This window comes from Streptococcus sp. 27098_8_82 (genome assembly GCF_041431615.1).
In the GTDB taxonomy this organism is placed as follows: Bacteria; Bacillota; Bacilli; order Lactobacillales; family Streptococcaceae; genus Streptococcus; species Streptococcus sanguinis_K.
The window spans coordinates 1-83,496 of sequence record NZ_JAPVYB010000008.1 but is presented as its reverse complement, the minus strand read 5'-3'; the positions used below and the strand labels follow the sequence as shown (position 1 = coordinate 83,496).

Here is an 83,496-nt window from a genome sequence, read left to right as displayed (position 1 = left end):
CTACCTGTCAATACCTTTTTCCAATTTTTTTATTTTTTCTTGATAAAAAAACTTGATAGTCGAACCCATTCTATTAAAACAGATAGCGACTCATCAAGCTTGATTATTATAAAATCGTATTATCTTGAAAATCTTTTAAGTGATTTTTTAAATCTTTAAGCATGGCTCTTCTTCCTTTAAAGCGCTCGTTGCTCATCAACCTCTGATAATTATCCAATCCAACATCATCAAGAGTTCTTTTATAATTGTCAATCGCTTCTCTGAAGGCAACTAACTCATCTAGAAACAACTCTTTTGACTTCAAACGATGACCAATCTCACTCACTTCTTCATAAGGCTGGCGGTCCAATTTGCGCTTTTGGCTTTCTTGTTTACGAATTTTATCATGTATATGATTTCTGAATTTTGTTTTGAAATAACGATAGAGTTTTTCCTCATCGTTTTCAATTCCTTTTTCTTTAAGTAGAAGTTCGTATAAAACTAACATTCCTTCTTGATCCCAATCACTATGTTCCCACAAGTGTATATAGTAATCTTTCTTACACTTCCAAACTATCCATTTCACCTTCTCATAAGTAGTTCTAAAATCCATAGTTCCTCCTTAAAATTTACTTGACTTAATTCTACTGTAAATAGAAAGCAAGGTGGACTCTTTCTTCTAAAAAGCATCTTTCAGGAGCTCTTCTGACTCGAATAACTATTTTTAAGTCATTTCAGGCACATATTTAGTCATTTGGGAGGATTGTGCGAAGTCTGAAAGCAAAAAAATCAAATGCTTACACATTTGATTTTTTAAACCTAGCTCCGCCAGTAGGACTCGAACCTACGACATCATGATTAACAGTCATGCGCTACTACCAACTGAGCTATGGCGGATTATATAGTCCGTACGGGATTCGAACCCGTGTTACCGCCGTGAAAAGGCGGTGTCTTAACCCCTTGACCAACGGACCATTTCTTGTCCTTATGCAGAACATATTCCATTATATCAGCTTTTCTTCCTTTGTCAATAATTATTTCAGAAAAAGAGAAAAAAGTTGGAATTTCTCCAACTTCTTCTACTCGGAACTTTTTTCTTCCATTTTCGTTTTAATTTCATCATAAGAAAGCGCATGAGCTTCTTTGTCTAATTCAAGTTCAGACTCTTCTGGCATTTTGCCAGTTTCATACAATGATTTAATCTGATTGCTATCCAAAGTTTCATATTTAAGAAGCGCTTCAGCAATCAATTTATGAGTTTCGCGATGGGACTGGATAATCTCTGCAGCTTTGTTACGAGCTTCATTAAGAAGTTCTCTTACTTCTTCGTCAATCTCATATGCAGTCTGTTCTGATATTGATTTTTGAGGACTGGCTGCACCAAACATAGCATGATTGCCTTCGTATTGAACCGGACCAAGTTTTTCGCTCATTCCATATTCTGTTACCATACTGCGGGCCATCTGAGTTGCCTGTTCAAAGTCATTAGAAGCACCCGTTGTTTGAACATTAAAGATAATCTCTTCAGCTACACGGCCACCCATAAGACCAGCTAATTGCTCTTTCATATCTTCTTTAGATAGAAGCATTTGGTCTTCTTTAGGCAGGGCAATCATATATCCGCCAGCGCGTCCACGAGGGACGATGGTTACTTTATGTACGACACGCGCATTTGATAATACCAAACCAACAATAGTATGTCCAGCTTCATGATAAGCAACCATTTGACGATCGCGTTCAGACACCATCTTATCTTTCTTAGAAGGTCCTGCGATTACCCGGTCTTCTGCTTCATCAATATCATCTGCATCAATGACTTTCTTGTTACGACGAGCAGCAACCAAAGCAGCTTCATTCAAAACATTTTCCAAATCAGCACCAACAAAACCTGGTGTCTGCTGAGCAACTAGTTTCAAATCAACATTTTTAGCCAGCGGCTTATTCTTAGCATGAACACGAAGAATGGCTTCCCGACCTTTAACATCAGGACGACCGACCAACACTTTTCTGTCAAAACGGCCAGCACGCAGCAAGGCTGGATCCAATACATCCGAACGGTTAGTAGCCGCAATGATAATGATTCCTTCATTGCCTTCAAAACCATCCATTTCAATCAAGAGCTGATTAAGGGTTTGCTCCCGCTCATCGTTACCACCGCCAAGGCCAACACCACGCTGACGACCGACTGCATCGATTTCATCGATGAAGATAATGGCAGGAGCTGCTTTTTTCGCATCTTCGAACAAAGAACGAACCCGGCTTGCTCCGACCCCAACAAACATTTCTACAAAGTCGGAACCTGAGATACTGAAGAAAGGAACACCTGCTTCTCCAGCAACTGCCTTAGCAAGCAAGGTTTTACCAGTTCCTGGAGGGCCTTCTAGAAGAACACCAGCAGGAATACGAGCACCTAATTTGGTGTAACGTTTCCGATCTTTCAAAAACTCAACAACTTCTACTAGCTCTTGCTTTTCTTCCTCAGCACCAGCTACATCCGAGAAACGAACCTTGATATCTTCTTTGTTAGCAGCACGCGCCTTATTGCGCCCGAAATTCATGGCACCGCGAGCACCGCCGCCACCACCTTGATTCATCATGGACATAAAGAAGAAGATGACAATCACAAAAGGAACGATGGAAGTGAGGATTGTAATCCACATTCCGCTTGAACTTTCGCGCTTTATGCTGATTTCAGTGTTATGCTCAGAGGCTAATTTTTGTAAATCAGAAATTGTAATATCTGACGGTAAAATAATACTTGTGAATTTTTCTACTTTAGAAATGTTTGGAGTGAAAAATAAAATCCCTGTATCTTCTTTTGATTCCTGAGGTGTTTTGTAAGTACCTGAAATCTCGACGACACTGCCATTTGGCTGGTAGCTCATCTCCGTGACATTATTTTCCTTAATTTCCTTCACTAATTCTGTGTAATTGATTTGCTGACTGCGACCGCCAGTATCTCCTGAGAAGAAATACTGAAACCCTGTCACTAGGACAACAATAATCAGAATATAGAGAAATGGATTTTTTATAAAACCATTGTTTTGCTTATTTTTCATCTATTAATAGTAAACCTTTATTTTGTATAAACTTCTTCTTTCAAAATACCAATATATGGAATATTACGATAGTTCTCATTGTAATCTAATCCATATCCAACAACAAATTCATTTGGAATTGTGAAACATGTATAATCAGCATCGATTTCAACAATACGCCCTTCTGGCTTATCCAAAAGTGTAGCAATTTTTACTGATGCAGCATTTCTTTCCTTAAACAAATTGCACAGATTTTTTAAAGTCTGACCAGTATCAATAATATCCTCAACAAATAAAATATCACGTCCTGTGATATCTTGATCAATGTCTTTAATAACATTAATGACACCTGAGCTAGCAGTACCACCATGGTAGCTGGAGACCAACATAAAATCAAGCTCAATATGTGTATCAATATGCTTGATTAGCTCAGCCATAAAAGGCACGGAACCTTTTAAAATTCCAACAAAAATTGGATTTTTACCTTGGTAGTCTTTGGTTAATTGCTGACCAAGCTTTTTTGCAGCATCCACGATTTCATCATGGGAAATCAATATTTTTTTGATATCTTGTTCTAGCATAATTTTACCCATCTATTTTCTGAATATAAAGTACAGTACTCATTATATCACTTTTTAATGCCTTACTCAAATCACTGACAGCAATATTTAAGATTGCTAAAATTTGATGATTTTGTTCCACTATTACAGATGAATTCCGTTCTTCAAAGGAAACCTTCTTATCAATAAAAAGACGACGAAGCTTTTTGTGATGACCATTCAGCAAAATACTGTCTCCTTCTTTTCGGAAACGGAGTGTCAGCGAAGTTTCACGCGAAACAAAAATTTTCTGGATATTTTCACCGCTCAAAGGAATCCCAAATGAAAATCGATAATGCCCAAACTCAATCAGATTCTCAAATTCTAACAAAATTGAATCCATTTTTAAATCGGGCTTACGACTGATTTTTTTAATTTCAAAACGCTGGTAATCCTTAACAAGCTCATAGTCTTTTTTCAAAGTGTGCTGATAATTGGCCTTAGTCCGCAGGATGTTCAAAACCTCCTCAAACTGCTGCTTGCTCAGATTCAGCCCAGGAAAATTTTCGAGATAGTTCTGCAATAGAAAACGTTGAACCTGGGGGATTTGCTGATGAAAGACTTGGACATTTTCTATATCTAAATCTCTGGTCAAGTGAGACAAAGCGGTCTGCCAATCTTCAATTTCCTTTCCCAGATACCGCAAAGAATCCTTAAATTGTGGGTTTTCTTTTTCTAGATCCGGCAGATAAAGATTGCGAATTCGATTTCTGAGATAATCATTTTGAAAATTACTGCTATCTTCAAAATACTGAATATCCGGAAAGTCTGACTTATGAAAAGTAAGCAAAGGACGAATCAGCTCCCCACAAGCAAAAGGCTGGACAGCTTTCATGCCGGACAGATGACGAAGTCTAGCTCCACGCAGCAGCCGCATAAAAACAGTCTCAGCTTGATCATCTGCGTGGTGGGCAGTTACCAGAGCTGTATAGTGCCCCTCCTGCATCACTTTCCCGAAAAAATCATAACGAAACTGCCGAGCAGCATTTTCTGAAAAATTACCAGAAAAACTTGATGTAAAAATCTTTACACCAAGCTGTTCCGCAATCTTTACCAATGCCTTTTCTTCTTGATCTGACTCTGGCCGCTGTTTGTGATTGACATGAGCAATCGCAAGCTCGATAGCCAGTTCTTTTTGAGAAACAATCAACAGCTGCAGCAGTGTCATAGAATCCAGTCCACCTGATACAGCAATCAAAACTTTTCGATGGTCTTGGAAATACTTTTTCTCCTGCATTTTTTTAAGAAATTCTTGCTTAATCATTTCAGGACTCCATAGACATCGTCTGCTATCTGAGAAATATTATCGTAGGTTGCATTATTAGTAAAAATGACAATGATAAAAGGAGAATCTGTATAGACAATCGCAGCATCATGCTTGAAATCATAGGCATCACCAATTTTATGAGCCACTTTAACATCTATATTTTTAGAAATCCGCTGATTATCATAATTTGTCTGAGACAAGGCATCGATAATCATGCCATTTTGCTCATAGATAGCTTCCAAAACATTCCCAGCCATACGTGAAGATGCTTGTCTTTCTTCCACATCCCATTTCTTTCCAGCTATTTTGTTGATCGTCTGCTGAAAATTTTTATCAGATTGATTGGTCGCATAATAGCCTAAAATATTGTGGGCGACATTATCTGATTCTTTGGCCACTCGATTAATCAAATCCTGAACTGAATATTCCTTGTCATCAGCTGACTTAGCAATGCTGCCACTTCCTTCTGGTTCGTAAGCACCTGCAAAATCATTGACTGCTCCAATATACTTGAACTTCTGATCTAACGAAAGTTTTTTCTGATCCAGCTGTTCCTGCACATAGTAAAGATAAGGCAGTTTGGTCACACTGGCCGAATACATCTCTTGATCTTGATTGATACCTGCTTCTTTGCCTGTGTCCAGCTGTTTCACATAGATAGAATAGTCCGCCTTGTTGTACTTACTGCTCAAAATTTCTTGAACTTTGTCCATTCGATTATCAGTCTCATCCAGAAATTCCATAGAAACCCAGCCCTGTCCTTCAATCTGGGCATAAGTTCCTTTGACTGTCTGGACAATTTGAACAATGTTTACTTTTGTATATGGAGCTACTGTTGCATTGATTTTTTTAACTCCGTTGATATTGGCTTTATCATAAAGAGTAAAACCGGGTTTCAGCCACATTTCTTGATGGATATCTTCGATTGACTGGACAGTATCTTCGTAAATTGTATTTTTATCCGCTATCACAAACTGCCCATTTTTCAGTTTGAAAATCGGGACTTCTTCTTCATTTACATAAAATCCAGTTATCTGGATAGGCTGGTCTGGAACTAGCTTTCCAGCAGTCTTACTCAGAGTAGAATCTGTAAATGTAGGAGTTTCTTCATAAACATTAGGATTTGTCGGGATGCTTTCATAATAGCGTCCATACGCAGTGCTTGTAAAATGATATTTTTCTTCCTCGTCTAATACGAAATCTTTTTCGGTACTAATAACTGTGATACTGCTAAATAAAGCTGGCAGCAAAAATATCAGTAACAAAAACTTACGCATGTTTTCCCCTTTCCTCTTGATTTTTTTGAAGTTTCAAAGCTTGATTTTTTTCAGACAGTTCTTCCAATTTCTCATCTGAAAATTCCAAGAACTGCTCAATTGTTTTTAGTAAATCTTCCATAACTACTGTGGTAATAAATCTGGGATAGTATAAATGTACTCACCCTCTTTTGAAAAAGAGTATTTAGCGCGTGCATACTTAGCAGCATAGCTGTCATCTTTTAACTTTGTTGCTATATCAGATTGATAGACCTTTTCTTCGCTGAGCGTCTGATATTTCTCCTGCAGTTTAGAATACTGTTCACGACGCTGCAGCAAGGTTTGATAACTCTGGTACAAATTATAGGTAGGTAGAATAAATAAGAGAATCACCAAAATCAGAACCCAGCCCATAAAACGGTTACGTTTCCGCCGTTCCTGATCCACATATCTGCGGCGTTGATTTTCATCTTGAATAAAACGATTATTGAGTTGGACGATATTTTTAGGCATCTTCTTCTATCCTTGTTTCACTGACGATTTCGTACATTTTAGCTGCATCTTCTTTTTTGGTACTGTCTTTCATCTCCAGAACCTTTACAGTCAAGAGTTTATTACCAAAGCGTACTTCAACCAAGTCATCCACTTTCAAATCTGTTGAGCTCTTGGCCAAGATACCGTTCACTTTTATCCGACCCTTGTCAGCTACTTCTTTAGCCACTGGACGTCGCTTGATAATCCGTGACACTTTCAAATATTTATCTAATCTCATCCTATTACCTCATTTTCTCTTAATTTATTATTCTACCATTTTTTGAGAAAAATAGAGCTTAAAAAGCCAAACTTCACTGAATTGTAACCTTTATTCTGCCTTGCGCTGTTTAATTTCCAGCATCTTTTCTCCAAAATTAACCAGACCTTCTAAAATCTCATAATCTTTTTTGTTCCTCACATCAAAAATTACTTCAATCAAGCCATTTTTTTCACCAATTCGAGCCTTTAAATTCGTCATCGAAAGTGCTTCAAAATAGTCCTGCGTCAGATAAAGCTGCTGCGAAATCTTCTCAAAATGAATACTTACTGCATTCTGCTGGCGTTCCACTGACTTTACAAAAGCCTGATCTAAATAAGACTTAGCAAGTCCAATCTCCAATAAATAGGCTACAACATCAGGATATTCCCCAAAGCGATCAATCAATTCATTCTGTAGATTTTCATAATTTACACGGCTGTCAATCTCACGAATCCTCTTGTAAATTTCAATTTTCTGTCTTTCATCAGAAATATAGTCATTAGGAAGATAGGCATCAATCTGCAGATTAATCTCTGCATTGCTTTTTTGACGCTTGTTTTCTCTGCCCTGCTTTTTAGCAATGGCTTCTTCTAGAAGCTGTGAGTACATCTCAAAACCAACAGAATCAATAAAGCCAGATTGCATACTTCCTAGGATATTTCCAGCCCCCCGAATAGACAAATCTCGCATGGCTATCTTAAATCCAGAACCTAACTCTGTAAATCCCTTGATAGCCTCTAGACGCTTTTCAGAAACTTCTGTTAAGATCTTATCTGGTCTGTACATCAGATAAGCGTAGGCAATCCGATTACTGCGTCCAACCCGTCCACGAAGTTGATACAAGGTTGACAGCCCCATGTGGTCAGCATTTTCTACAAACAAAGTATTGGCATTTGGGATATCAACTCCAGTTTCAATAATGGTTGTGGTCACCAAAATATCGTATTCTCCATTGATGAAATCCAGTAAAGTATTTTCTAAACGAATCTCACTCATTTGACCATGAACATAGCCTATAGAAACTTCTGGGATTAACTCTCTTAATTCTGAAACTTTCTGTTCGATTGTGTCAACCTTGTTGTAAAGGTAGTAAACCTGTCCACCTCGGTCTATTTCACGTAAGACAGCTTCTCGAATCACTGTAGGATTGCTTTCTAAAACATAGGTTTGAACAGGATAGCGATTGGTAGGCGGTGTCTCAATAACTGACAAATCGCGGATCCCCAGCATAGACATATGAAGAGTTCGAGGAATAGGAGTTGCTGTCAAGGTCAGGACATCAACTTTCTTTTTCAATTCCTTTAATGTTTCCTTGTGCTTAACTCCAAAACGCTGCTCTTCATCAATGATGATTAAACCTAAATCTGCAAATTCTACATCTTTGGATAATAGTCGGTGGGTTCCAATGATAATGTCAACCTGTCCCTTCTGCAGCTTATCCAAAGTCTGTTTTTGTTCTGCCTTACTCCTGAAACGGCTGAGTACCTCGATATTGACCGCAAAATCATTAAAGCGTTCTTTAAAGTTAGTATAGTGCTGCTGGGCTAAAACCGTTGTTGGTACTAATACAGCCACCTGTTTATGATCGTTGACAGCCTTAAAAGCAGCCCGCATAGCTACTTCTGTTTTTCCAAAGCCTACATCACCAACTAAGAGCCGGTCCATCGGACGACTGCTTTCCATATCCTTCTTCACTTCCTGAATACTTCTTAGCTGGTCCTCTGTTTCAACATAGGGAAAATCATTATCAAATTCCTCTTGATTAGAATCATCCGCTGAGAAAGCAAAACCTTTTAGCTGGCTGCGTTCAGCATATAGTTTAATCAAATCATCCGCAATATCCTGAACCTGATGCTGAACTTTTTGCTTACTCTTCTGGAAACGACCGTCATTAAGCTTATTTACCTTAGGTGTTTTTCCATCGCTGGCAACATACTTTGATAGGAGATCAATCTGGTCAACAGGAATCGAAATACGATCAGAATTTTGATATTGAATCGTCAGATAATCACGGTGGACACCAGATATTTCAATCGTTTCTATTCCCAAATAACGTCCTATCCCATGAATATTATGGACAACATAATCCCCTTTTTCTAGCTCATTATAATCTTTCAGTCGTTCGGCATTTGAGATATTCTGTCGCCGGATTTTTCGTTTTATTTTCTTGTGAATAATTTCGTACTCTGTAATAAGAACAATTTTCTCATCTACGAAATTAAAACCCTGAACAAGATTTCCTTCTATAAGCTGAACTGCATTTTTGTGAATCTCAGCCTCTTTTATATAGTCTAAATGAATATCATATTCCTGTAAATTTTTATGTAAACTTTGTAAACCTGCCGAAGAATTTGCTTGTAAGATTATTGTATAGCCAGATTTTTTATAGCGATTAATTTCTTCTTTGAGCAAGGGAAATTGACTGAAAAATTCTTGCATTGGGTACTGATTGAATTGATACAAAGCATCAAATTTCAGATTTCCCAAACCTTTTTGAAAGCTTGAAAAGAAAGTGGCTGGTTTATATTGACGATAATCTTGGTACTTATCTGCAAAATATTTCTGACTTGATAAAGCTTTACAATTTTGTAAATCATCTGTCAACAAACTAGCTGTTTCCAGTTCAAATTGAGCATGTCGATCCACAATTTTTTGAAAATCATCAAAAAATACAGGACTATGAACAGGCAAGTAGTCTAAAATAGTCCATTCTTTCTGATAAAAATAAGAAAGGAATTTGCGAATATCTGCATGATGGAACTCCTCTTTGGCACTTATTAGTAGCTCTTCTAAGTAAGATTTCAAAGCAGGATCAACAGCTTTTTCTAAAATAGCTTCCAGATTTTCTCGTCCTCGAGCATAATCTTTCTCAGAAAGCAGGATATCAGAAGCAGGTTTAATCAAAATACTTTCTATGTTATCAATTGAAGTTTGATTTTCTGGATTGAAAATCCGAATACCATCAATTTCATCTCCAAAAAACTCCAGGCGATAAGGTGCCTCTGCTGAGCGCTCAAAAATGTCTAAGATGTCTCCTCTTAGACTATATTCTCCCTGACTTAAAACTTGAGACACCTTCTTGTATCCTGATCTTGACAACATCTTTACAAGATTATTTAGGTCATATTCTTGTCCAACTATCAAATTTATGTTGGTTGTTTTAAAATCAATGGGATCAGGCAAGAGTAATTTACTAGCCGCAACATTAGTAACTAGAATTCCAGACTTTTGATGGTCTATTAAAAAGTTCAGAGCATCTAATCTTGAAAATATTTTTTCCTGTGAGGCAAAGACAAATTCTGCTATAGGAGTATCATCTGCTAAGAAAGTATATACCCTGTCTTCTCCCAACAAAGAAATCAAATCACTAGCCAAACGATCTGCTTCATTTTGACTAGAAGTCAGCACAAGGATTTTCTCTGCTTCTTCTAATCCAGCCGCTATAGTAATTGCTTTTGTTGATGCAGACAATCCCATTATCAACTGTCTGCTGTTTTTATGGAGATTTTTCTTCCAATCTGAAATTTGCTGGTTTTGACAAAATAAGTCAATCAGGTTCATTTTATTATCCATTGTATTTCTGCATAGTTTGTTCAAAATTGCCTGACTGTAAATAATAATTTACAGCCTTGTCAACCTTATCAAGAGTCTTCAGAATTGTTATATAATCATCTGTATCAAATTTTCCTAGAACATGGTGAACCACTGTCATGCCTTCTTTAGGACGGCCAATCCCTATCTTTATCCGTTTAAATTCTTGACTTCCAATGTGTTTGATAATAGATTTAATACCGTTATGGCCACCAGCTGAACCCTTGCTGCGCAAACGAATCTTACCAACTTCCATATCCAAATCATCATAGATGACCAATAAATCCTCTATATCTAAACCATAGTATGCTAGTAAAGCTTGAACGGCCTTTCCGCTCTCATTCATAAATGTAGTTGGTTTGACAAAATAAACTTTTTCACCATTTAGAAAAGTAGAGGCGATATCTGCTTGAAAGATTTTATCAGCTGTAAACTTTAAATCAAGGTCTTTACAAATCTTGTCAACTAGCATAAAACCAACATTATGCTTGGTTTCGATATATTTTTCTCCTGGATTTCCCAGACCGACTATTAACTTTACCATTTTTCTCCTTTATAAAAGCCAAAAGGGCTGGAAAAAATTTTCCAACCTAGAATTTTTAAACTTTACAAATACTTTACACATTAAATCTAAATTCCATAATATCGCCATCTTGAACGATATATTCTTTTCCTTCTTCGCGCAAACGTCCAGCTTCTTTAACTGCTTTTTCGCTACCATAGTTCACTAGGTCATCATAAGACATAGTGACTGCTCGAATAAAGCCTTTTTCAAAGTCTGAGTGAATAATGCCAGCTGCTTGCGGAGCTTTCATTCCACGCTTAAAGGTCCAAGCACGCACTTCCTTTTCACCAGCTGTAAAGTAGGTTCCAAGTCCCAACAGATGATAAGCTGCTCTGGTCAGTTTATCCACACCTGATTCTGTCAAGCCGATAGCTTCCAAAAATTCTGACTTGTCTTCATCGTCCAATTCAGAAATCTCTTCCTCTGCACGCGCGGAAATGACAACAACTTCAGCATTTTCTGTAGCTGCAAATTCACGAATCTGCTTCACATAGTCAATATTATCTGGATCAGCCACCTCATCTTCACTGACATTGGCCACATAGAGAACTGGCTTAGTCGTTAAGAGAAAGAGCCCTTTGACAATTTTTTGCTCTTCTTCTGTGAATTCAATTGTGCGAGCTGACAGACCATCTTCCAAGACAGGCTTAATTTTCTGTAAAACATTAAATTCTGCCACTGAATCCTTATCTTTTTGAGTACGAGCCATCTTCTCTACGCGCGCATAACGTTTGTTAATACTTTCCAGGTCTGCTAAAATCAATTCTAGATTAATGGTCTCAATATCTGCCATTGGATCTACAAATTCAGAATCACGACCTTGTTCCCGCATGACATTTTCATCATCAAAGGCACGCACTACATGGACGATAGCATCTACTTCGCGGATATTGGCTAAGAATTTATTCCCTAGTCCTTCTCCTTTTGAAGCACCTTTCACAATTCCAGCAATGTCAGTAAATTCGAAGGTTGTTGGAACTTTCTTCTGTGGTTTGATTAGTTCTGTTAATTTATCCAAACGTGCATCCGGAACTTCTACCCGCCCGACATTTGGATCAATTGTCGCAAAAGGGTAATTAGCTGCTTCTGCACCTGCTTTTGTAATTGCATTAAATAAAGTTGACTTACCAACATTGGGTAAACCAACGATTCCTGCTGTCAAAGCCATTCTTATCTTCTCCATTCATCTTTTCAATCCAAACCATTATACCATAAATCCTTATCCTAAACAGCGGATTTAAGTTATTTTTTCTAGCTTTCTTTACAAAAATGTAAAATAAATTGAAGAAAAAAATGGTATAATATAGCTAATATTCTTATTAAAGGAGTCCCTAATGAAAAAGAATACTTTCAAAACACTTTTTCTTTCCTTCCTTGCGATTTCCGCTTTGTTTGTTTTAGCTGCCTGCAGCAGTCCTAAAAAAGCTTATTTCCAGCTGATTGACCAAAATACTAAGCAAGATAGCCGCATCACTGTTGAATATAAAGGTGATGAACTTCTTATAAACGAAACAAACAACACCTTCTACTATAAACCAGTTGGTTTGACAAAAGACACTGCTAAAGAGCAGACAGAAGCCTATGCTAAATCTATTGAGGGTATCAAAGGATTAACTCATAAAATCGAGTACAAAGATGATTATTTAACTGAAAAACTGACAATCGATTTTAGCAAAGCTGATATTGAAGAACTACAAAGTAAACAGCTTCTTCAAACATCTGGTAATCAAAAAGCGGATTATATCAGCTATAAAGAAACTGCTAAATTACTTGAAAAAGCAGGTTATAAAGAAGTTAAAGACGGTAAATTTGAAGATCTTAAATAAAAGCAAAATGGATAGGACTTTTTAAGTCCTATCCATTTTTGATTGAAAAATCAGAAAAAATCTAAATCTAATCTTCAGCAATGCAAATTAGTTTTCTACAATAGCATTTACGATGATTTTTTAGTTCAATCTATTATTTTCTTCATTTTTCTTTCAAAATCGTGACGACTCATCATTACAAGATGTTCACAATTGGTGCAACGGATTTTGATATCTGCACCAACCCTTGTGATTTCCCAGCGATTCGCCTTTTTTCCAGTCGATTTAATGGTGCAGGCATGCGGCTTTTTCATTTCTACAAAATGACCAATTTCATACATTTTCTTTCTCCTTTCAAGGAACTATCATAGTCCAGGAAGAAATATTAAGCATCTATCATACTTTATCAATGAAAAGAGCTTAGGACCAAGAATTAAAAATCTTTAACTTGTCCCACTGCTTTTCATCTTAATTAGTTCTGACAGGTGTAATCAGCTGAATAAAGTTTTCTGTGTCTTCACTCGGTACCAAGGTGAAAGGACGAACGGATGAGATAAAACTAATCGTTACTTTTTCACTGTCAATGGCTTTCAAAGCATCAATCAAATAAGTTGGATTAAAGCTGATGGTCAAATCTTCGCCAGTTACACTTTCTGTATCAATTTCTTCGTTAACACGGCCTACCTCTGGTGAATTTACATGGGCACTAACAATACCGCCTGCAATCTCCAGTTTAACTGTTCCATTCTGTGTGGCATTAGACAAGAGACGAGCGCGTTCCATAGCTGCGCGCAAATCAGAAGTATTAAAAGTAAGGATACTAGTAAATTCAGTTGGAATCAAACGATCTGTATCTGGATAATTTCCTTCCAAGAGGCGGGTGTAGAAGCTGATATTTTCGCTTCTGAAAAGAATTTGATTGTTAGCAAAGAAAACCTCTACCGTTTCAATTTCATCGGTAAAAACAGCCGTAAATTCACGTAAAGAGCGACTTGGAATGACTACGTCAAAATTATCTCCGTTTTTCTCCAGAGTAATTTTCTTTTGACTCATTCTGTGGGAGTCTGTCGCAACTGTTTTCAAAGAACGGTTATCTGTCAAAACAAAGTGAACACCAGTCAAAATTGGACGGCTTTCCTGAACACTGGCTGCAAAGGCTGTTTCGTTAATGACATCTTTGAGAATTTTTGTTTCAAGAACCAAGGGATTGCTGGCAGAAATTTCCTGGATTCGTGGATACTGGTCAGCGTCTTTTCCTTTCAGGGTAATCTCTGATTTGCCGCTAGTCAAGACGATTTGTTTTTGTTCAATTTCTTTAAAATCCAAAATAATATCTGGCAAGCTGGAAACAACATTAATAAAGAAAGTCGCTTCTAATAAAATTGAACCTGTTGAGTTGACAAGCAAGCCTGCATTTTCATTTTGAGTAGAAATAAAGTTTTCAATTGACACTTGGCCATTTGAGCCGATTAAGGTGATTCCTTCTTTGGTAACATCGATTTTTACAGTAGAAAGAATAGGAATTGCATTTTTATGGCTGATAGCCCTTTTAGTAGTATTTAACGCTTGTAAGAAGAGATTTTTATTAATAGAAAAATGAATCATGGGATCTCCTTTTTATTTATTTATGATTATAAGATTAATAGTAATAGTAGTTTGTGTGAATTATGTGGAAAAATAGCTTTATCCTTATTCTAACAAGTTTTGAGACTTGTTCACAAAGTGTGGATAAGTTTTGAAAAAAATCTGTAGTTTTCCACACGCTATTTAATTTTATTCTTGATGCTTTCAATTTCTAAACGCAAATTGTCGTCTGATTCAATCATAGTTTTGATTTTTCCATGTGCATGTATAACGGTCGTATGGTCTTTCCCGCCAAACTCACGGCCAATTTTAGGCAGACTGTTGTCAGTCAGCTCACGAGTCAGATACATAGCTACCTGTCTAGCTAAAACGATATTTTGCACTCGACGGCTGCCTTTCATCTCTTTGACACTAACACCATAGAATTTCCCAACTTCAGACTGAATCTTATCAATCGGAATAACTGTTACCTGGCTTGAATCCTGCTTGCGTGCTCGAATAGCCTCTGCAGCGATATCAATAGTGATTTCCTTCAGATGACGAACTCTAGCGATGAGACTGATGTCATTCAAAGCACCTTCCAAGTCGCGGACATTGGAGTCGAATTGTCCTGCAAGATATTCCAAGGTATCATTCGGGAAAATATAATCCAAATCTTCTATTTTGTTTCGCAGAATTGCAATTCGTGTTTCAAAATCTGGCGGTGTAATATTCTGAGTTAATCCCCATTTAAAACGTGTCACTAAGCGTTCTTCCAAATTGTCCAGATGATCAGGACTGCGGTCGCTGGTTAAAACAATCTGTTTATTTTCACCATGAAGAGCATTGAAAGTGTTGAAAAATTCTTCCTGAGTTGAAACCTTTTTTCCTCCCAAAGATTGAATATCATCAATTAGCAGAAGATCCAGACTACGATAGATTTTTTTAAAGCTATCCATCTCTCCCAATCTTAAATGTTCAAGGAAGTCGTTAATAAAGGTTTCAGCCGGTATATACTTGACACGCGCATCTGGAATATTTTCTAAAATTTGATTGCCAATAGCATTTAATAAATGAGTTTTACCCAGGCCAGGTCCTCCATAGATAAAAAGAGGATTATAGGTTGTGGCTAGATTCTCAGATACCGCTAAGGCAGCAGCTTTAGCCCAGATATTTCCGTCTCCCTGAACAAAATTATCAAAGGTATATTTTGACTTTAAGCCAGTATCAATAGGTGGCAAGCTTGGCTGAACAGTGCTGATTTGAGGACTAGTTACTACAGATTTCGAAGTTTCAGTGTTAGTTTCTTCTTCAAAAATATACTTTCCAGCAATCTGATCATTAAAAATCTCAAATCCTGCAGTAAGAATAACTCCTACTAAGTTTTGCTCCCAAAATAGTTGTTTCACCGGACTATCCAGGAAAATAACAGCTTGTTTTTCTTCAACTTTAACAAGCTTAGCCTCAGCAACAAAGAAATCATAAGTTGTCTGTTTTAGCTGAGCATGAGCCAATTCTAAAATACGATTCCAAAAGTCCTGTTCTTTGGTCATAACTTCCCTCCTTTTCTATAATTTTCTGATTCATACGCATCTTATTTTATCATAAAGGTTCAAAGTTTTCCACAAGAACTGGAAAAGAATTCACATTGTTAGTTAAAGTTATCCACAGAATGTGAATAAAGTTAAAATTTCTTATTCTAATAGGCTTCCTAATTGATTTAACAGTGGATAATTTTGTTATTTTAAAAAAAGAAAATAACAGTTTTATTTAAAACTGTTTATAATTCTTTGATATTCTTCTTCGGTTTCAAAAGGAATAATCAGCTTTCCTTTACTCTGGCTTTTTAACTGAATAGAGACGTCCAGACCGAGAATTTTTTTTATTTTTTCCTCTTCAGATTTAGCAAACAGTTCTTTATTAGATTTCTTTTTGATGCTCTTTTTTTTCTGGAGAAGCTTTTCAACTGCTCGAACCGATAAATCTTCTCGACAGATCTTTTCCAGCCATAGTAACTGTTCCTCTTCTTTCAAGGGAACCAGCAGGCGAGCATGTCCTTGAGAAATCTCTTCTTCCTTGATAGCTTGGCGAACTTCTTTAGACAGCTGTAAAAGTCTGACAATATTGCTGATATAGGGTCTAGATTTTCCCATGATTTTAGCAATTTCATCATGTGTCAAGCCTTTGTCAATCAAATTTTGATAAGACTCAGCTTCTTCTATAGGATTCAAGTCTTCTCTTTGAAGATTTTCGATAATGGCCTGTTTCAACATGTCATCATCAGATAATTCTTTGACAACAGCTGGGATCGTTTCTAGGCCAAGAAAAGAGGCAGCTCTAAATCTCCGTTCTCCTGCTAAAATTTCATAACCAAAAAGTGAAGATTTCCGAAGAATGATTGGCTGAATGAGACCATTTTCTTTGATTGATGCTGCCAATTCTTCAATCTTTTTTTGTGAAAACTCTTTACGAGGCTGATAAGGATTGGTTCGAATGTCTTTAAGTGCAATATATTGAAAGTTTTCCATTTGTATATAGAATAACACACCTTTACGATTGTGTAAAGGTGTGTTGACAATCTTGTAAATAAGTTAATTTGAGCTTAACTCTTTTGTTGATTTAGTGAGTTTGATTTTGACTGTTTGAGATTTACCATCTCGGTAATAAGTAATCTCTACCTCATCTCCAATGCTATGCTTGTAGAGAGCAGACTGAAGGTCACTAGTGGATTCCACATCTGTGTTATCTACTTTTGTAATGACATCATTTTTTTGAAGTTTGCCATCAGCAGGCATTCCTTGCTGAACAGAGCGAACAAGAATACCTGATTTCACTGAAGAAGGAAGATTTAATTTAGAAAAATCAGAAGTTGTCAGATTAGATAAATCCATCATTTGAATTCCTAAAGCAGGACGTGTGACTGTTCCATTTTTTTCAAGTTGATTGATAATATTTACGACATCATTAGATGGAATCGCAAATCCCATCCCTTCAACAGAAGTTTGACCATTTGTTGAAATTTTACTTGAAGTAATCCCAATAACTTGTCCTTGGATGTTAATCAACGGACCGCCAGAGTTACCAGGATTGATTGCAGCATCTGTTTGCAATGCAGTTGTTGAAATATTTTCACCATTTTCAGATTGTAATGTAACGTTTCTGCCTAAACTAGAAATAATTCCTTGTGTTACAGAGTTAGCATATTCTGTTCCAAGAGGACTTCCGATAGCGATAGCTGTCTCACCGACTGTCAGAGAACCAGAATCTCCAAATTCAGCGACATCAGTTACTTTTTCAGAGCTAATTTTAACGACAGAGATATCTGAATAAACATCTGATCCAACTACTTCACCTGGAACCTTGTTTCCATCAGCTAGCAAGATATCTACATTAGTTGATCCGTTCAGAACGTGGGTGTTGGTTACCAGATAGGCTGATTTTCCGTCCTTTTTATAAATTACGCCAGAACCTTCACTGGAGATTTGTGATTCATCGTTGGAAGATTCATCATTGATAACGCTGCTGGAAGATTCAGCATAAGTAATTACTGAAACAACGGCATTTTGAACCTTTTTCACAGCTTCTGAAATGTCAGTAGAGTTTTTATATGAAGTAGTTACACTGGTTGTTGAATTTCCATTCATTTTTACACGTGAAGTTACTAATGTAGTAACATAATTTCCTAAACTTCCACCGATAAAACCTATAATTAACACTGCAAAAAGCAATAAAGCCCTTTTGAAGGCAGTTGAAGAGTTTTTCATGTTTTCCTCCTTGAATTACAATTGATGAAATTATAGTTAGCTAAACTTAATTATAACTTAAATCCTCTAAGTTTTCCACACCTTGTGGAAAACTTAGAAAAACTGTTGATAGTCATTAGAAAATACACAGATTAGCCGATTCCCAGATAAATTTTACTTGTTAATAAAGTGTGAAGTATAGATGAATATGATAGAATAAACTTATGAAAATAAAACTTGTAACAGTTGGAAAACTGAAAGAAAAATATTTAAAGGATGGAATTGCTGAATATATGAAGCGTCTCAATCGATTCTGCAAGGTGGAAATGATTGAGCTAGCGGATGAAAAAACACCTGATAAAGCTAGTGATTTAGAAAATCAGCAGATTCTTGAAAAGGAAGGAAATAAAATTCTGGCTAAAATCAATGAGCGTGAATTTGTTATTGCTTTGGCAATTGAAGGAAACCAATTTCCGTCAGAAAAGTTTAGTCAGCTCATGATGGATACTACAGTGCATGGCTTTTCTGATATCACTTTTGTTATTGGCGGAAGTTTAGGTTTATCTCCTGCAGTAAAAAAACGGGCAAATCTTCTGATGAGTTTTGGCAAATTAACGCTACCTCATCAACTGATGCGCCTTGTTTTAATAGAGCAAATCTATCGAGCTTTTATGATTCAGCAGGGGAGTCCTTATCATAAGTAATCTTGACGGCAATCCTATTTTCTGATAGAATGAGATAGTATTGGTCTCATAGCTCAGCTGGATAGAGCATTCGCCTTCTAAGCGAACGGTCGCAGGTTCGAATCCTGCTGAGATCAGAAAGGTAAAAAAATGCGAAGTATTTTACAATATTTCGTGTTTTTTTCTTCTATTTTTTTGGTATAATGTCATTTTGGGGATAAAAAATGACATTTCAGGGAAAATTGTCACTAACTTTTTCTATTTTTCTATAATGATAAATGTAAGGTGACTTACAAGATAAAAAGATAGGAGATAGTTATGAAAATCTATTCTTTTCAAATTGCTGCAAATAGCAATTCACTTGTTCAAACCTTTTGGGATATAAGAGGTATTCCAAATCCATGGGATTGGATTTTTGGAAGATAAGAATTTTAAAGTTTAGGGGAGAAATTTATGTCACTTGAAATAATAGGATTAATTGTTCATCCTTTTATTAATGTAGCTGCATTTTTAGTGATTTTATCAAAAATCACTAAAATTAAGCATACTTACTTTTTTGTAGGTGTTTGCTTTGGTCTTGAGATTATAATTCCGTTTATAATTGCTTTTTTAGGGCATGTGTTTTCATTTGAAATCTCATTTCCATCATATACACTGTCATTTTTTCTCCCTCTATTTTTAGTTTGGTATTTTTGTAGAGTTGAAAAAATTAAAAAATATCAATCTTTCTTACTTTCCTTCTTTTTATGTCTGTCAATTGATAGTTCTACTACTTTCTTTTCTGTTATTATTTCATCTGTTTTAGGAGATGATTTTGTAGCTCAGTACATGGGCTTGTTTCTGACATGTATCAACTTAATATCCTTGTTCTTTATGGTAAAGGTTATTGATATTTTTGATTTCAGAATAGATTATCTTAAAAGAAGTTTCTTTAAATCTCAGATTCTGATGATTAGTAGTTTATATGCAATAAATTGGCTGATTTTAAATCTCTCTCATTGGATTAGTAATATAAGACATTTCAACAGTTTTAGCAGTATGATTGCTACTATTTGTTTCTTGGCCTTTCTTTCTACTTTGGTGACATTCAAGGACAGCCGTGAGAAATACGAGAAAGAAGAGCGTTTGCGTCAAAAAGAATCTGAACAGCTTCGACTTCAGGAATATACTGATGAAATTGTGAGATTATACCATGAAATCAAAGGATTTCGTCATGATTATGCTAGCATGTTGACGAGTATGCAAGTGGCTATTCAAACTGGAGATATCAAGGAAATTGAGCACATTTATCAAGAGGTCTTGGCTGATGCAAATTTGAACCTGCGTTCAGATAAATATACAGTTTTTGATTTGAATAATGTAGGAGATTCAGCTTTAAGGAGTGTCATGACTGAGACAATCTTTCAAGCGCGTGAACATCAGATTCAGCTGACTTTTGAAGTTAAGGATAAAGTGGAACGCCTTCCAATCAAGTTGTTAGATCTGGTGAGAATTGCTAGTATTTTATTAAATAATGCTATTGAGAGTGCCATTGACAGTCTAGAAAAAATTGTTCATGTTTCTCTGGTTCAGCTGGATGATAAAACCATATTTGTTGTTCAAAATTCTCGTAAAGAAGGAAAATTGGATTTGGAAGAACTCTATCAGCCCGAATTTTCAACTAAAGGAGAAAATAGAGGCTACGGATTAAATAACATCAAGGAAATTTTAGATAGGTATGAATTTATCACTCTTGATACACAAATTGAGCCAAACAATTTTACACAGATTTTAACAATTAGGAGATAGAATTTATGAAAGTGTTAGTTTTAGAGGATACCGTATCTCATCAAGTCAGGATGGAAACGACATTAGCAGAAATTGCTGAGGAACTTGGAATTGACATCCAGGTTCAGGTTACAGGAAAAATCAAAGAATTCAAAAAATATATTGAAAATGGAGACGTTAACCAGCTTTATTTTTTGGATATTGACATTAAAGGAGAGGAAACAAAAGGGCTAGAAGTAGCTCAATTTATCCGTCATCATAATCCTTATGCCATTATAGTTTTTGTAACCTCGAAATCTGAATTTGCTACTATGACTTTTAAATATAAAGTATCAGCACTTGATTTTATTGATAAAGACATCAACAATGATGCTTTTAAAAATAGAATCAAAGACAGTATTCTTTACACTAAGAGTACACTAATTGAAAATACCAATATGGTAGATTATTTTGAATATAGTTATCGTGGCAATGATGTTCGAATGCCTTATAACGATATTTTGTATATCGAAACGACAGGGAGCTCTCATAAACTTCGGATTGTCGGTAAAAATTTTCTCAAGGAGTTTTATGGAACGATAACAGATATTCAAGAAAAAGATCAGCAATCTAAACGATTTTTTTCACCACATAAATCTTATCTGGTTAATATTGGCAACATTGTTGATTATGACAAGAAAAATCGAGAAATTATTTTTTACGAAAATCATCGCTGTCCGGTCACTCGTTTAAGAGTGAAATATCTGAAAGATATTTTCGAAAATAAAGGGAAAAGAGTTGACAAAGCTTAAAAACCTGATATAATGGAATATGTTCTGAAAGAGAGCATACCATATGGTCCGTTGGTCAAGGGGTTAAGACACCGCCTTTTCACGGCGGTAACACGGGTTCGAATCCCGTACGGACTATATTATCCGGCATAGCTCAGTTGGTAGTAGCGCATGACTGTTAATCATGATGTCGTAGGTTCGAGTCCTACTGCCGGAGCTAGAGACACTCCTAGTGGGGTGTTTTTTTATTGTTCAAGAAAAGGCCTTCACTAGCATTTTAATGAAGAGCCTTATTTTTTAATTGGTAAGGAAATGTTTTTTTGATATATTTATATTCTCTGTCGTTTCCTATGTAGAAAATTATAACAAACAAATAAGATTATGCCAGATATGAAGGCAATGCCACCTTCTTTCAGTCCATTAGGAATGAAAGTGAGGACAACATTTCCTTCTCCTTTTTTCACATCTAATTTCATAAAGCCGTTTTGAGCTCGTTTTAGTGTGACAGGCTTCCCGTTAAGAGTGGCTGACCATCCCTTATCATAAGGAATGGTAAAGAATAATGAAGTATCCTTTTCCGCTCTATAGTTTGTTTTTACTGTGTTTAAATCAGTAGTTGTGGAAACGGGCTGCTCTTTTAATTTTTGAATGACATTTTGATATTGCTCAGTATTAACGGCAAAAAATTCTGGCGTATCAAAAGAAACCGTCGAATTGTTTGGGAATGTAAAGCGAATAGATACTGTTTGACTTTGACTGAAATAGCCAGCATTAAAGAAAGGAAATACATTATTAGTTGTATAACGTTCTGTAAAGTTATTGACAGTAATGTCAACATCTGTCTGATCATCATTACTAAAATCAATCCCAGCAACATTAACATATAGTTGACTGTTAGCAGGTACATTGACAGTATAGATTACACTAGCAAAGCTTGTATTATGCTCTCTGTCAACATCCACAGTCACTCTGTTACCAATTTGCTTGACATTTTCATTAGTAGTTATAGCATCTACTTTATCATAATATTTAAAATCAAAGCCAGTCAATTGATTCAAAAATTCTGTCTGATTATCTAAAGTCAAATTTGTAAACTTTACATCATGGTAAATATCATTGGTCAGAAAAGCTAAACCAAGTGCAGCATCATTTTGGTAGAGAGACATTTCTTTTTCAGTTTTCTCAGGAAGAAAACCAAATTTTTGAGGATCTGTTTCAGATAGATTGTAGCGAACACCAAAAATACTGTCCATTAAAATACTGTTGTTTTGATAACGGAGATTCAGATTTGTTCCTGCTGATTTAAAACCAAGTTTATCTAAAGTAGAACTTGCCTGAGTATTTCGAACAGATGAGAACTGGGAAATTCCATTGTAGTTGAATTTCATACTGTCATTTCCCGTTTGTGGATTCAATCTTTCAGTTCTAAAAAAGTCAATATTTTCCTTTTTGGAATAATTGACAAGCTTGTCAATCTCGTCAAGATGACTAGCGTAAGATGAACGAGTGGCAAATACCCATTCTTTAGCAATTCCTCCAACTTGATAATAGGAATTAAGCGACAATTCAAAAGTAACAAAGAAGAGCAAGACAGGGAGAATGATTTTTGGTTGAATAGAAGATTTTGCTAAGACAAAGCTAATCAAGAGATAAGCCAGCAGAAATTCTAATGTTAGAATATAATTCTCAGGACCCAAAAAGTCATAATGTTTTCTCTGAATAAAAGTAAGAATGAATCCGAGGCTGAGCAAAGTGAAACTAATGGCAACATTCATTACTTTCACATCTTTCCAACGATTTAAAGTCTCAGCAGCCATATAGATAACTATCAGAGAAAATAGCCAAGAATAACGATGAAGAAACATGTTCGGAGCATGCATTCCCTGCCAAAGTAAGTCTAAATATTGAAGATAAAAACTAGCTATGAAAATTGCAATAAGTAAAAAGTAGCAAAGTTTCACGTGAAACTTAACAGATTTTAAGGTAAAAAATAAGATAGCCAGAATCAATGGGAAGGTGCCGACATAAATCATAGGGATAGAACCATACTTGGTTGTATCAAAACTGCCAATAAAATTTTTAGCAAACACATCTAAAAACCAACTTTTTTCTGTCAACAAGGAAGAAACTTTTGTTAAGGTTTCACCATGAGTACTTATATCTAGGTAAGTTGGCAGAATCATGACTAGGCTAGTCAGACCTGCTAAAGCAGATACGATTGTAAAGTCAAGTAAACTTTTAATTCTATTTTTGAAATCCCAAGATAATTGAAGAAAGTACCAAAAGACCAAAAAGATTGCCATCATATATCCAAAATAATAATTTTGGATGAAGAGAATTGACAGTGTTGTAAAGTATAGTACTCTGCCTTTTCCAGTTATCAACCTATGTAAACCTAGAACAATTAAAGGTGCAAGGATAAACACATCCAGCCAGGTTTTAATTTCCAATTGACTGACTGAAAAACTCATTAAAGAAAATGAAGTTGAAAGAGTGATGATGAGTAAAGCTGGAATCTTTTTGAATATTCCTTTGATGCTGATAAAGGCAGAGAGTCCAATTAATCCAAACTTGATTAAGGTAAATAGATAGACGGCATCTGGCATTGATTTCAAATCAAAGAAATAAACCAAAGGAGATAGGAAGCTACCTAAATAATAACTGGATAAAGCATAGAAATTCTGTCCAAGTCCACTGGAGAAAGTATAGAAAATACTATCTGTGCCATGAAGAATATTTCTTAGGTTGGTATCAAAAATGACATATTGATGAAAGCCGTCACCAAGCAAGGGAGACGTTTCGCTATTCCAGTAAATTCCATACATCAAGTAGACAAAGAACATGATGAAAAATGGAAGAAAGAAGGCACAAAAATAAGGCCAATTTTTTTTAAAATATTCTTTAATGTGATTCATATTTCTTATATAGAAAGAGGCAGAAACGTTGTTTCATGCCTCTGTAAAGCTTTGTAAATATAAGTTGACAAGGAATTAATCTTTCCAAAGTTCCTTGACTTTTGCCTGAACTTCCTGATTTTCCAAGAATTCATCATAGGTTTCGTCAATGCGGTCAATCACACCGTTTTTAGACAGAACAATGATATGGTTGGCCAAGGTTTGAATAAATTCATGGTCATGGCTAGCAAAAATAATGGATCCTTTGAAGTTTTTCAATCCATCATTTAAGCTGGAGATTGATTCCAAATCTAAGTGATTGGTTGGATCGTCCAAGACTAAAACGTTGGATTTAAGCAACATCAACTTAGATAACATAACCCGAACTTTTTCTCCTCCTGACAAGACATTGACAGACTTGTTAACCTCATCTCCAGAGAAAAGCATGCGTCCAAGGAAACCTCGAAGGAAGGTGTTGTCATCCTCTTCTTTGCTAGCAAATTGACGCAGCCAGTCAAGGATTGATTCACCATTAGCAAAGTCACGAGAATTATCTTTTGGTAGGTAAGATTGACTGGTTGTGACACCCCACTTGACAGTTCCTTCATACTCAATATCACCCATCAAAGCACGAATCAAAGCTGTTGTTTGGATATCGTTTTGGCCAATCAAAGCTGTCTTGTCACCAGGACGCAAAATGAAGTTAATATTATCAAGAATAGTTTCTCCGTCTATCTTGACAGAAAGGTTTTCCACTGTCAAGAGATCATTACCGATTTCACGTTCTGCTTTAAAGCTGATAAATGGGTATTTACGGCTAGATGGAACAATTTCTTCTAACTCAATCTTGTCAAGCATCTTTTTACGAGAAGTTGCTTGTTTTGATTTTGAAGCATTGGCAGAAAAGCGAGCAACAAATTCTTGAAGTTGCTTGATTTTTTCTTCTGCTTTGGCATTTCGGTCAGCTAGAAGCTTAGCCGCTAGTTCGCTTGATTCTTTCCAGAAATCATAGTTTCCGACATAGAGTTTGATTTTTCCAAAGTCAAGGTCGGCCATATGAGTGCAGACTTTATTCAAAAAGTGACGGTCGTGAGATACAACAATAACTGTATTGTCAAAATCGATAAGAAAGTCTTCCAACCAAGTAATAGACTGAATATCCAAACCGTTAGTTGGCTCGTCCAGAAGTAAGACATCAGGTTTACCAAAAAGGGCTTTAGCTAAGAGTACTTTAACCTTGTCTCCGTTAGAGAGCTCACTCATATTTTGGTAGTGAAGTTCTTCTGGGATATTGAGATTTTGCAATAATTGAGAGGCTTCACTTTCAGCTTCCCAGCCCCCTAGTTCAGCAAACTCTCCCTCAAGCTCGGCCGCACGTACACCATCTTCATCAGAAAAATCAGGCTTCAGATAAATAGCATCTTTTTCTTTCATGATGTTGTAGAGATGTTCATTTCCCATGATTACAACATCAATAGCCCGTTCTTCTTCATAGTCAAAGTGGTTTTGGCGAAGGACTGAAAGACGTTCATTTGGTCCTAGAGAAATGTGGCCTGTTGTTGGCTCGATATCGCCAGCTAAAATTTTTAAAAAGGTTGATTTTCCAGCACCGTTAGCTCCAATCAATCCATAAGTATTTCCTTCTGTAAATTTGATGTTGACCTCATCAAACAATTTTCGGTCACTGAAACGTAGTGATACATCTGATACTGTAAGCAATGTCTTTCTCCTATATATATAATCTTCTTCATTTTACTAGAAAATAGAACTTTTTTCAAATAATTCTGAGATAAAAAGTAAAAAACGAAGCCAAAAGAAAAAAGGAGAATAGAATGAACTAAGACTTTTAGGTTTTCCAGCCAGAATAGTTTGTCAATTAAGTTTACAAATATTGTAAAGGGATGTCAATCAAGCTGTAAAAACTGGATTTTTTGCTTTTTTCTAGAAACTTCTTTCTCATTTTCATTGAAAATGATATAATGAACTCATTATAAATTGAGGAGTAATAAATGACTAAACCAATTATTTTAACAGGAGATCGTCCGACAGGAAAATTGCATATTGGTCATTATGTAGGAAGTTTACGGAATCGCGTGCTTTTGCAGGATCAAGGTAAATATGAGATGTTCGTATTTTTGGCAGATCAGCAAGCTTTGACTGATCATGCAAAGGATCCTCAGACAATTGTTGAGTCTATTGGTAATGTAGCTTTAGATTATCTAGCGGCTGGATTGGATCCTGAAAAAGTAACTATTTTTATTCAAAGTCAGATTCCTGAGTTGGCAGAGTTGTCAATGTATTATATGAATTTGGTGTCATTAGCTCGTCTTGAGCGTAATCCTACTGTCAAGACAGAGATTGCGCAAAAAGGATTTGGTGAAAGTTTGCCGACTGGATTTTTAGTTTATCCAATTTCTCAGGCAGCAGATATTACTGCTTTTAAAGCTAATTTTGTACCAGTCGGACATGATCAAAAGCCTATGATTGAGCAGACTCGGGAAATTGTTCGTTCCTTTAACCACGCTTATCAGACAGATGTTTTGGTAGAACCGGAAGGAATTTATCCTGAAAATGAAGCAGCTGGACGTTTGCCTGGTTTGGATGGCAATGCTAAGATGTCTAAGTCTCTCAATAACGGTATTTATCTGGCAGATAATATGGATATTCTGCAAAAGAAAGTTATGAGCATGTATACAGATCCTAATCATATCAGAGTGGAAGATCCTGGAAAAATTGAGGGAAATATGGTCTTTCATTATCTGGATGTTTTTGGCCGCCCCGAAGATGCTGCTGATATTGCTGCAATGAAAGAGCATTATCAAAGAGGTGGTCTGGGAGATGTCAAAACCAAACGCTATCTGTTAGAAATTTTAGAGCGAGAGTTAGGTCCGATTCGTGAGCGTCGTGTGGAGTTTGCTAAAGATATGGGACAGGTCTATCAGATGCTGCAAGAAGGATGCGATAAGGCACGTCAGACTGCCTCTCAGACTCTTTCGGAAGTGAAGTCTGCGATGGGGATTAATTATTTTAAATAACGAACATTATTGATTATAAATCACAAAAACTATCGTTTTTAGTTTTAAAAATGATGGTTTTTATTTTTTGTATAATAATGATTGACAATTTCCTATAGAATGGTATGATATTAACAACAAAAAAACCAGCTCTTATTCAAAGAAAACTGAACTTCAATTTTCTTTGGGTATTAGTTCAAATAAGAAGGAAAAGAGGAAACTGTGGATGTCTAACTGGGACACTAAATTTTTGAAAAAAGGTTTTACCTTTGATGATGTGCTGCTGATTCCAGCTGAAAGCCATGTACTGCCCAACGATGCTGATTTGAGTACCAAGCTTGCTGAGAATCTGACTTTAAATATCCCAATCATTACTGCCGCTATGGACACTGTTACAGAGAGTCAGATGGCTATCGCTATTGCCCGTGCTGGTGGTCTTGGAGTCATCCACAAAAATATGTCTATTGAGCAACAGGCTGATGAAGTTCGAAAGGTTAAACGTTCTGAGAATGGCGTAATTATTGATCCTTTTTTCCTCACGCCAGAGCATACGATTGCTGAAGCAGATGAACTGATGGGACGTTACCGTATCAGTGGTGTTCCTGTTGTAGAAACTCTTGAAAATCGTAAGTTAGTAGGGATTCTAACTAATCGTGATTTGCGTTTTATTTCTGACTATGATCAACCTATTTCTCGTCATATGACCAGTGAGAATCTTGTAACGGCACCTGTTGGAACAGATTTGGGAACTGCAGAGCGCATTTTGCAGGAGCACCGGATTGAAAAGTTGCCTTTGGTTGACGATAAGGGATGTCTTTCAGGTTTGATTACCATTAAAGATATTGAAAAGGTTATTGAGTTTCCAAATGCTGCTAAAGATGAGTTTGGCCGTCTCTTGGTAGCTGGTGCTGTTGGTGTTACTTCAGATACTTTTGAACGTGCAGAAGCTCTCTTTGAAGCTGGTGCAGATGCGATTGTTATTGATACTGCTCATGGACACTCAGCTGGAGTTTTGCGCAAGATTGCTGAGATTCGTGCTCATTTCCCTGATCGCACCTTGATTGCTGGAAATATTGCAACTGCTGAGGGTGCGCGTGCACTTTTTGATGCAGGTGTGGATGTTGTTAAGGTCGGAATTGGTCCTGGTTCTATCTGTACAACCCGTGTCATTGCTGGTGTTGGTGTTCCTCAAGTAACTGCTATTTATGATGCAGCTGCTGTGGCGCGTGAATATGGAAAAACCATCATTGCTGATGGTGGGATTAAATATTCTGGAGATATTGTTAAGGCCTTGGCTGCAGGTGGAAATGCTGTTATGCTGGGTTCAATGTTTGCAGGAACAGACGAAGCGCCAGGCGAGACGGAAATCTTCCAAGGTCGGAAATTTAAGACTTACCGTGGTATGGGATCTATCGCCGCTATGAAGAAGGGCTCTAGTGACCGTTACTTCCAAGGTTCTGTCAATGAAGCGAATAAGCTAGTTCCAGAAGGAATTGAAGGCCGTGTGGCATACAAGGGAGCTGCTGCAGATATTGTCTTCCAGATGCTTGGTGGTATTCGCTCTGGAATGGGCTATGTTGGTGCTGCAAATCTGCAAGAACTTCACGATAATGCTCAGTTTATTGAGATGAGTGGCGCCGGATTAAAGGAAAGCCACCCTCATGATGTGCAAATTACAAATGAAGCCCCTAACTATTCAGTTCAATAAAAAATAAAACGAGGTCGGGAATTTTTCCTAACCTCGTTTTAAATTTACGATTTAAATTGACATACTTTTACAATTCAAAAGGCTATAAAAGCTGTTCTAACAACAATTCGATATAATTCGTTTACACTATAAGCAAGATTTTGTAAATGAAATTTACAAAAACGTAAATCTCATGTAATGCTAGGATTGAGACATGATTTGTCCTTGCTGAATGGTGAAAATTTTAATATCTTGTGGAAGATTTTTTAAATGTTCTAAAGTTGTTGTAGTGATGAAAGTTTGAATATCCTGAGAGATAGTTTCTAATAATTTTAGTTGACGGTTATTGTCAAGTTCGCTCATTACATCGTCAAGCAACAAAATAGGCGTTTCCTTCGTAGTGCTTTCTATTAACTTGATTTCAGCTAGTTTCAGTGATAAAACAAGACTGCGATGCTGACCTTGACTACCAAAGTTGGCATCCATCTGGTTGATAAAAAAAGCAATATCATCACGATGGGGACCAACACCTGTATTTTTTTTGAATAGGTCGCGTTTACGGCTGTTTAATAAGGAAGAGCGGTAAGTTTCTTCTAAATTGTCAATTTTGTGTAAAGGAATAGACGACAGATACTTGACAGTCAATTTTTCCAGATTTTGAGAGATGTCCCAGTGCTTGTCTTGAGCAAAACTTTCTAATTTTTGCAAAAAATCCAACCGATGCTTTATGACACGACAGCCATAGTCAACCAGCTGTTCATCAAGGACAGTCAAGAAAGTTTCGTCAACTTTATCATTAGCTTTCAGATAGGAATTGCGTTGTTTAAGGACATGATTATAATTGGATAAATCTGATAGATAGACAGGCTTGATTTGTCCAAGCTCAATGTCTATAAATTTACGACGTAGACTGGGGGAGCCTTTAATCAGCTGTAAATCTTCAGGAGCAAACAGGACAACATTCATAGTTCCAATGTAGTCTGATAATTTACTTTGTTTCAAGTGGTTGACTTTTGTGATGCGACCTTTTGGTGTCAAGTTAATGTCAAGGGGAACTTTACCAGTCTTTTTTTCTAAGATGCCAGAAACAAGGAGGTCATTTTCTGTAAAATGAATCAGATCCTTATCTGAGCGTGTACGGTGGCTTCTTGTCAAGGCTAGGAAATAAATAGCTTCTAAAATATTGGTTTTACCTTGTGCGTTCTGGCCTAGAAAGACATTTAAGCCAGGATGGAAGTCAATATCAGCTTCCTGATAATTTCGGAAATGCTTGATTTTTAATGATTGCAGCCACATGATTAGATACCAGGGAAGCGAACAGGGCTTTTAGTAGTTTTCTGCTTTTTAGGTACCCCTGTATTCTTACGCTTTTCTTTTTTAGAAATCTGCGATTTTTTTAATTCCTTGTTCATGGCTTTGACAAGTTCAGCAACTCGTTTTTTTTCTGCGATTTCTTTCTGGTGTTGCAGAATTTCTTCTTGACTAGGAGCTGTCAGATTAATTTCAATTCCTTGCTCGGGAAGAGAAATCCTGTCATTGACACGGAGTTTTTTTCCCCGGCGGTTTTCTGGCTCACCGTTAAAAAGAACTGGATATTCACTTAGAAATGTTTTAATTGCTCCGCCGCTTTGGATAATTCCTGTTTCTTTTAAAAGGGCTTGTAGCGTGATGTAGTCATCAAATAATTTATATTCCATATTTCACCTCAACCCTGTCATTATACCATATTTGTTAGTAAAAAGTGCTGAGGTGCTTTGGATAAAATTCGGAAATTTTCTCCTGTTATCAGAAAACGTTTTAATCAGCAAAAAGCTTGGTAGAACAAACAAATCAGAGGCATTTCATGATATAATAGTAGTCTATATTATTCAGTATGAGGGGCGTCATGGAAATCACTAAAGGAGTTCGTCTCCATTTTATTCAATCAGAAAAATTTAAAACAAACAAAATTAGGGTTCGTTTTTCAGCGCCTATGTCCAAAGAAACAGTAGCTGGTCGGGTTTTAACAGCCAGCATGCTAGAGACTGTCAATGCGGTTTATCCTACTTCACAGGCTTTCAGAGAACGTTTGGCCAATTTGTATGGTGCTGATTATTCTACGAGTCTTTCAAGGAGAGGGTTGGTCCATTATTTAGATATCAATCTTTCTTTTGTGCGGGATAAATTTTTGAGTCGTAAGAATGTCTTAACAGATGTTATGCTTGATTTTTTGAAAGCCAGCTTGTTTTCTCCATTGGTAAGTCAGGACGCTTTTGATGAATCTGCTTTTGAAATTGAGAAGAAAAATATCTTGAATGATTTGGAAGCAGAAATTGAGAATCATTTTTATCATGCTCATCGAGAATTAGATAAACTCTTTTATGAAGTCGAGGAAATGCAGATGCCTCGTGTTGGGACGATTGAATTAATCCAGAAAGAGACAGCTGCAAGCAGTTTTGCTACTTTTCAGCAGATGCTTAAGGAAAATCAGATTGACTTTTTCTTTATTGGGGACTTTAATGAAGTGGCTGTTCGGGAGAAAATTCAATCTTTCAATTTTGCACCTCGCCAACAAGAACTTCAGTTAGTTTATCAGCAAGAATATTCCAATGTTTTGCGAGAAGGACTGGAGCAGAAGGACGTGTATCAGTCGATTATTGAGTTGGGTTATCACTTCCCTATTCAGTACGGAGAGAGTGAACACCTGCCTTTGGTTGTTTTAAATGCTTTGCTAGGTGGCTTTGCCCATTCGAAATTATTTGTCAATCTTCGTGAAAAGGAAGGGCTAGCTTATACAATTTCTAGCAATTTTGATATTTTTTCAGGAATGATGCGGATTTACGCTGGTATTGACCGCAGCAATCGGACCAGAACAGTTGCTTTAATCAATCGACAGATTGTTGATTTGAAGCGCGGAAATTTTAGTCAGGAAGAACTGAATCAAACCAAGAAAATGCTGAGAAATTCAGTATTGTTAGCTCAGGATCGACAGAATACAATCTTAGAGAGAGCTTATATGGCTTCTGTTTTAGGGAAAAAATTCTTATCTCTTGAAGCTTGGCTGGAAGCTTTGGAACAGGTTCGTAAGGATGATATTATCAAAGCAGCTGGTCTCTTAAAATTACAAGCTATTTACTTTATGGAAGGAAAATAATGCAGGGAGAAGTGCTAGAAAAAATCAATTATTCAGCAGTGGGAGAAACTGTCTATCAGACAGTCTTGGCAAATGGTTTGCGTGTTTTTCTTCTGCCTAAAAATGATTTTAATGAAACTTATGGGATTATCTCAACTAATTTTGGTTCAGTGGATACAGGGATTGTTTCACGTGAAACCAAGCAGGTCACTCAATATCCAGCGGGAATAGCTCATTTTTTGGAACATAAGCTTTTTGAAGGCCCGCAGGGAAAGGATTTGCTGCTGGAATTTACTAAATTAGGGGCTGAGAGCAATGCCTTTACAAGCTTTACTCGGACCAGCTATCTGTTTTCTGCAACGGATAACATTTCAGAAAATTTACAGCTTTTGCAAGAACTTGTGCATCGGGCTGATTTCACAAAAGAATCCATTTTGCGGGAACAGGATATTATCGGCCAAGAAATTGAAATGTACCAGGATAATCCAGATTATCGTCTCTTTTTTGGAGCCTTGGCCAATCTCTATCCTCAAACACCTCTGGCAGAAGACATTGCAGGAACGAAAGAGTCTATCTCTGAGATTACCGTCGAAAATTTGAAGGAAAATTTCAGTAACTTTTATCATCCCTCTAATATGACTTTGTTTGTAATTGGTAATTTTGATTTGGAACAGATGGCTGCTGAGATTGCTGAACAGCAGGAAAAACTAGTTTTTGCTGGGAGTTCGGAACCGATTGAAAAAATTCCTGTTAGCCTTCACCCAGTGGTATCAACAGATACCTACCGAATGGAGGTGGCTAGTCCAAAACTGGCAGTTGGGATTCGAGGTACAGACTTTGTTGATGAATCGGAGTTGTATCGCTATAAAATCACTTTGAAACTTTTATTTGCCATGATGTTTGGCTGGACTTCCAAGCGTTTCCAATCCCTCTATGAAAGTGGGAAAATGGATAATTCTTTAACGCTGGAAGTGGAAGTAGAAAAAGATTTTCACTTTGTCATGCTGACGATGGACACTCAGGAGCCGGTGGGACTTTCTCATCAATTTCGCTCAGCCATCAAGAATTTTGATAAGGATCCAGATGTGACAGAAGAGCATTTGGATACGATTAAAAGTGAGATGTTTGGTGATTTTCTGCATGGTTTAAACTCGCTTGAGTATATTGCAACCCAATATGAACCGCATTTGACGGGTGAGAATCTGTTTGATTTGCCGAAAATTTTACAGGATATCAGCTTGAATGATGTGATAAAACTAGGTCATCGATTTATCGATCAGTGTGATATGACAGATTTTACTATTTTTCCAAAATAATTCCAGAATCGTTTTTAAAATTTTGTTAAAATAGTGAAGAATAGAAAAAAGGGAAAAGTACGTATGAGAAAAAAAACGATAGGAGAAGTGTTGAAGCTTGCCCGGACCAATCAAGGGCTGAGCTTAGAGGAATTGTCAAAAAAGACAGATATCCAGCAGGATTTGTTAGAAGCGCTGGAACGAAATGACTATGATTTGCTTCCTAGTCCTTTCTATGCCCGTAGCTTCTTGCGGAAATATGCTTGGGCTGTAGATTTGGATGAATCTATTATTCTGGAGGCTTACGAAGCTGGTGAGATGATAGTCTTTGATGAAGTGGCACTGGCAGCAGATGAGGAATTTAGGAGCAGAAAAAATAAAAATAAAAGCTCTTTTCTGCCCTTGTTCTATTTTCTCTTATTGGCTTCAGCTATTGCAGCTTTCGTGGCATACTATATTTGGAGCTATGCTCACACCAATTCGGTAAGTTTCAAAGCATCTGATAACAATTATAGTCTGGTTTCCTCTACAAGCACTAACAGTCAGAAGAGTTCCTTTTCTTCGGCTGATTCTAAGTCAGTTTCTTCCTCAGCTGGCAAATTGACAGTTGGTGGAAGCGGAGAGAATTTGATTGCTGAGTACAGCGGAGCAAGTCAGCCTGTCAAAGTGACCGTTTCTGTGGAGCAAACGACCAATTTGGTAAGCATAAGCGATTCAGAACTAGCCGAAGGCATCACCTTATCTCCTGAAAAATCAAGCCAGACGGTTGCTCTTGAGCCAGGCAATAAGTATCTTATAACGTTAGCACCAGTTAAAGGAGCAACTGTGACGATAGAGGGAAAAAAACTAGATACTTCGGCTTTGACTAGCGATAGTGGAACCATTAGTTTGAACATTACGAAAGAATAAAAACGAAGGGAATCCCATGAAAAAAGAAAATATTCCAAATGCCTTAACTCTTGTCAGGATTGCTTTAATCCCTGTATTTGTTGTGATTTTAACATTCGGTCATTCTTCCATCATGCATATTTTGGCAGCTTTTATCTTTGCTTTTGCTAGTATAACTGATTATCTAGATGGTTATTTGGCTCGAAAGTGGGAAGTGGTAACAAACTTTGGTAAATTTGCTGATCCCATGGCTGATAAGCTTTTAGTGATGTCTGCTTTTATCATGTTGATCGAGATGAAAATGGCTCCTGCCTGGGTTGTGGCTATTATTATTTGCCGGGAATTGGCAGTAACAGGTCTGCGCTTGCTTTTAGTGGAAACAGGAGGGACAGTCTTAGCAGCTGCTATGCCAGGTAAAATCAAGACCTTCACGCAGATGTTTGCTATTATTTTTCTACTGATTCATTGGACTCTCTTAGGGCAAATCCTTCTGTATATTGCTTTAATCTTTACGATTTATTCTGGATATGACTACTTCAAGGGAAGTGCCTATCTCTTTAAAGACACCTTTAAATAATATGGAAAATATCATCGAAGTAAGAAATCTTAAGTACAAATACGATAGTGAGTCTGAGAATTACACTTTAAATGATGTCTCTTTTCAAGTAAAAAAAGGGGAATGGCTGTCTATTGTCGGTCATAATGGCAGTGGAAAATCAACCACTGTTCGTTTGATTGACGGTCTTTTAGAAGCGGAAAGCGGAGATATTATTATCTCAGGCGATAAGCTAACAGCTGAAAACGTCTGGGAAAAGCGTCGACAGATTGGTATGGTATTCCAAAATCCAGATAATCAGTTTGTCGGAGCAACTGTAGAAGACGATGTAGCCTTTGGTTTGGAAAATCAAGGGCTGGATTATGAACTGATGGTAGAGAGAGTTCAGCAAGCATTGGAGCTTGTCGGTATGCAGGATTTTAAGGAGCGTGAACCAGCTCGTCTTTCCGGAGGTCAGAAACAGCGGGTAGCTGTTGCAGGTGTAGTAGCTCTGAGACCGGATATTATTATTTTGGATGAAGCAACTAGCATGCTAGATCCAGAGGGACGTTTGGATCTTATCCAGACCGTGAAAAAAATTAAAGATAGTAATCAACTGACCGTCATTTCTATCACTCATGACCTGGATGAAATAGCCTTAAGCGACCGTGTTTTGGTCATGAAAAAGGGTCAGGTTGAATCTACCGCTACCCCGAGAGAACTTTTTTCTCGAGAAGATTTAGAAGAGCTAGGATTGGATCAGCCATTTGTTAATCAGGTAAAGACGGCTTTGCGTCAGTCAGGGCTTCCTCTGCCAGACTCTTACTTAACAGAAAAAGAATTGCAGGATCAACTATGGGCATTACTCTCAAAAATGTAAGTTATACTTATCAAGCTGGCACCCCTTTTGAGGGACCAGCGCTTTTTGGGGTGGATTTGGAGATAAAATCCGGCAGCTATACCGCTCTTATCGGCCATACAGGCAGCGGTAAGTCAACCATTCTCCAGCTTTTAAATGGCTTGCTGGTTCCCAATCAGGGCAGTGTTGAAGTAGGCAGTACAGTCATCACAGCTGATTCCGTCAATAAAGACATTAAACAGGTACGCAAGAAGGTCGGTCTGGTCTTTCAATTTCCAGAAAGTCAAGTTTTTGATGAAACAGTTTTGAAAGATGTGGCTTTTGGTCCTCAGAATTTTGGTGTTTCTAAGGAAGAAGCGGAAGCTTTGGCGCGTGAAAAGCTGCACTTGGTCGGGATTTCTGAGGATTTGTTCAATCGCAGTCCTTTCGAACTTTCTGGTGGCCAGATGCGCAGGGTAGCCATCGCTGGTATACTAGCCATGGAGCCCGATATCTTGGTTTTGGATGAGCCGACAGCAGGACTTGATCCATCCGGTCGAAAAGAACTGATGAGGCTCTTTGAAGAGCTGCATCGTGCCGGTATGACCATTGTTTTGGTAACTCACCTAATGGATGATGTAGCCAACTTTGCTGATACAGTCTATGTTTTAGATAAGGGCAGAGTCGTCAAGAGCGGTCAGCCTGCTCAGGTCTTTCAGGATCTTGATTTTATGGAGAGTATTCAATTGGGTGTTCCTAAGATTACAAAATTTGCTCACGAATTGGCGGAAAAAGGGATGACCTTCTCGCACTATCCTATTACAATTGAAGAATTCAAGGAGATCTTGCATGGATAAGTTGATTTTAGGTCGCTATATTCCCGGAAATTCAATCATCCATCGTTTGGATCCGCGGAGCAAGTTGCTGGCGATGTTTCTTTTTATTCTATTAATTTTCTGGGCTAATAATCTTGTGACCAATCTGCTGTTGTTTGTTTTCGTTTTTAGTCTGGTCTTGCTGTCTAAGGTTCCTTTGAAGTTCTTTTTAAAGGGTATCCAGTCTATGGTGTTTATCATAGCTTTTACCACCTTGTTCCAGCTGTTTTTGACCTCTGGAGGGGCCACAATCTTCCGATTCGCTTTTGTCAGAATTACAGAACTAGGACTGTCACAGGCTGGCATTATTTTTAGCCGCTTTATTCTGATTATTTTCTTTTCTACTCTTCTGACTCTGACAACGACGCCCTTAAGCTTGTCCGATGCGGTTGAGTCTTTGCTGAAGCCTCTGAAGGTTTTCAAGGTGCCAGCACATGAGATTGGTCTGATGCTCTCTATGAGCCTGCGCTTCGTTCCAACTTTGATGGATGATACTACTCGGATTATGAACGCCCAGAGGGCGCGTGGTGTTGACTTTGGCGAGGGAAAGCTTGTTCAAAAAGTTAAATCTATTATTCCCATTCTAATCCCTTTGTTTGCTTCCAGTTTTAAAAGGGCAGACGCTCTAGCAATTGCCATGGAAGCGCGCGGCTATAATGGAGGTGAAGGTCGGACACGTTTTCGCCGTTTGGCATGGAAAAAAAATGACAGCTTGGCTATTATTAGCTTACTTATATTAGGTATTCTGCTTTATATATTGAAAAACTGACCTACTGTTTAAAGTGTTTTTAGAGAATAGTATAAGTTGAACTTGTCTATTTTTTGCTTGGTCAAAGAAAATATTTGGGGGAAAAGCTCTAAAAGTCTGTTTTTAACGTCTAAACTAAATGTTCTTGTAACGTTTGACTTGGTAATGTAACTTTTTGGTAATATTTTATGTGTAAGATAGTATTATCACCGAAAGGAGAATTACTTTTTAATGAACAAAAAAACAGCAAAATGGACTTTAACAGGTGCAGTCGCTGCAGCGGCTTTCTTGGTTTCAGGTATTGCGAATGCCGAGACCTATACAGTTGAAGCCGGTGATACTTTATCAGCTATTGCTAACGAAAAAAATACAACTCTTGAGAAATTAGTAGAGTTAAACAAGATTGCAGATCCAAATCACATCCGTGTTGGTCAAATCTTGGAACTTGGAAATAGTGCCAAAACGTCTGAAACAAGCGTAGCAGCAACTGCAACTCCCGTAAATAATTATGCAGCACCTGCAGCAACAGCTAATTCAGCAGCAACTTCAGGAGGCCTTGTACTTAGCAATGGTAATACCGCTGGTGCAACTGGTTCTTATGCAGCATCACGTATGGCAGAGATGACAGGTGTTCCTGCATCAACTTGGGAAGCTATCATTGCTCGTGAATCAAATGGTCAAGTAGATGCTTACAACGCATCTGGTGCTAGTGGTCTTTTCCAAACGATGCCAGGTTGGGGATCAACGGCTACTGTTGATGATCAAATCCAATCAGCATATAGTGCCTACAGTGCTCAAGGACTTTCAGCTTGGGGTTACTAAGATAGAAATAAAAAAACCACAGATTTCTGTGGTTTTTTGGTTTACATAAAGTTGACAATTTATAAGCAGAAAATGATAGTGTAGATAAAGATTTAAAGGGAACAATCTTATCTAGATCGACAAATGTGTAAAGTTATGAAAAGTGTTCGTTCAATATTTTTAAAATGTGCTTGGGAGAATTAGCCAGCAAATCTGCTCCGTTTTCTAGTAACTCTTTTTGGTTGCCAAAGCCCCAAAGGACTCCCAGAGTTGAGATTCCTACTTCTTTACCGCCAATTATATCAAACTTTGTATCGCCTATAATTATGGTTTCTTCTGGATTTGCATCTAGTGTTCGCAGAGCTCGGCGCAGCACATCTGCTTTGTGAAATGAATCTGGCAGTGAGCCAAAAATATCATCGAATTGCTCAGAGATGGCTAGATTTGCTAATAAATCTTGTGCTGTGGGTTGATTTTTACTTGTTGTTACATAAATCTGATAGCCGGCTTCTTTTAACTGTGTCAGCAATTCTGGTATCCCTTCATAGAGGCGAACGCCCCAGATGCCTTTTTCCTTATAGAAGCTACGATAATAGTTAATCGCTTCTGGAACTTGCCTTTCTTCAAGAACGGAGGCGAAGCTTACTTCCAGAGGCGGCCCCATAAAACTTTTTATAATACTTTCTTCAGGGCACTCTTTTCCAAGTTGTTTGAAGCTGTATTCAAAGGATTCTTGGATGCCCTTTGAACTGTCAACTAGGGTTCCATCCAAATCAAAGAAGATATATTTCAAATGACTCATCTTGTCTCCTTGTTTACTATCTAGTAAATCTACTTGACAAATTTGTCAAGGTTATTCTCCGAAGATTTCTTTTGAAAGTCTGCGACCTGTCGGTGTTGTAGCTAGGCCACCTTCAGCTGTTTCTCTGAAAGCAGTAGGCAGACTTGATCCGACTTGATACATGGCGTCAATGACTTCGTCAACAGGAATTTTAGATTCGATTCCTGCAAGAGCCATATCAGCTGCAATAAAGGCATAACTGGCTCCCATAGCATTTCGCTTGACACAAGGCACTTCGACCAGACCAGCTACTGGATCACAAATCAAGCCCAGCATGTTTTTAATGACAAAACAAATAGCTTGACTGGCTTGAAAAGGTGAACCTCCAGCAGCGAGAACTAAAGCAGCTGCACTCATAGCAGAAGCGGAGCCAACCTCAGCTTGACAGCCACCTTCAGCACCTGAAATTGAGGCGTTATTGGCAATGACGAGGCCGAAAGCACCTGCGGCTAATAGAAAGTTTAGCTGTTCTTCTTCTGAGAGTCCTAATTTTTCAATGGCAGATGTAAGAACAGCTGGCATACAGCCAGCGCTGCCGGCAGTAGGTGTTGCACAAACCAAGCCCATTTTAGCATTATGCTCATTGACAGCAATAGCATTTTTTGCAGCAGTCAGCACAGTGTGGTCTGATAAAGCCTTTCCTGACTGGATATAGTGGTCAAGTTTTGCTGCGTCACCACCAGTCAATCCACTGCGAGACTTACTCTCATCAAGTCCAAGAAGGACAGAGGCTTTCATGACTTCCAGATTGCGATGCATTAGCCGCAGGACTTCATCTCTTTCACGACCAGTCAATTCATACTCGGTAGCAATCATCAATTCAGCAATATTTCCTTGGTAATCTAAATCAGCTTGCTCTACCAATTCTTTGATGGAATAAAACATATTTTCTCCTATTTAAAGAAATTCACATTATGCAGATGAGGAATATTGCGAATTTCATCGATGGCTTCCTCACAGCTGCGGCTGTCAACTTCAATAATCATAATCGCTTTTTCTCCAGCCTTCTCACGAGTGACATTCATCTGAGCTATATTGATATTGTAGCGTGATAGAGCTTCAGTGACATGGGCAATCATACCTGGGACATCCTGGTGGACAATAATGATGGTCGGAGTATTCATGCTCAGAGATACTGAAAATCCATTCAGCTCCGTTACTTGAATGTTGCCGCCACCGATAGAGACTCCAGTCACACTGATTGTTTTATGGTCATTTTTGACTGTAATCTTTGTCGTATTGGGGTGGGGAGCATTGCTATCCTTTTGAATGGTCCAGACAATCTTGATGCCACGTTTATGGGCAATTTCAAGGCTGTTAGGAATCTCTGGATCATCTGTATCCATACCTAAAATCCCTGCTACAAGAGCCAAGTCAGTTCCGTGACCTCGGTAAGTTTTGGCAAAAGAGTTAAAGAGCTGGAATTCTACTTCCGTAGGCTCATCGTTAAAAATAGAGGAGACAATTTTTCCGATACGGACGGCGCCTGCTGTATGACTGCTTGATGGGCCTATCATCACGGGTCCGATAATATCAAAAACAGATTGAAATCTTAGTGAAGTCATGATTTCTCCTTGCAGCTAATTTATTATTTTCATTATAACAAAGTTAAGGGCTTTCTGCTGATTTTTTAAATGAATTAAAAGTGGATATTATAAAATTTCGTTAGAGAGGAAAGTAAAAGAGAAAATCAATAACTTTACAGCATTGTAAACATTCTTTACATCTACTAATTTTAGTTAAATTTCTGATTTGTTTTCCTAGTCTTTTCGTGCTATAATAGGGCTTGCTCAAGCGACCTTCAATCGTTGAAAGCACAGCACGACCTTCAATCGTGAAATAACGAAAAGATGGGAGAACACAATGAGTGATAACTCTAAGATTCGTGTCGTTGTTGGTATGAGCGGAGGTGTTGATTCATCAGTAACTGCTCTGCTCTTGAAAGAACAAGGTTACGATGTGATTGGCATCTTCATGAAAAACTGGGACGACACAGACGAATTTGGTGTCTGCACAGCCACAGAAGACTACAAGGATGTAGCAGCTGTTGCAGATCAGATTGGCATTCCTTACTACTCTGTCAACTTTGAGAAAGAGTACTGGGAACGTGTTTTTGAATACTTCTTGGCGGAATACCGAGCTGGTAGGACTCCAAATCCAGATGTCATGTGTAACAAGGAAATCAAGTTTAAAGCCTTCCTTGACTATGCCTTGACACTAGGCGCTGATTACGTTGCAACGGGTCACTATGCTCAGGTGAAGAGAGACCAAGATGGCTTGGTTCACATGCTGCGTGGCAAGGACAACAATAAGGATCAGACTTACTTCCTAAGCCAACTATCACAGGAACAACTGCAAAAGACTATGTTTCCTCTGGGTCATTTAGAAAAACCAGAAGTTCGAGCAATTGCTGAAAGAGCTGGTTTAGCTACAGCTAAGAAAAAAGACTCGACAGGTATTTGCTTCATTGGTGAGAAGAATTTTAAAGAATTTCTGAGTCAATATTTACCAGCCCAGCCGGGTCGCATGATGACCTTGGAAGGCCGAGATATGGGCCAGCATGCTGGCTTGATGTATTATACTATTGGCCAGCGGGGTGGTCTTGGAATTGGTGGTCAGCACGGCGGAGATAATGAGCCTTGGTTTGTGGTTGGAAAAGACCTCAGCCAAAATATTCTTTATGTGGGTCAAGGCTTTTACCATGACAACTTAATGTCAACCAGCCTTGACGCTAGTCAGGTTCATTTTACAAAAGAAATGCCAGAAGAATTTACACTGGAATGTACTGCTAAATTCCGCTATCGTCAGCCAGACTCTAAGGTGACAGTCACTGTAAAGGGTGAAAAGGCTGTTGTCAACTTTGCTCAACCACAAAGGGCTATTACACCAGGTCAAGCAGTCGTCTTCTATGATGGAGATGAGTGCTTAGGTGGTGGCTTGATTGACAGAGCTTATAAGAATGGTCAAGTCTTGCAGTACATTTAGATTGACAATTCAACATAATTTGCTAAAATAAGATAAGCAATACCTATGATGGTCAAAGCTCATGGATGTTGCAGGCTTTTTGTCCTGCACTTCTAGAGACTTGGCCTTTTTTGGTGAAAAAATGAGGGAAAAAGAAAATGACATACAATTTTACTGAAAGTTATGATATTGTCGTGATTGGGGCAGGCCACGCTGGAGTTGAGGCGTCTCTGGCAGCCAGTCGAATGGGCTGTAAAGTTCTGCTGGCAACTCTTAATATTGAGATGCTGGCTTTTATGCCCTGCAATCCATCTATCGGAGGATCTGCTAAAGGCATTGTTGTTCGTGAGGTAGACGCTTTGGGCGGCGAGATGGCCAAGAATATTGACAAGAGCTATATCCAGATGAAGATGCTCAACACGGGTAAGGGACCTGCAGTTCGGGCTCTTCGTGCTCAGGCTGATAAAGAGGTCTACTCCAAAGAAATGCGGAAGACTGTCGAAAATCAAGAAAATCTGACTCTGCGGCAAACCATGATTAATGAAATCTTGGTAGAAGATGGTAAGGTAATTGGGGTTAAAACGGCAACTCATCAGGAGTATGCAGCTAAAGCTGTCATTGTTACGACTGGAACAGCTTTGCGGGGAGAAATTATTATTGGTGATCTCAAGTATTCATCTGGTCCAAACCATAGCTTAGCAGCAATTCCTTTGGCAGATAATCTGCGTGATCTAGGATTTGAAATTGGTCGTTTTAAAACCGGAACGCCTCCACGTGTTAAGGCGTCATCTATCAATTATGATGTGACCGAGATTCAGCCAGGTGATGAAAAGGCCAATCATTTCTCTTACACGTCTCGTGATGAGGACTATGTGAAAGATCAAGTTCCTTGTTGGTTGACTTATACCAATGCGGAAAGTCATGAGATTATCCAAAATAACCTGCATCGAGCGCCTATGTTTTCTGGTATCGTTAAGGGAGTGGGGCCTCGCTATTGTCCGTCTATTGAGGATAAGATCGTTCGTTTTGCGGACAAGGAACGCCACCAGCTTTTCTTAGAGCCTGAGGGACGCGATACGGAAGAAGTTTATGTGCAGGGGCTGTCAACCAGTCTGCCAGAAGATGTGCAGAAGGACTTGGTTCACTCTATCAAGGGTCTAGAAAATGCCGAAATGATGCGGACAGGCTATGCCATTGAGTACGATATGATTATGCCTCACCAGTTACGGGCAACCTTGGAAACTAAGAAAATTTCAGGGCTCTTTACAGCAGGTCAGACCAATGGAACTTCTGGCTATGAAGAAGCTGCAGGTCAAGGGATTATCGCTGGGATTAATGCGGCCTTGAAAATCCAAGGTAAGCCGGAGTTAATCTTGAAGCGCAGTGATGGTTACATTGGAGTCATGATTGATGATTTAGTGACAAAGGGAACCGTAGAACCTTATCGCCTCTTGACTAGCCGAGCTGAGTACCGTTTGATTCTCCGCCATGACAATGCCGATATGCGTTTGACAGAGATGGGACGAGAAATTGGTCTTGTAGATGATGAGCGCTGGGCTCGTTTCGAGATTAAAAAGAATCAATTTGACAATGAAATGAAGCGTTTGGAATCTATCAAACTAAGACCTGTCAAGGAAACAAACGCTAAAGTAGAAGAGCTTGGCTTTAAGCCTCTGACGGATGCAGTAACTGCCAAAGAATTTATGCGGCGTCCAGAAGTGTCTTATCAAGATGCGGTTCAGTTCATTGGTCCGGCTGCAGAGGAGCTTGATGAGAAGATTATCGAGCTGATTGAGACAGAGATTAAGTACGAAGGCTATATTTCTAAAGCTCTTGATCAGGTTGAAAAGATGAAGCGCATGGAAGAGAAGCGCATTCCAGCTAATATTGACTGGGATGATATTGATTCGATTGCGACAGAAGCACGACAGAAGTTTAAGAAAATCAATCCAGAAACAATTGGGCAGGCTAGTCGTATTTCTGGTGTCAATCCAGCAGATATTTCTATTTTGATGGTTTACTTAGAAGGCAAGTCCAGAAGCATTTCTAAAAATCAAGCGAAGTAACTCTTGTAAAAGGCTTAGTTTCCTTTGGGAAGCAGCCTTTTTGTGTAAATTTACAAGAGGTTTACAATGTTGTAAACTTTGAAAGGCTGTTTTTCGCTTCCTTTACCCTTCTTAAATGCTTTACTTATTGGGAGAAATTCGCTTTTTTCTAGGATTTATGGTAAAATGGCGGAATAAGAGGTCTATGATGAAAAAATTTCGTTTTGCCCCAATTCACTTGGCGATGGCGGGTCTAATTTCCTTTATAATCTTAGCCATCTGTTTGAGGCTTTTTGGTGATAGTTTGGCCATGCTAGCTGCTCTCATGCTTGTGCTGGCTCTTTTGATTGTGCTTTTTATCCAGCAACAGAGAGTATCCGAGCTAGATGAGATTGAGCAGATTCATTATGTCAATCATCAAGCAGAAGGAAGCCTCGCTTCCTTGCTGGATAAGATGCCAGTTGGCGTCATTAAAATCAGTGAAGATAATGGTGATGTAGAGTGGTTTAATCCATATGCGGAACTGATTTTTACAACCGAAGATGGTGATTTTGATGCAGATATGCTCAAGAATATCATGAAGGCTGCCTATTCAGATTCTGGTCATTATGCTACGGTTGGAGACAAGAAATATTCGGTTTACTTGGACCGTGCATCCAGTGTGTTTTATTTTTTTGATGCATCCAATGAATACGAAGCCACTGTTGGTCTGGTAACAACGCGCCCGGTGATCGGAATTATCTCGGTGGATAATTATGATGATTTGGAGGATGTCGTTTCTGACACAGATATCAGCCATATCAATAGCTTTGTGGCCAACTTCGTAGCAGAATTTTCTGAGCAGTTTCACATGTTTTACCGTCGGGTTGGCATGGATCGTTTCTATCTTTTTACGGATTACACGGTGCTGGAACAGCTAATGGAAAATAAATTTTCTATTATTGATCAATTCCGGACGGAAGCTAAAAATCGAGAGCTGTCGCTGACACTCAGTATGGGCTTTTCTTATGGTGATGGCAATCATGATGAAATCGGTCGGGTTGCCCTGCTTAACCTCAACTTAGCTGAAGTTCGGGGCGGGGACCAGGCTGTCGTCAAAGAAAATAACGACAACATGAACCCAATCTTCTTTGGTGGAGGAACGGCGTCAGCTGTTAAGCGCACGCGCACCCGTACTCGGGCTATGATGGCTGCAATCTCTGATAAGATTAAGAGTGTGGATCAGGTCTTTGTAGTCGGACATAAAAATCTGGATATGGATGCCTTGGGTTCTTCTCTTGGTATGCAGCTCTTTGCTAGTAATATCATTGAGAAAGCTTATGTGGTCTATGATCCGTCCCAGATGGCTTCTGACATTGAGCGCTCCATTACAAAGCTCCAGCAGGAAGGGGCTGACTATCTGGTGCCGCTTTCTGAAGCAGTAAATATGGTGACCAATCGTTCGCTCTTGATTATGGTTGACCACTCCAAGATATCTCTGACTTTGTCTAAGGATTTCTTTGATCAATTCAGTCAGATTATCGTAGTCGACCACCATCGTCGTGATGAAGATTTTCCGGAAAATGCTGTGATTGCCTATATCGAAAGTGGGGCTAGCAGTGCTAGTGAGTTGGTGACGGAGCTGATTCAGTTCCAGAATTCTAAAAAGAATCGTCTCAGTAAGATGCAAGCCAGCATTCTCATGGCGGGGATTATGCTTGACACCAAAGGATTTTCATCTCGAGTCACCAGTCGAACCTTTGATGTGGCCAGCTATCTGCGGACTCGGGGCAGTGACAGTGTTGTGATTCAAGATATTTCCGCTACGAATTTTGAGGATTATCGTGCGATTAATGAACTGATTTTAAACGGCAAGAAGATTTTGCCAAATGTCATTGTAGCAGCTGGTCCAGAGGAGAACACTTATGATACGGTTGTCATCAGTAAGGCAGCTGATACCATGCTCTCCATGTCAGGAATCGAAGCTACTTTTGTCGTGAGCAAGAATACCAAAGGATATGTGTCTATTTCGGCTCGCAGTCGTAGCAAAATCAACGTTCAGCGAATTATGGAAAAGCTGGGCGGTGGCGGTCATTTCAATCTGGCGGCAGCTCAAATTGAAGGTAAAACAGTTTCTGAGGTCCTTCAGTCGCTGAATCAAGAAATTATGGACCAAGTCATTAAAGAGGAAGTAATAATAGACGAGGAGAAAAAAGGATGAAAGTAATTTTTTTAGCAGATGTAAAAGGCAAGGGCAAAAAAGGCGAAATCAAGGAAATGCCGACTGGCTATGCTCAAAATTTTCTGATTAAGAAAAACTTAGCCAAGGAAGCAACAGCGCAGGCTATCGGAGAACTGCGCGGCAAGCAAAAGTCCGAAGAAAAAGCTCACGCGGAACTAGTGGCAGAAGCTCAAGCTATTAAGGCTAAGTTAGCAGAAGAAGCTACTCTTGTTGAATTTACTGAAAAAGTTGGTCCGGACGGCCGCACCTTTGGCTCTATTACCAGCAAGAAAATAGCAGAAGAGCTACAAAAGCAGTTTGGCATTAAAATTGACAAACGGCATATTAAGGTGGACTCACCGATTCGCTCCATTGGTCTGATAGATGTTCCAGTGAAAATTTATCAGGATATAACTGGGGTGATTCGTTTGCGGGTTAAAGAAGGATAATAGTGATTTGAAGGAAGGATTTACCGATGGCAGAGATTGATGAACTCCGAGCTCAGCCTCAGGATATTTTAGCGGAGCAGTCCGTCTTAGGAGCCATTTTCATTGATGAGAGCAAACTGGTCTTTGTTCGTGAGTATATCGAGCCTGCTGACTTCTTTAAGTATGCCAATCGCTTGATTTTCAAGGCTATGATTGACTTGGCTGACCGTGGGGATGCCATTGATGCAACGACTGTACGCAATATTTTGGATAGTCAGGGTGACTTGCAGAATATCGGCGGTCTCAGCTACTTGGTGGAAGTAGTCAATTCTGTGCCAACCTCTGCCAATGCTGAATACTATGCTAAAATCGTTGCAGAAAAGGCCATTCTAAGGCGGCTGATTTCGCGTCTGACAGAGTCTATCAATCAAGCCTACGATGGTGACCGGCTGTCAGAAGAAATTATCGCTGGAGCTGAAAAAGCTCTGATTGATGTCAGCGAAACAGCCAACCGCAGTGGCTTTAAAAATATCCGTGATGTGCTGAATCTTAACTTTGGCAATCTGGAGGCTCGGTCTCTGCAGACATCAGATATCACTGGGATTGCGACTGGCTATCGTGAGCTGGACAAGATGACGACTGGTCTGCATGAGGAAGAATTAATCATTTTGGCGGCTCGGCCAGCGGTCGGAAAGACGGCCTTTGCTCTTAATATTGCTCAGAATATCGGAACCAAGCTGGATAAGACTGTAGCCATTTTCTCTCTGGAAATGGGGGCGGAGAGCTTGGTGGACCGGATGTTGGCTTCTGAAGGGGTGATTAACTCTCATTCCATTCGTACGGGGCAACTGACAGATGAAGAGTGGCAAAAATATACCATTGCGACAGCTAATCTGGCCAATGCTAGTATTTATATCGATGATACACCAGGGATTCGGATTACGGAGATTCGCTCGCGGGCTCGAAAACTGGCCCAGGAAACGGGCAATCTAGGGCTGGTCTTGATTGACTATCTGCAGCTGATCACAGGAACTGGTCGTGAAAATCGCCAGCAAGAAGTTTCGGAAATTTCCCGACAGTTGAAAATCTTGGCGAAGGAGCTCAAGGTGCCGGTCATTGCGCTGAGTCAGCTCTCGCGTGGCGTGGAGCAGCGGCAGGATAAGCGACCAGTGCTGTCTGATATTCGGGAATCAGGTTCCATTGAGCAGGATGCGGATATCGTTGCCTTCCTTTACCGGGATGATTATTATGATCGAGCTGGTGAGGAGGAAGAAGGCATTCCCAACAACAAGGTTGAAGTCATTATCGAGAAAAACCGGAGTGGGGCGCGTGGTACAGTAGAGTTAATTTTCCAGAAAGAGTATAATAAATTCTCAAGTATTTCCAAAAGAGAGGACGAATAAAGATGAGTGATGCATTTACAGATGTGGCAAAAATGAAAAAAATCAAAGAAGATATCAAGGCGCATGAAGGACAAATCGTCGAGATGACACTGGAAAACGGTCGTAAGCGCCAAAAAAGCAAGCAAGGCCGTCTGATTGAAGTCTATCCGTCTTTGTTTATCGTGGAATATTCCAATGAAGGCGGTCAGCCAGGGGAAATCTCTAATACCTATGTAGAGTCTTATACTTATTCTGACATTTTGACAGAAAAGAACCTCATCCGTTATTTTGATGAATAGAAAGGTCCGGTGGGCCTTTTTACTTATATTTGAAGCAATTCCTCAGTCAAATCGACTTATATAGAGGATGATAAGCAAAGAAAACAGGTGGTCATCATGATTAAAAATTTGGTTTTTGATTTGGGCAATGTTCTGATTGAATGGAATTCTGAGAAAATCTTGACATATTTTGAACCTGAGAAAGAGCGGCAGCAGGTTCTTAGGCAGGTCATTTTTGAGTCGGGTGTCTGGCATCAGACGGACAGGGGAGAGCGGAGTTTGAAAGAAGCTTGTGAGGAAGTCCTGGCTCAGTTGGACGTCTCCTATCATTCTGCCGTTAAGAATATCCTCTATCACTGGTATGAGGTTGTGCATGTTTACAGTGGTTTACAGGAAAGGATTCGGCTATGGTCTGATCAAGGTTATCGAATCTATATCTTGTCAACCACTTGTGAGATTTTTTATCATATTGAAAAAGCTGGTTTGTTGCCCATTTACCCACTGCTGTCGGGCTATATCCTTTCCTCAGAGGTCGGTGTCGTCAAGCCAGAAGCAGAGATTTACCAAAAGCTGTTGAAAAAATATAATCTGAATCCAGTAGAATCCGTCTTCATTGATGATATTCAGGCTAACTTAGATACGGCAGCTGAATTGGGCTTTGAAACCATCTTATCCACAAGCGAGACAGAGAATATCAGGGCTATGGAGACTTTGCTGGCTGCGAAAGGAAAGTTTGACTGATTGATGATCGTTTGCTTTACTTATCGTTGAAAAGGAGTGAGTCCAAGCTCCAACCTTGACATTTGCTGATGATTGCGCTATCATAGTCCTATATATGGGAGTCTGTGTACAGTCTGAGAGGAAGTGTAAGCTTCGACCGCACCTGATCTGGGTAATGCCAGCGTAGGAAACATACCGAAAAATGTGGTATTTGTGCGCCTTTTCCATATACGGAAAAGGCCTTTTCTTTTATCATCTTTATCGAATGGTGATATCTTGAAAAATTGCAGCGCTAAAATGCAGGAAGGGAGGAAAATTGTTCTAATGAAAGCACTACAAAGGCTGATGCGACAGCAAATCGGTTTCTTAGGTATGTTGGGTGTACTTGTCATCTGGCAGGTCATGGGCTGGCTCAAGCTCTTGCCCAAGTTTATCCTGCCGACGCCTCTGGAAATCGGTCAGGCCTTTATCAGAGATGCTGGATTTCTAGCAAGTCATAGCTGGGCGACCTTAAAAGTAGCCTTGCTGGGTTTAGTCTTGGGCGTCATCTTGGCCTGTATACTAGCTATACTCATGGACAGCATGAGCTGGCTCAATGATCTAATCTACCCCATGATGGTCGTGGTGCAGACGATTCCGACCATTGCTTTGGCGCCAATTCTGGTTCTCTGGCTGGGTTATGGGATTTTGCCCAAGATTGTGCTGATTATTCTGACGACGACTTTTCCGATTATCGTCAGTATTCTGGATGGTTTTCGGCATTGTGATCGGGATACTCTGACTCTCTTTGAGCTTATGCAGGCCAATCGCTGGCAGATTCTCTGGCATTTTAAGATTCCAGCTAGTTTGCCTTATTTCTATGCGGGCTTGCGCGTCAGTGTTTCCTATGCCTTCATCACGACTGTGGTTTCTGAATGGCTGGGCGGTTTTGAAGGCTTGGGTGTTTATATGATCCAGTCTAAGAAACTTTTCCAGTACGACACCATGTTTGCCATTATCATATTGGTTTCGGTTATCAGTCTTCTGGGGATGAAGCTGGTGGCTGTCAGTGAAAAATATGTCATTAAGTGGAAATAGGAGCTCAGCTCTGCCATTTTCCAAAGAAAGAAAAGAGGATAATGATGAAAAAAAGTTATAAAGTGTTGCTGGCAGGTTTAGCTGCCGTGTCTATCTTTGGTCTAGCGGCTTGCAGTCAGTCAGGCTCGGAGTCAGCTAAGAAGGATAAAAAGATTGATTTTATCCTAGACTGGTCACCTAACACCAACCATACCGGCCTTTATGTGGCTCAAGAAAAGGGCTACTTCAAGGAAGCAGGCGTGGATGTGGATATCAAGTTGCCGCCTGAAGATAGCAGTTCGGATTTGATTATCAACGGCAAGGCACCTTTTGGCATTTATTTCCAGGACTCCATGGCTAAAAAATTGGATAAGGGCGCAGAAATCACAGCCGTTGCAGCCATTGTAGAGCATAATACTTCGGGCATTATTTCCAAGAAGTCTTCAGGGATTACTGGACCTAAGGACCTAGCTGGCAAGAAATACGGCACTTGGAATGATCCAGTGGAGCTAGGCATGCTCAAAACTTTGGTTGAAAGCCAAGGCGGCCAGTTTGATGAAGTGGAAAAAGTTCCTAACAACGATTCTAACTCTATTACGCCGATTGAAAATGGTTTGTTTGATGCGGCCTGGATTTATCATGGCTGGGACGGCATCATGGCAGAGACGCAAGGCATGGACACTAATTTCTTTTACATGAAGGACTATGTCAAGGAGTTTGACTATTATTCTCCAGTGATCATTGCCAATAATGACTATCTCAAGAAGAATCCGGACGAGGCGAAAAAGGTCCTGCAGGCTATCAAGAAGGGCTATCAATATGCCATGGAGCACCCTGAAGAAGCAGCGGATATTTTAATCAAGCATGCGCCGGAATTGAAAAACAAGCGCGACTTTGTCTTGGCTTCTCAAAAATATTTGTCCGAGCAATATGCATCAGATAAGGACAAGTGGGGTCAGTTTGAGGCTAGCCGTTGGAATGCCTTTTACAAATGGGCCAAGGATAAGGGTATCGTGGACAATGACTTGAGTGACAAGGGATTTAGCAACGATTATATAAAATAATGACAGAAATTAAACTTGAAAATATAAGCTATGCTTATGATGAGCAGCAGATTTTGAAAGATATCAGCCTACAGGTAGAAGCAGGCCAGGTCGTAGCAATTTTAGGGCCTAGTGGAGTCGGGAAAACGACCCTCTTTAATCTAATTGCTGGGATTTTGGAGGTCCAGTCGGGCAGGATTGTCCTAGATGGGCAGGAAAATCCCAAGGGCCGGGTGAGTTATATGCTGCAGAAAGACTTGCTGCTGGAGCACAAGACGGTGCTGGGCAATGTCATCTTGCCCCTGCTAATCCGAAAAGTATCCAAAAAGGAAGCGACGGAGCAGGCAAGTCAGATTTTGAAGGAGTTCGGGCTCTTTGATGTGGCAGACAAGTATCCACATGAGCTGAGCGGGGGGATGCGGCAGCGCGTGGCTCTGCTGCGGACCTATATGTTCGGTCACAAGCTATTTCTTCTAGACGAGGCCTTTAGTGCTCTGGATGAGTTGACCAAGATGGAGCTGCACGCTTGGTATCTGGATATTCATCGTAGGCTGGGTCTGACGACTCTTCTCATTACTCATAGCATCGAGGAAGCTCTGGCTCTCAGCGACCATATCTATATTCTGAAAAATCGGCCTGGGGAAGTCGTTGCAGATCTCCAACTGACTTGGTCAGACAGTGAGGATAAGGAATTGCAGAAGCTGCGATACAAGCAGGAGATTTTGAGGATTTTAGGAGTGTGAAGCAACTGTTGGAATTCCTTTGCTTTAAAGAAACAACTTTAATCAAGCCTTTTGGCTTGATTTTTTGGATGAGCCCCTTTACTTTTGACTTTATTCATGGTACAATAGCCTTTGTGTGAAATAGCAGCAGGAAAGCATGGAGCTCGTCAACAGAACATCAGCTATAAAAGTAGCCTTAGCTGTTTGGGCGAAAATGTTCTGCACGAATCAGGGCTTTCTAAGTGACTATTTCCTCAAAAATATTTTACAGGAGGACATTTTTATGTCACGTTATACAGGACCATCTTGGAAACAAGCTCGTCGTTTAGGTCTTTCTCTTACTGGTACAGGTAAAGAATTGGCTCGCCGTAACTATGTACCTGGTCAACATGGACCAAACAACCGCAGCAAATTGTCAGAATACGGTTTGCAATTGGCTGAAAAGCAAAAACTTCGTTTCACTTACGGTGTAGGTGAAAAACAATTCCGTAACTTGTTTGTTCAAGCTTCAAAAATCAAAGAAGGAATCCTTGGTTTCAACTTCATGCTTCTCTTGGAGCGTCGCTTGGATAACGTTGTTTACCGTCTTGGTCTTGCGACTACTCGTCGTCAAGCTCGTCAATTCGTAAACCACGGTCACATCCTTGTTGACGGCAAACGTGTTGATATCCCATCATACCGCGTAACTCCAGGTCAAGTAATCTCAGTTCGTGAGAAATCATTAAAAGTGCCTGCAATCCTTGAAGCTGTTGAAGCAACTCTTGGACGTCCAGCATTCGTATCATTCGATGCTGAAAAATTAGAAGGTTCATTGACTCGCCTTCCAGAGCGCGATGAAATCAACCCAGAAATCAACGAAGCACTTATCGTTGAATTCTACAACAAAATGCTTTAATTTGTATTTGTTCAGAAGTCGGTTTCTCGGCTTCTTTTTTAATATTCTCAGTGAACTAATAAAGCTGATTTTAACAAAAAAATGTTAATGGATTGAGACAGCTGTTTTGGGAAATTATCTGATTTTTTCTGCTCCTATCCAATCAGGTGAGACACTCTGTAAAGATTTTTTCCAGCTTTTTTACGGAAGATTTGCTGAAATGGTGTATAATGGGGACAAGACACAAACAGAAAATTGTATGAAAGGAGTAGCGATGAAGGTTCTAGTGACAGGAGCGACTGGCTTTCTAGGAAAGTATGTTGTTGAAGAGCTGGCTGAACAAGGCTATCAGGTGCGGGCTTTTGGTCGTAATCTGAAGGCTGGTCGGCAGTTAGAAGGTCCTTTAGTAGAGTTTTTTGCTGGGGATTTTACCAGAGAAGAAGAAATTTTTGCAGCCTGCGAAGGAGTGGATGCAGTGGTGCACGCTGGTGCTCTCTCAACGATTTGGGGACCATGGGAGCAGTTTTATCAGACTAATGTAGTAGGAACCAAGCTGGTTATGGAAGCTTGCCGACATTTTGGAGTGCAAAGACTGGTCTATATTTCCTCCCCAAGTGTTTATGCTGCGGCGCGTGATCAACTCGCTATCAAAGAAGAGGCTGCTCCTCAGGAGAATGAGCTGAATTTCTATATCAAAAGCAAGCTCATGGCTGAGCGGATTGTCGGAAGTTATCCTCAAGTTCCATCGGTTATCTTGCGTCCTAGAGGGCTTTTTGGTATTGGAGATACCAGTATCTTTCCTAGGATTCTGCGCTTGAGCCAAAAATTGGCAATTCCACTCATCAGAAATGGCCAGCAAATGATGGATATGACCTGTGTGGAAAATGTGGCCTTTGCTGTTCGACTGGCTTTGGAAATTCCAGAAGCGCAAGGACAAGTTTACAATATTACCAACGGAGAATCCCGTAGTTTCAAGGATATGCTGGATGAAGCTTTAGATGGTTTACAGGTTCGTAAACGTTATGTTAAGTTGCCTGCTGCTTTTCTAGGTATTCTGGCACAGGGATTTGAAAGCTTTTATCGCTTCTTTCATATTGAAAAAGAGCCACCGCTGACTCTTTACACCTATTACTTAATGCGTTATAGTCAAACGCTGGATATATCAGCAGCAGTAAGGGATTTGGGCTATCAACCCAAGTTGACAATCAGTGAAGGGATTGCAAAATATGTCCAACATTACCGAGAAAATTGAGTATCTTCAGCCTGGACGCTGCAGCAGTCACTTGCAGCAAATGTTTAAGGGAGTTGCTAAGAAAAAAATGATTTTTCCAGCTGGTGTTTTCCTCTTGAAGCATCGTGAGAAAGGCTATATTCTCTACGACACTGGCTATTCTCCAGCTATTCTGAAGCCCAATTTTAAATACTGGCTTTATGGTCTGGGAACGCCTGTTGATATGTCAGAAGAGGAGCGTGTAGATCGTCTGCTTGAGCAAAAAGGAATTGCGCCAGAAGATATTTCTTATGTCATCTTGTCGCACTTGCATCCAGATCACATCGGCGGAGCCGCTTTCTTTCCCAAGGCTCGCTTCATTCTGACCAAGACCGTCTTCAAAACGTATCAACATGCCAAGCTTAAGGATTTGATTTTCAAGGAATTTCTTCCGCAGGATTTTGAGAGTCGGTTGGAAGTGGTGGAACCTCAGCAGGTCCAAGCAGCATTCCTCTATCGCAAGACAGTTGACTTGTTTGGCGATGGCAGTATATATCTGGCCTCAGTTGATGGACATGCTGCTGGTCAAGCTTGTCTCTTTTTGCCAGATTATCATCTGTTTATCGGAGCTGATTTGTGCTGGGGCGTGGATCTGTTGCCGTATACCGAGCAGATGCGTTTCTTGCCGTCACTGATCCAAGATAACAAGGAAGAATACATGGCCGGTGTGGCCTTGCTTCGGCAGTTACTTGCTGTTGGCTATCAGGTGCTAGTCAGTCATGATCCGGCTGAGAGAGCGGAGCAGATTTTGTATGAAACTAGGAACATTTCTAAAAACCTTTAGCGTCATGCGCTGGGGGCATCGATTTAAGGATCGACAGGCCTTGGAACGCTATCAAGTCAAGGCTTTAGCAGCTTATCGGGAATTTCTGCAGCAGGAATCGCCTTATTTTAAATCAGGCATTCCAGCAGATTTTAAGATGAATAAGGCCTTTATGATGGAGCATTTCAATAAGCTCAATACTCAGGGACTGGATCGAGATGAGTTGCTAGCCTTGGCACTGGAGAGCGAGCGGACACGTGATTTCAGTCCCATGATAGGAGAAATTGCTGTCGGCTTGTCTTCGGGGACATCCGGTCACCGAGGTTTATTTGTCACCACTGAAAAGGAGCGGAGTATGTGGGCGGCAGCCATCTTGGCCAAGATGCTGCCTACAGGCAAACATTTTGGGCACAAAATCGCCTTCTTTCTTCGGGCAGACAACCAACTCTATCAGACTGTCAATTCAGGCTTGATTTCTCTGGAGTATTTTGATACTTTCCAGGGAGCTGAAGAACACGTAGAGCGCTTGAATGCTTACCAGCCGACGATTTTGGTAGCGCCAGCATCAATGCTCTTGGAGCTGGCAAAACAAGTCCAGGCAGGAAATTTGCAGATTGCCCCTAGCAAAGTCGTATCGGTGGCAGAGATTTTGGAAGAGCCAGATCGGCAGAGGATTCAAGCAGGTTTTGGTCTGAAAATGGTGGATCAGGTCTACCAAGCGACCGAGGGCTTTTTAGCCTGCAGCTGTGCCTACGGCAATCTTCATCTAAACGAAGATATTGTCCATGTAGATAAGCACTACTTGGATGATAGGCGCTTTTACCCAATTATTACGGATTTCAAGCGGACTTCTCAGCCAATTTTTCAATATGAGCTGAATGATATCTTGGTGGAAAATCCTGAACCTTGCCCCTGCGGTTCGGTCTTTACAAGGATTGACAGGATTGAGGGACGCTCGGATGATATTTTCATGTTTGAAAATGCTGCAGGTCAGTCGGTGGAGGTCTTTCCAGACTTTATCCGCCGCTGTCTGCTCTTAGTTGATGGGATTGGAGAATATCAGGTAGCTCAGAAGCAGGACTATTCGCTGACCATTGCTATCGAACATCGCAGTCAGCAGCGAGAAGACGAGATTATCCAGCAGTTTCAGAATTTGGCGACTGATAAAGACTTTCTTATGCCGGCTATTTCTTTTGAAGATTATCAGCGGGACAGAAGCCGTAAGTTGAAACGTATCTATCGGGCTTAAGAATGCTCCAAGTGGAAAAACATATGAATCAGAGGCTGAAGTGCTTTGGCAGTTTACCTAGCTATTGAGCAGCCCCAAGTCTGACAAGAAGGAGTTTAATATGACTGCAGTAAAGAATCATATAAAGATAGTTGGTTATGGTACGCATCTACCTAGAAATACCGTGACTTTTAAGGATCAGACTCGGTATCGGGTGGTGGAAAATGAAGAAACCCAGCTTTCCATGGCGGTTAAGGCGATTGAAAAAGCCTTAGAGCAAGCGGGCTTGACAATCAAAGACATCGATTGTATCGTGTCAGCCAGTGCGGTGGGCGTCCAACCTATTCCTTGTACCGCTGCCCTGATTCATGAGTTGGTAGCTAAGGGGCTGTCCATTCCAGCCATGGATATCAATACGACCTGCACCAGTTTTATCTCTGCATTGAGTCTCATGTCTCATTTGTTGGAGGCTGGTGAGTACCAAAGGATCCTCATCGTGTCCAGTGAGGTTGGAAGTTTGGGTCTCAATCCCAATCAGAAGGAAAGTTTTGAGTTGTTCAGTGATGGGGCTGCGGCTTTGATTTTTGAAGCAACAGAGGAAGAGAGAGGTGTCATCTCCAGCCTGCAGCGGACCTGGTCTGAGGGAGCTCATGATACAGAGATTCGCGGTGGTTTGACGTCTTTTCAGCCTAAGGAGTATTCGGATGTTACCAAGACTCACTACATGTTTGACATGAATGGTAAGAAGATTCTCTTGCTCTCTGCCAGAAAAATTCCGGAAATGTTTAAAGAGTTTAAGGAAAAGAGTGGTCTCAGCCTGTCTGACTTGGATTATATCATTCCGCATCAGGCTAGTCGTGCCCTTCCAATGGTCATGCGCAGCTTGGGCATTCCTGATGATAAATACCTTAATATTGTGCAAGACTATGGGAATATGGTGTCAGTGGCAGTGCCTTTTTCTCTCTGCTATGCTCTGGAGCGCAATCTAGTCAAGGAAGGGGACACCATCGCTCTGATGGGAACAGCGGCTGGTATGACAGTTAATATGCTGGCTATGAAACTATAATGCAATAAAAATAGGGTGTACAGAACCAAAAGAGGTTTTGTACACCCTGTTTAATTTTTCAAAATATTAGAAGAGCTGTAATTCAATGAATTAGAGCAGCTTCTTACAGCATTTTCAAAAGAAATTCTGCTATTTGTTCAGGACTTTCTTTTTTTCCTCTAGCAATCCACATTTGGCAGACACCAAAGAAGGCATTGGCGAGAAAGACTCTGCTGTATTCTTTTTCAAAATTATTGTAAACACGTCTACTAAAACGGTCCTGCAGACTATCTGCCAACATTACCTGCAGCTTATGGCGCAGAAAATTCTGAATCTCTTTCGTGCCGTTTTCTGTCAAAAGAGCAGCCAAGAGTGGCTCTAGCTGGAGGAACTGAAAGACCTCTGTAATCGCAGTTTGAACATCTTCTTGATTATTCTCAAAAATATATCCCAACTGATGAAAGAGGTTTTGCTGATAACGTTCAATCATATCGTACTTGTCCTTGTAGTGAGTATAAAAACTACTACGGCTGATGCCAGCAGCTTGAGCTAGCTGTACAGTAGTGATATGGTCGAAGGACTGCTTATGCAGTAGTGAAACCATGGCTCTTTCAATAATAGCCTTGGTTTTTCGGCGTTTATTGCTTTCTAACATAAAATCTCCCTTTGAGGCTAAGCCTCAGTCTGCTCTTCAAGCTAATAACTATCATAGCAAACTACTTTTTCTTTTTCTCCGTGTACTATTATATCAAATGTTTTTCCAGTGGAAAAGAGTTAAATTCCGGAATTAAGCATAGATAGTCAAAATTTTATCTGAGTAGGCTTAGTCGACTGGTAAAATAATAAAGCCGAGGCTTAAAGTAAAGTCTCGGCTGTCGTTCAGAACATTATTTAAAGTAGAGGTAGTCAGGGTCAGGAGTGACATAAAGTAGCTCGCCTTCCTGTGAGAAGATAATAGAAATTTGTTCATTTTTATAAGAGTAAATTGTGTAGGTATTTTGTAATCTTGATGCTTGAGCAATGTCAACTACACCCGCTAAGAAAGCACGCGCTTGTTCGGTACTTATTTTTTGCTCCTGAACCAGTCTTTTAAGATTTTCTAATTCTTTGTTTTGGAAGGCTTCATATTCAGAAGCGAGATCGGTGCTTATTTTTTCTGGTTCGCCGAGAATACTTTTGACTTTTTCTTGGGTATATCCTTTAAATTCAGGAATTTGAGCTTCAAAACCGCCAGATTCATAGGATTGGTAATAGACCTTGGCATTGCCAGTCGCATAAATCTTATCATTCTAATATAATGCTGATTTTCTGTGTACCTACCTATGGGAAAAAACTTTTTATTTACAGATTGTTCAGAGATTAAAGACAGTAGGGCGAACTTATTCCGCTTCCCTACAATCTTTTTAAACAAAATTAGACACGGTGTCCAATTTTTAAAAAATAAACTTGTAATAATTTTCGATTGGTGTATAATCAATTTTATCGAAATTTGGACACTGTGTATAATTTTAGGAGGTAGATATGTTAAGAGAATGGAAAGCTATTTTAAAAAAGCCGACTTTTATCATTGTGATGTTGGGAGTCTCTATGATTCCAGCCTTGTATAACGTTATTTTCTTGAGCTCCATGTGGGATCCATATGGAAAGGTATCGGACTTGCCAGTGGCGGTCGTCAATCAGGATAAAGCTGTAACTGCTAGTGGTAAGACCTTGTCTATAGGCGAGGATGTTGTTTCCAGCCTCAAGGAAAATAAAAATCTGGATTTTCACTTCGTCAGTAAAGAAGATGCTCAAAATGGTCTGGAAAAGGGTGATTACTACATGGTTGTGACGCTTCCAAGTGATTTATCTGAACGTGCAGCCAGTATTTTGACTGATAATCCTCAGCAAATGAAGATTGATTATCAAACGTCTAGCGGACACAGTTTTATTGCTGGTAAGATGAGTGATTCAGCTATGGCTTCTTTGAAGCAGACGGTGGCGCAAAATGTGACGGATACTTATACAAGCGTCATATTTAAGAATATGGGGGACCTAAAAACTGGCTTGGTGAAAGCATCCGATGGTGCTCAGCAATTAGCATCAGGCAGCCAACAACTAGGTTCAGGCAGTCAGACAATTGCGGATAACTTAAGAACTCTGAATCAAGCTACAAGCAAATTATCATCCGGTGCAGCTCAATTTAACACAGGACTACAGACTTATACTGGGAGTGTTGCACAAGTATCGTCTGGACTGGGTAGTTTGTCAAATGGGATAAACACTTATGCAAATGGTGTAAGTACTGTGGCCACAGGTGCAAATCAGCTGTCGGGTCGATCAGCAGACTTATTGGGTGGAGTCCAGCAGCTCACCCAGTCAGGAGATGGAGTTCAGGCCTTATCGACAGGTGTAACGAATCTGAATACTGGTTTGGCTACATTAAAGTCATCGGTAGATACCACCTTAGCTAACAACCAGCAAAATGTGAGTGATTTAGCAAATGGTTTGACACAGTTGAATGCTAGTATTCAAGCTGCAGCAAGTGACTCAGCTGTTTCGACAGACAGCATTGAGGCTTCACTGACTAGCATAGCAGCATCCGCTCAAGCCATTATCAATAATAATCAAGATGCCAAGGCCGCAGCTTTGGCAAGTGTTCAAGCTACGAGCGCTTATCAAGGGCTTTCTAGTGAGGCTAAGGCTGAGATTGATGCAGCAGTTGGTGCTAGTCAAGCGGGAAGTGATCAATCTGCTCAGACGATTTTATCAGAAATCGATACGATGAGGGCTTCTCTTGAAACGATAAAAGGCGCTAGTCAAACAAAACTTAGTCAGTTAGAAGGTGCATCAAATCAAGTTCTGCCACAGGCAGCTAACATGATTAATGGCCTTTATAATGGCTTATCAACGGTGAGTACTGGCCTCGGTTCAGCAAGCGGAGGAGCCAATCAACTAGTCGCAGGTGTAGATACCCTAAATGAAAAATTAACGACTGGCGCGACACAATTGGAACAAGGGGTGACAAGCTATACCAATGCAGTCGGTCAGCTATCTGAGGGGACATCAGCTTTGGCAAGTAAGAATCCTGATTTGCTAGCAAATACAACAAAATTAGCAAATGGGGCTGCCCAATTAACAGATAAATCGCCAGAATTGACCTCTAGTTTCGAGAAATTAGCAGATGGAACCAATCAATTAGCGAGCGGTACAGAAAAGCTGGCTGATGGCAGCAGTGCTTTAACAGATAATCTCTCTAAACTTACTGTGGGAACGAGCGATTTGTCCAATGGCCTCTCAGATGCAGGCGATAAATTGTCGACTGTTTCTACTAAGGAAGACAATGCAAAAACTCTGGCAGATCCTCTGACACTGAGCAAGACAGATGAGAATAAGGTAGAAAAAAATGGCATTGGGATGGCGCCTTATATGATTTCAGTAGCTTTATTTGTGGCAGCTATTTCAACCAATATCATCTTTAGCACACTTCCATCGGGTCAAGAACCTAAGACGAGACGAGACTGGCTGAAGGCCCGTATAGAGGTAAATGGAGTCATTTCTGTCGTAGCGGGTGTCTTGGTCTATGGTGCTGTGCACTTGATCGGCCTATCTGCTAACCATGAGTTGGCAACCCTTGGTTTGATTGTCCTAGCCAGCATGACCTTTATGGCTCTTGTGACGGCTTTGGTTACTTGGGATAGCAAGCTCGGCGCCTTTGCTTCTCTGATTCTCTTGCTCTTACAGCTGGCTTCTAGTGCAGGAACTTATCCATTGGAGCTGACTAGTAAGATTTTCCAAGTTATCAACCCTTGGCTGCCGATGAGCTATTCTGTATCGGGCTTACGCCAAACGATTTCTATGAACGGGCAAATTGGTAGTCAGGTACTCTTCCTTGCTTTTGTTTTAGTTCTTTTCATGGCACTTGGTACTCTGGTCTATCGAACAGATAAAAAACAGCTAGCTTAGGGCACGTGCTTTTATGAATCTGTAAAAATGTAGATGAAAAGTCTATCTGTAATTCGTTTACTTTTTCTCTAATCAACATCTCCTGAAAAGGGAGATGTTTTGTTTTCTTTAAGTTTTCTTTATCTTTCTTTTAAGTTTTCATCTTTAAAATTGCATTACATTCAAGAAAGATAGAGAGGTGAGAAGCCCATGGCAGAAAAAAATTTTCAACATCATTTTCAGCGCTTTGAAACCAAATACATCATTTCCAAGGAAACCTTGCTGGATCTATTGCTAGAGTTTGAAGGCTATCTGGTGGAGGATGAGCGAGCTTATTCGAGCATTAACAATCTCTACTACGATACGCCGTCTTATCAGCTCATTCGTGAGTCCTTGGAAAATCCTCACTTTGATGAGAAGGTGCGTTTGCGAACCTATCAAGAGCATCCGACCGAGGATAGTCAAGTCTTTTTGGAAATCAAGAAAAAGACAGAAGATCTGGTCACCAAACGCCGGCTTGCAGCAGATTTACTGACAGCGGAAGCCTATCTGGACGGTGATTACAGTCAGCTGGCTGACCTTCAGATAGATAAGGAAATGGCCTGGTTGACCCAGCATTTTGGCCATATTCAGCCTATGATGTATATCGGCTACAATCGTTATTCGATGAAAGGGATTGAGGATGAGCGGATTCGGATTACCTTTGATCACGACCTGACCTACCGTCCTTATGATCTGAGTCTCTTAGACGGTCGCCATGGAGATCATCTCCTGCCAGCAAATCATGTCATCATGGAAGTTAAGATTCCAGAAGCCTGCCCGCTATGGCTGAGCGAGATCATGGATCGCTACCAACTGTCTCCAAGCTCTTTCTCCAAATATGGCTTTGCCTATAAAAAGGCAAACTGTATCAGCAGTAAATAGAATAGATAGGAAAATAAAAATGAAACAATCAAAATCAACCCTTAAAAAAATTAAATTGATGATTCCACTGGTCTTGATGACAGCAGTACTGGGAGCCTGCAGCGCAAATGCCAGCAGCTCTACAGCTTCAAGCAGCACTCAGACTGCTAATGCCACCAACACCAGTCAGACCAAGACAAATACTTCTGATTACTTTGCCTCAGAGGACTCAGACGCTTCTTATGATGAGTCTAAGGCGACAACCATCAGCCTGAGTGGCTCTAGTGCTAAGGCCTCTGGTGACGGGGCTAGTGTCTCCGGCTCGACTGTGACAATCTCAAAGGCTGGAACTTATGTCGTTTCCGGAACGAGTGAAAATGTGCAGATTGTTGTCAAAGCAGGTGATAGCGACAAGGTCCAAATCGTCCTAAATGGTGTAACCATGAGCGGGACAGACGCAGCTATTCTAGTAGAAAATGCGGGTAAAACAAGCCTAACTCTGGCTGACGGCAGTCAAAACATCATCTCAGACTCATCAAATCACAGTAATACGGATGCAGATGCAGCTATCTATAATAACTCTGATCTGACTCTCAATGGTTCTGGAAGCCTGACAGTTGACGGCAAGTATGAAACAGCGATTAAGTCTGAGCAGACCTTGCGGGTGACAGGTGGTACCTATACACTCAAGGCAGCTAAGAATGGTCTGTCAGCAGCTTCAGCCATTAATATCAAGGACGCTACTATTGATATCACAGCGACAGAAGATGCCATCCACGCGGACAATGATGAAGATACTTCTCTGGGGAATCTCTATATCCAGTCCGGCACCATCACGATTAATGCTGGTGATGATGGTCTACACGCTAGCAATATTGCTTTGATTGATGGTGGAACGATTACGGTTTCCAAGAGTGTAGAAGCTCTGGAAGGAACTAATGTTACCATTAACGGCGGCAAGCTGGACCTTTATGCGACAGATGATGGTATCAATGCAGCTAGTGACGTAACTGGAGCTGATATCTTTATCAAGATTACCGGTGGCGATATCAAGGTCGAGGTCGGTGAAGGCGATACCGATGCTATCGATTCCAACGGCGATGTCATTATGTCAGGAGGAAACTTAGATATTACTTCTACGGTATCTGCCTTTGACTTTGATGGAACGGCTACCTACACTGGCGGTACTATCACGGTCAATGGTGAAAGCCGAACAGAAATCACAGCCGACGGACCTGGCGCTGGTGGACCCGGTGGCGGCGGTGCCCCGGGCGGTCAAGGCGGTTTTGGTGGACGATAAGAAATAAGGCAGTTCAATTTGAACTGCCTTATTAATTTATGAAAAAGACGGGGATGCAGCTATGTTTCTGCAAAGCAATCTTTTATAGAAGACTTAAGAGGGACGATAAATTTTCTATGGTGAAATCAGGTTTTTCTTCTAGTCGTTGGGGTTGGTAATAAGCACTAAAACCTTGTTTTAACCAGATAGTTGTCATTCCTAGTGCTTTAGCAGGTATGATATCATTGTCTATTCGATCACCAATCATAACAGCTTGTTGAGCAGGGCAATGAGCTTTCTCTAAAGCTAAAGTAAAAATGGCAGGGGAAGGCTTGGCAAGTCCGAACTCTGCAGAAGAGACAACTAAATCAATCCATTGATATAGTCCCATTTTTTTCAAACGTTCTTTTAGGCCAGGTAGTTGGTTGGCGATGATTCCGATTTTATATCGGTTGTGCAATTCTTTTAAGACCACTTGGGCATCTGGGTATAATTTCTCCAAATTAGAGTTCCAAATGGGACGTTCTAAGTTAAATTCTTTTATTGTCTCCAAGTCTCCCTTTTTGCCTTCTTTAAACAGTTCAACCATACGAGCATAAAAAATATCGTAGTTAATATTTGTCCCTGTAATTGCTCTCCTAATTCTATCTTGATAGGCTTCTTTTTCATCAATCAAAGTAGAGCCAATGTCAAAAAACAACCATTTATGAGCTGACATTTTACTACCTCCACAGTAATTATGACATGCCTTACTCATCTATCTTAATCAACATCGTCTCCGTATCCACGGTCACTTGAGCACCGATGGTAATGGTAAAGAGTGGCTGAGTATGGGCAAAGTCCAAGTCATAGAGGACGGGAATCGTCTTTAGAATTGGATGTTTGTCCAAGATATAAAGGAGCAGCTCCTCTGTCATCTGACATTCTTTTGGAAAGCGGCCGATGAGAAGGGCCTGCGGGTTAGGATAGGCCTGAAGGAGGGCAGCTAAATTGCGCTCAAACTCCACATAATGATCTTCCTCCGCCTCTTCAACAAAGAGGACATAGTTTTCATCTGTTGGGGCATAGGGCGTACCACGTAGGAGCGAGAAGGTGGAAAGATTACCGCCGATAACAGTGGCTTGGGCTTGTCCGTGATGATAAACTTTCCACTCCGTCTTATGGAAGGTCAGTGGGGCATCAGGCAGATACCAAGCATTGTCGCCCCATTTTTCACTAGGAGTCAATTCATAAGAAGTCTGGCTGACGGCCTTGAGCCAGCTCTCAGTCTGATAGTCCTGCAGGGCATCCATTTTAAAGCTGGAGTAGGACGGTCCCATGTAGGTTTTCATGCCGGTCTTGCTATAGATAGCGCTGAGCAAGGCAGTAGTATCCGAGTAGCCGCAGAAAATCTTAGGATTTCTAGCAATCAACTCAAAGTCCAGATAGGGCAGTAGCTCATTGCAGTTGAAACCGCCGATAGTAGCCAGAATGGCATCAACGGAGTCATCCGAAAAGGCAGCATGAATGTCTGCCACCCGGCTTTCGATGGAGGCAGAGCCTAATATATCATTTTCCAGATAATGCTCCGAAAAAGACACGGTAAATCCTAGCTTTTCCAAACGCTCCTTGGCGGCTAGATTGGCCTCAAAGCCACCGATGTGTTCGATTGACAACGAGGGGCTGACGACCCGAATGTGCATACCAGGTGTGAGTTTTTTCATAGGGACCTCCTTGTGATAAATTTTTATAGAATATCATAGCACAAAGGCCAAGGCCTGTAAAGCAATCTTAGGGCATTACGGGAATTTTTATTAAAAAAGGGAGCCGCTGAGGACTCCCTGATTGTATATATTCTTTTCTATGATTTATTCGCTGAGCTTAATGCTGCCGCTTTGAGCGTTGGCAGTAAGTGTAGTTGTCGGATTTTCGACTTTACGGATGGCAGAGCCGCCAAGTTCATCGCCTTTGGTGTGCTCTACACTCATACCACTAGGGATGTCAATTTCACCTAGATCCGTTTTCAGATCAAAGGATAGCTGCGACAAACTGCCAGAAACCAGATGCAGATTAATATCGCCCAATTGGTCAGTGATAGAGATTGTACCAGCTAATTCCAACTGTTCAGAGTTCAGTGAGCCACTTGAGATTTTCAGAGTGCTGTCGGAGATTTTGCTGGTGTTTAGGTTTACTTCTCCTAGAGAGCTTGCTATTTCGCCAGATGCGAACTGGCTGTTGCTCAGAGTGATGGTACCCGAAGAAGCATTGATTTTTCCAGCGTTAATCTGACTGTTATTAAGGGTAATGTCTCCCAGAGAGTTCTTAAATTTACCAGATGCGAATTGGCTATCATTCACAGTCAACGAGCCATTGGATAGAGAGAAGTCAGCATTTTGGGCTGACAAATTGGACAGCGTAACATCTCCTAATGATGAACTGCCGCTGAATGTCTCAAGCTTGGTCCCCTTAGGCAGGGAAAGCTGCACAGTACGCTTCCCTTGAGATTCTTGGTCAAATAAGCTGAGTAAGGAGCGGATGCCAGCGCTTATGTGGAAGGAACCTGCACCATCTTCCTTGATATTTAAGTTTCCGTTTTCAGAACTTGTCGTGATTTTTCCAAGCGAACTTCCATCAATCTGATAGTTACTATCGCTTTGGTAATAGGTCAAGTGAGCCTTGTCATCAGAAGATTCGCTGATGACGAGGTTTCTAGCTGCTAAGTTAATATTTAGGGAAGAAAGATCAGAGAAACTTTCTTCTTTTTTCGTGAGTTTTACCTTGCTCTTGGCAGAATTGACCAAGTCGTTGACACCGCCTGTCATGGAGCCGATAGTTGTCAAGGCTCCACCAAAGAGGCAGGCTAAAATAGCTGCAGATAAAAGAGGTTTTTTCAATTTGATGTTAGCCATGACGTGCTCCTTTCTTTGCGAAAAGTTGAGCTAGTTTGACAAAGCCAGCCTTGCCAAACTGAGTAACAGGAGAAATGCCTGCGTAGAAGATGCCGGACAGTCCCAGAGCTAGAACACTGAGCCCCAGAGTGAACAGGAAGGCCGGGATCGATGTCGTCAGTCCCACTGTCAAAGTGTCCCAGATCAGGCTGATACCAAAGATAAAGAAGGCAAAGGCACCTATAGCCATGACTAGAGCAAAGATAAAGACTAAGAGGAAGAAAACAAAAGTCAAAAGTGCTGCTACTATAAAGAGCGGAATAGCCAAGGGTGCTGCCAAAATGGACAGGATAGCAATCTGGACGATGTTCTTAGTGTTTTTTGATGAACTGCTGTCTTGATTATCTTCCTCGACTTTTTTGTCTAAAAGATTCAACATAATCTCGTGGGCCGCTTCCTTAGGGCTGCCTAGATCAGCAATAGCGGCTTCCTCGCCCTCTGGGCCTACCTCGTCGAAGTACTCAGTGAAGTAATCCATAGTTTCTTCATAGTCCTTGCGTGGCAGTTTTTTTAGATATTTTTCTAGCTCAGCTAGATACTCGGTTCTTGTCATGACGGATGCTCCCTTCTATGATACCGCTGATGGTCATGGTATAAGTTTGCCACTCTTCTTTTAGAGTGAGTAGATGTTCATGCCCGTAGGCAGTGAGTGAATAGTATTTTCGTTTTCGTCCTTGGTACTCCTGCGAATAAGTCGTGAGGCAGTCATTTTGCTCCAGCTTCTTCAGAATAGGGTAAAGTGTTGATTCTTTGATATTGGCAATCAGCTTGATTGTCTGGCTGATTTCATAACCGTAGGAATCGTCTTTTTCAAGGATGGCTAAGATGAGAAACTCAATCAAAGCCGATGATGTGGGGAAAGACATAGGACCACCTCCTTGTGTAAAATATTTATATATAATCTTTCTATATATAGTCTACAACCTCTTAGGAAAAAAGTCAAGCAAAATATATAAAATTTTTATATATTTTTTGAAAAAGTCTTTTAATGACTGTTTATAAGGCACATCAAAGTACCTTTCTTCCTTACAAGAACTTTACATCTTCCTTAGCTTTTGTGTTGAAAACATCTTCCATAAAATGGTAAAATGGTGTAAGTCTAACTAAAAATATAAGAGAGATCAATGAAAAAACATCAAACCCTATATAAGTTTTTGGGCCAAACCCTACTATATTTTGTTATCTTTCTGGCCTTGCTTTATTTCTTTAGCTATCTAGGTCAGGGTCAGGGTGGCTTTATCTATAATGAATTTTAATGTGAGAGAGTAGGAAACAATGTCAAATAAAGTGATACATGATATGATTGAAGCGATTGAGCATTTTGCTCAGGTGCAGCCGGATTTTCCGGTCTATGATATTTTAGGTCAAGTTCATACTTATGGCGATTTAAAGAAGGATTCCGATTCGTTGGCGGCTCAGATTGACCGTCTGGGGCTTCCTGACAAGTCTCCGGTTGTGGTCTTTGGCGGTCAGGAATACGAAATGCTGGCTACTTTTGTGGCCTTGACCAAGTCTGGTCATGCTTACATTCCTATCGACAGCCACTCAGCCTTGGAGCGCGTGGCAGCGATTGTGGAAGTTGCTGAGCCAAGCTTGATTATTGCTATCAATGATTTTCCGCTGGCAGATGTGGCAGCGCCTATTTTCAGTGCGGAGCAAGTTCAGACGGCTTTCAGAGAGGGAGCATCCTATGAGCTTAGCCATCCAGTTCAGGGAGATGATAACTACTATATCATTTTCACATCAGGAACGACTGGCAAACCTAAGGGAGTGCAGATTTCCCATAGTAATTTGCTCAGCTTTACAAATTGGATGATTACGGATAAAGAGTTTGCAACTCCGGAGCGTCCTCAAATGTTGGCTCAGCCGCCTTATTCTTTTGACTTGTCAGTCATGTATTGGGCGCCGACTTTGGCCTTGGGAGGGACTCTCTTTGCCCTGCCTTCAGCTGTGACTCAGGATTTCAAGCAGCTGTTTGAGACGATTCTCAGTCTGCCTATTGCTATCTGGACTTCGACGCCTTCCTTTGCGGATATGGCCTTGCTGTCGGATGACTTTAACAGCCAGAAGCTGCCTCAGCTGACGCATTTCTACTTTGACGGAGAGGAGTTGACAGTCAAGACAGCTCAGAAGCTGCGCGATCGATTCCCTCAAGCTCGCATTATCAATGCTTACGGTCCGACTGAGGCAACAGTGGCCCTGTCTGCAGTAGCAGTGACAGATGAGATGCTGCAAAATTGCAAGCGCCTGCCGATTGGCTATACCAAGGCGGACTCTCCGACCTTTGTCATTGACGAAGAAGGGCAGAAGGTACCGAATGGCCAGCAGGGAGAAATCATCGTCTGCGGTCCAGCCGTATCCAAAGGCTATCTGAATAATCCTGAGAAGACAGCGGAGGCCTTCTTTGAATTTGAAGGTCTGCCAGCCTATCATACAGGAGATGTCGGATCGATGACAGATGAAGGCTTGCTGCTCTACGGTGGCCGGATGGACTTCCAGATCAAGTTTAATGGTTTCCGTATTGAGCTGGAGGATGTGTCACAAAACCTGAACAAATCGAAATACATTGATTCTGCAGTGGCTGTGCCCCGCTACAATAAGGACCACAAGGTCCAAAATCTGCTAGCCTATGTCATTCTCAAAGACGGTGTGGCTGAGCAGTTTGAGCGGGAAATCGATATTACCAAGGCAATCAAGGAAGATCTGCAGGATATCATGATGTCCTATATGATGCCGTCCAAGTTCCTCTATCGAGAGACTCTGCCTCTGACTCCAAATGGCAAGATTGACATCAAGGGGCTGATTAGCGAGGTCAATAAGCGATGATGGATTTCTTGAAACAGCTGCCTCACTTGGAACCCTACGGCAATCCAGTTTACTTTGTCTATATCGTTCTGGCAGTTCTGCCAATCTTTGTTGGACTTTTCTTTAAGAAGCGCTTTCCCCTTTATGAAGCCTTGGTCAGCTTGGTCTTTATCGTCTTGATGCTGACAGGTCCCAGTCTGGCGCAGCTTTGTGCTCTGCTGGGCTATGTCATCTGGCAGATAGTCTGGGTTTACTCATATAAGCTTTATCGCAGGTCGCGGGACAGCAAGTGGATCTTTTATCTGCATACCTTGCTGGCGGTTCTGCCGCTTGTGCTTGTCAAGGTAGAGCCCGCGATTAGCGGTCATCAGTCTCTCTTTGGCTTTTTGGGGATTTCCTATCTGACCTTTCGCTCGGTAGGGATGATGATTGAGATGCGCGATGGGGTTTTGACAGAGTTCACACTTTGGGAGTTCCTGCGTTTCCTGCTCTTCATGCCGACCTTTTCGAGTGGTCCCATTGATCGTTTCAAGCGTTTCAATGAAGACTATTTGAACATTCCCGAGCGCGATGAGCTGCTGGATATGCTGGAGCAGTCTGTTAAGTATATCATGCTAGGCTTCCTTTATAAGTTTATCCTGGCACATATCTTTGGGCATCTCTTGCTGGGGCATGTCAAGACCTACGCTCTCTATACCGGCGGTTTCTTTAATCTAGGAACTCTGGGCGTTATGTATGTCTTTGGTCTGGATCTCTTCTTTGACTTTGCCGGTTATTCGATGTTTGCGCTAGCTATTTCCAATCTCATGGGAATCAAGAGCCCTATCAACTTTGATAAGCCTTTTCTCTCACGAGATTTGAAAGAATTTTGGAATCGCTGGCACATGAGTCTGTCCTTTTGGTTCCGTGACTTTGTCTTTATGCGGCTGGTCATGGTCCTGATGCGCAATAAGGTCTTTAAAAACCGCAACACGACCTCCAGTGTGGCCTATCTGATCAACATGCTGATAATGGGCTTCTGGCATGGTGTGACCTGGTACTATATCGCCTACGGTCTCTTTCATGGAGCTGGTCTGGTCGTCAATGATGCCTGGCTGCGCAAGAAGAAAACGCTAAACAAAGAGCGCAAGGCTAAGGGGCTTCCGCCTCTGCCAGACAATAAATGGACTCAAGCTTTGGGGGTTGTGGTGACCTTTCACGCAGTCATGTTCTCATTTTTAATCTTTTCTGGATTTTTAAATGAGCTTTGGTTTAAAAAATAAAAATGAATGAGGAAGAAAAATGGATATAAAAGCAGAAGTAATTGAAATTATTGAAGAACTATTTATGGAAGATGTGTCAGACATGATGGACGAGGATTTGTTTGATGCTGGTGTCCTAGACAGTATGGGGACGGTCGAGCTGATTGTTGAGCTGGAAAACCGTTTTGATATCCGCGTGCCGGTGTCAGAGTTTGGCCGTGATGACTGGAACACAGCCAATAAAATCGTTGAAGGCGTAACGGAGCTTCGCAATGCTTAAACGACTCTGGCTGATTCTGGGGCCGGTTTTCTGCGCTATGGCCATGGTTGCCCTGCTCTTTTTCTTCTATCCGCTTGATAAAAAGCATGATATAGAAGCAGAGAAGCGCTCAGCAGTGACCCTGACAGCAGAAAACTTCAAAAGCCGCAGTAAGAAAGTGACAGCCTTGACCGATAAGAAGATGCGCTTTGTGCCCTTCTTTGGATCTAGCGAATGGCTGCGCTTTGATAGCATGCATCCGGCAGTGCTGGCTGAGAAATACGATCGCTCCTATCGGCCTTATTTTCTAGGTCAGCGCGGGGCAGCATCATTTAATCAGTACTTTGGTATGCAGCAGATGTCTTCTGAGTTGGAGGGACAAACGGCGGTCTATGTAGTGTCGCCCCAGTGGTTTACCAAGACTGGCTATGATGCTTCGGCCTTTCAGCAGTACTTCAACAGCGATCAGCTGACGGCTTATCTGTCTCAGCAGCAAGGAGATGCGGCGGCGCAATATGCAGCCCAGCGCCTCCTGCAGCTTTATCCAGATGTCGCTATGGCAGAGAGCGTCCAGAAGCTGTCTGAAGGTAAAAAGCTGAGCAGCTTTGAAGAGCGCCATATTGAGATGATGGCTCATCTTAATGAGCGTCAAGATGCTTTTTTTAGCAACTTTGCTGCCCTTAATAATGAAAATTATGACCAGCGAATTTTGCCTTATATGGCTGATTTGCCAGACACCTTCTCCTATCAGGCTTTGGAAGAGATTGCCACAGCAGAAGCCAAGAAGAAGACCAATAATAACCAATTCGGCATAGACAATCAATTTTACAAGACCCGTCTAGCCGGCAAGGTTGCCAAGCTCAGAGGTTTTCAGACCAAGCAATCTTATGAAAAATCCCCTGAGTACAACGACTTGCAGCTGGTTCTGGACCAGTTTGCCAAGTCAAAGACCAATGTCATCTTCATCATTCCACCGGTCAATTCTAAGTGGATGGAGTATACAGGACTCAGTCCTGAAATGTACCAGCGGACAGTGGCTAAGATTCGTTACCAGCTGGAAAGTCAGGGCTTTACCAACATTGCTGACTTTTCTAAGGACGGCGACAAGCCTTACTTCATGCAGGACACTATCCACATGGGCTGGAACGGCTGGCTGGCCTTTGACAAGGCAGTTGATCCTTTTGTAGCCAATCCACAGCCGGCGCCAAACTACCAGATGAATGACCGCTTCTTCACTAAGGAATGGTCTCAGTATACTGGCAAACCAGAAGAATTCAAATAAGGTTGGGATTTTCCAGCCTTATTTTTATAAAGGAAGAAAGATGAAGATTCGTTTGTCCCAAACAAAAGATATCCCAGCCATTATGGAGATTTATGATGTGGCCCGTCAGTTCATGAAAGATCAGGGCAATCCGACTCAGTGGGATGGAGGCTATCCCAGCGCAGGCTTGATTGAGGATGACATTGCGGCTGGCCATTTCTTTGTTGTCGAGGAAGAAGGGCGGCTGGTCGGCACCTTTGCTTTTATCATTGGAGAAGACCCGACCTATCAGGTCATCGAAAAGGGAGCCTGGCATTTTGCAGAGCCTTACGGCACCATTCACCGCATCGCCTCGAACGGGCAAGTCAGAGGGCTATCCCGTCAGGTCTTTGATTTTTGCTGCCAGCAGATTCCCTATTTGCGAATCGATACCCATGCGGACAATCAGCCTATGCAGGCAGCAGTGCTGAACTACGGCTTTAGAGAGTGCGGCATTATTTATGTGGCTGACGGCAGTCCTCGCCTGGCTTATGATTATCATCAATAAAAAAATCTGCCCTTGAGCAGATTTTTTGCGTTATATCAAAACATACTTTTCTACAGCTTCTGCAACTCCGTGCTCATTGTTGCTTTTGGTGACGGCTTTTGCTTCGGTTTTGACTGCTTCGGGGGCATTGCCCATAGCGACTCCAAGTCCAGCCAAGCGCAGCATAGGAAGGTCATTGAAGTTGTCTCCGATTGTCATGACCTGCTCTAGAGGCACTTGGTAGTGCTGGGCAATTTCGTACAAGGCTTGCTCCTTGGAGACATGCTTGGCCGTGACTTCCATGTAGTTGTCCTTAGAAAGGTAGAAGGCTGTCTTGGGAAATTCTAAGGTCTGTAGGTAGCCGTAAAGTTTCTGGATGACAGGCGCTTGATCAATCAGGAGTAGCTTGTGGACGGGCATTTGCGCATTCAGCACTGGGATTAGCTCATTCTGAATCATCGGTCGCTCACCTGTAATAGCTGCCTCTATCTGCACCCACTTATCCAGACGGTCAGCGATCCAATCCTTACCAGAGTAGAGATTGATGGACACGCTAGGAAATTCAGCCTTGACCAGTTCCAGAAAAGTGCGGATTTCTTCCTTATCCAGAGGGTGCTCGATAATGGTCTCATAAGCTTGCGGGTCGCCCTTGATGACCAGAGCGCCATTGTAGCAGGCTAACGGATTATCTCCCAGTTTCAGCTCACGCGCAATGGGCTCCATGCCTAGAGGAGAGCGGGCAGAAGCGAGAACGAAAGGGATTTTTTCTCGGCTTAGCAGGGGAATCATGTCCTTGAGCTCAGAATCTACTTGGTGCTGGTCGTCCAAAATGGTGCCGTCAATGTCGCTGATAATCAGGCGAATCGGTTGGTTTGTCATAGCTCTTCCTCCTTTGTGTCTAAAAGATCGATTTAATAAATTATTTTAACCTTGTCTCCTATCAGTTCTTGGACCTCAGGGCTGGGCGCTTGGTCCGTAATCCAGTAGTCAAAGTCGCTGACAGGACCCAGGATGTACTTAGACTCTTTCTGCCACTTGTCTTGCTCGGCCAGCAGGATTTTAGTCTTGGCGTGCTTTAAAGCCAGTCTTTTCAGGTGAGCATCAGTCTCGTCTTCAAAGCTGACTAGACCGTCAGAGACACTAGCTGCTCCGATAAAGGCAATGTCAAAAGAAATTTGCTCCAGCAGCTCTGCTTCATTGAGCGCGTAGTAGAATCGGTTTTTGGGATAGAATTTTCCACCTAAGAGGTGAAAATCTACTTTATCCTGACTGCTCAGCATGATTGCATTATCCAGAGAATGAGAGTAGATTGTCATAGGCTCCTTGATGCGCTGGGCCAGATGGAGAACGATGGTTGAGACATCAAAGAAAGCAATCTGCCCCGGCTTGAGAAAGTCATGGGCTTTCTGAGCAATAGCCTTTTTTTCTTGACTTAGTCGGTTGATGCGGTCGTTAAAGGAGGGGATTTTCCGGCTAGTGTCTAGCGGGATAATACCTCCGTGGGTGCGTTGCACAAGCCTACGCTCGCTTAAAATTGAAAAATCTCGCCGAATAGTATCTTTAGAAACCTGAAAATGCTCAATCATATCCTTGGCTGACAGCTGTTTTTTCTCAGCTAAGAGCTCTAAGATTTCAGCTAAGCGTTGTTCTTGGTACATGCTTGGCCCTCCTTGCTTTTCTAAATAGAGTATAACACGATAGATAAGTTTTTACAAGTCTTTTTAATGTTTTGCAAGTTTTTTTTGAAATGCGCAGGAGAAAATCAAAAAACCGAGCAAATCTCGGTTTTCATGAATTATAATAATCGAAACATGTTTTTCAATTAAGGTGTTTGGATATTGACAGATCCATCGCTGCCGACCTTAACATCAACACCGCCGCCTTGAACATGAACGCCATCTTCATTTACGCTAACACCAGCGTTGTCAGTTTGTACATTAGCACTACCGTCTCCGTTAGTTTCAACAGAAGCATCTCCGCTTTCGTCTCCGCCATTTACATTAACGCTAGCATCTCCGCCGTTTACGTTGACTTTGGCACTACCGCTTTCTTCAGATGTGCTGCTAGAGCTTGTCTTAGCTTTAGATGAAGAAGATACGCTTGAGCTTGAACTTTCTTCAGTCTTCTTATCTGCAGAATTTCCGCAAGCTGCCAAAAAGAAAAGTGCAATTAGTGGTAATAAAAATAAAGAAATTTTAGATAATTTTTTCATCTTACCCCTCCTTCTAGTATAATATTAAACGAATATTTCATTTGAAGCAATGAAAAACTGGATTGATACACAAATAACATACCGTGTTAATAAAAATGTTACAAATTATATGTACGATAAATAGAAAATATACAGATTTTAAAAGGATTTTCGCGCTTTCTGAGCTATTTACGTTGTAATCGTTTTGTAACAAACAATAAGTCTATGAGAAAGAGAAAAATAACATTTTTGCAACATTTCTTTTCCTCTGTAAATGGAGAAATCATGCTATAATCAACCTATGTTATCAAGAAATTTTCAGAAACTAATCGAGACAGACACAGTTGCAGCAGCGCGAGCTTTGCTAGGTATGCAACTGATTCTAAATGGCCAGAAGTTAGGCCGGATTGTCGAAACAGAAGCCTATCTAGGAAGTCAGGACAGCGCCTGTCATTCAGCTAGAGGGCGCCGCTCCCCTAAGAATGAATCCATGTATCTGTCAGCTGGTCACTGGTATGTCTATCAGATTCATGGCCATCAGATGCTGAATCTGGTTACCAAGGCTGAAAATGTGGCCGAAGCCGTACTGATTCGAGCCTTGGAGCTACCGGATGGCCGTCTTTTAGCTAACGGCCCTGGCAAGTTAACCAAGTATGCTGGGATTGATAAGCGCTTTGATGGACAGAGTTTAGCGACCTCCAGTCTGCAATTAGCCTATGACCTGACTCCCAATCAGATTGCCAGCCGTTCGCGGATTGGCGAGACCTGCACAGATGCCTGGCGAGAGGAGCCCTTGGGCTTTTATGTGGCCGGCAATCGTCATGTCTCAAAAATGCCCAAGCGAGGCCTGCTGGATGACGAGGATACTTGGAAGAAGGAGTAAAAGATGAAGAAAACAGATATTTTTGAGCAAGTCGTAGAAATTATGCGAGAGCGTAGGCACCAGAGCACTTAGGGCGGGATGTGGACCTAGAAGAGTGCCTCAACTATTGCAAAAACGCTTAGGATTTCTAAGCGTTTTTTCGTCTTTATTATATCTTGTCAAACTTCTCAATGTAAAAGAGAGTTAGCGTCACAATGGCAGCCAAGCCAATGAGAATGAGGATGGCTGGAGTCCAGGAATGGAATAAATCAAAGCTGTATCCAAAGAGGCTAGGTCCAAAGGCGGCCAGAATATAACCACCAGTCTGGGCTAAGCCAGATAGCTGAGCGGTTTGCTCAGGAGTACTGGTTTTCAGCGAGAAAGTAACCATGAGGTAGGGGAAGAGGGCGCTGACGGACATACCGATTAGCAGATTGAGGATGAGCCAGTAGACAAAGGAATCTGTCTTGACCAGCAGCATACCCAGACCAACCATACCGGTTGCAGAAAAGAGAGCAATCATCCCCAAGCGTTTTTTAGCGGATAGACGCGTTGTCAGACTAGGTATCGTCATGGCCAAAGGAAGGCTGATAAAGGAAAAGATAGAGGCCAAGAATCCAGTAGCATCATTGGAAAGTCCTGCCAACTGACCAAGAGTCGGCAGCCAAGTAATAGCCGTATAAAAGAGTAAAGACTGCAGGCCACCGAAAACAATCAGAGCCCATACTCTAGGATTTTTTAGCAGGGAGCCCATTTGATGCTCGCGGCTTTTGCTAGTCAGTTGGTGATTATGCCGGCTGTTGGGAAGCCAAATCAAGCAGGCCAGTAAGCAGATAAAGGTCAGGACGAGAATCAGTCCTTTCCAGCCAGCTAAGCGGACAATAGGCGCAGCCAAGGGAGACATGACTGAGATGGCCAGTCCCATAGAAGTGATATAGAGTGTGGTTAGAAATCCAATTTTCTCTGGCTGATTAGCCTGAATGACATTGGGCAAGAGCACATTTAAGACAGCGATGGCAGCCCCTAGCATGATTGTACCTGCGTAGAGTAGAGGCAGGTTAAAAATACGAATAAAAGAGCCCAGAGTCAGCACAATAATAGCTATGGTAAAGAGCTTTTCCAGGCCGACCTTTTGAGCCAGGCGTGGGGAAAAGGCTGAGCAGAGGGCAAACATAATCAAGGGCAGGCTAGTCAGCAGTCCCAGAGAGTTGACGGGAACTTGCAGCCCCTTAGCAATATCGCCCAGCACAACAGGCAGCACTGCAAAAGGTGCCCGTAGGACAACCCCCACCATCAGAATACCTGGAAGCAAAAATTTCGAATGTTGCTTTTTCATAAAGTTGAGTTTCCTCCTATATAAATATCAAAATAAAATCAGTCCATCAAATCCAGAAAATACTGGCTGATAACTGTTTCTGGCAAGGTTTTCTTCTGCTGGAGCCACCAGCTGACCGTCTCCACAAAGGTAGAAGTCACGTAATTTCTCAAAAAGGGCTCTGGTAGCTGAGATTTTTTTCGCAGGAGCTGTTCCTGAATCATCGGAAAGAGATAGTTTTCCAGCTCAATCTTTAAGCGATTGGTGAAATAGATATTTTTCGAAAGCAGCAAGGTTGCAATCTTGTCCTGATTCTTTTGGAAATGCTTGAAAATATGGGCGGTTGCTTCAAAGAGATCCTTGCCGTCGTCACGTTCAAGAAAGGTATGCTGAAAGAGGTCTTGGCAAACCTCCTCTAGCAAGGCTTCCTTGGTATCGAAATGGGCATAAAAAGTCGACCGGCCAACGTCTGCCAGGTCGATGATTTCTTGCACGGTGATGCTTTCATAACTTTTTTGATGCAGCAGGCTGATAAAAGCTTGGTAAATAGCTGCGCGTGATTTCTTGACTCGTCTGTCCATAGCGTTTCGGAACAAAAGAGCAGGATTGTTCAGTAACAGACAAAGCCCCTCAATTGCTTCTTGTTTCCTTTCTGAGAATAAGGGATAATAAAGATGAAAAAAACTGAACAAGGTGTTCCGTTTTGATTACATTATACTATAAATTTTGCTAAACTGAAAGGAGGCAGCTGTGAAATCTAGTAAAAATATGACTATTGCCTTTCTGTTAAACTTTTCCTTTGCCATTCTTGAGTTTATCTTTGGCTTTATGTTCAATTCCAGCGCTGTATTAGCCGATGCCGTGCATGACACGGGAGATGCGATGGCCATCGGACTTTCCACCCTTTTTGAAAAAATTTCTAATAAAAAAGAAGACAAGAAATACACTCTGGGCTATAAGCGCTACAGCCTTTTGGGAGCCTTGCTGACCTCGGTCATCTTGCTGGTCGGCTCGATCTTGGTGATTATCGAAAATGTACCCAAGGTCTTTGCGCCTGAAAAGGTTAATTATGACGGCATGCTGGTGCTGGGTATCTTTGCCATTATAGTCAATCTAGCAGCCAGCAAGGTTGTCGGTCACGGGCATGGACACAGTCATAATGAGTCCATTCTCAGTCTCCATTTCTTAGAGGACATTCTGGGTTGGGTGGCTGTTATTCTGGTCTCTATCGTTTTGCGCTTTACCGACTGGTATTTTCTAGATCCGCTGCTTTCCCTGCTCATTGCAGGCTTCATCCTCAGCAAGGCCTTGCCTAAGTTCTGGGAAAATATCAAGATCTTTCTGGATCACATCCCAAGCGATATTGATTTGAGCCAGCTTTATCAGGAAATTCTGGCGGTTGAAAACGTTCAGGCTATTACCCAGCTCAATGTCTGGACCACAGACGGTTTGGAAAAATTTGCCATGATCCATATCTGTCTTGAAAACCCAGATCTGCTGGCCGAGACCCAGACTACTCTGCGTCAAGAACTGCAAGCCTATGGCATCACCAAAATCACTATCCAGACGGATAGCAGCTTGGAAGAGCACGAAGAGTGGTGTTTAGGCGGGGAGAGTGATTTAAAACCTCATACTTAATAGTACTACTGTAAACATATCTCTACAGTCCGATAATCGGGCTGTTTTTTCGTTTTGCAGTCTAATTTCCATCACTCAACTGGTTCTATTTTTATGATTTTCTTCTTATTTAATTTCTCTATTTCTTTGTCTGAAAATTCTAGCCTTTTTGATTTTGTAGTTTTTCTATAAAAAATAGACAAGCTGAGTACATTGTGCATTTTTAGATAGGTTTTACATATAATAAAATGCAAATGTATTGACAATGCATTTTCTTTAGCATATACTATTGGGTAGGAAGAAACAGGCAAAGCTTGCTAAGCCTTGTCCTGAAGCGCCTTTCCTAAGCATATCGACTACCGATTAGAAGAGGACAGATGCTGTCACACTGTCCATCTGAAGGTTGAAAAAGAAGCAGTAAAGGGGAAATTTCCTCAAAAAAATTTGCTTTTTTTTATCCTCGAAGTAAAAAAACGCTTTAAAAAAGTGTCAAAAAGCTTGATATAACAAGGTTTTGTCAAAATTAAACATTTTTTTAAATGCAGTCATTTTTTTCGAGGCAAACCTGTTGACAAGATGTCAATTATGTCATATACTGTGATAGGTAAATGTTTTTTAAAGCAAATAAAGCTTTTGTTCCTAGCATTTCCTACCAAAATATGCATATCGGTAAAAAGAAAAAACCATAAGACAAGAATTCTTATCTTATGGCACTGGCTGCTTGATGATTCGGGTTAAACCAACTTCACACACACACGGTTTAACCTGCATCTAAAAGCATGAGAAATTTTGCAAGAGAACTTGCTTTGTATAGTATTTAAGAACGCAAGAACAAATGTTTTTGGCATCTGCTTTTTTGCGCCCCTTTTGACAAATCTAAAACGCCCTTGTCAATCCTAGGATTGGTTTAAGGACTGTTTACTAGGTTTATCAAATGGAGATACTGCTCAAAGCATCTAACTTAAAACATTAAGTTTGGTTCTATTGGTAAATTTTCCATGTACTAGCCTAACTTAAAAAGCTTAAAGAAACCTTAAAGGAAACTTTAAGCGAGGGAGATTTTTTTAAGAAAGCTGTTATCTATTAACGCATAGAAAGAATTGAAGGATTTTTACAAAAAAATCACAGACAGGAGAAACAAATGGCACTAATCGCTATATTGGTTCAATTCAATCTGATAACGGCAGCTCAAAAAGAAGAAATTCTTCAAGATATGCCACAATCAAACATGCAGTTAGAGAGATATCTAATCAGCAAGGGCTATGTGACAGAAGAGGATATGCTGAAAGTCATGAGTTACTATTACCGTGTACCTCATGTCAATCTATCACAGTTTGTGATAGAAAAGGAAGCTGTCGAGAAGGTTTCAGAAAAAGTTGCTAAACGTCATGGATTGATTCCGATCTCTTTCACAGATGGGGAAGAGGGAGAAGAACCCAAGTTAGTAGTTGCGATGGCAGACCCAAGCAACTATATCGCCCTAGACGATGTTAAAATCGTTTCTAAGATGGCGGTAGAACCTTATGTAACTTTTCGGGATGATATTGAGAAGTATATTGATCAATACTATTCTAAAGGAGAAGAAGCCCAACAGGCAGCGACCGAAATCGAAGGTTTTAATGTGGACGAGGAGATCGTCGAAGAAGATCTCGAAATCAAAAACGCTCCGGTTGTACGTTTGATTGACTCGATTATTAGTCAGGCAATCAAGACGCGGACCAGCGATATCCATATTGAGCCCTTTGAAAAAGTTGTTCGTGTTCGTTTCCGGGTTGACGGGACTTTGGTGGAAAACATGCAGTTGAAAGCCAATGCTCACTCAGCCATTGCGACACGGATTAAGATCATGAGTGGTCTGGACATTGCCGAGCGGCGGATTCCTCAGGATGGACGGATTGAAACAACCATCGACGGCAAAGAAGTCGATATGCGGGTTTCAGTCTTGCCTACTGTATTCGGTGAAAAAATCGTTATTCGGATTTTGAGCCGGAATGCAACCCTCCTCAGTAAAGAGGAGCTGGGATTCTCACCAACCAATCAGAAGCTCTTTGAAGATATTCTTAAGGCGCCAGAAGGCATTATCTTGCTGACTGGTCCTACAGGAAGCGGAAAGACAACCACTCTCTATACAGCGCTCCGTGAGCTCAATGATGTAGGAAAAAATATCATCACCGTTGAAGATCCGGTTGAGTACCGATTGGAAGGGGTCAACCAAGTTCAGGTAAATAATAAAGCTGGACTGACCTTCGCGAGTGGTTTGAGAAGTATCCTGCGTCAGGACCCGGACATCGTTCTCTTGGGGGAAATTCGGGACGAAGAGACAGCTAGTATCGCGGTTCGTGCCGCTATCACTGGTCACGTCGTTCTCTCGACTATCCACACCAATGACACAGCTAGTACAGTCAACCGTTTGGTCGATATGGGCATCAAGCCTTATCTGGTATCAACGGCGACTGTCGGTATTATCGCACAGCGCTTGATTAAGCGCATCTGTCCTAAGTGTAAGACTGAGTACACTGTAGAAACAAATGAACATGCAGGTATCGGTATTCACAAGGGAGACACCTTGTATCGCGGACGCGGCTGCAACTACTGCAGCGGCACGGGATACTATGGACGTATTGCCATCCACGAAATCATGGCGGTGACAAGGGAGATTAAATCACTAATTAATGATGGTGGAACAACGTCACAGCTTCGAGCAGAAGCTAAGAAAAATGGTATGCGAGACTTGGCGGAGGAGGCCATTGATATCGCAAAACAGGGGACTACAACGATTGAAGAAGCAATGAAGATTGCCTTCAGTCTAGAAGGGGAAGTTTAGGATGAATTTGGATGAGTTAATTAAGCAGGCGATTGAAGCGGGTGCATCAGATATCCACTTCACGGTTGGCGCTGAGCCAAGCATGCGTTTGCACGGGAGGTTAACACAACTCAACAATACAATTTTGACCAACGAAGACACGGTTCGCTTCACCAAGCATATTTTAAATGAGAAGCAGATTGCTCATCTTTTAGAAGTCGGTGAAGTGGACTGTGCCTACGAGGTCGATAATGGCTATCGCTTGCGGGTCAATATCTTTAAGCAGAAAAACAACTGCGGGATTGCCTTGCGGGTTATTCCCAAGGATATTCCATCTATGGAATCTCTGGGATTGCCACCAGTTATCAAAAAGCTGGCTGAGAAACGCCGGGGGCTGATATTGGTTACCGGACCAACAGGAAGCGGAAAGTCAACGACCCTGGCAACCATGATCAACTACATGAACAGCTTGCGGGATGAGCACATCATCACGATTGAAGATCCGATCGAGTATATGCACACGCATAATAAGTGCTTGGTCAACCAGCGTGAGCTGGGAGCGGATACGCAGAGCTTCGGTAATGCCCTCCGCGGTGCCCTTCGTCAGGACCCGGATGTCATCCTAGTCGGTGAGATGCGGGATAAAGAAACGATTGAAATCGCTCTGCGTGCGGCGGAAACAGGTCACTTAGTCCTGTCAACCCTCCACACGGTCGGTGCTGTAAACACCATGGACCGGATTATCGACGTATTTCCAGCCGAGCAGCAGGAGCAGATCCGTGTACAGCTTTCAGCAGTTATGGAAGGGGTTGTATCGCAGCAGCTCATGCGTACAGCGACCGGCAAGGGTCGTGTGGCTGCCTTTGAAATCATGCTGGGAACACCCGCTATTCGCAACCTCATTCGCGAAGGGAAGACCCACCAGCTGCTGACGCCAATCCAAACAGGGGCTCAGCTAGGCATGATTACCATGGACACTTCGCTCATGGGACTCTACCGTCGCAATGTCATCGATCAAAGAACGCTGCTGTCCTACTCAGTGGACCGCGCTCAAGTTGAAAAATCCCTAGGAATAGTGGGGTACTAGAGCATGACAGTATATGTTTGTAAATACTTAGATACTCGGCAAGGGGTCGTTACACTAGAGGTGGACGCGCCTAACCGGACGGACGCTGTCAATCGGATCCGTCTCAAAGGGAAGCCAATCAGTGTCGAAGAAAAGGTCATGGGCTCTAAGGAAATCACCCTTTTCCAAAGTAAGAAGATCAAGCTCAAGGACATATCGCTCTTCTGTAAGCAGATGTCGGTTATGCTAAACTCGGGTATCCCGCTTAACAATGCAGTAGATATCTTAGAGCAGCAGACAGATGCCAAAAACTTGAAGGCAAGTCTGAAGGTTATCAGTAAAGGCTTGAAAGAAGGGAATCAGCTGTCCAAGTCTCTAATCGAGCAAAATGGTCTCTTTCCCGACCTCTTAATCCGTATGGTACAGGCCGGCGAAAAGACTGGTAAGCTAGACGAGGTACTGGAAAGAATGTCTGAGCACTATAACAAAGAGCTCAAGACCAGTCGCCAGATTCGTGGGGCTATGATCTATCCAGCGGTCCTTGCCTTTCTGGCAGTAGCTGCCACCTTGGTCTTGCTCTATGTCGTTATCCCCAACTTCTCGGGAATCTTTGAACAGAGTGGTGTTGCCTTACCTTTGCCAACACGTATCGTCTTGGCAGCTAGTAACTTCGTCCAATCTTACTGGTATATCCTCTTTGGAGGGGTTGGGCTTCTAGTCTTCCTATTCCTGCGTTATCGCAGTACTGAGGCAGGCCGTTACCAGCTGGACCAGCTTAAGCTCAAGATGCCAGTCGTCAAAGGACCGATGCAGAAGATTGTCACTGCTCGTTTCGCCAGCACCTTGGCTACTCTTACCAGTGCGGGTATCCCTCTGGTAGAGGCTATTGATTCAGCTGCTGCAACGACTAATAACGCTGTTGTTATTGACAAGCTGAGAATCGCCAATGAAGGTCTGCAAAAAGGGGAACGCCTAACGGGTATGCTGACCTCGACAGGTCTCTTCCCGCCTATGATGCTCTCGATGGTAAAGATCGGTGAGGAGTCTGGGTCTCTGGAGTCCATGCTCAATAAAACATCGGATTTTTATGAAGAAGAGCTGGAGGCAGCTATCAAGCAGTTACTCTCACTCTTGGAACCAGCCATGATTATCGTCATGGGGGTCATCATCGGGGGAATTGTTGCCTCTGTTATGTTGCCAATGTTTGAAATTGCTAATGCTGTTCAACAGGGCGCTGAAGCAAATCAATAACAGATTATTTACAGAAAAAGTTAGAATTCGCAGAGTAATTGCTCTGCACAAAAAGTTAGGAAAACCGTTCTGATGCTGGGAGTTTGTGGGGTCTCCCAGCTAGGAACAAAACGAATGCCCCTGTGGGCGGAAATAGTAAAAATTATGAAAAAATAGGAGATCTATTCAAAATGTTAAACAAATTGCAAAAGTTCCGTCAGGACTTGAAGAAAAAAGGTAAAGGTTTTACCTTGGTTGAGTTGATTGTCGTAATCATCATCATCGCTGTTCTTGCAGCAGTAGCGATTCCAGCTATCACAGG

At 40.9% G+C, this 83,496-nt stretch carries 80 protein-coding genes, 5 tRNA genes and 1 riboswitch; of the genes, 48 read left to right on the top strand and 37 right to left on the bottom strand.

Annotated features, from left to right (window positions below; translation table 11 throughout):
• Positions 1–106: 106 nt before the first annotated feature.
• The 13 genes from O3627_RS10415 to ychF form a co-directional block, all read right to left on the bottom strand.
• Complete coding sequence (locus O3627_RS10415) at positions 107–592, bottom strand: transcriptional regulator (protein ID WP_002899502.1); 486 nt, start codon at positions 590–592, stop codon at positions 107–109.
• 210 nt (positions 593–802) lie between these two features.
• A tRNA-Asn gene (locus O3627_RS10410) sits at positions 803–876 on the bottom strand.
• Positions 877–881: 5 nt separating this feature from the next.
• Positions 882–953, bottom strand: a tRNA-Glu gene (locus O3627_RS10405).
• A 105-nt stretch (positions 954–1,058) separates the two neighbouring features.
• The gene (gene ftsH / locus O3627_RS10400; protein WP_002894312.1) at positions 1,059–3,038 is read right to left on the bottom strand and encodes an ATP-dependent zinc metalloprotease FtsH; all 1,980 of its coding nucleotides are present in this window, start codon (positions 3,036–3,038) and stop codon (positions 1,059–1,061) included.
• Positions 3,039–3,055: 17 nt separating this feature from the next.
• Positions 3,056–3,598, bottom strand: a complete 543-nt coding sequence (hpt, locus tag O3627_RS10395; protein WP_032909165.1) for a hypoxanthine phosphoribosyltransferase — start codon at positions 3,596–3,598, stop codon at positions 3,056–3,058.
• A gap of 4 nt (positions 3,599–3,602) precedes the next feature.
• Positions 3,603–4,880 carry a tRNA lysidine(34) synthetase TilS gene (gene tilS / locus O3627_RS10390; RefSeq protein WP_002899506.1) on the bottom strand — a complete coding sequence of 426 codons (1,278 nt, stop codon included), beginning with the start codon at positions 4,878–4,880 and terminating at the stop codon, positions 3,603–3,605.
• Positions 4,877–6,160, bottom strand: coding sequence for a serine hydrolase (locus O3627_RS10385; RefSeq protein WP_002899508.1), 1,284 nt, complete (start codon positions 6,158–6,160; stop codon positions 4,877–4,879). Before O3627_RS10385 ends, tilS begins: the two co-directional genes overlap by 4 nt.
• Positions 6,153–6,281 (bottom strand): SP_0009 family protein, encoded by a 129-nt coding sequence (locus tag O3627_RS10380; protein WP_002899509.1) that lies wholly within the window; start codon positions 6,279–6,281, stop codon positions 6,153–6,155. Before O3627_RS10380 ends, O3627_RS10385 begins: the two co-directional genes overlap by 8 nt.
• Before the next feature lie 2 nt (positions 6,282–6,283).
• Positions 6,284–6,652 carry a septum formation initiator family protein gene (locus O3627_RS10375; RefSeq protein WP_002899511.1) on the bottom strand — a complete coding sequence of 123 codons (369 nt, stop codon included), beginning with the start codon at positions 6,650–6,652 and terminating at the stop codon, positions 6,284–6,286.
• On the bottom strand, positions 6,645–6,911 hold the full coding sequence (locus O3627_RS10370; RefSeq protein WP_002894302.1) for an RNA-binding S4 domain-containing protein: 267 nt from the start codon (positions 6,909–6,911) through the stop codon (positions 6,645–6,647). The genes O3627_RS10375 and O3627_RS10370 overlap by 8 nt, the downstream gene beginning before the upstream one ends.
• Before the next feature lie 90 nt (positions 6,912–7,001).
• Positions 7,002–10,505, bottom strand: a complete 3,504-nt coding sequence (gene mfd, locus O3627_RS10365; RefSeq protein ID WP_125382948.1) for a transcription-repair coupling factor — start codon at positions 10,503–10,505, stop codon at positions 7,002–7,004.
• A complete protein-coding gene (pth, locus tag O3627_RS10360; RefSeq protein ID WP_049552984.1) occupies positions 10,498–11,067 on the bottom strand; it encodes an aminoacyl-tRNA hydrolase in 570 nt (189 codons plus the stop codon). The genes mfd and pth overlap by 8 nt, the downstream gene beginning before the upstream one ends.
• 73 nt (positions 11,068–11,140) lie before the next feature.
• Positions 11,141–12,256 (bottom strand): redox-regulated ATPase YchF, encoded by a 1,116-nt coding sequence (gene ychF / locus O3627_RS10355; RefSeq protein WP_268690584.1) that lies wholly within the window; start codon positions 12,254–12,256, stop codon positions 11,141–11,143.
• A gap of 166 nt (positions 12,257–12,422) precedes the next feature.
• On the opposite strand from ychF, the gene O3627_RS10350 reads away from it, so the two are divergent.
• A complete protein-coding gene (locus O3627_RS10350; protein WP_002922817.1) occupies positions 12,423–12,914 on the top strand; it encodes a DUF1307 domain-containing protein in 492 nt (163 codons plus the stop codon).
• A gap of 125 nt (positions 12,915–13,039) precedes the next feature.
• Here the strand turns inward: O3627_RS10350 and O3627_RS10345 are convergent, their stop codons facing one another.
• The 5 genes from O3627_RS10345 to O3627_RS10325 all read right to left on the bottom strand — a co-directional run bounded on the left by O3627_RS10345 (position 13,040) and on the right by O3627_RS10325 (position 18,220).
• Entirely contained in the window at positions 13,040–13,234 is a 195-nt protein-coding gene (locus O3627_RS10345; protein WP_049552985.1) for a DUF951 domain-containing protein, read from the bottom strand.
• Positions 13,235–13,361: 127 nt separating this feature from the next.
• On the bottom strand, positions 13,362–14,498 hold the full coding sequence (dnaN, locus tag O3627_RS10340) for a DNA polymerase III subunit beta (RefSeq protein WP_268690585.1): 1,137 nt from the start codon (positions 14,496–14,498) through the stop codon (positions 13,362–13,364).
• Positions 14,499–14,656: 158 nt separating this feature from the next.
• Positions 14,657–16,009, bottom strand: coding sequence for a chromosomal replication initiator protein DnaA (gene dnaA, locus O3627_RS10335; protein ID WP_002894294.1), 1,353 nt, complete (start codon positions 16,007–16,009; stop codon positions 14,657–14,659).
• 213 nt (positions 16,010–16,222) lie between these two features.
• Complete coding sequence (locus O3627_RS10330) at positions 16,223–16,984, bottom strand: ParB/RepB/Spo0J family partition protein (RefSeq protein ID WP_004185002.1); 762 nt, start codon at positions 16,982–16,984, stop codon at positions 16,223–16,225.
• Between the two features lie 63 nt (positions 16,985–17,047).
• Positions 17,048–18,220 carry a S1C family serine protease gene (locus O3627_RS10325; RefSeq protein ID WP_002922824.1) on the bottom strand — a complete coding sequence of 391 codons (1,173 nt, stop codon included), beginning with the start codon at positions 18,218–18,220 and terminating at the stop codon, positions 17,048–17,050.
• Positions 18,221–18,423: 203 nt separating this feature from the next.
• Here O3627_RS10325 and rlmH point away from each other — a divergent pair, with 203 nt between their 5' ends.
• The 7 genes from rlmH to O3627_RS10290 all read left to right on the top strand — a co-directional run bounded on the left by rlmH (position 18,424) and on the right by O3627_RS10290 (position 21,636).
• Positions 18,424–18,903, top strand: coding sequence for a 23S rRNA (pseudouridine(1915)-N(3))-methyltransferase RlmH (rlmH, locus tag O3627_RS10320; protein ID WP_343092160.1), 480 nt, complete (start codon positions 18,424–18,426; stop codon positions 18,901–18,903).
• A gap of 42 nt (positions 18,904–18,945) precedes the next feature.
• Positions 18,946–19,019 (top strand) — tRNA-Arg (locus O3627_RS10315).
• A 181-nt stretch (positions 19,020–19,200) separates the two neighbouring features.
• Positions 19,201–19,308 (top strand): hypothetical protein, encoded by a 108-nt coding sequence (locus O3627_RS10310; RefSeq protein WP_032909851.1) that lies wholly within the window; start codon positions 19,201–19,203, stop codon positions 19,306–19,308.
• A 27-nt stretch (positions 19,309–19,335) separates the two neighbouring features.
• On the top strand, positions 19,336–20,670 hold the full coding sequence (comD, locus tag O3627_RS10305; protein WP_268690587.1) for a competence system sensor histidine kinase ComD: 1,335 nt from the start codon (positions 19,336–19,338) through the stop codon (positions 20,668–20,670).
• Positions 20,671–20,675: 5 nt separating this feature from the next.
• The gene (gene comE, locus O3627_RS10300) at positions 20,676–21,440 is read left to right on the top strand and encodes a competence system response regulator transcription factor ComE (RefSeq protein WP_002899424.1); all 765 of its coding nucleotides are present in this window, start codon (positions 20,676–20,678) and stop codon (positions 21,438–21,440) included.
• Positions 21,441–21,485: 45 nt separating this feature from the next.
• Positions 21,486–21,557, top strand: a tRNA-Glu gene (locus tag O3627_RS10295).
• Positions 21,558–21,562: 5 nt separating this feature from the next.
• Positions 21,563–21,636 (top strand) — tRNA-Asn (locus O3627_RS10290).
• Between the two features lie 112 nt (positions 21,637–21,748).
• On the opposite strand, the gene O3627_RS10285 is transcribed toward O3627_RS10290, so the two are convergent.
• Complete coding sequence (locus tag O3627_RS10285; RefSeq protein WP_125382951.1) at positions 21,749–24,334, bottom strand: YfhO family protein; 2,586 nt, start codon at positions 24,332–24,334, stop codon at positions 21,749–21,751.
• A 75-nt stretch (positions 24,335–24,409) separates the two neighbouring features.
• Positions 24,410–26,032 (bottom strand): ATP-binding cassette domain-containing protein, encoded by a 1,623-nt coding sequence (locus tag O3627_RS10280; protein WP_125382952.1) that lies wholly within the window; start codon positions 26,030–26,032, stop codon positions 24,410–24,412.
• A 290-nt stretch (positions 26,033–26,322) separates the two neighbouring features.
• Between O3627_RS10280 and trpS the strand changes: the two genes are divergently transcribed.
• Positions 26,323–27,348 carry a tryptophan--tRNA ligase gene (trpS, locus tag O3627_RS10275; RefSeq protein WP_125382954.1) on the top strand — a complete coding sequence of 342 codons (1,026 nt, stop codon included), beginning with the start codon at positions 26,323–26,325 and terminating at the stop codon, positions 27,346–27,348.
• Between the two features lie 205 nt (positions 27,349–27,553).
• Positions 27,554–29,035, top strand: coding sequence for an IMP dehydrogenase (gene guaB / locus O3627_RS10270; protein ID WP_032908038.1), 1,482 nt, complete (start codon positions 27,554–27,556; stop codon positions 29,033–29,035).
• A 180-nt stretch (positions 29,036–29,215) separates the two neighbouring features.
• On the opposite strand, the gene recF is transcribed toward guaB, so the two are convergent.
• On the bottom strand, positions 29,216–30,310 hold the full coding sequence (recF, locus tag O3627_RS10265; protein WP_343092159.1) for a DNA replication/repair protein RecF: 1,095 nt from the start codon (positions 30,308–30,310) through the stop codon (positions 29,216–29,218).
• A 2-nt stretch (positions 30,311–30,312) separates the two neighbouring features.
• Positions 30,313–30,711, bottom strand: coding sequence for a S4 domain-containing protein YaaA (yaaA, locus tag O3627_RS10260; protein WP_002922833.1), 399 nt, complete (start codon positions 30,709–30,711; stop codon positions 30,313–30,315).
• Positions 30,712–30,899: 188 nt separating this feature from the next.
• Here yaaA and yfmF point away from each other — a divergent pair, with 188 nt between their 5' ends.
• The 8 genes from yfmF to O3627_RS10220 all read left to right on the top strand — a co-directional run bounded on the left by yfmF (position 30,900) and on the right by O3627_RS10220 (position 38,127).
• Complete coding sequence (gene yfmF, locus O3627_RS10255) at positions 30,900–32,147, top strand: EF-P 5-aminopentanol modification-associated protein YfmF (RefSeq protein WP_343092158.1); 1,248 nt, start codon at positions 30,900–30,902, stop codon at positions 32,145–32,147.
• Positions 32,147–33,442, top strand: coding sequence for an EF-P 5-aminopentanol modification-associated protein YfmH (gene yfmH, locus O3627_RS10250; RefSeq protein WP_343092157.1), 1,296 nt, complete (start codon positions 32,147–32,149; stop codon positions 33,440–33,442). Before yfmF ends, yfmH begins: the two co-directional genes overlap by 1 nt.
• Positions 33,443–33,475: 33 nt before the next feature.
• The gene (rodZ, locus tag O3627_RS10245; RefSeq protein ID WP_343092156.1) at positions 33,476–34,330 is read left to right on the top strand and encodes a cytoskeleton protein RodZ; all 855 of its coding nucleotides are present in this window, start codon (positions 33,476–33,478) and stop codon (positions 34,328–34,330) included.
• A gap of 16 nt (positions 34,331–34,346) precedes the next feature.
• Entirely contained in the window at positions 34,347–34,886 is a 540-nt protein-coding gene (pgsA, locus tag O3627_RS10240) for a CDP-diacylglycerol--glycerol-3-phosphate 3-phosphatidyltransferase (RefSeq protein WP_125382957.1), read from the top strand.
• Between the two features lies 1 nt (position 34,887).
• Entirely contained in the window at positions 34,888–35,724 is an 837-nt protein-coding gene (locus O3627_RS10235) for an energy-coupling factor ABC transporter ATP-binding protein (protein WP_343092155.1), read from the top strand.
• Complete coding sequence (locus O3627_RS10230; protein ID WP_002908343.1) at positions 35,700–36,539, top strand: energy-coupling factor ABC transporter ATP-binding protein; 840 nt, start codon at positions 35,700–35,702, stop codon at positions 36,537–36,539. The genes O3627_RS10235 and O3627_RS10230 overlap by 25 nt, the downstream gene beginning before the upstream one ends.
• The gene (locus tag O3627_RS10225) at positions 36,532–37,326 is read left to right on the top strand and encodes an energy-coupling factor transporter transmembrane protein EcfT (RefSeq protein WP_175859198.1); all 795 of its coding nucleotides are present in this window, start codon (positions 36,532–36,534) and stop codon (positions 37,324–37,326) included. Before O3627_RS10230 ends, O3627_RS10225 begins: the two co-directional genes overlap by 8 nt.
• A gap of 210 nt (positions 37,327–37,536) precedes the next feature.
• Positions 37,537–38,127 (top strand): LysM peptidoglycan-binding domain-containing protein, encoded by a 591-nt coding sequence (locus O3627_RS10220; RefSeq protein WP_009659542.1) that lies wholly within the window; start codon positions 37,537–37,539, stop codon positions 38,125–38,127.
• 133 nt (positions 38,128–38,260) lie between these two features.
• Here the strand turns inward: O3627_RS10220 and O3627_RS10215 are convergent, their stop codons facing one another.
• The 3 genes from O3627_RS10215 to sdaAB are packed head-to-tail and all read right to left on the bottom strand — an operon-like array spanning position 38,261 to position 40,512.
• Positions 38,261–38,908, bottom strand: a complete 648-nt coding sequence (locus O3627_RS10215; RefSeq protein WP_343092154.1) for an HAD family hydrolase — start codon at positions 38,906–38,908, stop codon at positions 38,261–38,263.
• A 51-nt stretch (positions 38,909–38,959) separates the two neighbouring features.
• Positions 38,960–39,832, bottom strand: coding sequence for an L-serine ammonia-lyase, iron-sulfur-dependent, subunit alpha (sdaAA, locus tag O3627_RS10210; RefSeq protein ID WP_343092153.1), 873 nt, complete (start codon positions 39,830–39,832; stop codon positions 38,960–38,962).
• Positions 39,833–39,840: 8 nt separating this feature from the next.
• The gene (sdaAB, locus tag O3627_RS10205; protein ID WP_002899403.1) at positions 39,841–40,512 is read right to left on the bottom strand and encodes an L-serine ammonia-lyase, iron-sulfur-dependent subunit beta; all 672 of its coding nucleotides are present in this window, start codon (positions 40,510–40,512) and stop codon (positions 39,841–39,843) included.
• A gap of 298 nt (positions 40,513–40,810) precedes the next feature.
• Here sdaAB and mnmA point away from each other — a divergent pair, with 298 nt between their 5' ends.
• The 15 genes from mnmA (at position 40,811) to O3627_RS10130 (ending at position 56,986) form a co-directional block, all read left to right on the top strand.
• Positions 40,811–41,932 carry a tRNA 2-thiouridine(34) synthase MnmA gene (mnmA, locus tag O3627_RS10200; protein WP_343092152.1) on the top strand — a complete coding sequence of 374 codons (1,122 nt, stop codon included), beginning with the start codon at positions 40,811–40,813 and terminating at the stop codon, positions 41,930–41,932.
• 137 nt (positions 41,933–42,069) lie between these two features.
• Positions 42,070–43,977 (top strand): tRNA uridine-5-carboxymethylaminomethyl(34) synthesis enzyme MnmG, encoded by a 1,908-nt coding sequence (mnmG, locus tag O3627_RS10195; RefSeq protein WP_343092151.1) that lies wholly within the window; start codon positions 42,070–42,072, stop codon positions 43,975–43,977.
• A 157-nt stretch (positions 43,978–44,134) separates the two neighbouring features.
• Positions 44,135–46,156 (top strand): DHH family phosphoesterase, encoded by a 2,022-nt coding sequence (locus O3627_RS10190; protein WP_343092150.1) that lies wholly within the window; start codon positions 44,135–44,137, stop codon positions 46,154–46,156.
• Complete coding sequence (rplI, locus tag O3627_RS10185) at positions 46,153–46,605, top strand: 50S ribosomal protein L9 (protein ID WP_002894242.1); 453 nt, start codon at positions 46,153–46,155, stop codon at positions 46,603–46,605. The genes O3627_RS10190 and rplI overlap by 4 nt, the downstream gene beginning before the upstream one ends.
• 26 nt (positions 46,606–46,631) lie before the next feature.
• Positions 46,632–47,987: a replicative DNA helicase gene (dnaB, locus tag O3627_RS10180; protein ID WP_002894241.1), complete on the top strand. Its 1,356-nt coding sequence runs from the start codon at positions 46,632–46,634 to the stop codon at positions 47,985–47,987.
• Positions 47,988–47,989: 2 nt separating this feature from the next.
• Positions 47,990–48,265, top strand: a complete 276-nt coding sequence (locus tag O3627_RS10175; RefSeq protein WP_002894239.1) for a Veg family protein — start codon at positions 47,990–47,992, stop codon at positions 48,263–48,265.
• A gap of 96 nt (positions 48,266–48,361) precedes the next feature.
• Positions 48,362–48,985, top strand: coding sequence for an HAD family phosphatase (locus tag O3627_RS10170; RefSeq protein ID WP_002905662.1), 624 nt, complete (start codon positions 48,362–48,364; stop codon positions 48,983–48,985).
• A gap of 84 nt (positions 48,986–49,069) precedes the next feature.
• Positions 49,070–49,171, top strand: a riboswitch (TPP riboswitch).
• Between the two features lie 90 nt (positions 49,172–49,261).
• Complete coding sequence (locus O3627_RS10165; RefSeq protein WP_002918012.1) at positions 49,262–50,041, top strand: ABC transporter permease; 780 nt, start codon at positions 49,262–49,264, stop codon at positions 50,039–50,041.
• Positions 50,042–50,082: 41 nt separating this feature from the next.
• The gene (locus tag O3627_RS10160) at positions 50,083–51,084 is read left to right on the top strand and encodes an ABC transporter substrate-binding protein (RefSeq protein ID WP_111676859.1); all 1,002 of its coding nucleotides are present in this window, start codon (positions 50,083–50,085) and stop codon (positions 51,082–51,084) included.
• Positions 51,084–51,806, top strand: coding sequence for an ABC transporter ATP-binding protein (locus tag O3627_RS10155; RefSeq protein ID WP_125382970.1), 723 nt, complete (start codon positions 51,084–51,086; stop codon positions 51,804–51,806). Before O3627_RS10160 ends, O3627_RS10155 begins: the two co-directional genes overlap by 1 nt.
• Positions 51,807–52,068: 262 nt before the next feature.
• Positions 52,069–52,680, top strand: a complete 612-nt coding sequence (gene rpsD / locus O3627_RS10150; RefSeq protein WP_002899562.1) for a 30S ribosomal protein S4 — start codon at positions 52,069–52,071, stop codon at positions 52,678–52,680.
• A gap of 199 nt (positions 52,681–52,879) precedes the next feature.
• Positions 52,880–53,911 (top strand): NAD(P)-dependent oxidoreductase, encoded by a 1,032-nt coding sequence (locus O3627_RS10145; RefSeq protein WP_125382971.1) that lies wholly within the window; start codon positions 52,880–52,882, stop codon positions 53,909–53,911.
• Entirely contained in the window at positions 53,886–54,713 is an 828-nt protein-coding gene (locus O3627_RS10140) for an MBL fold metallo-hydrolase (protein ID WP_185756152.1), read from the top strand. Before O3627_RS10145 ends, O3627_RS10140 begins: the two co-directional genes overlap by 26 nt.
• A complete protein-coding gene (locus O3627_RS10135) occupies positions 54,682–55,941 on the top strand; it encodes a F390 synthetase-related protein (protein WP_343092149.1) in 1,260 nt (419 codons plus the stop codon). Before O3627_RS10140 ends, O3627_RS10135 begins: the two co-directional genes overlap by 32 nt.
• A gap of 100 nt (positions 55,942–56,041) precedes the next feature.
• Positions 56,042–56,986, top strand: a complete 945-nt coding sequence (locus O3627_RS10130; RefSeq protein WP_343092148.1) for a 3-oxoacyl-[acyl-carrier-protein] synthase III C-terminal domain-containing protein — start codon at positions 56,042–56,044, stop codon at positions 56,984–56,986.
• Between the two features lie 103 nt (positions 56,987–57,089).
• Here O3627_RS10130 and O3627_RS10125 read toward each other — a convergent pair whose 3' ends face one another.
• Both O3627_RS10125 and O3627_RS10120 read right to left on the bottom strand, forming a co-directional pair.
• On the bottom strand, positions 57,090–57,620 hold the full coding sequence (locus O3627_RS10125; RefSeq protein WP_048773828.1) for a TetR/AcrR family transcriptional regulator: 531 nt from the start codon (positions 57,618–57,620) through the stop codon (positions 57,090–57,092).
• A gap of 232 nt (positions 57,621–57,852) precedes the next feature.
• Positions 57,853–58,245 carry a DUF4947 domain-containing protein gene (locus O3627_RS10120; protein ID WP_343092161.1) on the bottom strand — a complete coding sequence of 131 codons (393 nt, stop codon included), beginning with the start codon at positions 58,243–58,245 and terminating at the stop codon, positions 57,853–57,855.
• A 241-nt stretch (positions 58,246–58,486) separates the two neighbouring features.
• Here O3627_RS10120 and O3627_RS10115 point away from each other — a divergent pair, with 241 nt between their 5' ends.
• The 3 genes from O3627_RS10115 (at position 58,487) to O3627_RS10105 (ending at position 63,092) form a co-directional block, all read left to right on the top strand.
• Positions 58,487–60,910 (top strand): YhgE/Pip domain-containing protein, encoded by a 2,424-nt coding sequence (locus O3627_RS10115; RefSeq protein ID WP_343092147.1) that lies wholly within the window; start codon positions 58,487–58,489, stop codon positions 60,908–60,910.
• Between the two features lie 189 nt (positions 60,911–61,099).
• Positions 61,100–61,813 carry a polyphosphate polymerase domain-containing protein gene (locus O3627_RS10110; protein WP_343092146.1) on the top strand — a complete coding sequence of 238 codons (714 nt, stop codon included), beginning with the start codon at positions 61,100–61,102 and terminating at the stop codon, positions 61,811–61,813.
• 19 nt (positions 61,814–61,832) lie between these two features.
• The gene (locus tag O3627_RS10105; protein WP_343093620.1) at positions 61,833–63,092 is read left to right on the top strand and encodes a carbohydrate-binding domain-containing protein; all 1,260 of its coding nucleotides are present in this window, start codon (positions 61,833–61,835) and stop codon (positions 63,090–63,092) included.
• A gap of 82 nt (positions 63,093–63,174) precedes the next feature.
• Here the strand turns inward: O3627_RS10105 and O3627_RS10100 are convergent, their stop codons facing one another.
• From O3627_RS10100 to O3627_RS10080, 5 genes are all read right to left on the bottom strand, one after another.
• Positions 63,175–63,828 carry an HAD family hydrolase gene (locus O3627_RS10100; protein WP_268701890.1) on the bottom strand — a complete coding sequence of 218 codons (654 nt, stop codon included), beginning with the start codon at positions 63,826–63,828 and terminating at the stop codon, positions 63,175–63,177.
• The gene (locus O3627_RS10095; protein ID WP_343092185.1) at positions 63,821–64,774 is read right to left on the bottom strand and encodes a S66 peptidase family protein; all 954 of its coding nucleotides are present in this window, start codon (positions 64,772–64,774) and stop codon (positions 63,821–63,823) included. Before O3627_RS10095 ends, O3627_RS10100 begins: the two co-directional genes overlap by 8 nt.
• 144 nt (positions 64,775–64,918) lie before the next feature.
• Entirely contained in the window at positions 64,919–65,959 is a 1,041-nt protein-coding gene (locus O3627_RS10090) for a DUF4097 family beta strand repeat-containing protein (RefSeq protein WP_125382984.1), read from the bottom strand.
• Positions 65,952–66,551, bottom strand: coding sequence for a DUF1700 domain-containing protein (locus O3627_RS10085; RefSeq protein ID WP_125357283.1), 600 nt, complete (start codon positions 66,549–66,551; stop codon positions 65,952–65,954). The genes O3627_RS10090 and O3627_RS10085 overlap by 8 nt, the downstream gene beginning before the upstream one ends.
• Positions 66,526–66,864, bottom strand: a complete 339-nt coding sequence (locus O3627_RS10080; protein WP_002899377.1) for a PadR family transcriptional regulator — start codon at positions 66,862–66,864, stop codon at positions 66,526–66,528. Before O3627_RS10080 ends, O3627_RS10085 begins: the two co-directional genes overlap by 26 nt.
• Positions 66,865–67,122: 258 nt before the next feature.
• Here O3627_RS10080 and O3627_RS10075 point away from each other — a divergent pair, with 258 nt between their 5' ends.
• From O3627_RS10075 to O3627_RS10050, 6 genes are read left to right on the top strand one after another with little or no spacing between them, the layout of a single operon-like run.
• Positions 67,123–67,254 (top strand): teichoic acid D-Ala incorporation-associated protein DltX, encoded by a 132-nt coding sequence (locus tag O3627_RS10075; protein ID WP_002894209.1) that lies wholly within the window; start codon positions 67,123–67,125, stop codon positions 67,252–67,254.
• A 19-nt stretch (positions 67,255–67,273) separates the two neighbouring features.
• On the top strand, positions 67,274–68,824 hold the full coding sequence (gene dltA, locus O3627_RS10070; protein WP_125382986.1) for a D-alanine--poly(phosphoribitol) ligase subunit DltA: 1,551 nt from the start codon (positions 67,274–67,276) through the stop codon (positions 68,822–68,824).
• Complete coding sequence (dltB, locus tag O3627_RS10065) at positions 68,821–70,065, top strand: D-alanyl-lipoteichoic acid biosynthesis protein DltB (protein ID WP_125382987.1); 1,245 nt, start codon at positions 68,821–68,823, stop codon at positions 70,063–70,065. The genes dltA and dltB overlap by 4 nt, the downstream gene beginning before the upstream one ends.
• 19 nt (positions 70,066–70,084) lie before the next feature.
• Positions 70,085–70,324, top strand: a complete 240-nt coding sequence (gene dltC, locus O3627_RS10060) for a D-alanine--poly(phosphoribitol) ligase subunit DltC (RefSeq protein WP_002894204.1) — start codon at positions 70,085–70,087, stop codon at positions 70,322–70,324.
• Positions 70,317–71,585 carry a D-alanyl-lipoteichoic acid biosynthesis protein DltD gene (gene dltD / locus O3627_RS10055; RefSeq protein ID WP_371621374.1) on the top strand — a complete coding sequence of 423 codons (1,269 nt, stop codon included), beginning with the start codon at positions 70,317–70,319 and terminating at the stop codon, positions 71,583–71,585. The genes dltC and dltD overlap by 8 nt, the downstream gene beginning before the upstream one ends.
• A 40-nt stretch (positions 71,586–71,625) precedes the next feature.
• Positions 71,626–72,111: an N-acetyltransferase gene (locus O3627_RS10050; protein WP_371621373.1), complete on the top strand. Its 486-nt coding sequence runs from the start codon at positions 71,626–71,628 to the stop codon at positions 72,109–72,111.
• Positions 72,112–72,141: 30 nt separating this feature from the next.
• Here the strand turns inward: O3627_RS10050 and O3627_RS10045 are convergent, their stop codons facing one another.
• The 3 genes from O3627_RS10045 to O3627_RS10035 all read right to left on the bottom strand — a co-directional run bounded on the left by O3627_RS10045 (position 72,142) and on the right by O3627_RS10035 (position 74,302).
• Positions 72,142–72,969, bottom strand: a complete 828-nt coding sequence (locus O3627_RS10045) for a Cof-type HAD-IIB family hydrolase (RefSeq protein WP_371621372.1) — start codon at positions 72,967–72,969, stop codon at positions 72,142–72,144.
• Between the two features lie 32 nt (positions 72,970–73,001).
• Complete coding sequence (locus tag O3627_RS10040; protein WP_371621371.1) at positions 73,002–73,748, bottom strand: DeoR/GlpR family DNA-binding transcription regulator; 747 nt, start codon at positions 73,746–73,748, stop codon at positions 73,002–73,004.
• Positions 73,749–73,912: 164 nt separating this feature from the next.
• Complete coding sequence (locus O3627_RS10035) at positions 73,913–74,302, bottom strand: hypothetical protein (protein WP_371621370.1); 390 nt, start codon at positions 74,300–74,302, stop codon at positions 73,913–73,915.
• 280 nt (positions 74,303–74,582) lie between these two features.
• On the opposite strand from O3627_RS10035, the gene O3627_RS10030 reads away from it, so the two are divergent.
• On the top strand, positions 74,583–75,164 hold the full coding sequence (locus O3627_RS10030; protein ID WP_371621369.1) for a DNA-3-methyladenine glycosylase: 582 nt from the start codon (positions 74,583–74,585) through the stop codon (positions 75,162–75,164).
• 148 nt (positions 75,165–75,312) lie between these two features.
• Here O3627_RS10030 and O3627_RS10025 read toward each other — a convergent pair whose 3' ends face one another.
• Both O3627_RS10025 and O3627_RS10020 read right to left on the bottom strand, forming a co-directional pair.
• Complete coding sequence (locus tag O3627_RS10025) at positions 75,313–76,479, bottom strand: CynX/NimT family MFS transporter (RefSeq protein WP_371621368.1); 1,167 nt, start codon at positions 76,477–76,479, stop codon at positions 75,313–75,315.
• Between the two features lie 38 nt (positions 76,480–76,517).
• Entirely contained in the window at positions 76,518–77,039 is a 522-nt protein-coding gene (locus O3627_RS10020; protein WP_002894195.1) for a TetR/AcrR family transcriptional regulator, read from the bottom strand.
• 169 nt (positions 77,040–77,208) lie between these two features.
• On the opposite strand from O3627_RS10020, the gene O3627_RS10015 reads away from it, so the two are divergent.
• The 5 genes from O3627_RS10015 to O3627_RS09995 form a co-directional block, all read left to right on the top strand.
• On the top strand, positions 77,209–78,096 hold the full coding sequence (locus tag O3627_RS10015; protein ID WP_125382999.1) for a cation diffusion facilitator family transporter: 888 nt from the start codon (positions 77,209–77,211) through the stop codon (positions 78,094–78,096).
• A 1,120-nt stretch (positions 78,097–79,216) separates the two neighbouring features.
• Positions 79,217–80,899 (top strand): GspE/PulE family protein, encoded by a 1,683-nt coding sequence (locus tag O3627_RS10010; protein WP_002899360.1) that lies wholly within the window; start codon positions 79,217–79,219, stop codon positions 80,897–80,899.
• A gap of 1 nt (position 80,900) precedes the next feature.
• Complete coding sequence (locus O3627_RS10005; protein WP_011837691.1) at positions 80,901–81,965, top strand: type IV pilus twitching motility protein PilT; 1,065 nt, start codon at positions 80,901–80,903, stop codon at positions 81,963–81,965.
• A gap of 3 nt (positions 81,966–81,968) precedes the next feature.
• Positions 81,969–83,195: a type II secretion system F family protein gene (locus tag O3627_RS10000; protein ID WP_002899358.1), complete on the top strand. Its 1,227-nt coding sequence runs from the start codon at positions 81,969–81,971 to the stop codon at positions 83,193–83,195.
• 170 nt (positions 83,196–83,365) lie between these two features.
• Positions 83,366–83,496 (top strand): prepilin-type N-terminal cleavage/methylation domain-containing protein (locus O3627_RS09995; protein ID WP_371621375.1); only part of this gene is annotated, 131 nt, incomplete at its 3' end.

Coding starts and splice junctions, on each gene's coding strand:
- O3627_RS10345 (WP_049552985.1), bottom strand. CDS start 13,234: ATGTATGAAATTGGTCATTTTGTAGAAATGAAAAAGCCGCATGCCTGC.
- rplI (WP_002894242.1), top strand. CDS start 46,153: ATGAAAGTAATTTTTTTAGCAGATGTAAAAGGCAAGGGCAAAAAAGGC.
- O3627_RS10025 (WP_371621368.1), bottom strand. CDS start 76,479: ATGAAAAAGCAACATTCGAAATTTTTGCTTCCAGGTATTCTGATGGTG.
- O3627_RS10170 (WP_002905662.1), top strand. CDS start 48,362: ATGATTAAAAATTTGGTTTTTGATTTGGGCAATGTTCTGATTGAATGG.
- O3627_RS10030 (WP_371621369.1), top strand. CDS start 74,583: ATGTTATCAAGAAATTTTCAGAAACTAATCGAGACAGACACAGTTGCA.
- O3627_RS10225 (WP_175859198.1), top strand. CDS start 36,532: ATGGATAAGTTGATTTTAGGTCGCTATATTCCCGGAAATTCAATCATC.
- O3627_RS10330 (WP_004185002.1), bottom strand. CDS start 16,984: ATGGAAAACTTTCAATATATTGCACTTAAAGACATTCGAACCAATCCT.
- trpS (WP_125382954.1), top strand. CDS start 26,323: ATGACTAAACCAATTATTTTAACAGGAGATCGTCCGACAGGAAAATTG.
- O3627_RS10125 (WP_048773828.1), bottom strand. CDS start 57,620: ATGTTAGAAAGCAATAAACGCCGAAAAACCAAGGCTATTATTGAAAGA.
- hpt (WP_032909165.1), bottom strand. CDS start 3,598: ATGCTAGAACAAGATATCAAAAAAATATTGATTTCCCATGATGAAATC.
- comE (WP_002899424.1), top strand. CDS start 20,676: ATGAAAGTGTTAGTTTTAGAGGATACCGTATCTCATCAAGTCAGGATG.
- O3627_RS10085 (WP_125357283.1), bottom strand. CDS start 66,551: ATGACAAGAACCGAGTATCTAGCTGAGCTAGAAAAATATCTAAAAAAA.
- dltD (WP_371621374.1), top strand. CDS start 70,317: ATGCTTAAACGACTCTGGCTGATTCTGGGGCCGGTTTTCTGCGCTATG.
- O3627_RS10040 (WP_371621371.1), bottom strand. CDS start 73,748: ATGTACCAAGAACAACGCTTAGCTGAAATCTTAGAGCTCTTAGCTGAG.
- ychF (WP_268690584.1), bottom strand. CDS start 12,256: ATGGCTTTGACAGCAGGAATCGTTGGTTTACCCAATGTTGGTAAGTCA.
- sdaAB (WP_002899403.1), bottom strand. CDS start 40,512: ATGACTTCACTAAGATTTCAATCTGTTTTTGATATTATCGGACCCGTG.
- recF (WP_343092159.1), bottom strand. CDS start 30,310: ATGTGGCTGCAATCATTAAAAATCAAGCATTTCCGAAATTATCAGGAA.
- O3627_RS10035 (WP_371621370.1), bottom strand. CDS start 74,302: ATGAAAAAATTATCTAAAATTTCTTTATTTTTATTACCACTAATTGCA.
- O3627_RS10165 (WP_002918012.1), top strand. CDS start 49,262: ATGCAGGAAGGGAGGAAAATTGTTCTAATGAAAGCACTACAAAGGCTG.
- O3627_RS10145 (WP_125382971.1), top strand. CDS start 52,880: ATGGTGTATAATGGGGACAAGACACAAACAGAAAATTGTATGAAAGGA.
- O3627_RS10000 (WP_002899358.1), top strand. CDS start 81,969: ATGACAGTATATGTTTGTAAATACTTAGATACTCGGCAAGGGGTCGTT.
- O3627_RS10375 (WP_002899511.1), bottom strand. CDS start 6,652: ATGCCTAAAAATATCGTCCAACTCAATAATCGTTTTATTCAAGATGAA.
- yfmF (WP_343092158.1), top strand. CDS start 30,900: ATGGAAATCACTAAAGGAGTTCGTCTCCATTTTATTCAATCAGAAAAA.
- O3627_RS10140 (WP_185756152.1), top strand. CDS start 53,886: ATGTCCAACATTACCGAGAAAATTGAGTATCTTCAGCCTGGACGCTGC.
- O3627_RS10285 (WP_125382951.1), bottom strand. CDS start 24,334: ATGAATCACATTAAAGAATATTTTAAAAAAAATTGGCCTTATTTTTGT.
- mfd (WP_125382948.1), bottom strand. CDS start 10,505: ATGGATAATAAAATGAACCTGATTGACTTATTTTGTCAAAACCAGCAA.
- O3627_RS10130 (WP_343092148.1), top strand. CDS start 56,042: ATGACTGCAGTAAAGAATCATATAAAGATAGTTGGTTATGGTACGCAT.
- dltC (WP_002894204.1), top strand. CDS start 70,085: ATGGATATAAAAGCAGAAGTAATTGAAATTATTGAAGAACTATTTATG.
- rlmH (WP_343092160.1), top strand. CDS start 18,424: ATGAAAATAAAACTTGTAACAGTTGGAAAACTGAAAGAAAAATATTTA.
- O3627_RS10110 (WP_343092146.1), top strand. CDS start 61,100: ATGGCAGAAAAAAATTTTCAACATCATTTTCAGCGCTTTGAAACCAAA.
- tilS (WP_002899506.1), bottom strand. CDS start 4,880: ATGATTAAGCAAGAATTTCTTAAAAAAATGCAGGAGAAAAAGTATTTC.
- O3627_RS10220 (WP_009659542.1), top strand. CDS start 37,537: ATGAACAAAAAAACAGCAAAATGGACTTTAACAGGTGCAGTCGCTGCA.
- O3627_RS10010 (WP_002899360.1), top strand. CDS start 79,217: ATGGCACTAATCGCTATATTGGTTCAATTCAATCTGATAACGGCAGCT.
- mnmA (WP_343092152.1), top strand. CDS start 40,811: ATGAGTGATAACTCTAAGATTCGTGTCGTTGTTGGTATGAGCGGAGGT.
- O3627_RS10325 (WP_002922824.1), bottom strand. CDS start 18,220: ATGAAAAACTCTTCAACTGCCTTCAAAAGGGCTTTATTGCTTTTTGCA.
- O3627_RS10050 (WP_371621373.1), top strand. CDS start 71,626: ATGAAGATTCGTTTGTCCCAAACAAAAGATATCCCAGCCATTATGGAG.
- O3627_RS10090 (WP_125382984.1), bottom strand. CDS start 65,959: ATGGCTAACATCAAATTGAAAAAACCTCTTTTATCTGCAGCTATTTTA.
- O3627_RS10160 (WP_111676859.1), top strand. CDS start 50,083: ATGATGAAAAAAAGTTATAAAGTGTTGCTGGCAGGTTTAGCTGCCGTG.
- sdaAA (WP_343092153.1), bottom strand. CDS start 39,832: ATGTTTTATTCCATCAAAGAATTGGTAGAGCAAGCTGATTTAGATTAC.
- ftsH (WP_002894312.1), bottom strand. CDS start 3,038: ATGAAAAATAAGCAAAACAATGGTTTTATAAAAAATCCATTTCTCTAT.
- pgsA (WP_125382957.1), top strand. CDS start 34,347: ATGAAAAAAGAAAATATTCCAAATGCCTTAACTCTTGTCAGGATTGCT.
- O3627_RS10155 (WP_125382970.1), top strand. CDS start 51,084: ATGACAGAAATTAAACTTGAAAATATAAGCTATGCTTATGATGAGCAG.
- O3627_RS10175 (WP_002894239.1), top strand. CDS start 47,990: ATGAGTGATGCATTTACAGATGTGGCAAAAATGAAAAAAATCAAAGAA.
- pth (WP_049552984.1), bottom strand. CDS start 11,067: ATGGTAAAGTTAATAGTCGGTCTGGGAAATCCAGGAGAAAAATATATC.
- guaB (WP_032908038.1), top strand. CDS start 27,554: ATGTCTAACTGGGACACTAAATTTTTGAAAAAAGGTTTTACCTTTGAT.
- O3627_RS10095 (WP_343092185.1), bottom strand. CDS start 64,774: ATGAAAAAACTCACACCTGGTATGCACATTCGGGTCGTCAGCCCCTCG.
- yaaA (WP_002922833.1), bottom strand. CDS start 30,711: ATGGAATATAAATTATTTGATGACTACATCACGCTACAAGCCCTTTTA.
- rpsD (WP_002899562.1), top strand. CDS start 52,069: ATGTCACGTTATACAGGACCATCTTGGAAACAAGCTCGTCGTTTAGGT.
- O3627_RS10045 (WP_371621372.1), bottom strand. CDS start 72,969: ATGACAAACCAACCGATTCGCCTGATTATCAGCGACATTGACGGCACC.
- dnaN (WP_268690585.1), bottom strand. CDS start 14,498: ATGATTCATTTTTCTATTAATAAAAATCTCTTCTTACAAGCGTTAAAT.
- O3627_RS10370 (WP_002894302.1), bottom strand. CDS start 6,911: ATGAGATTAGATAAATATTTGAAAGTGTCACGGATTATCAAGCGACGT.
- O3627_RS10020 (WP_002894195.1), bottom strand. CDS start 77,039: ATGGACAGACGAGTCAAGAAATCACGCGCAGCTATTTACCAAGCTTTT.
- O3627_RS10350 (WP_002922817.1), top strand. CDS start 12,423: ATGAAAAAGAATACTTTCAAAACACTTTTTCTTTCCTTCCTTGCGATT.
- dnaB (WP_002894241.1), top strand. CDS start 46,632: ATGGCAGAGATTGATGAACTCCGAGCTCAGCCTCAGGATATTTTAGCG.
- O3627_RS10005 (WP_011837691.1), top strand. CDS start 80,901: ATGAATTTGGATGAGTTAATTAAGCAGGCGATTGAAGCGGGTGCATCA.
- comD (WP_268690587.1), top strand. CDS start 19,336: ATGTCACTTGAAATAATAGGATTAATTGTTCATCCTTTTATTAATGTA.
- O3627_RS10135 (WP_343092149.1), top strand. CDS start 54,682: ATGAAACTAGGAACATTTCTAAAAACCTTTAGCGTCATGCGCTGGGGG.
- yfmH (WP_343092157.1), top strand. CDS start 32,147: ATGCAGGGAGAAGTGCTAGAAAAAATCAATTATTCAGCAGTGGGAGAA.
- dltB (WP_125382987.1), top strand. CDS start 68,821: ATGATGGATTTCTTGAAACAGCTGCCTCACTTGGAACCCTACGGCAAT.
- O3627_RS10115 (WP_343092147.1), top strand. CDS start 58,487: ATGTTAAGAGAATGGAAAGCTATTTTAAAAAAGCCGACTTTTATCATT.
- O3627_RS10105 (WP_343093620.1), top strand. CDS start 61,833: ATGAAACAATCAAAATCAACCCTTAAAAAAATTAAATTGATGATTCCA.
- dnaA (WP_002894294.1), bottom strand. CDS start 16,009: ATGACCAAAGAACAGGACTTTTGGAATCGTATTTTAGAATTGGCTCAT.
- O3627_RS10380 (WP_002899509.1), bottom strand. CDS start 6,281: ATGGAAGATTTACTAAAAACAATTGAGCAGTTCTTGGAATTTTCAGAT.
- dltA (WP_125382986.1), top strand. CDS start 67,274: ATGTCAAATAAAGTGATACATGATATGATTGAAGCGATTGAGCATTTT.
- O3627_RS10215 (WP_343092154.1), bottom strand. CDS start 38,908: ATGAGTCATTTGAAATATATCTTCTTTGATTTGGATGGAACCCTAGTT.
- O3627_RS10230 (WP_002908343.1), top strand. CDS start 35,700: ATGGGCATTACTCTCAAAAATGTAAGTTATACTTATCAAGCTGGCACC.
- O3627_RS10310 (WP_032909851.1), top strand. CDS start 19,201: ATGAAAATCTATTCTTTTCAAATTGCTGCAAATAGCAATTCACTTGTT.
- O3627_RS10080 (WP_002899377.1), bottom strand. CDS start 66,864: ATGTCTTTCCCCACATCATCGGCTTTGATTGAGTTTCTCATCTTAGCC.
- O3627_RS10415 (WP_002899502.1), bottom strand. CDS start 592: ATGGATTTTAGAACTACTTATGAGAAGGTGAAATGGATAGTTTGGAAG.
- O3627_RS10100 (WP_268701890.1), bottom strand. CDS start 63,828: ATGAGTAAGGCATGTCATAATTACTGTGGAGGTAGTAAAATGTCAGCT.
- O3627_RS10385 (WP_002899508.1), bottom strand. CDS start 6,160: ATGCGTAAGTTTTTGTTACTGATATTTTTGCTGCCAGCTTTATTTAGC.
- O3627_RS10235 (WP_343092155.1), top strand. CDS start 34,888: ATGGAAAATATCATCGAAGTAAGAAATCTTAAGTACAAATACGATAGT.
- O3627_RS10190 (WP_343092150.1), top strand. CDS start 44,135: ATGGTAAAATGGCGGAATAAGAGGTCTATGATGAAAAAATTTCGTTTT.
- O3627_RS10075 (WP_002894209.1), top strand. CDS start 67,123: ATGAAAAAACATCAAACCCTATATAAGTTTTTGGGCCAAACCCTACTA.
- mnmG (WP_343092151.1), top strand. CDS start 42,070: ATGACATACAATTTTACTGAAAGTTATGATATTGTCGTGATTGGGGCA.